We start from the raw sequence: 89,195 nt of genomic DNA, 5'->3' as shown, positions 1-89,195 counted from the left end.
GTTACTAAATATAATGTAATCTTGCTTGCTATTTCGCTAATCACAACGAACTGATTGAAAATTCAATTGGCAACCTTTTTAATAGATCAACACCAAATATCATAGCCCCCTTTTTTTGGCGCACGTTTTGACTATTAACATTCGGAGATCTTTTCTGCACCAATGTGCGTGGAGATTGCCGCTACTGGCTGGTCTTATCTTAATAAGGACGGTGCGACTGAATTTTTTAACAACTCAATACTGTTTACCATAGTCCTCTTTTTTGCAGTAAATAGTCGACTACGGGTAATGGTTGGCCATTTTTCGCTAAAAAAGTGAGATTTTTACCGGAATCAGCTAAGAATCGCCGGTGGGTGCTTGCTTTTCTAGTGCGGGTTGCTTAAGCTAAATAGGAATAGATTTTGATGAGGATGGATTAATCAATGAAACGACTGGCAAATATTAAATTATTTGATACGTTGTCAAAGAAAATGGTGGCCGGCTTTGTCATCCTGATTGTAATTGGGTGCATTCTACTAGCTTTACCGTGGGCGACAGCGCCCGGACAAAGTACGAGTTTTATCAACATATTGTTTACGGCGACTTCTGCGACCTGTATTACGGGGTTAACGGTCGTTAATACGGCGCAACACTGGAGTACCTTTGGTCAGATGGTGATTTTGGGGCTCTCCGAAGTGGGGGCGCTTGGTTACATGACGTTCGCGGTCTTACTATTTAACATTATGCGGCGGCGAATCGGTCTTTCGACGCAGTTAATGGTCAAAGCGGCCTTGAATCTCGAAAACTTAAGTGATACGAAGAGTGTGATGCGGTACGTCATCGGCCTGTCGCTGATGTTTCAATTTGGCGGGCTCGGTTTACTCGCATTGGACTTTGTCCCCCGGTTTGGTTGGGGACGCGGGTTATACGTGTCGATGTATCATTCGGTGATGTCTTTTTGCAACGCCGGTTTTGATGTTTTTGGCGATAGTATCATGGCGTTTCGGGACGATCCGTACGTGATCATTGTGACGATGGTGCTGATTGTTGCCGGTGGACTAGGTTTCTTAGTTTGGCGGGACTTGTTACTATATCATGAACGTAAACGGTTAACGTTGAACTCTAAATTGACGTTACTAACGACCCTCAGTCTCTTCGTGATTGGCTTTATTTTGTTGCTCGTGACGGAGCGGGATTTGAAGCTATTACCGGAGGGAACGCCGTGGTTTATTCGAACGATTAACACGCTATTTCTGAGTGTCACACCGCGAACCGCTGGGCTGATCACCATGCCGACCTCCCAGTTACAAGCCGGGAGCTTATTCGTGATTATGATTCTAATGTTTATTGGTGGGACTCCTGGCTCGACTGCCGGTGGGATCAAGACGACGACCTTTGGGGTACTGATGTTTCAAAGTATCGCTCAAATTCGGGGGCGGCGTGACGTTGAATTTAATCACCGGCGCTTTAGTCAGGACAACATTAGCCGGGCGTTATTATTAGTTTTCTTGGCAAGTATCGTGATGACGGTTGCGACGCTGATTTTAAGTCAAACGGAAAAAATTCCGGACGGCTTTGGGTTAGAGTACGTCCTTTTTGAGGTCCTTTCCGCCTTTGGGACGGTGGGTCTCAGCTTGGGATTGACGCCGGATTTAACGGTGATTGGTAAGATTATTATCATGTTACTAATGTTTATTGGTCGGGTAGGAATCTTTACGTCGCTGTACGCCTTATCGAAACGGCAGACGAAGGTCAACACTATTCGGTACCCGGTTGAAAATGTCTTAATTGGTTAATAATGAGAGGTAAGAACATGAAAAAAAGTTTTGCGGTCTTTGGGTTAGGCCGATTTGGTGAAAGCGTTGTGCGGACTTTGGCGGAAGCCCATCAGGATGTTTTGGCCGTTGATATCCACGAAGGCCCAGTCAACGAATTAATGGACATTGCTACGCAAACCTTGATTGCGGACACCCGCGATGAAGAAGTGCTGCACGACTTGAACATTGATACGTTCGATTATGTCATTATTGGAATCGGTAATAACATGGAAGCGAGCATCTTAACGACGATGCTGAGTAAGGAGCAGGGCGCCAAGAAGGTGATCGCGAAGGCCGAAACGAGTGATCAGGGTCGGGTGTTGGAGCGCGTCGGCGCCGACGAGGTCGTATTTCCGGAGCGCGATATGGGGCATAGCGTGGTACGTAAATTATTATCGAACCACATCTTGAACTTTATCGACCTTAGCGACGAGTATACGCTGGCTGCCATCGAAATCACCGACCCGACCTTCGTTAATCAAAATCTGATTGACTTAAAATTACGGCAACGGTTTGGGTTAACGGTGATTGCGATTAAGCACGGTAAGGAGATTAACGTTGCCCCGCAGCCGACCGACATGATGTCGACCAACGACGTTTTAACGGTCGTGGGTCCGATTACCGGGGTCAGTGCGTTAGACGACGCCTTGAAAAAATAAAGTTGAACCGCATCCGCGAGTCGGGTTCCGTTGAAATTGAACGGGCCGGCGCGCGGATTTTTAGTTTTGAGAAGCATGATTTGAAGCCAGTTTGGTTGATTAAATGGTGAGTTAGGTTGGACACTAATTTTGTACATCGCCGGATAAATACGGTTAATTAATTAACAAATGTTTAAACCGGGATTAAATGGGTTAACGGTGCTAATCTAAACTTGAAGTTAAATATGGGAGGTGAGCGACTGATCAGGAAACGAGTTTATATAGGAGTTCAGCAAGTAGTTACCATGCAACGTAATCAAGAAACGGAGGAAACGAGAATGCAAAAAGTCAAAATTTTTAGTGGCTTAGCTAGTAGTGCAACGTTACTAACGTTGGCACTCTTTCCACTGGGCGCGTTAGCAGCTGGTCCGGGAACGGCTTCGGATAATTTAACGACCATTACGGGCGGTTATGCGGCTGATGAAACGAGTAATGGTCAGGCCCAGTCGAACGCTCAATTTGAAGTGACACCCGGCGCATTAACTTTGAATGCGGTTCCAAACATTTTGCTTAATAATACTGGGGTCGAAAATATTGCTAGTCAAGATACCAGTTTAACGGCTGCGACGGGCAATACTAGCGGTGGCAGTGGTTATGATGGTAATGGTACCGGGAGCCTTTCGGTCAGTGATTACCGTGGGAACCATGCGGGCTGGTCCCTGACGGTTGGCCTCGGCAACTTCACCGCGGCCGACAGTTCAACGGTGACTAGTGCGGTGCTGAATTTAAACGCAACGAAGGGCACCGTTGATAATACGGCTACCAGTAATCCGACTTCCGTTAAGCTTTCACAGTCAACGGTGGCACCGGGGGCTTGGGTAACGAGTCCGCAGACGATTTGGGATGCTAGTGCGGCTTCTGGTGAAGGTCAAAATACGGCAACGACGACGGGTAGTTCATTGGACGTTTCTAAGCAGCCGACGATTTCATCGGGGACCTACACGGCAACTTTGTACTGGGCATTGCAGAACGCACCAGCGGCAACGCCTGCCAGTTAGTTAAGTTGGTCGGTCAGAATTGATTAGGAAGGGGTGTTAGGATGCATAAGTTGATTCGGTTAGTGGTCATGCTAGTGCTGACGTTCATTGGGAGCGGTTTAACGGCTATGGCTGCTAAAACACCGACGAGCAATTTTACGGTCACCCCGATTCTTCCGGATAATCAAATTGATCGTCGAACGAGTTATTTTGATTTAAAAGTTGAACCAAACGCGAGCCAGGAATTACAAGTTAAAGTCAGCAATCCTGCGACCAGTCGAAAAACGCTCCGCATTATGCCGATTAACGCAACGACCGCGGACGGTGGTCAAGCGGTTTACGTGCCGTCACCAAGGCAAGACCCGTCAGCAACGACGACGTTTACTAAGATGACGTCTCCGGCCGTGACCGTCGAATTAGCACCTAAGGAAGCAAAAACCGTGACGTTTCGGAGTCGGATCCCACGGGCGGGGTTTAGTGGCCAAGTGCTCGGTGGCATCTTTGTGACCGATACGAAGAGTCAGGCAACGACCACGAAGGCGAAACGGGGCTTTGCATTACGTAACCGTTACGCGGAAGTGGTGGCCGTTTCAATGTGGTGTCAGCCACGGACGGTGCCAGTTGAGTTACGCTTGGCCCAGGTTAAGACTGCCGATACCAATCAACAGCCAACGGTGAGTGCCAAGATTCGCAACGTGACGCCAGTTTTATTTGGCCAAATGAAGATTGAGGCTCAAGTTATTCAGCAGTCGACGGGCAAAACCATTGCGACCCAGCAACTTAAGAATGGTTCCATGGCGCCCAATAGTTGGTTCAATTATCAAGTTAATTTAGGAAAACGCACCTTATCTGCAGGTGACTATTTGTTGAAACTGCATTTGACCACTGGCAAACGTGATTGGAAGTTCAGTGAGCACTTTGAGTTATCGACGCAACGCGCCCAACAACATAATCGGAAGCTGAAGCAACCACAATCACAACCTTGGTTGCTCTGGATTACGTTAGCAGCTGTTGGAGTCATCGGATTACTAGGTGCGGCATACTGGATCGGCAGACACCGATCACGTGAGGAGTGAGAAGCAATGCGCCAACCAATTCGATGGCTGATGTTATTAATCGTCAGTTGCTTTTTCGGCATGCTGGTTGGTAGCGCGGCTCAAGCTGCGGATGCGCCGCAGCCAGCGAGTAGTGCCCCGAGTTCCATTTTAGGGGTCAACCTGGCAGGCGGTTTTACCGCCCAACCGCAAGATACGCGGGCCGTTTCAGCCGAGACCGTCACCCTTTCGGCGAAGGCGCAACGGAGTGCATTGGAAGCCGCAACGAGCTTAATCGGCAGTCGGAAGTACGTTTGGTGGGAATCTACCGATGGTGGTACCACTTATACTAAGGTTGGAACCAATAGTTCAACTTACACGTTTACCGCACCAACCGTGACGCAGTCGACAGCGTTAAAGTTTCAAGTTCAGTACGATTATTCGGGGCTGGGAACCTACGCGGATTACTGGTCACGCATTAGTACGGTGACGGTTGAGCCTAATCGGATCCCCACTACGGGGATTAGCGGCAGCGTGGCGGATTCTGTGTTGTATAATCAGCAGGTCACGCTTGCGATGGCAAACCTGACCCCTAGTGATGCGACCGACGACGTTAAGTGGACGAGTAGTGATCCTAGTTTGGCGACGGTTGATCAGTACGGGGTCGTGACCGCAACGGCGGCTTCGACTGATACTAGTGGTATGGCCCATGACCATGGGAAGGTGACGATTACCGCCACTAGTAACGGGTATTCTGCAAGCACCGATATTGTTGTGGGTTCTATTCAAGATATTCAGGTCGTGGAAGGGACCCCGGCAACGTTTACCTTGGAAGGCTTACCAGCCGGGGTGCAAGTCACCAACTGGTACCGAGTCAAGGACGGACAAGCGACCGCGCTGAACGTGACAGCTAATAGTTATACGGTTCCAAAACCCACGTACGCTGATGATGATGGGACGTCTTATTATGCGACGGTAAGCTATACGCTGAATGGTGAAACCAAGACGGTTACGAGTAACGCGGCCCGGTTAACGGTTACACCGGGTGGTAGTTTGAATTTGACGGCGGTGCCCAACTTTAATTTTGGCCGGGTCAGCGTTGCCGAACTTAGTCGCGGGGTCGATTTAAAGACGACGGCGGAGGCTGCAAGTGGTGATGCTTACGATGGTAACAATACCCATACGCTAAGCGTGAGTGATCAACGAACGGTCGGCAATGACTGGCAATTAACGGTTAGCCTAGCCCCCCTTAGTACGATGGGGGGGCCGGCAATTGGTAACGCACAACTGGAGTTAGCTGATTCAACGGGCCAAATTAAGCAAACGGTGAATGCCAATCGAGCCGCAGTGGGGATTCAAACCCAGGCGGGGCAACAGAGTCGGCAGTTTGATTTAACCCCAACCACGCTTCATTTGGATGCCAATCCGCTGGCGAGCGTTGGGACCTATCATAGTACGCTAACGTGGACGTTAGCGCTCGTGCCGGCTAGTTAGCAGTGAGATGAGTGGTTGTCATAAGTTGTAGAAAGTGGGAGCTGGGAATTAACCCGGCTCCTTTTTTGTGCCGCTACTTGCTGAGAGTCGTAGAAAGCAATTCTTTAGTTAACATAATTTTAATTAATGGCAGTAAATGCAATTGAGTACGTCTGGGGATGAACATGGACTAATCAGCTGGTAAACGGTCCCGCTGAAAAGTAGGGTGGTCCGGGGCGGACCGCCCAAGCGAGTGAGGACGGCCATGGTAAAATCATTTTTGAAAACTGACTTGAAAACTGTCATAATGGATAGAGATTAGCACGACGCGGAAACTATTTTAATGAGGAAGTAATCAATTGACAAAATTATTATTTATTCGGCATGGTAAGACGGAATGGAATTTGGAGGGCCGCTATCAGGGGTCTCAGGGTGATTCGCCGTTGTTACCCGCGAGTTATCAAGAAATCCATGAATTAGCGGCAGCGTTGCGGGACATCGAGTTGCAACACATTTACGTGAGCCCGTTAAAGCGTGCGCGTAATACGGCGATGACCATTAAGGCCGATTTGCAGCGTCCTGATTTGCCAATTACCGTCTTGAGTCGGCTCCGAGAATTTAACCTTGGTAAGATGGAAGGGATGGCGTTTGCCGACGTTGCCAAGCAGTTTCCCGCAGAGTTTGAAGCGTTTCGTTACCATCCTGATCAGTATGACCCGTCGACAATCAACGGTGAAAGCTTTCAACAATTATTAAAGCGAATGTTACCGGCAATCCATCAAATCGTTGCGGCTAACCCCAAGCGTCAAGATAACGTTTTAATTGTGAGTCACGGGGCGGCCTTAAACGCGCTCGTCAACACTTTACTGGGTGCGTCTCTAGCCACTTTGCGTGAGCGGGGTGGGTTGGCCAATACGTCCACAACTATCTTAGAAACCCGGGACCGCGGGAAGCACTATAAATTATTAGATTGGAACGATACGTCGTACCTCTCCCGTAAGTTGGATCCCACGGATACCATTTAGTGAAAGGAGCGATTGGATGGCAAAAAATAAACGACCTAGCAAGGCCCAGCAGCAGGCACTGGTTCATCAACTCGTAGCGACGATTGATGCGCATCCAGATGATTACCAACCCTATTATGAGTTGGTGGTTTTATTAACGGCTGGCCAAGATTTTGAGCAGGCCGAGGAATTAGCCATGAAGGCGCTTGGAAAATTTGACCAGCAACCGCAAGCCGCAGATCAGTTGCGGTATGCACTGGGGAACGTTTATTATCAAGCGCAGGAGTATGACCGGGCCTTGCCGTATTATCAGCAAATTACGGACCAGCAATTACGAACGGATGCCTACTTAATGATGGCGCAATCCCTAATGGCTAAACGCGATTATCAACACGCTTTGGTGTATGCACTAACGGCCCAAGAAAGTCGCAAAAACGACTATGACGCCAACTTGCTAGTAGCAGACATTTTACTTGCTATGGGCAATAATCAGCAAGCGTTTGATTATTATCAAAATGCTTTTAAGTTGGACCCACATTCGGGGAAGGCAGCGTTTAACGCTGGCTTAACGGCGATGGTCGTCGGCCAACCGTATGCGGACTGGTTTGCTAAGGCGCAGGCGCTCGATGCGACTTATTATCAACAGCATCAACAACAATTAACGGATATTGAAAAAATGTTGGCGAGCCAACGAACGAATCAACAAGATGATGCCCAATGAATCCACGGCAAAGTAAGGAGGATGCCCCGTGACTGATGATCAACAAAGTTTATTTTCGCAAGATGCGGTAGCTCAGCCCCAGGCCCACTACGTTGTGGGGAAGGTGGTTGCCACTTTTTTTAGTAGCCCGGATAGTTTTTATAAGGTGTTACTTGTCAAAGTTGCGGAACAAAACATTGACTGGCACGAGGACGAAATCGTCGTTACCGGGAACTTTGCTGATATTCAGGAAGAGACGACTTACCGGTTTACCGGCCGCAGTGTCCGGCACCCCAAGTACGGGACGCAGTTTCAAGCGGACAATTACCAAAATGAAACGCCCACTTCGCGGAGTGGGCTAATTGCCTACTTGTCGGGGAGTGATTTCCCCGGCTTAGGAAAGCGAACGGCCGAACGAATCGTGGATACACTGGGTGAACAAGCCATCGATCTGATTCTGGCCGACCCGAAAGTTTTAAAGCCGATTGGACTGCGGGCGGGGGTTCAGCAGACTTTGCTGGATACGTTGCGCGTGAATAACGGGCTTGAACAAACGATTATTGGTCTGAATGCCTATGGTTTTGGTAGCCGGCTAGCGGCATCGATTTATGCGAAGTATCAGGCGGATACGCTGAGCGTCATTCAAGAAAACCCGTACCAGCTCGTTACGGATATTAAAGGGGTCGGTTTCAAAAAGGCGGACCAAATTGCAGCTCAGTTAAAAATTGACCCGCGCTCACCAGAACGGTTGAAAGCGGCCTTGCTAACGACGATTAATGAAACCTGCGCGCAAAACGGTGATACGTATACGACGGCTGAACCATTGTTAACTGCAACCATGCAACTATTGGAACAAGCACGCCACGTTCAAATTGACCCCCAAACGCTGGCAGACCAGCTAATTGTATTAGCCAAAGAAAATAAAATCGTTGGTGATGAGAACCGCATCTACTTGCAACCAGTTTATGAAGCGGAGTGGCGAATTGCTGAGAATTTAAAGCGGCTCACGACGGCCGAGCAAGCGGACGTTCCGAGTGAACGGGCCGTTGAACGCGCTATTCAACACGTTGCTAAGGCTAGTAATCTGACTTATGACGATTCTCAGACGCAGGCGCTTAAAGCCGCGATTTCAGCTCCCGTGTTTCTCTTAACCGGGGGACCAGGGACCGGTAAAACAACCATTATTCGTGGCTTGGTTGCGTTATATGCGGAATTACACGACGTCTCCTTAGACGTTAACCAGTACCACGATGAGGCGTTTCCCATCCTTTTGGCAGCGCCAACTGGTCGGGCGGCCAAGCGAATGGCGGAAACGACCGACCTTCCGGCAAGCACCATTCATCGCTTGCTTGGATTAACGGGGCGCGAGGACGGCCCGGAACAGCCAACTAAGGAGCTAGACGGGGGCCTCTTGATTATTGATGAAATGTCAATGGTGGATACAAGCCTATTCCAGCTACTGCTTCAGGCGGTGCCTAACCAGATGCAAGTAATCCTGGTTGGTGATAAGGACCAGTTACCATCGGTGGGAGCGGGTCAAGTATTTCACGATTTACTGGCTAGTCCGGCTTTGCCGCAAATTGAATTGACGCGGATTTACCGGCAAGACGGCGATTCGAGTATTATTCCCCTGGCACACGCGATTAAGGACGGCCGCTTACCCGCGGACTTTACGGTTAACCAGTCGGACCGCTCGTTTATTAGTTGTAATGCTAACCAAGTGAACCACATTGTGGCCCAAGTGGTGGCTAAGGCACTCAAGAAGGGCTTCACGGCTGAGCAAGTTCAAATTTTAGCCCCCATGTATCGTGGTTCTGCGGGGATTGATCAGCTTAACCAAACGGTTCAAAATATTTTTAATCCGCTTAAAACGGCCAAGCAAAAGCATTTAACGTACAACGGACAGGATTTTCGGGTTGGCGACAAAGTTTTACACTTAGTTAACTCACCAGAAAATAACGTCTTTAATGGTGACATTGGTCAGATTGTTGGGATTGATCTGGCAAATGATCCCCATAATGAAGCCAAAAAAGACCAACTCGTGATTGCGTTTGATCAAAATGAAGTGACTTATCAGCGGAGTGATTGGAATCGGCTGACATTGGCGTATAGTATGTCGATCCATAAATCCCAAGGGAGCCAGTTTAAAATGGTGATCCTACCATTAGTTCCGCAGTTTTCAAGGATGTTACAGCGCAATCTGCTTTATACGGCGGTAACGCGGGCTGAACAAATGTTGATTTTATTAGGTGATCCGCAATCCTTTGAGCGGAGTGTGACTAACGAATCGGTTAACCGCCAAACGACGCTAACTAAGCGTCTAAAGCAGGTCTTTACCGATGAAGTTGCGCCGGGTGAACGGGTGGAACGGCCGACGTCGCAAGCAGCGAATCCGCCTGCTGATGACCAAGTTACGACTAGCAATCCCGCAACGGCGCCAAGCCCGAATTCAGCCGGTGCTGATTTGGCGACCAGTGATGGACCGGCGGATTACCGGTTAACACCGGCCAAAGCGCAGAGCGGTCAAATTGATCCAATGATTGGGATGGACGGAGTGACCCCGATTGATTTCATGCCCCGGGTGGCCGGTGCGTAAAGTAAGCCGGATTCGTTAAATTAAACTGTACGTCAAGCGTTTCTAATTTTGAGGTTACTGTTATAATTAAACTAGATGATGAAATTATTTTTACGGAGGTCGTTATGTCAGCAGATGAAGCTTATTCCAACCTTAAGTTATTTGCGCTGAATTCTAATTTGCCCTTAGCAAAGAAGATTTCTAAGCGCGTTGGCGTTCCGTTAGGTAAAAGTTCGGTGAGACGGTTTAGTGATGGTGAAATTCAGATTAGCATTGATGAGAGTATTCGGGGCTCAGAGGTGTACGTTATTCAGTCGATTTCTGATCCCGTTAACGATACCATTTTAGAGCTATTGATTATGATCGATGCGCTTCGCCGGGCGAGTGCGAGTGAAATTAACGTCGTGATTCCATATTATGGCTATTCACGACAGGATCGTAAGGCGCGTTCACGCGAACCAATTACGGCTAAGCTAATTGCCACCTTATTGGAAAAAGACCGCGCCAACCGCATTCTAACGGTTGACCTGCACGCAGCGCAGATCCAAGGGTTCTTTAATATTCCAGTTGATCACCTAGTTGCGGCGCCTATTTTGGCGAGCTACTTCAAAGATCGCGGGATTACCGATAATTTAGTGGTCGTATCACCAGACCACGCCGGCGTTTCACGTGCGCGGAAGTTGGCGGAACTGCTGGGGGCGCCAATTGCAATCATTGATAACCGCCATCCAGAAGACGACCATGCGGTTCCGGACAGTATCATTGGGGACGTTCGTAATCGAATTGCCATCGTAATCGATGACATGATTGATACGGGGACGCGCTTCGATGTTTCCGCCCGCACGCTAGCGAAGGCTGGGGCGGCTAAGGTTTATGGTTGCGCCACCCACGCCATTTTTTCACAGGACGCGGCTGCGTTGCTGCAAGCTTCACCGCTAGAAAAGGTGATCGTCACCGATACGATTCAAATTCCGGCGGCTAAACAGTTTGAAAAACTCGTTCAATTATCAGTTGGGCCGCTCCTCGGCGACGCGATTCGGCTGATTCACGCGCAACAACCGGTCGACCGGTTGTTCGATCCGCAAGAATAACTAATAATTGCCTTAAAAAGGCGTTCAGGATTCGTTTACTGGACGTCTTTTTTGATTGCGGGCAACAAGCTGACAGAAAATTGCGTTAAAATTAATTGGCTAATACAACTAAATTTTGTGCTTACCAACTGTTAGATTTAGGAAAACGGTTAAAAACTTGATGTGCGGGGAACCGCGTCGTCATTGACTTTACCAACTATCTATTAAAATTAACGGATTGTTTTACAAAAAAACGAGTAATTCTGGTATGTATTTTTCTAAATTGTGCTACAATAAAATTATGATTTGTAAAAGGTATTAAGCTTTTCTTAAGAATTAACACTAGTTATCTGGATTTGTTAGAATTTGCTAAAGGAGTGAATTAGATGTCACAAGCACATACAACGGGCAAGGTCCTAGCCGGTACGGTTGGTGCCGTTGGATTATTGCTTGCTACGGGACAAGCTGCCAACGCGGCCTCGGTCACAGTCAACGCCCATGATACGGTATGGGATCTCGCCCAGCAACACGGCGTTTCGGTTAAAAGTATTGAACAATTAAACAAACAAGCCCTTAATGGCAACTCAAATTTGATTTATGTTGGTCAGAAACTGCAAATCAGTGGGACAACCACTAAGGAAGCAACCAAGGGGTCTGCGCAGGTCACTAAGTCTACATATAAGGTTCAGACTGGTGATACTTTGTGGGCGCTTGCGGACAAGTACAATACGTCCGTTCACGCTTTACAACAGTTAAACGGGATTGATGGCGATTTGATTGTCACTGGTCAAGCCATTAAGGTTCCAGCAACAACGGTTAAAGCGGCTAAGACGCAAACCCCTGCTAGTCAGGCGGAAACACAAACTAGTCCGGCCGTTCGTTCAGTAAGTAGCGCATCACAAGCGAGCGTCAGTCAGGGGACGTCGCAGGCTACTTCTGCAACAACTACCAGCCAAACGCAAGCAACCACAAGTACAAGTGATGCGACGAGCGCAAGTTCAACCACGGTTACGAGTGCTAGTTCCACGCAGGCGACGTCTGCCAGTGCAACTCAAGTAACCAGTGCGGCAGCTACTAGCCAGTCAAGTAGTCAAGCTACTAGTACGGCCAGCCAAACTAGTTCAAGCACTAGTTCGCAAGCCACGAGTAGTACTTCAACGGTAAGTAGCCAATCAACGCAGTCGGCAGCATCGACGAGTCAAGCTAGCAGTCAGGCAAGTTCGTCGAGCTCGGTAACTAGCTCGTCGACCACGCAACAACCAGTTGCGGAGAAGACGACGGTTAGTCACGCAACTGCGACGACCACGACGCCAACTAACACGAACGCAGCGGCTGCGACCCAAACCACGGCCACCAGCAGTAGTTCGCAGGCTACGAGCAGTGCGAGCCAAAGCAGCTCCCAAGCCACCAGTAGTAGTGCTTCACAGGCCGCAGCCAGTTCTTCAACGAGTCAGGCGACGACCAGTACTAGTGATTTGGCTACTGGATCAGTTACCGGCTTAGCTTTGAAGTTGGCTAGTGCGAACATCCCGTACGTTTGGGGTGGCTCAAGCTTATCTGGGATGGACTGTTCTGGACTAGTTGCCTACGTCTATCAACACGCCGCGGGTATTAGTTTACCGCATAATACGATTATGCAAGAATCCTACGTAACAACTCATTCAGTTGCGAGCGCCCAACCAGGCGACATCCTCTTCTGGGGTTCACGTGGGTCGACGTATCACGATGCCATTTACATTGGTAATAATCAATTCGTTGCCGCACCACAACCGGGTGAAAACGTGAAGGTTCAAACGATTAGTTCGTACTTCATGCCAAGCTTTGCTGGAACGGTAAAATAACGTCAATAATGGGGGATTCCGCTACTAGTATTTTAGTAGTTGGATCCCTTTTTTGTTTGCGGTTAGACCTCTCATCGGCACGTTAGGTTACTAATCAAAACGGTCAGCAGCGTCGTTGCCGGGGCATTAGGCGTTAACGCCCGTTTTTTTGCGCTTGGGGATTTAATCTAGCGGCGCTTTGTGGTATATTAAATTAGCTGTTTTTTTAGTTCCCGCACGCGGGAACCTGACCATATTTTAGATGCTAAGGGAAGTGTTAAAGTGAGTAACAGGTTTGAGATCCTGGAAGAATACCAAGCGGCGAATACGGAGCTAGAACGATTAAAGGGACTGGCTGTGCGTCAACAGGATCACTCACGGGTTGTGACGATTTATCCGCACTTACATGAACGTGTCAGTCACTTATCCGAAAAATGTGAACAGCTTGACATGCTTCTGGAAGCAATCAACGCTTCAGAGGATTAAGCCAACGAATAAGGGGCCGTGACATTAGTCATAGCCCCTTGTGTGTCGTCTTATACTAATAACTAAAACGTGCGCCAAAAGCCAACTGGGTTTTTGACGCACGTTTTTTGTAAACTCATTTTTCGTGGTGATCATGGATACTGGTATCAATCCAAAAAGGGTAATTTTCAGTTGATAAATAGAGGTCGTAGTTTCGATTACCAATAATTTGGCCATCCATTTGGCCAATTTCCACCGAATTAACGAGTAGGTGGAGCTTATTTGTCCGGTAGTGGTGCACGAAGCGTGACTTTAGGTGTCGACCACCCATTAGCAGGCCCAGGAATAACCAGACGACGATCCACCAGTGGGGTTGTTCAACGACGATTAATTCGAGCTGATCGTCATGGAGGTTAGCGCCCGGCAAAATCTTAACGCCGCCCCCAAAGTAGGGATGGTTAGATGTCGTGCACAGGAAGGCGTGGCGGTAATAATCCCGCTTGCGGCCAACGTGTACCGTTAGTGGAAAGCCCTCCTGTTGCGTGTAGGCTTTAATGGCGTTACTTAAATAGGACCACCGGCCTAACCGGCCCTTTTGACGACTACGATTGGTATCGTCCACGATTTGAGCATCGAAGCCTAAACCAACGTTGTTGACAAAGTAACGGTGTTCATTTTTAAACGTTTCGTGGTAGTAGCCGATGGCAAGCGGGCGGGCCCGCATATTGTTTAAGATTTGGGCCAATGCAATTTCTGGATCAGTTGCCATTCCGAGTCCCCGGGCAAAATCGTTCCCAGACCCTCCTGGAATGTAGGCGAGGGGGATCGGGGTGTGCTTGGGGACCTGTTTGAGTCCGTTCAGTGCTTCATTGAGTGTGCCGTCACCACCAATAACGAGCAGAACGTCCGTAACGCCAGCGCGCGGCCTAACCCGGGCGGCGAACTGGGCAGCGAGTCGGGTTGTATGACCTGCGTACTCGGAGACTGCAAAGCCAAACTTAATTTGACGCTGTTCTAGAATCGGCTTGACCGTATCCCAAACCGTCTGCCCACGTCCGGAGCCCGCCAGTGCGTTGATAATAATGTAGTATTCAGCAATCAAATTTACACCTCACAAAAATCAAGTCAGTCGGGACTGACCCTTTCACCACAAAAAGCCGGAACATGATCGTTCCGGCAAGTGGTTAGTTCATAATCAACATCGGTAAAATCATTGGGTGACGTTCAGTTTTGTCAAAGAGAAAACTTTGAAGATCATCAATGATTGCATTACGAATCGTTGCTTCACTAACTTTATCTGACTTCATTTTACGACGAATCGTACGGAAAACGTGTCGGCGAGCCTCATTGATTAGGTCGCCAGATTCACGCATGTAGACAAACCCGCGTGAAAGAATGTCTGGACCGGCTTGAATTTCTTTCTTTTTCAAGTTGATCGTGGCAACGACCACGACGAGTCCTTCTTCGGAAAGAACCTGACGATCACGTAGGACCACGTTACCAATGTCGCCAATCCCGGAACCGTCAACGTAAACGTCGCCAGCGCCAAAGTGGCCAGCCACGCGGGCTGAATCCTTGGTAAAGGCTAACACGTCACCATTTTCCAAAATGAAGCTGTGGTCAAGTGGTACCCCACACTGTTCGGCTAATTCCGTATGGATTTTCAGCATCCGGTATTCACCGTGAATCGGCATAAAGAACTTAGGCTTCATTAAACGTAACATTAGCTTTTGTTCCTCTTGGCCCCCGTGACCAGAAGTATGGATGTTATTAACTTTTCCGTGAATGACGTGCGCGCCAGCTTCTTCAAGTTCATTAATGACGTGGTTTACGCTAAGCGTGTTCCCAGGAATTGGTGAACTTGAGAAAATGACGGTGTCGCCAGGTTGAACGGAAATTTGCCGGTGAGTACCATTGGCAATTCGCGATAGGGCGGCCATCGGTTCACCTTGAGACCCGGTACAAAGAATCATCACTTTATTTGCTGGTAACGAGCGAATGTCGTTTGCATCAACCATTGCGTCGTCGGGAATATTGAGATAGCCTAATTCCCGACCATTAACGATGGCGGCTTCCATACTCCGACCAAAGACGGCAATTTTACGGTGATGTTCTAATGCAACCTGAGCTGCTTCTTGAATTCGGGAGATGTTTGAAGCAAAGGTGGCAAAAATGATGCGGCCTTCGACTTGTTCAAAAATCCGTCGAATCGATTGGGCGACCCACTGTTCAGACTTCGTCCAAATTGGTCGTTCCGCGTTAGTACTATCGGAAAGCAATGCTAAGACACCGTGTTCACCAAGCTTAGCCATTCGTTGTAGATTCGGTGGCTGGTGGGTAATTGGTGTCAGGTCAAATTTATAATCTCCAGTTTCCACAATGGTGCCAGGTGGGGTTTGAACGGCAATTCCTAACGTATCGGGAATTGAGTGGGTGGTCCGGAAGAACGAGACCCGCGTTTTGCGAAACTTCAGAACGGTATCTTCATTAATTTCGTGTAATTCGGTCGTCTTCAGAAGCCCGTGTTCTTCCAACTTACCCTTAATCAGTGCCAATGCGAGTGGTCCAGCATAAATTGGAACGTTGATTTGTTGAAGTAAGAATGGAATCCCGCCAATGTGATCTTCATGCCCGTGCGTAATGACGAGTGCTTTTATTTTTTGCTGGTTTGCAACTAGGTAAGAATAATCTGGAATGACGTAATCAATTCCGAGAAGTTCATCTTCGGGGAATTTAATTCCGGCATCAATCAGAATAATCTCATCTTGAAATTGGATACCATAGGTATTTTTCCCAATTTCGCCCAAACCGCCGACTGCAAAAACGGCGGTTTCATTATTTTTAACGTTTAACCGTTTCATTGATTAAACTCCGTTAGTTGAAACTCTGGATTTTTTTGTTCATAATCCAAGTAGTTACCTTCTAACGGTTCGATAAACTCAATGTTGTACTTCGTATTATCTTCCACTAAAACGCGGGCAGCAACTTCGGTGTCAGCTTCTAAGTAGAGTGACTTAGTTGTTTCCCGTTGTGGGTTCCGTTGTTTGGTTTCTTGGTAGTAAACTTTGTAAATCATTAACAAAACTCCCTATAAACAGATTTATTTAGACCCGGACGGCCTAAATAGGTAGCAAAAATAAAAGTTTGATCCGTACACCGGGTTGTGTAAACACAACAATTATCTTTCATTTTAGCATAATTCCCTAAGGGTGTATACAATGTTAACTTTCTTCAAAGAATAAGCGTCTTTCGGAAAATTTTTTTATGAAACATGTTATGCTAAATTCGAATATTTTTAGATAAAATTTTGGAATTTGTGAATCAATAAACAGCTTTAAATGAGGAGGGGGCCTATGCAAACTTGGTTAATTATTATTGGTGGGATATTAATTGCAGTTATCATTTATGAAATTCTACGCCGCCAGGTTTTAAAGCGAGCGGCGCTCAAGATTCGGCTAGCTGGGCAGCGAACGGTAGACCAAGCTATGCAGCAAGCACTGCAGACGCTTGCGGCGAACGTTGCCGTTCAAGAAGTGGCTGGCTTGATTCATTCAGTACCGGTCGCGGACGTTTGGGGCCGGGGCGTCATGGTTTTTGAATACGTGCTGGAGACCCCCGGAATGGTCACCTTAGATTTACCGGAAGTCCGTCGACTTTTCAATAATCAGTTGGAACGAGTTGCGGCCGCCCAGCAGTTAACGGCTTTTCAAGCGGCAGGGCCGGCCCTCCGTGTCACGGATGCTTGGTTGCGTGATGGCCAATTGCACCTGGACGTCGCTTATTTAATGAATGAAGCAACCTATGAATACCTTGAAGACTTACGGCGGTTAAATACTGGTAATTAAACGAAAAGGCCGGCCCAATCAGCGATTGGGTCGGCCTTTTCGTTTAGTTTGTATTAGGAAATTAAGACGAGGTCGTCGTCTGCGGCAAACGGTTGCGACGTGTTGATGTGGTCGTAGAACAGAATCCCGTGTAAGTGGTCGATTTCATGTTGACAAACGATGGCGGGATAATTCTTCAACCGGATCTTCTTTTGTTCACCAGCGGTATTGTAGTACCGTAGCGTGATTCGGTCGTGACGAATCACGTAACCTGCAACGTCACGGTCAACGGAAAGGCAACCTTCACCTTCTGTAAGCGCACCAGGTTGAACGGAATGGCTAACAATGACCGGGTTGATGATGACGTCCTTAAATACCGGATCAGCATCGTCGGTTTCGCCCGGAACAAGGACGGCCGCCATTTGTTTGGACACGTCGACTTGGGGTGCGGCCAAGCCAACACCAGCACGTAACCCGTATTTACGGGCTAGTTCAGGGTCTTGACTGTTCTCTAAGTATTCCATCATATCCTTAGCTAATTTTTGATCAGTTTCACTAAGGGGAAATTGTACTGGTTTAGCTTCGGCACGTAGGGTGTCGTTGCCTTCACGGATGATATCTCGCATTTTGATCAATCCAAACTACCTCCAAAAACTATACTGTGATCTCAAGGACCGCGCATTTTCTCATATATAAAACTAGTTTAGCATAAGCGGCTATGAAAATGTAGAAACGGTTTTTAAAAAAGTGTGATTGATAGAAGATATGAAATAATCAATAGAAAAAATGAAAGTTAGCTGAGTTGACAAATGAAATAATTCACAATCATTTTGGCGGTCAGCGCCGGTATCAAGGCGTTTGAAAGGGCTTGCAAAACTTGGAAGGCAATGGTAAATTAGACTTGTAATTTTGAAAACGATTACGAGCCGAGCCAGTCGGCACCGGCCCGTACGTTCATGAAAGGGATGTGTCATTTATGGGCAACGAAAAATCAATCGTTGATTTTAGTGCAATCCGTGATGCGTTGGGAAACGATTTCAAACCCGTGCAAGTAATGGATGGACAATCTAAAGTAGTTAAACCAGAAATTGTCGCTAAGTATTCAAACGATCAATTAGTAGACTTTTTAAAACTGATGATCTGGGAACGGACGTTACACCAACGTTCTAACGCGTTGACGCGTCAAGGCCGCTTGGGCTTCTACGCACCAACTGAAGGTCAGGAAGCCAGTGAAATGGGGACCAACGCCGCAATGAAGAAGACGGACGTTTTGATGCCTGCGTACCGGGATATTCCACAAGTGATCCAACACGGTTTACCCGTATACAAAGCCTTCCTCTGGTCACGAGGCCACGTTTTAGGAAATGAATATCCAGAAGACTTCCACGCAATGCCACCGCAAATCATTATTGGTGCGCAATACGTGCAAGCTGCTGGAGTTGCGCTCGGGATTAAGAAGAATAAGACGCCGGACAAAGTTGCTTATGCTTATACCGGTGATGGTGGGACGTCGCAAGGTGACTTCTATGAAGGAATGAACTTTGCAGGCGCGTTCCAAGCCCCAGCCGTGTTCATCGTTCAAAACAACGGTTATGCCATTTCAGTACCACGCCGGAAACAAACGGCTGCTAAGACGCTGGCCCAAAAAGCGGTGGCTGCTGGTATTCCGAGCGTTCAGGTTGATGGGATGGACTTCTTGGCCGTTTACGAAGTTACCAAGGCGGCCCGTGAATACGCAGCTGCTGGTAACGGCCCGGTTATGATTGAAACCTTGACTTACCGGTTCGGACCACATACTAACGCTGGTGATGATCCTAAGCGTTACCGGACGAAGGACGAAGAAGAACCATGGTTCGACAACGATCCATTAATTCGTTACCGCAAGTACTTGACGGATCAAGGTGCCTGGTCAGAAGAACAAGAAAACGAATACGTTGAACAAGTTAAAGCAGATATTAAGGCCGCTGTTAAGCAAGCGGACGATGCACCAAAGCAAAAAATGACCGATTTCTTGGCGAATGTTTTTGAAGAACAACCACAAAACATTCAAAATCAAATTACGGAATTCCAAGCAAAGGAGTCGAAGTAACATGTCAAAGAAAACATATATTCAAGCGATTACCGATGCACTTCGATTAGAATTAGGGTCCGATGATCGCACCTTGATTTTTGGTGAAGACGTTGGTAAAAACGGTGGGGTCTTCCGGGCAACCGATGGCCTACAAGCTGAATTCGGTGAAGACCGGGTTTTCGATACTCCTTTAGCTGAATCTGGTATCGGTGGCTTATCAATTGGGTTAGCCCTCGAAGGCTTCCGGCCAATTCCCGAAATTCAATTCTTAGGGTTCGTATTTGAAACCTTAGATTCAATTGCGGGTCAAATGTCACGGGAACGCTTCCGGACTGGTGGTACGCGGCACATGCCAATTACGATTCGGTCACCATATGGTGGTGGGACGCACACTCCTGAAATGCATGCTGACTCTTTGGAAGGTTACTTGGCACAAATCCCTGGGTTACGCGTGGTTACGCCATCCAACCCATACGATGCTAAGGGCTTATTGATTTCATCAATTCGGAATAACGACCCGGTCTTCTTCCTTGAAAACCTGAAGTTATACCGCTCCATGAAGGCGGATATTCCGGATGAAGCTTACACTGTGCCGTTAGATAAGGCCAACGTTGTTCGCGAAGGAACCGATATTTCATTGATTGCCTACAGTGCACAAGTTAACCAGTCATTGAAGGTTGCGGACAAGCTTGAAAAAGAAGGAATTTCCGTTGAAGTTGTCGATTTACGGACTTTATCACCATTAGATGAAGAAACGATTTTGAAGTCCGTTGAAAAGACGGGTCGCGCCGTTGCCATTCAAGAAGCTCAACGTCAAGCTGGGATCGCAGCTAACGTGGCTTCCTTAATCGCTGAAAAGGGTGCCCTTTATCTTAGTGCCCCGGTTGGTCGGGTTTCAGCACCAGATACCGTTTATCCATTTGGTTTGGCTGAAGACGACTGGTTACCAGCTGAAGATGAAATTGAAGCAAAGACCCGCGAGATCTTGAACTACTAATATTAAGATCAAAAATCGATAAACAGCCGCTCGGGCTGTCATGAAAGGAAGTTATCCAATGGCTTACGAGTTTAAATTACCAGAGCTTGGTGAAGGCCTCGAAGAAGGCGAAATTGCATCATGGCTCGTAAAACCTGGTGATGAAGTCAAAGAAGACGATTCTCTAGTTGAAATTCAAAACGATAAATCGGTGGAAGAATTACCTTCACCGGTTGACGGTAAAGTATTAAAGATTTTAGTTCCTGAAGGTGAAACTGCTAAAATTGGTGACGTAATTGTTACCATTGATGACGGTTCTGGCGATAATAGTGCGACGGATGCGGCCCCAGCTGAAAGCGCTGCCGCAGACAAACCAGCCGCAGCTGAAAGTTCGGCGCCAGCTTCTGAAGCTGCTGCCAGTGCCCCGGTTACGCCAAGTGACCCGAATAAGCGGGTCTTGGCAATGCCATCCGTTCGGCAATATGCCCGGGATAAGGACGTTGATATTACTTTAGTTACTGCAAGTGGTGCCCACGGGCAAGTGACGAAGCAGGATATTGACAACTACGCAAGTGCGCCAGCCGCTGCGGCTCAACCAGCTGCAACCGCGGCGCCTGCTGAAACGGCACCGGCGGCTACTGAAGCTAAGCCAGCGCCAGTTAAGCCGTACGTTTCTGATACTCCAGAATTAGAAACGCGCGAAAAGATGACCCCAATTCGGAAGACGATTGCGAAGGTCACGATGCACAGTAAATTGACTTCGCCACACGTGACCCTCTTTGACGAAGTTGAAGTGAGTGCGTTAATGGCTCACCGGAAGAAGTACAAAGCAATTGCGGCTGACCGCGATATTCATTTGACCTTCTTACCATACATTGCGAAGGCTTTGGTTGCCGTCTTACAACAGTACCCGGCTTTCAATGCGTCAATTGATGATGCCAATAAGGAAATTGTTTATAAACACTATTACAACATCGGGATCGCTACGGATACTGATCGTGGATTGTTAGTACCAAACATTAAGCATGCCGAAGGTAAGGGCTTATTTGCCATTGCCAAGGAAATTACTGAAAATACGCAAAAAGCGTACGACGGGAAATTAAAGCCTAGTGAAATGAGTGGTGCTTCAATCACCATTACCAACATCGGGTCCATCGGTGGTGGCTGGTTCACACCAGTAATTAACCAACCTGAAGTTGCTATTTTAGGGGTTGGCCGAATTGGTAAGGAACCGTACGTCAACGAAGACGGCGAAATCGTTGTTGGTAAGATGCAGAAGTTATCCTTAAGTTTCGACCACCGTTTAATCGACGGGGCCACTGCTCAAAAGGCAATGAACTTATTGAAGCAATTGCTGCATGATCCAGAGTTACTATTGATGGAAGGATGAGGTCAGAATGGTTGTAGGAGATTTTGCTGAAGAACGCGATACAATGATCATTGGCGCGGGCCCCGGGGGCTACGTCGCTGCGATCCGGGCCGCGGAACTCGGTCAAAAAGTCACCGTGGTTGAAAAGGAATATATCGGTGGTGTCTGCTTAAACGTTGGCTGTATTCCATCAAAAGCACTGATTAGTGCCGGTCATCGTTTACAAGAAACAAAGGATAGTAAGATTTTTGGGATTAAAAATATTCAAGATCCCGTTCTAGACTTTAAAGTGACGCAAGACTGGAAGGACCACCAAGTGGTTGACCGGTTAACGAACGGGGTCCGGATGTTACTCAAAAAGCACAAAGTTGAAGTGGTCAAGGGTGAAGCTTACATGCACGATAACCACACGTTACGTGTTATGAATGGGGATCACACTGGTCAGACCTATAAATTTAAACACCTGATTATTGCAACGGGGTCCCGCCCAGTTGAAATCCCAGGCTTTAAGTTTGAAGGTCGGGTCGTTGACTCGACTGGTGGCTTGAACTTGCCAGAAGTACCGAAAGAATTGGTCGTTATTGGTGGGGGCTACATTGGTTCTGAATTGGCCGGCGCTTATGCTAACTTAGGTGCGCACGTTACAATTCTTGAAGGAACCAAGCAAATCTTACCAAACTTCGAAAAAGACATGGTTAAGCTAGTTCTTAACGACTTTAAGAAGAAGGGCGTTGACGTCATTACGAACGCCATGGCTAAGAACTCCGAGCAAGATGGCAGTGGCGTAACGGTCACTTACGCCGTTGATGGTAAGGAAAGTACCGTTCATGCGGATTACTGCATGGTTACGGTTGGTCGGCGGCCAAACACGGACGACATGGGGCTTGAATATACGGACGTTAAGTTAACGGACCGGGGCCTGATCGAAGTTGACCAACAAGGTCGGACCGCTGCTGAAGACATCTTTGCAATCGGTGACATTGTTGCTGGACCAGCGTTGGCACACAAAGCCTTTGCGGAAGCAAAAGTCGCGGCAGGCGCAATCAGTGGCAAGAAGACGGCGAATGACTACGTTTCGGTTCCCGCAGTTTGCTTTACTGATCCAGAATTAGCGACGGTCGGAATGACTAAGGCCGAAGCCGAAGACGCGGGCTTAAAAGTAACCGCTTCTAAATTCCCGTTTGCTGGGAATGGTCGGGCAATTTCGTTGGACTCAATGGAAGGCTTCTTCCGCTTAGTCTCAACTAAGGATGAAGGAACCATCGTGGGTGCCCAAATTGCCGGCCCCGGCGCGAGTGACTTGATTTCTGAATTGAGCGTTGCCGTTAATGGCGGGATGAACGTTGAAGACTTAGCGTTGACGATTCATCCACACCCAACTTTGGGTGAAGTTGTTCAAGAAGCCGCGGACGTTGCAATGGGCTTCCCAACACATATCTAAATTAACCGAAATAATTCGGAACCGAAAGTTTGAGGGCGTTTGTTCTCAAACTTTCGTTGTACATAGGACTAAATTAGCTACCGGCAAAACCGTGGTCGCTAAACTACTGCTTGATGGGTGCGGTTACGAGCTCTTTTGACAATGTTACAAAAGGGTAAGCTTTTCGTTAATGTTTACTTGAATTCGTTGACAGCTCAGGTACAATTGTTAGCGAAGGTTGGAGGGATTGTCATGAACAATACAGTGATTATTCGTGGATTATTCGAATTCGTACAACAATTAATTTTAATTGCAATGGCCAAGGACTTACCGTTCAAGTTGGTCGTTGCCACCGATGCGGACGAAACCCCGCGTTACCAGTCATTAGTTACGGCTAGTTTAACTTGCCGCCACTTTGGCTTGGCCGCGGAAGTGAAACCAGATTACTCGCAAGCAGATAGTTTAATTATTGGTAACTTGGTACCCTTAGCTAGTGATGGCGATGCTGAGGGTGATTTAACGGCGACGTTACCGTTGTTTAGAGCGTTTGTGAACGACGCGATGGGCGCGGGCTTTAACGGGAAGTTGATTTTAGCAGGCAGTAACGATGCCGTTTTAAGCGTCTTAGCAGCCCGTTTTAGCGGGGTTGATCATCAAAAGGTGCTGGGACTCGGGACTTTACCGGAAAGCCGCTTATTGGAGCAGTTACTGCGCCAACAATTTAACGTCGGGACTAACGATGTCCGGGCGTTCGTTGTCGGGACCGCTGCGGCCCACTTAATTTCGTGGAGTCGCTCCTACATTGGACCGGCCCCGGTGCTGACGTACCTAGCTAATCAAGATATTAATTTTGGGATGGATGAAATGACGGCGGCGGCTGATCGAATTGATGATCCGGCCGTGGTTACCAATCAAACCCTAAGTGTGTTAGCATTAGTACGGATCCTGAATGCGTTTTATCAGCAGCAACCATTTATTGGGACGGTTACCAACGTCCAAACGGATACTGAAGACCAGCTCGTGGGGCTAGCTTCGCCGGTGTTGGTGAGTGCCAATGGCATTAAACACTTAGCTGATATGGTGCTTTCGGATGAGGAACAAAAGGAATATCGTGAAATTGCAACGCAGGTCCGTGAGCAATTAGCGCGGGTGACTGCCGGGGAGCTTGATCAAGATGACAAACAGTAATGCAAATTATCAGTACCCACTCGATGATACTTGGACTACGGCCGAAATTATTACGGTGACAACGTTGTATCAACAAGTGGAAGCGGCTAACGAAACGGGGACGGAAACGGCCGCGTTATTAGCGGCTTACCGGGCGTTTAAAACGGTCGTACCTGCTAAATCCGAAGAAAAGCGTTTGGGTCGTGAATTTGAGGCAGCGTCGGGATATAGTATTTATCGCACTATCCGGGCGGCAAACGCCAGCAACAAACAACGCTTTAAAGTTCAAGGTTAGGTGACAAACGTGGAAAAAAGTGCACTGGAACAACTAAACCAAGCCGTTCAAGCGGCCTTACGCGAAGCCCGCGCAACCGTGTTAGCTAAAATGGGAACCACCCTGACCGTGGCCGAAAAAACGAGTAGGCGCGACCTTGTAACCAATGTTGATCATAGCAATGAAGATTTTCTCGTTGCGCAAATTCGGAGACTGGACCCGCAGGCGCATATTTTAGCTGAGGAAGGACGTGGGGACCGCGTCACGACCATGGCGGGTCACGTATGGATCGTTGATCCGATTGACGGGACGATGAATTTTGTGCACCAGCGCAACCACTTTGCGATGATGATCGGGTATTATGTCGACGGCCAACCCACTTTGGGGTACATTTATGATGTGATGGGTGAGCGACTCTATGCCGGTGGGCCGCGAGTGGGGGTCACCGTCAACGGCCGGCCACTTAAAGCACCGGAAAATTTAGATTTAACCCAGGGGTTATTTGGAGCCAGTGCACCGTTATTAATTGAGAATCGGTACCAGATGCAAGCCATTGTTGCGCAAAGCCTAGGACCCCGAATTACTGGTAGTGCGGGGATTCAAATCAGTCAGGTCTTAACGGGCGAACTGATTGCCTATTGTTCTTATCTGAGACCGTGGGACTTTGCGGCCGGGCGGGTCTTAGCTGAAAGTTTAGGGTTAGTGATGACACAAGTTGACGGCACGCCGGTTAATATGTTATCATCTGGTGCTGTACTAGTAGCGACACAGCGTGCTTCACGCACGATTTTGGCGATCGGCAAGTAAAAGATGGGACTGTGACCCATACGTCACAGTTTTTTTATGCCAACCGATGAAAACCATTGAAAACGTCGTTACGGATAGTTAAGTCAGCTCAAGAAACTTGATAGTAACGACGGTTTGTATTAATATATGTAAGATTTCTGCTATCGGTTGATGGTTAGAATTTTGAAGGACGAAAGGAAGATCAATTTTGAAATTTAGAGATGATATCCGCAACATTGCCATTATTGCCCACGTTGACCACGGTAAAACGACGTTGGTTAACGAAATGCTTAAACAATCGGATACCTTAGATGAGCACACAACGATTGGTGATCGGGCCATGGACACTAATGCCATTGAAAAGGAACGCGGTATCACGATCCTTTCAAAGAACACGGCCGTTCGGTACGGCGACAAACAAATTAACATCTTGGATACCCCAGGACACGCGGACTTCGGTGGTGAAGTTGAGCGGATCATGCGAATGGTTGACGGTGTGTTATTAGTTGTCGACGCTTTCGAAGGAACGATGCCACAGACGCGTTTCGTTTTGAAGAAGGCTTTGGAACAACATTTAACACCAATCGTCGTCATCAACAAAATTGACCGCCCGGGTGCCCGTCCTGAAGAAGTTGTTGACGAAGTTTTAGACCTCTTTATTGAATTAGGGGCTGATGAATCGCAATTAGACTTCCCAGTGGTTTACGTTTCAGCTTTAAACGGGACTTCAAGCTACGAATCAGATCCTGCTAAGCAGGAACACACGATGAAGCCAATTTTTGACACGATTATTAAAACTATTCCAGCACCAATTGATAATTCAGAAGAACCACTCCAATTCCAAGTAGCCTTGTTAGACTATAACGACTACGTTGGTCGGGTTGGAATCGGCCGGGTTTTCCGGGGAACGATTAAAGTTGGTGACAGCGTTACGGTCATGAAGTTAGACGGTAGCCAAAAGAACTTCCGGGTAACGAAGTTATTTGGGTTCTTCGGGTTACAACGGTTGGAAATCAACGAAGCCCACGCTGGGGACTTAGTTGCGGTTTCTGGGATGGAAGACATTAACGTTGGTGAAACCGTTGCGGATTCAGCAACACCAGAAGCGTTACCAATCTTACGGATCGACGAACCAACCTTACAAATGACCTTTGGGACGAACTCATCCCCATTTGCGGGTCAAGATGGTAAGTTCGTGACGGCTCGTCAACTTGAAATGCGGTTGAAGGCTGAATTGGAAACCGACGTTTCGTTACGGGTTGATGACACTGATGAACCTGGTTCATGGGTTGTTTCAGGCCGTGGGGAATTGCACTTGTCAATCTTAATCGAAACGTTACGACGTGAAGGTTACGAATTACAAGCGTCCCGTCCAGAAGTTATTTACCGCGACGTCGATGGCGAACGTTGCGAACCGTTCGAATCCGTTCAAATCGATACGCCGGACGAATATACGGGTGCGATTATCGATACTTTATCGAAGCGGAAAGCTGAAATGAAGAACATGGAAAGCACGGGTAACAACCAAACCCGCTTAACGTTCTTAGCACCTTCACGGGGCTTGATCGGTTACTCAACTGAATTCTTGTCCTTAACGCGTGGTTACGGAATCATGAACCATACCTTCTCGAAGTACTTGCCAGTGATTAAGAACTGGAACCCTGGCCGTCGTAACGGTGCCTTAGTTTCAATCAACCAGGGTAAGACGACGACTTACGCTACGATGGGGATTGAAGACCGGGGAACGATTTTTGTTGACCCAGGTACCGACGTATATGAAGGGATGATTGTTGGTCAAAATAGTCGTGAAAACGATATTTCGGTTAACATTACCAAGGGTAAGAACATGACTAACGTCCGTTCTTCAAACAAGGACTTAACGGCGACAATTAAGACGCCAACGCACTTGACCCTTGAAGAATCCTTGGAATTCTTGAACAGTGATGAATATTGTGAAATTACGCCAGATCACGTTCGCTTACGTAAACGTACGTTAAACACGAACGCACGTGAAAAGGAATCTAAGAAACGTAAAATGAATAAGTAAGCCGAATATTCGGTTTGTAAGCGTCCGCCAGTTATTGGCGGATATTGGCGGACGTTTTTTTTGAAAAAAACACTAAAAATCTGGTAAATGACTAGTTTCACATGCCGCGTGAAAAAGGACTATGCTATAATTGTTGCAAGCGAACTGTAAGCACTATTATGACGAAATCGTGCCAAATGAAGTTAGTTAACAGGGTGGGATTGAAGCACATGATTTTGAAAAAGATGCATTATTTGGATTACGCGCTATTCGTGCCGTACTTGATCCTATCTGCGATTGGGATTGTCATGGTTTATTCAGCAAGTTCGTACGTCGCCGCTGAAAACGGACTAACGCCAACCGGCTACTTAACGAAACAAGTTGTTTGGGTGGGCATTGGGCTACTCGTAACGATGATTTGTATGAATTTGAAAATTACGTATTTTAAGCGAACGAAGCTACTGGGAATTCTTGGATTTGCCATGCTAGTCGTTTTGCTAGGACTACGGGCCGTTGGGAAGTCAATTAACGGGGCAGCCGGATGGCTGACGTTTGGCCCCTTTTCAATTCAGCCGGCTGAGTTTTGTAAATTCTACTTGATTATTTACTTAGCCGCCATCATTGCCCAACGCGAAGATCGCTTTGGACGCGCCCAGTTTACGGCGTTAGCGCCGCAGTTTGTCATGATTACGGCGATGATTGCGTTGATTTTAGTTCAACCAGACCTTGGTGGCGCAACCATCAACCTCGCGATTGCTGCGGTAATTCTTGCGGCCAGTGGAATTTCTTACTTAATTGGGATTGGTGGGGCGGCTGCGGTCGTCGTACTATTCAATTTGGTGGTTATCCCTTACGTGAGCAGTTTACCGCAGTCCGCATTTGATAATTCGTACCAGTTACGTCGGTTCTTAGGCTTTTTAGATCCGTTTAAAACCGCGTCTGGTGCCGGGACGCAGCTCGTAAATTCGTACTATGCCATTTCCAACGGTGGCTTGACTGGCGTTGGAATCGGGAATAGCCTTCAAAAGCGAGGGTACTTACCCGAGCCCAACACCGACTTTATTATGTCAATCACTGCGGAAGAACTCGGGCTAATTGGCGTTATTTTTATTATGGGATTGTTACTTTTAATTGTATTACGGACCCTCTACATTGGTGTACGGTCACGAAATACGTTCAATTCATTAGTTTGTTACGGGGTAGCCGCCTACATGACTATCCAGGCATTTATTAACGTTGGTGGAATTGTTGGCATCATCCCAATTACTGGGGTGACGTTCCCGTTTGTTAGTTACGGGGGTTCCAGTATGGTTGTTTTGACGTTATCACTCGGATTGGTGTTAAACGTTAGTGCGCTTGAGAAGATGGAGCGTCAGAACGCCGTTTTGCAAGCAGGTTAGGTCGATTTTTTTGGAAATGAGGGATTTTGGTGAAAAAAGTATTAATTGCTAACCGTGGCGAAATTGCGACCCGGGTCATTCGTGCCTGTCACGAATTGGGCTTGCAGACTGTTGCGATCTACGCCAAAGAAGATGAGTTTTCGGTTCACCGCTTTAAAGCTGACGAGGCCTACCTCGTTGGTGCGGGAGATGCGCCGATTGCAGCTTACCTTGATATCGAGGATATTATCCGAATCGCAAAAGAAAATCACGTTGATGCGATTCATCCGGGCTACGGGTTTTTAGCCGAAAACGCCACCTTTGCGCGACGCGTTGCGGATGAAGGGATGACCTTTATCGGACCAACACCGGAGCAATTAGACATGTTTGGCGATAAAATCACGGCTAAGCAGGTTGCCCAGGATGCTGGTGTCCAAACGATTCCAAGTACCCTTCATCCCGTTAGCAGTTTGAATGAAGCTTTACAATTTACACAAAAATACGGTTTTCCAATTATGATCAAGGCGGCCATGGGTGGTGGCGGCCGCGGGATGCGAATTGTTCGCGAAGCCTCCGAATTACAGGAAGCCTTTGACCGGGCTCGTTCGGAAGCTAAACAGTCCTTTGGCGACGACGAAATTTACTTAGAAAAATTCATCGCTCACCCGAAGCACATTGAAGTCCAGATTTTAGGGGACTCCCACGGTAACGTGATGCACTTATATGAACGGGATTGTTCCGTTCAACGGCGTAACCAAAAGGTCATTGAATTTGCCCCGGCGGTTTCACTCCCAATCGAATTACGGCAACGGATTTGTAACGCCGCCGTTGATTTGATGAAGAGTGTGCATTACTTGAACGCGGCGACGGTTGAATTTTTGGTTGAAGGCGACCAGTTCTACTTCATGGAAGTTAACCCACGGATTCAAGTAGAACACACCGTTACCGAAATGATCACTGAAATTGATATTGTGCACGCCCAGTTAAAAATCGCGATGGGCGGGGATTTGTTTGAAGATCTCCACTTACCGCACCAGGATGCGTTAACTTACAAGGGGGCGGCGATTCAGTGCCGGGTCACGACTGAAGATCCCGCTAACGACTTCATGCCGGATACTGGTCGAATCGAAACGTACCGTTCGCCCGGTGGGAACGGCGTGCGCCTCGATGCTGGGAATACCTATTCGGGGGCGGTTGTAACTCCTTATTACGATTCCTTGTTGGTTAAGGCGTGCGTGGTTGCCCGTAACTTTAAGGCCGCCGTACATAAAATGCGGCGGGTCTTAGTCGAATTTGACATTCGCGGGGTTAAGACCAATATTCCGTTCATGTTAAACGTGATTGATAACCCAACTTTCCAAGCTGGCGAAGCCAATACGCGCTTTATCGACAATACGCCGAGCCTGTTCAAATTCCCAGATGATACGCAACAGGAAGCTAAGATGTTGAAATATATCGGGAATACCACGGTTAACGGCTTTGCGGACGTGGCTCAACACTCCAAAAAGTATTATCCCGACGTTGAATTTCAGGATAACTTTAAGCCCCTGCCTAAGAACATCGTTACTGCGAAGGACGTTCTGGATACCAAGGGAGTCAAAGGCCTCCAAGAATGGTTGCTGGCGCAAAAGAAAGTCCTGTTAACCGATACAACGATGCGGGATGCTCACCAGAGTCTGTTTGCGACGCGGATGCGGACGAAGGATATGCTCGCCGTTGCGGGTGCGTCACAAAAAGCGATGCCGGAACTATTTTCGTATGAAATGTGGGGCGGCGCTACCTTTGACGTGGCGTTCCGCTTTCTGAATGAAAATCCATGGGACCGCCTACGTAAGCTGCGCAAAGTAATGCCACGGACGCTGTTTCAAATGCTATTCCGGGGTAGTAACGCGGTTGGCTATCAAAATTATCCAGATAACGTGATTCGCGAATTCATTTTGGAAGCAGCCAAAAGCGGAATCGATGTTTTCCGGATCTTTGATAGTTTAAACTGGATTCCACAAATGGAAAAGAGTATTCAAGCCGTTAAGGAAACCGGTAAAATTGCGGAAGCCACGATTTGTTATACGGGCGATATTATGGATCCCAACCGGCAGAAGTACGACTTGAACTACTACCGGCAGTTAGCGCTTGATTTGCAATCGACTGGTGCGGACATTATTGCGATTAAGGATATGGCCGGGGTGCTGAAACCTGAGGGTGCTTATGAATTAATTTCAACCCTGAAAGACGCACTCGATATTCCGGTCCACTTGCATACGCACGATACGACCGGGAACGGAATCTTTACCTACGCCCGGGCGGTCGAAGCCGGGGTGGACGTCGTGGACGTTGCGGCGAGTGCCTTATCCGGGACGACGAGTCAACCATCGATGAGTTCGCTATATTACGCTTTAGCGCATAACGATCGGCAACCAGCTATCAATATTAATAACGTCGAAGCCATTAACCGGTACTGGCAAGGGGTTCGGCCGTACTACCAAGACTTTTCTAACGGGATGACCGGCCCACAAACTGATATTTATCAAACCCAGATGCCGGGTGGTCAATATTCAAACTTACAACAACAAGCGAAAGCCGTTGGTCTCGGCGACCGGTGGGAAGAAGTTAAGGACATGTATGCGACCGTTAACGATATGTTTGGCGACATTATCAAAGTGACGCCTAGTTCAAAAGTAGTTGGCGATATGGCGCTCTTCATGATGGAAAACAACTTAACGCCCGACGACGTTTACGATCACGGCGAGAAGTATGACTTCCCAGATTCCGTCATTAACTTCTTTGCCGGAAACATTGGTCAACCGGTAGGCGGTTTCCCGAAGAAGCTCCAAAAGATTATTCTTAAGGACCATAAGGCGTTAACGGTTCGTCCCGGGAGTTTAGCTAAGCCGGTTGATTTTGAAGCCGTTAAGACTAAGTTGCAGGATTTAATTGGACACGAACCTAATCATCAGGAAGTGCTCAGCTACATCATGTACCCGAAGGTCTTCTTGGAATACATGCAGAGCCATAAAACTTACGGCCACATTTCGTTACTTGATACGCCAACCTTCTTCCAAGGAATGCGGTTGGGCGAAACGGTTAACATTGAACTTGCTAAGGGTAAGACCATGATCGTTAAACTTAACCAAATCAGTGAACCAGACGTGGATGGGATTCGGACGTTGTACTTTAGTATCAACGGTCAAAACCAAGAAATCACGGTTAAGGATAACGCCGTTCACCAAACTGCTTCGAACATCCGCAAGGCGGAACCGACGAACGAAAACGAAGTTGGGGCAACGATGAGTGGTTCCGTTCTTAAGTTACTCGTTCAAAAGGGCGATGAAGTTAAGAAGGGCCAGCCACTGATCGTCACCGAAGCGATGAAGATGGAAACCACGATTCAAGCACCGGAAGATGGGGTCATCGCGCACGTGTACGTCAGTGCGGGTGACGTCATTCAAACGGATGACCTGTTAATTGAAATTACACCAAAATAAAGGTTGGTTACGGTTCCATTACCGTGCCAACTGACAAGCTTAATTGTAACTAATGGTTGCGGTTGAGCGGAATCGGATTGTGGGGTGCCGCCCCATAATCCGATTTTTTTGACTTGCTAGGGAAAGCGGTTGACGAACGAGCTAATCTAGCCTAACATTTAAACAGCCACACTCGTAGGAAGGGGTGACCATGCATTGGCATTTACAGTAAAACCACGGCGCGCGCTGATCGTTTACTTGCACTCGATGAAGCAGGCGCGACAGTTAAAGCGCTACGGGATTATTCAATATCAATCCCATAAGCAACATTACGTGGTATTGTACCTTGACGAAAATCAGGTACAAACCGCGACCACTAAAATTAAGAAAATGGGGTTTGTCCGTAAGGTGGAACCGTCCTACCGCCCCGACATTGCCATGAACTTTGGCGAGCGGGTCGACCAGGGGTTCTTTAAACCGCAACCAGACATTGAAGCGGATAACCGCCCCCAAGATGACGAAGACTAAAGATGGTGAGAGAATAGATGCGAATCGTAGCAGGAGAATTTGGCGGTCGGCGATTAAAAGCCGTCCCCGGCATGCAAACGCGGCCGACGACTGATAAAGTTAAGGAAGCCGTTTTTAATATTATTGGGCCGTACTTTGATGGCGGCCGTTCGTTAGATTTATTTGCGGGGAGTGGCGGTCTAAGTATTGAAGCCGTTTCCCGGGGAATTGACCAGGCAGTCTTGATTGACCGGCAATACCAGGCCATCAAGACCATCCGAGAAAACATCGTTGTAACGAAAGCTGCGGATCGGTTTGACGTTATCAAGGGAGACGCGCAACGGGTTTTAGAGCGCCTAGCCACGCAAGGACAAACGTTTGACCTCGTTTTTTTGGATCCGCCCTATGCAAAGCAACAAATTGTGAAGGACATTCAACGGTGTGCGGACTTACAACTGCTGAACCCGGGTTGCCGGATCGTTTGTGAAACGGATACCAACGCCCAATTACCGGCTGAATTACCCGGTTTTGAACGAATTCGCCGTCAAGACTACGGTATTACAGTGATTACAATTTACCAAAAGCAAGAAGTGGGGGGCAACGAATGATAACAGCAGTGTTTCCGGGGAGTTTTGATCCGGTCACGCGCGGTCATCTGGATATGATTCAACGCGCTAGCCGGTTAGTTGATCGGTTGATTGTTGCGGTAATGGTTAATACGAGTAAGCAACCACTGTTTTCAATGGCGGATAAGGTCGCAATGATCAGTGCCGAAGTGCAGGATTTACCCAACGTTGAAGTGCAAGCAGCGACCGGATTAACGGTCGATTTTATGGCCAAAATGCACGCGACGGTGCTGGTCCGGGGGTTACGAAACGAACAGGACTTTGGTTACGAGCGGGATATTGCGTGGATGAATAAGTCGTTGAATGATCAGATTGAAACGATTTGTTTAATTGCCCGGCCACCGTACGCCTACTTTTCTTCCAGCTTAATTAAGGAAGTGGCCAAGATGGGAGCCGACGTTTCCAAGTACGTCCCGGACGCGGTCGCCCAGTTATTGCAGACCCGGCTAAGGGAGCGCGCTAATGAATAAACTACGCCGCTATTGGGGCTGGTTAGTCGCTATTTTAGTGGTGATCCTCTTATTTTGGTTCCCATTACCGGCGTACGTTGAGGGTCCGGGCGATGCCAACAACTTAAAAAGTTTGGTTACGGTTCAAGGTCACCCGGACAAACGCGCGGGAAAGTTTATGCTGACCTCGGTTGGCCTGGCGAAAGCCACCCCGGTAACGTGGTTATTTGCCCAGTTTAATCCACATTATTCGGTTGTCAGTGCCGCTGAAGTTAATGGTGGCCAGGATGACGCGACCTACGATAAGGTCCAGTCGTTTTATATGCAGAGCGCGATTAACGAAGCGATTGCAACGGCTTATCGTGCAGCGGGCCAGACTTATCAAAAAACGTATCGTGGCATTTACGTTTTAACGGTTCAAAAGAATTCCCATTTTAAGCAAAAGGTTAAAGTGGGCGATACGATTACTAAAGTTGACGGACACCATTTTAAAAGTGCCCGCGGTTACCAAAACTACATTGCAAAACGGGGTGTCGGGCACAAAGTAACGTTGACGTACCGCCATAACGGTCACGTTAAAACGGCCCGAGCACCGTTAATTAAATTGAGTACGAAGCGCGCGGGAATCGGCGTGGGCTTGACCGATAACGTTAAGGTTCACACGGACATCCCGGTTAAGGTCGATCCGGGTCAGATTGGCGGCCCCTCCGCTGGCTTGATGTTTAGCTTACAGATTTATCAGCAGTTAAGCGGTGAAAATCTACGTCGGGGACGCAAGGTTGCAGGAACCGGAACGATTGCGGCCGATGGCTCGGTTGGTGAAATTGGTGGGATCGATAAAAAAATTATTGCCGCTAAAAACGCAGGGGCGACGATTTTCTTCGCACCGTACGTTAAACCGACCAAGGCCGTTTTAGCGTTAGAAGAACAGCACCAGACAAACTATCAACTTGCGAAGCGAACCGCCCAAAAGTACGCCCCTAATATGAAGGTCGTACCGGTTAAGACGTTCGCGGAAGCCCGTCAATATTTATTGAGTCATTAACTTTGGCTCTATACCAGTTGGTGTTGAGGTTGCCGCCAGCAGCGGGTGTAACCGGTTGGCTGGAACACTGCGGGCATCGATTTGAGCTCACTCAGAAAAACTACTGAGCAATCTTAAATTCAAGCCTTATTCTAAGCCGGAAGCAGCCCACTTCCGGCCAAGAATAATTTCGCAGTTGAGCCATGGTTACACCCTCTACTGGCTAGACTGGCTTTTTTACTGAGTTTCACGGGATATTTTAGTAAGTCTAAATTAATGAAGATGATCCTACAGAACGGTTACTAAATTTAACATAATCTTGCTTGCTATTTTGCTAGTCACAACGAATTGATTGAAAATTCAATTGGCAGCCTTCATAGCAAATCAACACCAAATATCATAGACTCTTAACTTTGGGAGTGGAAAAAAATTCCACTCTTTTTTCGTGCGTTCACGCCTTTTTCGCGAAATTAATGAATGAACGGAAAGGTGGTTATCACAATGATGGAAAAGTGGCTCTGGCTAAAGGCCCATTGGCAAGTTGGACTGGTTGCGGTTGTGGTGCTGATTACGGCGATAGGTTGGGGACTGGGACAGTTAGCCCAGCCTGAACCGCAACCAGCTAATGTGTTGGCCCAAGCCCATTCAGCGGCGGCGCGGCCCGCTGGGAAACCGGCGTCGCACCAAGCGGGGCGGACGGCTAATTCAATCGCCGCGCCAGCTACGGAGGCGTACGTTGATATTAAGGGAGCGGTTAAACGTCCCGGTTTATACCGGGTTCAAGCAAGCATGCGGGTTGCCGACGTTGTTCGCTTGGCGCAGGGCTTGTTACCGCAGGCCGATCAACAGCAGGTTAACTTGGCAGCTAAAGTTCGTGATCAGCAAGTTATTTACGTACCAGCGAAGGGGGAGCAGCACCCCGTTTTGCCGCCAACGACGGCTCCGGCGGCCTCCGCGGGGCCGGTTGGCGCGACTAGTGCAAGTACGGAAGCAAGCGGGGCTTCCGGCGCTGGCGTTAATTTGAATACCGCCGACGCCCAGGCACTCCAAACGCTACAGGGGATTGGCGCGAAGAAGGCCCAGAAAATTATTGATTATCGGCAACAGCACGGTCCGTTTAAATCGGTCGATGACTTAAAAAACGTTGCCGGTTTTGGTGAAAAAACGGTTGCAAAGTATAAAGATAAAGTGAGTGTCTAGTTCACCGCCAGACTATTTGGTATACTACTGTCATTGAAAGTGAGGCAATTATAATGAAAAAGCAGCGAATTCCTTGGGATCAATATTTTATGATGCAAGCCGTGCTACTGGCGACGCGGAGCACGTGTGAACGGTTATCGGTGGGGGCAACGATTGTCCGGGACAAACGGATTATTGCCGGTGGCTATAACGGTTCGGTCACGGGCGATGTTCATTGCATTGATGAAGGCTGTTATTTAGTTGACGGACACTGCGTTCGGACGATTCATGCGGAAATGAATGCAATTCTGCAGTGTGCGAAGTTTGGCGCGGCCACGGACGGTGCGGAAATTTACGTCACGGATTTTCCGTGCTTACAATGCACGAAGATGCTGTTACAAGCCGGAATTAAGAAAATTCATTATTTACGTAATTATCATAATGACGATTACGCCATGGCGCTTATTAAGCGCAAGGGGGTTGCGTTACAACAAGTTAAATTTGATCAACATGATTTAGATCAGTTGGGATTAGACAAGATTTTACTTAACCAACAGTAAATGACGGCGCTGTTTTTTGCCGCCATCGCTGCGGCGTTACTCAGCAGTTGGTTGGTTGCAGATCAGTGGGTGGCGGCCGGGTTATTAGGCTTGTGGCTTGTCCGCGCTTACCGGACTCAAAATCGGGTGATTTTAATGACCACCCTAAGCGTTACCGGACTCATGATGGGTTGGTTTGGTTGGCAAGGACAACGCTTTCAATACGCACAAGCTCAGATGCCGACAACGGTAACGACCCGGATGGTAGTGGCACCCGATGATGTTCGCGTTCGCGGGGACCAGTTGCAGCTGCTAGGGACCGTTGCGGGCAAGGGGCGGGTGATTGCATATGGTCGCATTGCTCGTCCAGCGGATCAGCATCAGCTTCAAACGGTCACAACCACGACTGAATGGCGCGTTCAAGGCACGCTTGGGCCAGTGGCACCGCCAACTAATCCAGGGCAATTTGATGCCCCTAAGTATTACCGGGGTCAGGGTGTTTTGTATCAATTGCAGCTAGCAGACCATTATCAGTGGGCGCCGCTTAAGGTGACTGGTTGGCAGTGGCCCGCAGCGCAGTTGCATCGGTATCGTAAACAGTTTGCGCTAGCCTGCGAACGGTTACCGCCGACATTACGGCGGTACGCGCTCAGTTTATTGATTGGTATGCGGCCGGCTGACTTCCAAACTGAAATGGCACCGGTGCGTGAGTTGGGATTACTCCATTTATTTAGCTTGTCGGGCATGCACGTGATTCTTTTGATCAGCATGCTTCGCTGGGGATTGATTCGACTGCATTTAAGTGAACAGGCGACGACCAATTGGTTATTGGGATTGCTACCCGCATACCTGATATTGGGTGGGGGCGCGGCTAGCTTACAGCGAGCGGTTTTAACGGCTGGCTTACCACTGGTATGGCAGCGGCTGAGTCATCAGCGCCATAGTGCTTTGAGCGGCTGGAGTGCGGCCCTCTTAATTGGGTTGATTACGGATCCGGGGGTGCTAGGCCAGCTTGGCGGGCAACTTAGCTACGGCTTAGCGCTACTGTTATTACTAGTGCCGCACCGCTCACCGTGGCAATTAGCACTCAACGTGCAACTTGTCAGTTTGCCGTTGTTACTGATTGCTACGGCGCAATGGCACGTTTTAAGCTTGCTCATTAACGTCTTAATTGCGCCACTGTTTGGAGCGGTTATTTTTCCGGCAACCATTGGCGGCACCGTTTTCGGATTAATAAATCCCGCGGTAACGCCCCCGATTGAATGGTTACTTAGCCATTTTCAAGCCGGGTTAGTGGCAGTTGGGCAACTTCCCGGCTTGTTAACGGTCGGTCAACCAAACGCGGTGTGGGGCTGGGGACTAGGATTATTAACGCTCTGGACCCTGCGTCGGCCCAGTTGGCGGCGATACCAATCGCTACTGTTAGCTTACTTGGCGCTCGCCATTACGTTGCACTATCCGTTACGGGGAGCGGTTCACTTTATTGACGTTGGGCAAGGCGATTCGATTCTAATTCGTCGACCGTTCAACCGCCAAGTTAGTTTGATTGATACGGGCGGCCAATTGAAGTTTCCCCAACCAGCCTGGAAGCAGACTGATCAATATCGCCGGCCAAGGGTGGAAAGCATTACCGTTAATTACCTCCACCGTTTAGGAATTACGCAGCTAGATCGCGTTTATTTGACCCATAAAGACGTTGACCATATGGGAGATTTCGGGGCTTTGTTGCGGTTGATGCGGGTTAAACAAGTAGTTGTCCCGGCTGGAATGGCGCACTTGCCTAAATTCCAGCGACTATTAAACGTCGTCCGCCGGCCCCCGCAAGTGATTGAGGCCCTGGCCGGTCAGCGGTTCGCGGATGGTTTAACCGTCCGGCATCCGTTTAAACCGGGGACTGCTGAGAATGCGGACTCGTTGGCTGTGAGCGGTCAGTTTGGTCGGCGAACCTTTATGTTTACGGGCGATTTAGACCGACCGGGTGAGCGGGCCATTATGAAGCAGTTTCCCGATTTACGGGTGTCCGTGTTAAAATTAGGACATCACGGTAGTCGGACCGCTTCGGACCCGGGGGTGCTTCAGCAACTCGGCGTCCAAATTGGTATTCTATCCGTTGGGCGGCATAACCGTTACGGTCACCCGAATGCCAGTACGTTGGAAACGTTACGTCAACAGCAAATCTGGACGTATTCAACTGCCCAACAGGGGATGATCACGTATTGGTACGGGGGTGGTCGTCCAGAACGGTGGCAAACATTTTTGAAAGAGGGTAATTTATATCAACGCTCAGCAGGCCTTGAAAACCATTCGCGCGGGTAAAATAGCACCGCTTTACGTTATCTTAGGAAAAGTGGATTATTTAGCTGATCAATTAAGGCACCAACTAATAGAATTAATTCCGAGCGAAGAACGGACGATGAACGTCGGTCGTTATGATATGGAAACGACTCCGGTTGCCGTTGCGTTGGACGATGCCATGTCCGCACCGTTTTTTGGTGAACGGCGGCTGGTTTTTGTAAACCACCCGTACTTTTTGACCGGTGAAAATAAAAAAAGTAAAGTGGACCATGATCTGGAGAGCTTACAGCGTTACTTCGAGCATCCTGAACCGAGTACGATCCTGGTGCTAATTGCGCCTTATGATAAGTTGGATGCGCGAAAAAAACTGGTTAAAACACTGAAAAAGCAGGCCACCATCATTGAAATCAATCAAGTTTCGGAGCGCGAAACGCGGCAGTACGTGCAAACGGCACTGGATGCAAAGCAAATCAGTATTGACCAGGATGCTTTTCAAGAGCTGATGAATCGGACGGATGGGCAACTAGGGTTAATTATGGGGCAATTACCGAAATTAATGATCTACGCGGCGCAAACCCAGCGGATTGAACTAGCGGCAGTGGACGCGTTGGTTACGAAGTCCCTGACTCAAAACGTCTTTGATCTGGTCAATCATGTTTTACGGTACCAAACGCAAGCGGCCGTGGCGTTGTATCACGACTTGGTGGCGGCCCAGGAAGCGCCGTTGAAAATTAACGCCATTTTACTTGGCCAATTTCGACTTTTACTACAGGTAAAAATATTAGCGCGGGCGGGGTATAGTCAAGGAAGTCTGGCAAGCACGTTGAAGGTGCACCCGTACCGGGTTAAGTTAGCCATGCAAGTTGTGCGGCATTTTGATCAGGCTGCGTTGCGAGCAGCTTACTTAGGACTATTAAAGACTGAAAACCAAATGAAGACGACCCAACGGGACCCGGAGCTTTTATTTGAATTATTCATGGTTCAATTTGTAAATGAACGGCGCGTTGTGAGTGGTCGGCGGGCATAAAAATAGGGGCTTCACAATGCAAAATCGTTTGCATTGTGAAGCCCCTAAAATAATGGTATAAAAAAACGCCAGCGCGAAGCTTCGGCGTTCTAATTATTACTTGGCGTAACGTGCAGCCATCCGTGACTTGTCACGGGCAGCTTTATTACGTTTGATGAGCCCCTTAGAAGCGGCTTTGTCAACAGCACTTACGGCTGCGACGTATAAGTCATCGACGTTGTCAGCGCCAGCAGTTTTAGCATTTTCGAATTTTTTAACAGCGGTCCGCATTGCACTCATTTGTGCAGTGTTACGGGCGTTTGCTTTATTGTTTGTTTTCACGCGTTCAATAGCGGATTTGATAATTGGCATCAGATTCACCTCCATCATTTTTTCAACAAATGCTATTATACATAAGCGCCGGCTTGAATGCAATAGTTAAGTGTAAAGTAATTTATCTTGATATGCGTTGGTGCTTGCTTTTTACTGCTTGCTTTGCTAAACTATATCAAGTGTTCAGCAACCCTTTACTTAGTTTTTCGCGCACCACCGACGATTTACTCAGTTTAGGGCAATTATTTGAAAGGTGGTTGAAACACATGGCAATTTCACGCGAAAAGAAGACGGAACTTATTAATAAGTATGGCCGTCATGAAGGCGACACTGGTTCAGTTGAAGTCCAAGTTGCAGTTTTAACGGAAGACATTAACGAACTGAACGAACATATCCGTGTTCACAAGAAGGATTTTCATTCACAACGCGGTTTGATGAAGAAAATTGGTCACCGTCGTAACTTGTTAGCTTACCTTCGTAAAGAAGACGTTAACCGTTACCGCGATTTGATCAAGAGCCTTGGTCTTCGTCGTTAATTATGAAATTAAGCGCACTACCCGAATGGGTGGTGCCTTTTTTTGTCTAATTACCGGTTCGTTAAGCGGATTCCCGGGTCGTAAACGTCCTTTACATAAACTATACATAAAATCAACCATCAACAAACGAGTGTTCGCTATAGTGGGCGATAGATTAAATGATTGAGGCGATTAGGTTGATTAAAAGTCCGACGCTAACCCGGAATTTTCGTATTTTATGGTTTGGTAGTTTGATTACCGATCTTGGTAACGCGATGACGCTACCATTTATTGCACTTTATATCCAAACATTAGGAACCTTTACCACTGCACAACTAAATTTTTTAGGGGCGGCGGCGTTTGGCGTGACGTACGCTTGCAAGGCGCTGGTTGCACCTTTGTGGGGACGCTTAGCGGATCAAAAGGGGCGTAAGTTAATGTGCTTACGCGCTTCTGGAATGATGTCACTGACTATTTTAGGGGTGGGGCTGGCCCCTAACGTAGCGGTACTACTATTGCTACGAGCGTTGCAGGGGGTGTTTTCAGGCTATATCAATAATGCAAACGCCCTGCTGTCACTGACGGTGCCGGCTCAGCGCCGAGGCCAACTGCTCAGTAAATTGGTGACTGGCGCAATCAGTGGTAGCCTATTAGGACCGCTGTTAGGAAGTGGTTTAGCGGCGACGGTTGGCTACCGGGGAGCGTTTATCGTGACTAGTTTTTTGATGGCGCTCGTATTTGGCCTCACCCTTTGGGGAGTCACGGAGGAGGTAACGCCAATTAGCCGGGCGGCGTTACCGCCGCTGCGGCCCGTCTTACGCCAACTGGGGGCTCCGTTTTTATTGGCGTTGTTTAGTTCGTTACTCGTGATTCAGGCGACAACGAACGCCATTACCCCGTTATTAAGTTTATTCGTGGCAGAATTGGAACGGGGCGCGCCGACCCAGACCGTTTTATGGATGACCGGGCTGATTGCCGCAGCACCAGGGATTGCGACCATTTTAATGGCTGGGTGGGTTGGCCAGTTAATCGACCGGTTTGGGGCCCAGCGATGTTTGCTGGTCTTTCTGAGCGGAGCGGGATTGGATTTGTTATTAACGAGCTGGGCGCAGTCGCCGCTACAAGTTTTTGTACTGCGCTTACTTTTAGGGGTCGCAGATGCTGCCTTGCTACCCGCGTTGCAGGTAATCACGGTTGAGCACGTCCCCCGGGCCACCTTTGGTCGGGTTTTTAGTTTGAACCAGTCGGCACAGGCCACCGGTAACGTGGTGGGCCCCGGATTGGCGGTGGTGGTCGCTAATCAGTGGGGGTACCAACCGATCTTTTTGGTGACGGCGCTACTTGAACTGGGTGTGGTTCTGCTGTGGTGGCATTACTTACGGCGTTCACGCGGTCGGGCAGAAGGCTGATGGTGTAAACGGTCTAGCTATTGCTTTAGTTTAAAATGTGATAAACTAAGGAGAGTTACTTATTCGGTATGAGTATATTGATACTCGTAAAACTTAATAGAGGAGTTTTTAATTCATGAACTTTGAAAATGTTGATTTAATGACTGCGATGGTAACCCCCTTTGATGAGCAACAGCAATTAGACGATGCGCGCCTTAAAAGCCTGATTGAACATTTGTTAGCCCATGGTACTCAGGGGTTGATCGTTGGGGGCACTACTGGCGAAGCCCCGACCTTAACGGACGATGAAAAGGTTGCGTTATTAACTAAAACTGCGCAAATCGTTGCTGGGCGCGTGCCGATTGTTGCTGGGACTGGTTCTAACAGTACGGCGGCAACCATTGCGTTTACGAAGCGGGTTAGCCAGATTGAGGGAATCGATGCGGCCTTAGTCGTGGTTCCTTATTACAATAAGCCGGACCAGGCGGGCATGATCGCGCACTTTACGGCGGTTGCTGATCAGGGTGGCCTTCCCGTTATCATTTATAATATTCCGGGACGGGTCATCGTTAAAATGGACGTTCAAACGGTCTTAACTTTGGCACAAAACCCGAATATTATTGGGATTAAGCAGTGCACGTCGATGGACGAATTTGGCGCCATCGTTGAAAACGCACCCGCTAATTTCTTAGTTTATACTGGTGAAGATGCACAGAGCTTGGCCGCTAAGGAGATTGGCGGTGCGGGTGTTATTTCAGTTGCCAGTCATATTTATGGGGATGAAATGACGGCCATGTTCCAAGCCGTTGAAAAGGGTGAAATTGCGAAAGCTGCTAAGTACCAACGGGATTTAACCCCTAAGATGGCAGCTTTGTTTAGTGCACCGTCACCATCACCAGTTAAAGCGGCGTTGAACCATCTCGGTCAGCCCGTTGGTGAACCACGGTTGCCGATTTTACCGCTAAATGATGAACAAGCTAATCAGCTGTTCACAACGTTAAACATTAAATGAATCAAGGTGAAATAATTGAGTAGTAAAATTCAAATTACCCCCTTTGGTGGGGTTCGTGAAAACGGTAAAAACATGTACGCAGTCGAAGTTGATGACGATATCTACATTTTAGACTGTGGTTTGAAGTACCCGGAAAATGAGCTACTAGGGATTGACATTGTCATCCCAGATTTTAGCTATTTACGGGAAAATGCGTCCCGAATTGTCGGGGTATTTCTAACGCATGGTCATGCGGATGCAATTGGTGCGTTGCCATACTTTCTAAGTGAATTCAACGTCCCAGTTTTCGGCTCTGAATTGACCATTGAGTTGGCAAAAATTCAGTTACAAAAAGATCCGAAGGCCAAAAAGTTTAATGATTTTCATATCATTAATGAAAAAACGGAAATTGATTTTGGTAACGTCACCGTTTCGTTTTTCCGGACAACCCATTCAATTCCCGATTCAATGGGCATTGTCCTGCAAACCGATGCGGGGCCAATTGTTTATACGGGCGACTTTAAATTTGATCCAACCGCCGTTGGTGATTACAAAACTGACTTTGCCCGGTTAGCAGAAATTGGGTCGAAGCACGTTCTGGCGCTCCTCAGTGATTCGGCCAGTGCTGAAAACTATGGGCAGCCAGTTAGTGAACGTGAAATTGCGGCTTACGTCTTGGAGACGTTTAAATATCATGAGGGTCGCATTATTGTGGCATCGGTGGCGTCCAATATTTTACGTATTCAACAGGTGTTGGATGCGGCGGCTAAGTCGAATCGGAAGGTTGCACTCATGCCGGGAGACGTCGAAAGTATTGTTAAGACTGCCTTGAAATTAGGTAAATTACAAATGCCGGACGATGTCTTGGTACCACTGAAAGCCGTCGATAAGTTAGATCCGTCACAAGTGGTTATTCTACAAACTGGACGAATGGGGGAACCCATTAAAGCACTTCAGCGGATGTCTAATAAGCAAGAGGGCAAGATTAATATTGAAAAGGGCGACTTAGTCTTTATTACGACAACGCCGTCCCATTCAATGGAAACGGTCGTTGCCAAGACGCGTGATATTATTTATCGGGCTGGTGCCGACGTGAAGGCCATTGCAGATGAAATGAATTCGTCTGGTAACGCGACTAAGCGGGACTTACAATTAATGATGGACCTAATGAAGCCTAAATATTTTATCCCGATTCAAGGGGAATATCGGCTCTTAGACGCCCACGCGGAATTTGCCAAGGAAGTTGGGATTCCGGCCGACCATATCTTCATCACATCTAAAGGTGATCAACTATTATATGATGGCGAAGAAATGCACTTGGCGGGCTCGATTGAAGTTGGCGACACCATGATTGATGGGATTGGTGTTGGTGACATCGGGAACATTGTGTTGCGCGACCGCAAAATTTTATCTGAAGATGGTATTTTCGTGGCAGTCGTTACGATTGACCGGAAGAAGAAAAAAATTATTGCGACGCCGAAAATTACGTCCCGCGGCTTTGTTTACGTTAAGACCAGTAAGGATTTGATGCAGGAAAGTGCTGAATTGGTGCGGGCGACCGTGCAATCAAACTTGGATAACAAGGAGTTTGATTGGGGACACCTCAAGCAGGCGGTCCGTGAAAAACTAAACCATTATTTATGGGATCAGACGAAGCGTCACCCAGTGATTTTGCCGGTAATTATGGAAGTTAATCAGCATCATCACCGCCACGCGAAAAAGGCCAAAACGCAAGCGGCTGACAAAGCGAATGCGGGCCAATCAAAGGGCCGGCAGGCAGCTGATAAGCAGAAGGCCGCTAAGAAATCAACGGCTGCGACTAAACGACCAACGAATCAAAAGTCGACGACGCACCGGGTTCCCAAGCGAAAACCTGCTAAAGCGCAAGCTAAAGCACAACCAAAAGAATAGCTGAAAAAGCCGGGAATTTCCCGGCTTTTTAGTGTGGATGATTTTGAGATGGGGGTGTCAGAATTGACTCTTGAGGAACTCTATCAAGCGGCCCAAGCGGCCAGTACATCCCAAAAGTGGTCGCAAGCGGCCAGCTTATGGGAACGCGTTTATCAGGCACAACAAACGCCGAAGTTTAATTTTCAATTAGTGACGGCCCTAGTTGCGGATCGCCAGTATTCCGCAGCGATTAACTATGCGGCCGAATTTGAAGGTGTTTATCGCCGAAGTGATTCGGCGGCCAGCTTGTATTTGCGGGCGCTGATTGGTAGTCAGCAGTTTATTCCGGCCCGAATGTTAATTGTTGCCCGGGTAACGCATCGGGATTGGTCGAAAACGGCTAGTCGTGAACTGGACGCGGCGGAGCGGGCCGCAACTTCTGAGATGGCCGCAACCATGAAGACGGCAATGCGGCGCTTTTATCACCTTTCAGATCAGCCAGCAATTGCACAGGCTGAACAGATTCAGGCGGCTCAACGGCTTACCTATGAAAAGTACGTGACCGCGGCTAAGTTTTTGCTGGTTGACCCATTTTTACACCAACTTGCCCGGGTAGAAGTGCTGGATACGCTACGAGCACTGGGCGTTAGCGAAACGGTGACCTTTCAATGGCTTGACCAAACCGTGATTAGTTGCCAACCCAGCGCGTTAGTTCCAGTTGGAACGGATTCCTTGGCAAAAACGGTGCACGCTGCTCTTGAAGCCAGAATTGGCCATCAGAATGCTAGTTTAAGTCAGGAGTTAACTGCGAGCTTGCGGTTACAGCTCATGTATTTATACCCACGGACTGAATTGGGAATTACGGATGCAAACGCCTGGGTTCGGTTGATGTTGAACCAGTCACCGACAACGCCCGCAACTAATTTAACCGCAGGCGAAGAAAAAATGGTACACTTACAATCAGTTATTCAAAAATATAACTCCGAATTATTACTTTAATTGAAAGCAATAAGCTCTGGCTTACAAAAATTCAATTTTTTGAATAATATCTGTTTACAAATCAGATGGGGCTATATATAATATTTAAGGATTCTCAGTGATGGGTGCTGGATTTGGCCTTTTCACTAGGATGTAGTATAATACTAACTAAAGAATTGTCGGGGCCTAATTAGGTCTGGCACTATTCTTGCGAAAATCACAGGAGGTTTCATTAATGGCAAAAGAACATTATGAAAGAACAAAACCCCATGTAAACATTGGTACTATTGGCCACGTTGACCATGGGAAGACTACTTTGACTGCAGCAATCACTAAGGTATTGTCTGAAAAGGGCTTGGCTCAAGCTCAAGACTTCGCCGCAATTGATGCTGCTCCCGAAGAACGTGAACGTGGTATTACTATCAACACCGCGCACGTTGAATACGAAACTGAAAAGCGTCACTACGCGCATATCGATGCCCCAGGACATGCTGACTACGTTAAGAACATGATCACTGGTGCCGCTCAAATGGATGGTGCCATCTTAGTTGTTGCCGCAACCGATGGTCCTATGCCACAAACGCGTGAACACATCCTCTTGGCTCGCCAAGTTGGTGTTGACTACATCGTTGTCTTCTTAAACAAGACTGACCTTGTTGACGATGACGAATTAGTTGACTTAGTTGAAATGGAAGTTCGTGAATTACTTTCCGAATACGATTTCCCTGGTGACGATATTCCAGTTATCCGCGGTTCAGCTCTTAAAGCCCTTGAAGGCGATGCTGAACAAGAAAAGGTTATCTTACACTTAATGGACGTTGTTGATGAATACATCCCAACTCCAGTTCGTGATACTGACAAGCCTTTCTTGATGCCTGTTGAAGACGTCTTCTCAATCACTGGTCGTGGGACCGTTGCTTCTGGTCGTATTGACCGTGGGACTGTTAAAGTTGGTGACGAAGTCGAAATCGTTGGTTTACACGATGACGTCTTGAAGTCAACTGTTACGGGTCTTGAAATGTTCCGTAAGACGCTTGACTTAGGTGAAGCCGGTGACAACGTTGGTGCCTTGTTACGTGGTATCAACCGTGAACAAGTTGTTCGTGGTCAAGTTTTGGCTAAGCCAGGTTCGATCCAAACCCACAAGAAGTTCAAGGGTGAAGTCTACATCTTATCCAAAGAAGAAGGTGGCCGTCATACGCCATTCTTCTCAAACTATCGTCCACAATTCTACTTCCACACCACTGATATCACTGGTGTTATTGAATTGCCAGACGGTGTTGAAATGGTTATGCCTGGTGACAACGTCACATTCACTGTTGAATTGATTCAACCAGCTGCCATCGAAAAGGGTACCAAGTTCACTGTTCGTGAAGGTGGCCATACCGTCGGTGCCGGTGTTGTTTCAGAAATTGATGACTAATCTCTAACTGATTTTCATTGATTCATTTAAGAGACTTGGGAGGTTACTTCCGGGTCTCTTTTTTTCAGAAATTTTACAATTAAACGCGTACTTGCGCGGTTTTTTGGCTGATTTGGTTTACTTTATGGTAGCGATAGGTTAAACTTAACAAGTATGCAATTGACTTGAATTGTAGAAAATATTAATGTTTCGGAGGGAATACAATGGCTGCAAAGTGGGAAAAGAAAGAAGGCAACCAAGGCGAATTAACGTTCGAAATTGGTGCCGATAAGATCAAAGAAGGTATTGACAAAGCCTTCCAACGGACTAAAAAGAATTTAAACGTTCCTGGGTTCCGTAAGGGTAAGGTTCCGCGTCAAATCTTCAATCAAATGTACGGTGAAGAAGCCCTTTATCAAGATGCTTTAAACATCGTGCTCCCAGAAGCATACGAAGAAGCAATCAAAGAAACTGAAATCGAACCAGTTGATCAACCACAAATTAACGTTGATAGCATGGAAAAGGACCAACCTTGGGTCTTGAAAGCTGTCGTAACGGTTAAGCCAGACGTTAAATTGGGCGATTACAAGGAACTTAGTGTAACGCGTCAAAACACGCGTGTTTATGCTAAGGACATTGATGCTGAATTAGAATCACGTCGTCAAAAGCAAGCTGAATTAGTTTTGAAAGAAGACCAACCAGCTGAAAAGGGCGACACGGTCGTTATTGACTTCAAAGGTTTCGTTGATGGTGAACCATTTGAAGGCGGCGAATCAGAAAACTATTCACTTGAATTAGGGTCAAACTCCTTCATCCCTGGCTTTGAAGATCAATTAGTTGGTGTTAAGGCTGGCGACGAAAAGGACGTTAAGGTTACTTTCCCTAAGGACTATCAAGCTGAAGACTTGCAAGATAAAGAAGCAACCTTCAAAGTAACGGTTCACGAAGTTAAGACTAAGGAATTGCCTGAACTTGACGATGAATTCGCTAAGGACGTTGACGAAGATGTTGACACCCTTGAAGAATTGAAGGCCAAGATCAAGGATGAACTTAAAGAACAAAAGGAACGTGCTGCGCATGACGCCATTGAAGACGAAGCTTTGAACCAAGCCGTTGACAATGCTGAAATTGAAGCAATTCCTGACGCTATGAAGGAAGACGACATTCGCCGTCAAATGGATCAATACTTGGCAAACATGCAACAACAAGGCATTGACCCAAAGACTTACTACAAGTTGACTGGAACGTCTGAAAAGGACTTACACCAACAATTTTCAGCCGATGCTGATCGGCGGGTTAAGACTAACTTAGTCTTAGAAGCCGTTGTTGAAGCTGAAAATATCAAGCCTTCAGAAGACGAAATTGCAGCTGAAGTTAAAGATTTAGCTAGCCAATACAACATGGAAGAAGATGCCGTTCGCGGTGCCTTAACCGATGATATGTTGGCCCACGACATTGCAATTCGGCAAGCCGTTGACTTGATTACCGATTCTGCTAAGCAAAACGCTAAGGCGGACGATAAAAAAGAAGATAAAAATTAATTAGTAATTTTTAATGGTAACAGCCCCGTAGGAGTACTCCTGCGGGGCTGTTAGCGTTTTGAACAGTTAGTTAGTAAACAAATCATTTCGAGTTTTGAATAACCCATGTTATAGTTATGGGCGTAGAGAACAATGCCTAAGCTGGTTTTAACTAGGCATTTCTGGTATGATTAATCCATGGAAATACATCGATGAGGTGAGAATGAATGTTTGAAAATACCGAGACAAACGGTCCAGTCAACTGCTCATTTTGTGGTAAATCACAAGATCAAGTAAAAAAAATTGTGGCTGGCCCTGGTGTCTATATCTGTAATGAATGTATCGATTTATGTAAGGAAATTATCGATGAAGAGTTCAGTGAAGAACGAGCCCATGAATTAACAGATATCCCAACACCTAAAGAAATTGTTGACGAGTTGGACCAGTATGTAATCGGTCAAAACGAAGCTAAGCGGACCTTATCGGTTGCTGTTTATAACCATTATAAGCGGGTTAAAGCAATGTCTGAACGCAAGGACGACGATACGGACGGGCCTGAATTGCAAAAGAGTAATATTAGCCTCGTCGGTCCAACTGGTTCTGGGAAAACGTTCTTAGCGCAAAGCTTAGCACGGATCTTAGACGTACCGTTCGCCATTGCGGACGCAACGACTTTAACGGAAGCCGGGTACGTTGGTGAAGACGTTGAAAATATCTTATTGAAGCTGTTGCAAAACGCGGATTATGACGTTGAGCGGGCTGAAAAGGGTATTATTTATATTGATGAAATTGATAAAATTGCGAAGAAGAGCGAGAACGTCTCAATTACGCGGGATGTTTCGGGTGAAGGGGTCCAACAAGCGCTTCTGAAGATCTTGGAAGGGACCATTGCAAACGTTCCGCCGCAGGGTGGCCGGAAGCATCCACAACAAGAGTTCATTCAAATTGACACGACCAATATTTTATTTATTGTTGGTGGGGCCTTTGATGGTATCGAAGAAATTGTTAAGCGCCGGTTAGGTGATAAGACGATTGGTTTTGGAACTGATACGGACCGTAAGAATGCCGTGTTGGACAATTCTAAGAGTTTGATGCAGCAAGTCGTTCCGGAAGACCTACTTCAATTTGGGCTTATTCCAGAATTTATCGGTCGGTTACCAATTTTAACGGCCCTTGAACGCCTAACTGAAGAAGACCTTGTTCGGATTCTAACGGAACCGAAGAACGCACTGGTCAAGCAATATGAGCAGTTAATTGCGTTGGATGGTGCGGAGCTTGAGTTTAAGCCAGAGGCCCTCCAAGCGATTGCGCGTGAAGCATTAGCGCGGAATACTGGTGCCCGGGGACTTCGCTCGATTATTGAAGACACGATGCGGGATATTATGTTTGATATTCCAAGTCGACAAGACGTTAAGAAGGTTATTATCACACCAGAAACGGTGAATGATCACGCCGAACCTAAGTTGATTTTGGCAGATCAAAAGGCCTCATAAACGATTATAATTGTTGACTAAGGACAAAGGTACAACAGGACCGTCGTGAGCGTGCTCACGGGCGGTCCTGCGTGCTGTTTAGCCACTTTAGTGAAGTGACTGTAAAGGAGTTTGAAAACGATGGAAGTACACAATGTGGAGCTCGTGATGAGTGCCGTTGCGCCGAGCCAGTATCCAACGACCGGGTATCCTGAAATTGCGTTGGCTGGCCGCTCAAACGTCGGTAAGTCCTCGCTAATTAACGTGTTGATTAATCGAAACAGCTATGCGCGGACGTCTAGTCAGCCTGGTAAAACGCAAACGTTGAATTTTTATAAGGTTGAAGAACAACTTTATTTTGTGGACGTTCCGGGTTATGGTTATGCGAAGGTTTCTAAAAAGGACCGCGAAAAGTGGGGTCAAATGATTGAAACCTACTTAACTAGCCGCGAGACGTTACGGGGAGTTATTATTTTGGTCGATGCCCGGCACGCACCGACTAAGGACGACGTTGCCATGTATGAATGGATGCGCTACTACGAGATGCCATTACTAGTCGTTGCCACTAAAAGTGATAAGATTCCGCGCGGCAAGTGGAATAAGCAAGAAAGCTTGATTAAAAAGACGCTCAATTTTCAAGATGACGATGATTTTGTTGCGTTTTCTGCTAAAACAAAGAGTGGTAAGGATGCCGTTTGGCAATGGATCAGTGCGCATACGGCTTAATACGTCATACTTAGCGGCGTCATGAGACGCGTTGGCAATAAAGCGGGGCGTGCGGTCCTCCAAGGTGGCTTGAGCGCGTACGCTTAAATAAACTGAATCAAAAGCGGTGTGCGTTTTAAACGCCGCAACGTATCTATTAATGAGTAATCGAGAAAGGAATGTGCAATTAGCAGTCAGCCGGCTAGCATCAGGATTGCGGTTGACGGGGGCTTTTTGCATAGAAGGCGACTTGGATTGGAATTTAATGACTATCAATCGTTAGCAAACCGAACCCTATATGGGAATGAACAAGTTTTAACGAATTTATCCCTCGGACTAGCCTCCGAAACGGGGCAAGTGGTGGACTTAATTAAGAAGTATACGTTCCACGGTGAACAGCTTGATCACGAACAACTAACGAAGCAAATGGGCGACGTTTTATGGTATTTATCGCAGGTTGCGGAGTGGGCGGATATTCCGTTCGAAGAAGTTGCCCAACAAAATATCACTAAACTGAATCATAAGTATCCGAGCGGCAAGTCCGTTCAATAATAGATGACACCTAGTCGCATGGCCCCGGCTAGGTGTTTTTGTGTGCGATTTAAAGTTAATTTATTTGAACATTAGGATGATTCCCGCTACACTAAGCTTGATTAATGGCGGTTACGGGGAACGTGTGAGGCCAATTTCTTGCAATGCTTTTGGGGATGGGTTATAGTAGTACTCGTAGTTAAGTTGCACACAATTGAATTTTCCATCATGGAAAGGATGCATAAATAATATGAAAATTAATATTAAAGACGACGCACAAACCTACTTGGCAGATAAGATTCCAGCCGGCAGTCGGGTAATCTTAACAACTGATGACGGCTCAAACAAGTACTCTAGCTTAGGTGGGAGCTGTGCAATTGGGAATAAATTCCAATTAGTCATTCTAAAAGCGGCCGATCCGGATTATACAATTGATTTAGAAAACAACGCTGGCTACGAAATGAGCACGGCCCCTGCTGACCAAGCCTACCTTGGTAACGGGCTTAACATTACTCGCTGGCACAACTCCCTAGCATTGAAAGATGATAGTGGGATGCTTGATGGGGCCCTTTCAGTCGTTGATTGGCGGAATGTTTCACCAGAAACCGAAGCTGAACGGCGTGAAAAGATGCAAACCATTGGGACTAAAATTTGCTAAATAATTAAACGCAAAGCCATGACTCGTTTTGAGTCATGGCTTTTTTGAGTGCTGCATCGTTGGGGTGGCGGTAAACGCCTGACTAATTTGCTGAAGGCTTTGAATACTTAGGCTAAATTGATCAGCGAGTAGTGTTTGCATGCGCCGTTCACTGGTTGCAAAAAAGGCTGCAATTTGTTGCGCCATTTGCCGGGCGTGGGGGGTCAATAGGAGGCGTTTATACCGAGCATCGGTCGTTGAAGGAACCCGAATTAGGAGATTCTTAGCAACCATCGCCGTTACTAAACTAGAAGCAGTCGCTTTGCGGATGTTAAATTCGTGTTCTAAGTCGCGCTGGAAAAGATCCCGCTCGTTTTCGTGGTCCGCGATGAAGTTGATGGCACTTACCTGACGCCCGGTTAGACCTAATGTTTTGGCAAATTGATCGCGGTCCCGAGCAAGGGCGTTATTGGCCTTTTGAATGGCAATCCCAAGGGAATTTTTCATAGTTCCTCCTTAATATAGTTCGTGTACTAACTAAAATCATTATAAATTGTTATTCAGTTCCCGTCAATTTAATTCTAGCTAGGAATTAGCGGTAAATTATGATATACTAGCTAACTAGTTCGTAATAGAACTAATTAGTAAATGGAGTGGTTAAATGACTAAAAAAGTCGATTTAAAGTTAATCTTAGCAGTGGTCGCCACGGGCTTACTTTCTTTCTGTGGTGTCATTGTAGAAACCGCAATGAACATCACCTTTCCGGTATTAATGCGGCAATTCCAATTGAACGCAGCAACGGTGCAGTGGATGACAACGGCCTACTTACTCGTCGTCGCAATCATTGTTCCAATTTCAGCCTTTTTAAAGCGCCGTTTTCGGACGAAAACACTCTTTATAACGGCTAACTTGTTATTTATTCTCGGGTTGATTATTGACAGTAGTGCGCTAAATTTTCCGCTGTTAGTAGTTGGGCGGATCGTTCAGGGGCTGGGAACCGGGATTGCATTGCCGCTGATGTTTAACATTATTTTGGACTGGGTCCCGCTTGACCAACGCGGTACGTTAATGGGGATTGGGACGCTGATTACGGCGATTGCCCCCGCGTTAGGGCCGACGTACGGAGGACTCGTTATTAGTGCTTTAAACTGGCACTGGGTCTTTATCTTATTGTTGCCATTATTAGTACTATCACTAATTTTGGGAATTTATGCGATTCGCCAAGCGGAACCGCCAATTAAAACGACTTTTGATGTTCGCGCTTGGGTCATGGTGATGTTAATTTTCATTGGTTTTACGTTTGCGTTTAGTCGCTTACAACAGCTATTCCGCGCGCCGGTGGTGATCATCGGCTGGTTAGTGGTCGGCGTTGTGGGACTGGTGGCGTTTGTTTGGTTAACGGGCCGTTCGCAACACCCGTTGATCAGTTTAAAAATATTTCAAACGCAATCCTTTAATTGGCATTTAACGGGCTTTTTCCTCGTCCAAGTCAATGCGCTGGGACTGGCTTTCATTCTGCCGAATTATTTACAGCTGGTTGATGGCAAAAGTGCCCTCGCAGCCGGGCTCTATATTTTACCCGGTGCCGCAATTGGCGCAATTTTAGCGCCCTTAGGGGGGCGGTTGCTGGACAAATTTGGGGCGGCCAAGCCAATTTTAACGGGGGCCGTTATTTTGGTGGTCGCGATTGGCTTGTTTACCTTATTAGGGATGCGTCTGACTGGGCCACTGGTAATGGGAATTTACATCTTACTTATGATTGGGATGGGAATTACCATGGGAAACACGATGACGAGTGGCCTCTCCCAATTATCGGCTGAACGGCAAGCGGATGGTAACGCCGTTTTTAACACCTTACAACAGTTTGCCGGGGCAACCGGGACGTCGCTCGTGTCGGCGGTAATCACGTTGATTCAGGAACGGACGAGCGGGTCAGCGGCCCATGCCGTAGCGACGGGCTCGACGGTGGCTTTGATTTTGCTGTTCATCTTGATTGCTTGTAATTTAGTGGCTTTGTTCTTGGCGATGCGAACACGTCAGTCCGCGCACGCGCTACATTAAAGACGACTAATCAGGTTCTATGATATGCGGTGTTGATCTGCTAAAAAAATACTAGTTGAGTTTTCAAAAAATTCAGGATGCTTGCCAGAATAAGCGGGTAAGGAGGCTGAGCTTGATTTAGTAGATGTTCCGTAAAACTAGTTTCACCAATAAACGCAAAGCACGCGCCACAATGGTCGAATTGACCGTTGTGGCGCGTGCTTTGCGTTATTTTTTAGGTTGCTGGTTCTTAGATGACTGTTCCGCTTTTTGTTTAGCGTGGTCATCAATCGTTTTTTGAATTGACTTAGTAGTGAGTTTATCGGGGTCATCCGGACCAATCGCAAATTTATCAAATAGTTTGTCTAAGTTATCTTGACGTTGTACTTTTAAGCCCATAGTATCATTCCTTTCGCTTCCAGCTAATGATAGCAAATTTTACCGGCTTTGTCAGTTATTCGTCTTTTGTGCATAAACAAGGCCCGAAAAGCTGCATAAATGGTCTTTTTATGTATAAAATAAAGAAATTTTCAAAAATACTTGCATAAATAATCATAAGCGACTATACTTTATTCTTGTAAATTAGAAGACAAGGAGAAAGCCGATGAAAAAAAGATTTGGGATTGTGTTAGCCATTATTGTTGCCCTGTTGTTGACCGTCGTACCGTTAGGTCAAAACCAGTCGGCACAGGCCGCTGATGACTCATTAGAAAAGATTCAAAAGAAGGGGGTCCTCGTAATGGGGACGTCACCCGATTATCCGCCGTACGAATTCCAGGCAACCGTGAAGGGTAAGAGTCAGGTTGTTGGGATGGACGTTGAAATTGGGAAGAAAGTTGCTAAGGATTTAGGGGTTAAACTGAAAGTTAAATCGATGTCGTTTGATTCATTACTAGTTGCGCTACAAACTGGTAAAGTTGACATGATTATTTCGGGGATGAACCCAACGCCAGCTCGGCGGAAGAACGTTGACTTTACTCATATCTACTACCAAGGTGGGTACAGTATCGTCATTAATAAGACCGACTTAGCCAAGTACAAGAATAAGGATTCATTTAAGGGTGGTACGCTGGGTGCGCAAACTGGTTCTACCCAGTACAATGCGATTAAGAAGCAAACGGTTGGAACGACTTCCAAGGGGATGACGTCGCAGTCTGATTTGATTTTAGCACTTCAAAGTCATAAATTGGACGGGGTTGCGATGGAAAAGCCCTCCGCTGAAGCTTACGTTTCCAATAACAAGCAATTAGCCGCCATTCCAAGTAATTTTGATTTGAGTTCGGATGCAACCAGTTCTGCGATTGCGTTTCGGAAAGGTTCAACCAGCTTGGTTAACGAAGTTAATAAGACGGTTGATAGTATCAAGAAACAAAATCTGGTCAAAAAGCAATATTTACCAGCCGCTGGGAAGTATTTGAAGACCAACACTGTTAATACGTCAATGACGCATTACTGGAAGGCCTTCCTAACTGGGATTGAATATACGCTGATTATTACGATCTGTTCCGTATTCTTTGGGTTTATTTTAGGGATCTTACTATCGTTAGCTCGGATGGCCAAGGGCAATCCTTTCAAGACCGCGCTTCGGTGGTTAGCGACGGCCTACGTTGAATTTATTCGTGGGACGCCAATGATGGTTCAAGTTATGTTCGTTTACTTTGGCTTAGGGCTCTTCGTCAACTTACCGGCGTTAACTTCCGGGATTATTGCGATTTCCTTAAACTCGGGAGCTTACATTGCGGAATATATCCGTGGTGGGATTAATTCCGTCAACATCGGGCAAACGGAAGCAGCGCGGAGTCTCGGGATGTCAAACGGCGCAACGATGCGCTACGTTGTCCTACCACAAGCGTTGAAGAATATTTGGCCGTCACTTGGGAATGAATTTATTACCTTGATTAAGGATAGTTCGATTGTCTCGATAATTGGGGTTACCGAATTAATCTATCAAAGTAACATCGTTCGTTCGGATACGTACCGGGGGGTTGCACCAATCGTTGTTATCATGGTGCTCTACTTCATTATGACCTTTACGGCGTCACGGATCTTGAACTACTTCGAAAGGAGAATGCAACATGACTAAACCAGTTATCGAGGTTGAATCGCTGGCAAAAAGTTTTGGCGATAACCACGTTTTAAAAGATATTACGGAAAAGGTTGAACCCGGTCAGGTGATCGTGGTCATCGGGCCTTCCGGTGGTGGGAAGAGTACCTTCCTGCGCTGCTTGAACTTATTAGAGACCCCCACGAGTGGCAAGGTTGCGTTTGAGGGCCAAGATTTAACCAGCTTGGATTCGAAGAGTGTAGATTCGTTACGGGAAAAAATGGGGATGGTTTTCCAAAGCTTTAACTTGTTCCCAAACATGACGGTGCTCGAAAACATTAAACTGGCCCCAATGAAGGTTAAAGGGGTCGCAGACGCAGAAGCGACCAAGACAGCACATGAATTATTGCAACGGGTTGGCTTGGAGGATCACGCCGAGGCCTTTCCGGCCAGCTTATCTGGTGGGCAAGCGCAACGGGTCGCCATTGCGCGGGCCTTAGCAATGAACCCTGAAGTGATGCTCTTTGATGAACCGACGTCCGCGTTGGATCCTGAAATGGTTGGCGAAGTGCTTAACGTTATGCAAGAGTTAGCTCAAGAAGGGATGACGATGGTCGTCGTTACTCACGAAATGGGCTTTGCCAAGGAAGTAGCCGATCGGGTGTGGTTTATGGCCGACGGGTACATTCAGGAAAATAACACGCCTGATGAATTCTTTAATCATCCGCAAACTGAGCGGGCTAAAGATTTCTTATCCAAAATTATTATGTAGTCCTAAGGAACCGGTCGATATGACCGGTTCTTTTTTGTATCAGGCGGATTGCTTGAGACCGGCTCTGCCGGGCGGTATACTGGAAGAGCTAAGTTAAAAACGAAGGAGGGGGCACGGTGGCGTCACCACATATTGAACATAAGTTAAGTTTGTTACCCGATTTACCGGGATGCTACTTAATGAAAAATTTAAATAGTCAGATTATTTATGTTGGGAAAGCAAAAAATTTGAAGAACCGGGTACGCTCCTATTTTAAGAGTAGCCATACCGGGAAAACGGCCCGGCTGGTTTCGGAAATTGCGGACTTTGAATTTATCGTCACTTCAACGGATAAGGAAGCTTTTCTGTTAGAAATTACGCTAATTCAAAAGCATCAGCCGTATTTCAACATTAAGTTGAAGAAGGGGACCGGCTACCCCTACATTAAAATTACTCACGAACGCGACCCGCAAATATTGATCGTCAGTGACGTGCGGAAGGACGGCGGCTACTACTTTGGTCCGTATCCGAACGTCTATGCCGCCCAAGAAACGGTTAACTTTATTCAGAAGGTTTATCCCCTGCGCCGCTGCCACGGTTTTCAGAACCGGCCTTGCCTGTATTACCACATGGGCCAGTGTTTAGGGGCCTGCTTCAAAACCGTTCCGGAAGCGGAGTATGCGGCCCAAATTGAGCGGATTAAGTCGTTTCTTAACGGTCACGTTGCGACCGTTAAGCGGCAACTAACGAAACGGATGGAAACCGCGGCCGCCAACTTAGAATTTGAACGGGCAGCTGAGTTGCGGGACCAATTAACGTATATTGAAATGACGGTTGAAAAGCAAAAGATCATTTCAAATGACCATACGCCGCGCGACTTATTCAACTTTTACATGGATAAGGGTTGGTTGTCGATTCAAGTATTCTTTATTCGGCAAGCACGATTGATGAAACGTGAAAAGCGGCTGTTCCCGGTTGTTTCAACGGCCGAAGAAGAAATTACGAGCTTTATTCTCCAATTCTATAACCGTAAAAACAACGTATTACCGCGGGAAGTCCTAGTTCCAGCTGGTCTGGATAAACAGGTACTTAGTGATATTTTGGGGATTCCCGTCCGTACGCCACAACGGGGGCAGAAACGCGACCTATTAGAAATGGCGCAAAAAAATGCGCAGTTGGTACTGGAAGAAAAGTTCCGCCTGTTAGAATTAGATGAGTGGAAGACGACCGGGGCGATGAAGGAATTGACTGATGCGCTTGGGATTCCGGCGGGCCATAAAATTGAAGCGTTCGACCACTCGCATATTCAAGGAGCCGACTTAGTTTCTGCGATGGTGGTATTTACGGACGGTCAGCCGAATAAAAAGCTGTACCGGAAGTATAAACTAAAAACCGTTGACCATGCGGATGAAGCGGCGTCGACGCGGGAAGTCATTCGCCGGCGCTATACGCGGATATTAAAGGAGCACGCGGCCTTACCCGACTTGATTCTCATGGACGGGGGCGAAATTCAATTAGAAGCGGCGAAGGATGTGCTTGAAAATGAATTAGACATCCATACGCCGGTCGCAGCCATGGTTAAAAATGAACACCATAAGACGGCGGACTTATTAAAGTCGGCAGGTGATCAGCACCTTCACCTCGATCCAAAGAGTCAGGGCTTTTACCTGCTGCAGCGGATTCAAGACGAAGTGCACCGGTTTGCCATTACGTTCCACCGGCAAGTACACACGAAGCATTCCCTCAGTTCGCGGTTGGACGAGATTCCGGGCGTTGGTCCGAAGACGCGTAATAAATTGTTACGAAAATTTGGTTCAATGACCAAGATTGCGGCAGCGTCGATCGAAGAGATGCAAAAACTAGGAATCTCTAAAAACGTAGCCCAGACCGTTAAATTTTCGTTAGCGGGTGCGGGGGTTACACCGAAACATTATCAGAAGGGCGCCACGTAAAAGAAGCCCACTCAAAGTGCAAGTGACCTTTGAGTGGGCTTTTTGAGTGGGTTTTGTTGTGCAGCTTGAATAAAATTATTAGGTTAGCGGACGGCACCTGACCAGCTGAGATTACCGCGTAGTTCAAGGGTTCGGAGAATTAGGGTGCGTAAACTCGTGGACGCGGGTTGCTTTTCCCAGGCTCGGATGGCGGCGGACCGTTCCGGGGGCGTTCCGCGGAACATGGCAATGTTGGCTTGCCCCATTCCGGCGGCCAGTTGCTGGACCTGCTTGGTCGTCAGGTGGTTTTCGTCCCGTGTTTCGTAAAGTTGGGCGATGGCCGCGTTGTACCCGGCGGCGTAGAGTACGTGGTGATCATACTTTTTAAAGGCCCGGGCTGCTGCCGCATCCTGGGTACGCTGCAGATAGCCTGAAACGTCTAACGGCGTAGCGTGGTAGTCCGCGCGCCCGGTTTTCTGGTCAATTTTAAGGGTCCCGTAGTAGTGTGAGCCAATAATGAGGGAGCCGCTCGCGATGTCGGTCAGTGTTTGACCGTTGACCTGCTGACTGGCAATGTTCTGCGCGTGAATGTGGCCGGTTAGTGCTAGCTTGATCCCCGCCTTGGTGAAAACGTCGCGAACCTGTTCCGCGTAGCCAATCGTGTAGTCCTGATGAATCATCATGTGATCCATCGTGTTATGGTGCAGTACCGGGATAACGGTGGCGCCTTGCTTTTTAGCCTGTTTACCAATCTTGGCGACCCACTTAAGGGTGCCGTCAGTTAAACCGCCGCCGACCGTGGAGCTACCTTGTTGGTAGTTCCCACGATAAATCGCTGAATTAAGCATGAGAAACCAGGTTTTAGCACTGGGCTTGGCAAGGTAACTTAATGAGTTAGGATCGGTTTCGGCGGCTTGCCCGTAACCCGCCTGTTTGTAAATTTTGGTAAACTCTTCGGGTCCAACTCCGCTGGCCTCGTACTGGTGTTTGCCTTTGAAGCGGCGGGTAAGGGGATTATTAATATCGTGATTACCCGGGACGACGTAAACCCGAATCCCTTGTCTATGTAAGCGCTTTAACTGGCGAGCGACGTACTCGTGACTCGCTTTTTCGCCGTTATTGGTAATGTCGCCCGAAATCAGTAACACGTCCGGGTGCGTTTGAAGGGCCTTTTCAATAAAAGCTTTGAAGATCGTAGCGCTATACTTTAAATCGGCGCCGCCGTCATTTTCGGCGTAGGTCTGAAAAGATGAGCCGTTATCGTGTAAGCTTGGTGCAATAACGTGGTCGTCGCTAATCACCATTGCCGTTAGGGTGCGCCCCTGAACGGGAGTGGTCTGCTTAGCGGACTTTTTTTGACAAGCTCCCAGTAATAAAACACAACTGAGTGCTAATACTAGTAGGGGCGTTTTGAACTTATTGGTCATCGTTAATCGTCTCGGTTCTATAAATGAATTAATAATTTCATTATACCCGTTTGATTGCGGTTTTAGATAATAACTTGTTTGTGCACAAAGAAAAAACGGGTCTATGATATTTGGTGCTGATTTGCTATGAAGGCTGCCAATTGAATTTTCAATCAATTCGTTGAGACTAGCAAAATAGCAAGCAAGATTACGTTATGTTTAGTAACCGTTCTGCGGAATCGGCTTCATTAATTAAGACTTACTAGCGTAACCCGTGAGACTCAATATAAAAGCCAGTCTAGCCAGCAACGGGTGTAACCATGGCTCAACTGCGAAATTATTCTTGGCCGGAAGTGGGGTGCTTCCGGCTTAGAATAAGGCTCGAATTTGAGATTGCTCAGTGGTTTTCTGAGTGAGCTCAAATCGATGCCCGCAGTGTTCCAGCCACCCGGTTACACCCGCTGCTGGCGGCAACCTCAACGCCAAGTGGTATAGAGCCGAAAAAACGACGGCTCCGAAGAGTCGTCGTTTTTTGAAATTAAATTAAGCTTTCTTAGCAGGTTTCCAAAGACCAAGAATGACACCAGCAATGACGGCACCGATGACCGTCGCGGCGATGTAGCCCCAGATGTTCGTTGCTAAGAGTGAAACCCACAAACCACCGTGGGGTGCGGGAACCGCAACGCCCCAGAATTGGGTTAAACCACCGGCAATGGCGGCCCCAATCACACTAGAACCGATTACGTGCACTGGGTCGGCCGTGGCGAATGGAATGGCACCTTCAGTAATGAAGGAAATCCCAAGTAGCCAGTTGGAAATCCCAGCTTTGCGTTCGTCGTCCGTAAACTTCTTTGGCCAGAAGGCTGTGGCAATCGCGGTTGCCAACGGTGGAACCATCCCACCAGCCATTACGGCGGCCATTAAGTTCCCATCGTTAGTTGCCGTGAAGGCCCCGGTCGCGAAGACGTAAGCGGCCTTGTTGAAAGGACCACCCATATCGATGGACATCATCCCACCGAGCACTAAACCAAGAATAACGGCGTTTCCAGTACCCATTGAGTTCAGGAAGTGGGTAATCCATTCGTTGATGACGGAGAAAATTGGGTTAATGATAAAGAACATTAACGCGGCCATGATCAACAAGCCCAAGATTGGGAAAATCAACATTGGCTTCATCCCGTCTAAGGATTGTGGAATGTGCTTCGTCCACTTCTTCAAAAGAACGGTAATGTAACCAGCCAGGAACCCGGCGGCAATCCCACCTAAGAAGCCGGCTGGGCTCTTAGCGTTAGCGGCGATTGAAGCGGTGTAGACCCCACCATAGGCACCGGTATAAACGGTGGCCATAAATCCACCAACGAACCCGGGCATCAGCGCGGGGCGGTCACCAATCGATTCGGCAATGTAACCCGCCAAAACGGGAACCATGAAGGCGAAGGCCATGTTCCCAGCCTGGTTAAAGAAGGTGAAGGCTAAACTCTTGCCACCCGTAAATTGTTCAATGATGAAGGAGAGGGCCATTAGGATCCCACCACCAACAACGAATGGTAACATGTGGGAAATCCCGTTCATCAGGTCTTTATAAACTTCGCCCCAAACGCTCCCGTTTGAATTTCCCTCAGCGTCGTCGGCGTCGTCGCCAGCGTCAGCATCGTGATAGATGGGGGCTTTACCATTTAAGGCTTCCTGAATCAAATCATCGGCTTTGTTGATTCCGTCGATAACGGGCCGGTTAACGAGGTGCTTACCATCGAAACGGGCCATCTTGACTTTTTTATCAGCGGCAATCACAACCCCGTCGGCATTGGCAATTTCGTCCGTCGTTAAGAGGTGCTTGACCCCTTCAGAACCGTTCGTTTCAATTTTAATATCAACCCCAGCGGCCTCACCAGCTTTGATTAGCGCGGCTTCGGCCATGTAGGTGTGGGCAATCCCGTTAGGACAAGCGGTGACCCCAACGATGTAAGGACGTTTTGTATCAGCCTTAGCACTACTTTCAGCGGCTTTCTTTTCCGCTTGCGCTGCTTGATCCTTCGCATCCTTTTCTTCCTTCGCAGCTTGGGCGTCGGCAAATAATTGTTGCACTTCTTCAGGGGTTTGCGCTTCTTTGAGTTTTCCAACCAAGGTTGGGTCGATCAGTAAACTCGAGAGGGCGGCTAACGCAGCCAAATGGGTGTTGTTCGCACCTTCGGGAGCGGCAATCATGAAGAAGAGGTGGACCGGCTGGCCGTCAAGGGCGTTGAAGTCAACCCCGTTTTTACTCTTAGCGAACATGACGGTGGCGCGTTGAACCGCCTTGTCCTTAGCGTGGGGCATGGCAATTCCATCACCAATCCCGGTCGTTGATTCGGCTTCGCGCTTAATGATGTCCTGCTTGTAAAGGGCTTCGTCGTTGATGACGCCTTGTTCAGCATACTTATGAACTAACTCATCAATGGCCTCGTCCTTGGTCGTGGCTTGCATGTCCATGATCATGACATCTTTTAATAGTAAATCGCGGATATCCATTTTCTGGTAACAGTCCTTTCTGGAAATGTTAGTTTGTTAATTGTTCAATCTTAATGAGCGGTAAAATTTCATCGATCTTAGCGCGGGTGGCAATGTCTTCTGAGAAGGCGGTTGCGGAACCGCAAGCTAAGCCGTAACGGAAACTCTCAACGGCGTCGTGCGTCTTAGCAAAAGTACCAACAAAGCCACCAATCATTGAGTCACCAGCACCAACTGAATTGATGACGGTTCCCTTAGGGGCAGGGCTGAAGTAAACGGCGTCTGGTGTAATTAATAAACCACCGTCACCGGCCATTGAAATTAAAACGTGTTGAGCCCCTTCAGCGAGCATCCGTTTACCAGCCGCAATGATGTCGGCTTGATTATTAAAGGTCGTGTGGTAGTAATCAGCTAATTCATGGTTATTGGGTTTAACGACCAACGGATGGCTAGGAAGTGTCTTTTTGAGGGCTTCACCAGTCGTGTCAATCACAAAGTTCGCGCCAGCTGCTTCCACTTTTTGAATAATATCATAATAGAAACTATCGGGAAGACTGGGTGCGAGACTACCGGACATTACGACAACGTCGTCGGGGGTTAACCCGGCTAATTCTTGATAGAATTGGTCGATTTCGTTAGCGGTGATATCAGGGCCGGCCCCGTTTAATTCGGTTTCTTCGTCGGCGTGAATCTTGACGTTGATGCGGGTATCATCCGCAATTTGTGTGAAGTGGCAATCCAACCCCTTCGCCTTTAAAGCGGTATGAATGAAATCACCCGTAAAACCACCGATGAACCCGAGGGCGCGGTTCGGCTGTTCTAAGTCGTTTAAAATTTGTGAAACGTTGATTCCCTTACCACCAGGCAATTTAGCAGTGTGCGCTAAGCGGTTCACGCTACCGAGTGCCATGTGGGGGAGTTGCACCACGTAATCAATCGATGGATTGACGGTAATGGTATAAATCATGATTTAACCTCCTGAATGGTAGTTAATGGCTGATACTGTTCGGCCAGGGTCGGGGTTAACTTACCCGTGATGATCGTTGCGCTGGCAAGATCAGTGACCCGGGCGAACGAGACGTGGTCGAATTTGGAACTATCGGCCAGGATAAAACTTTCTTCGCTTTGCGCGATGGCCGTTTTTTTAACGATCGCTTCGTCGGGATCGGGCGTTGTTAACCCAAATTTCGGGTGGACACCGTTGATTCCTAGGAAAACTTTGTTGAACCGATACTCCTGTAACGATTTGACGGCTTCGGGACCAATAACGGCCTTGGTAACGTTTTTTAAATTGCCACCTAATAGGTAGGTTTTAATCCCCATATCCGCTAGTGCGGATGCGTGGACGACCCCGTTAGTAACGACCCGTAAGTTGTAGCCGGGATTTAAATGGTGAATCATGGCGAGGGTTGAGGTCCCCGCGTCCAAGTAAATCACGTCGTCAATTTGAATGTTAGCGACAGCTTGCTGAGCAATCTGGTCCTTAGCATCAACGTTGCGGGAAACCTTGTCGTTCATGGCCGGTTCCTCTTGGAGTGAGTTCATGTATTTCGCGCCACCGTGGACGCGAACGAGTTCCCCCTGTTCTTCGAGTTGTTGCAAGTCACGGCGGGCCGTTGACTCTGAACAATTCGTTTTGGAACAGATGTCCTTGATTTTAATAATGCCCTTAAAACGAATCGCATTTAGAATGTATTGTTGCCGTTCCTCTGTAAGCATTTTCAAATCCCTCCGCAGACTAATATACGCGTTCAACTATCAAAACGCAACAAAAACATTCAAAAAACGTCAAAAAAGTTCAAAAACCGTCATTGAAAAAGTCACGGAGACGCAAACCCGGAGTTTAGTGGCCGTTGGCCGCAGAACTTTTGACGAAGCGCGCGAACATTTGTATACTAGGTCAGGTATCTAATTTCGCACGAAACCTTTCGTAGATAAATAATATAGAAGAAACAGGGGAAAAACATGTTTGTTGATCAAGTAAAAGTAGATGTAAAGGCCGGTAACGGTGGTAACGGCATGGTTGCTTTCCGCCGTGAAAAGTTCGTGCCGAATGGCGGTCCGGCCGGTGGTGATGGTGGCCGCGGAGGCAGTATTATTTTGCAAGCCGATGAAGGGTTACGCACCTTGATGGATTTCCGGTATACGCGTAAATTCAAAGCCGATAACGGCGGTAACGGGATGATCAAGCAAATGACGGGGCGGTCCGCACAGGACAAAGTGATTAACGTCCCATTAGGAACGGTCGTGACGGACGCTGACACCGGCAAGTTAATTGGTGATATTACGGAGAAGGACCAGCGCTTAGTTGTTGCTAAGGGCGGTCGGGGTGGTCGCGGAAACATCCATTTTGCCAGTCCTAAAAATCCGGCTCCAGAAATTGCGGAAAATGGTGAGCCGGGTGGCGAGCTAACGATTCGGATGGAGCTAAAGGTGCTTGCGGACGTCGGTTTAGTGGGCTTTCCTTCGGTTGGGAAGTCGACACTCTTATCAGTTGTCACGAGTGCTAAGCCCAAGATTGGGGCGTACCACTTTACAACCTTGGTCCCCAACCTTGGTATGGTGCGCTTAGATGATGGCCGCGATTTTGTAATGGCCGACTTACCTGGATTAATTGAAGGGGCGGCAAACGGAGTTGGCTTGGGAATTCAGTTCCTGCGTCATATTGAACGGACCCGGGTCATTTTACACTTAGTGGATATGAGTGGGATTGAAGAAAATGATCCGTTTGATGATTACGTCAAAATCAATCATGAGTTGACTAGTTATGATCCCGATTTGTTGAAACGGCCACAAATCGTGGTTGCAACCAAAATGGATATGCCAGACGCGGCGGACAACCTGGCAAAGTTTAAGGTTAAGTTGGCGCAGGACAACACCTTCGAAACGGTACCAGCCGTTTATCCAATTTCTGCCATCACGCAGCAGGGGTTAACGGCCTTGTTAGCGCAGACGGCTGACTTATTAGATAAGACGCCCCAGTTCCCAGTTAAGGGTGTCGATGACGTTGAACACCGGGATTACACGACGGATGCGAACCCTGACTTTAAGGTTGAAAACCCAGAAGAGGGCTTGTATGTCTTGAGTGGTGAAAAGCTCGAACGGCTCTTCAAGATGACCGATTTGAACCACGAAGAAAGTTTGATGCGGTTTGCACGGCAACTCCGCGGGATGGGCGTTGATGACGCCTTACGGGCCGCAGGTGCCAAGAATGATGATACAATTCAGATTTTAGATTACGCGTTCCAGTTCATGGATTAATTGAACTGGTGAATGCGGTTAAGGAGCGCTTGGCGATGGCCAAGCGCTTTTTTAGGCGTGATTTTTATGAAGTAAATTGAAAGCGCATGCACGAAAATGACGGCTTTTGGTTAGCCCAATAACAGTTGCTGATTTTCAATTCGGTAGCCAAACAAGCGTAAGGGCGTCGGATTGGCCTGCACGTAAAGCTGGGTCTGACCGCCAATTTGACGGGTTCGAGCGTTGAACTGGTCCAAGGTAAGGGGGTGCTGGCGGGCCGCTGGAATTAAGATTAACTGGTGGTCATGCAACTGTAAAGCGTTGATGGCAATCCGGGCGTGTTTTGAAGTTTCCAAGTATAATGGCAATCCTTGCCATAAATCAGCCGTTGATAATTTAAAATCAATTAAACGCATCGGTAAGTTCCTTTCGGGTTAGTCTAATTGAGCTAAATATATTATAGTGGCGCGTTTTGCGCAAGTTATAAATTATTTATTTATAATTTACGTGCGCAAATCCATGCATGATTAAAATTTATATGATATAAATACTAGCGTAGAAGAATCAATCGCTTTCATCTGAGTAACAGTCGAAACCAATCCGTTGATTAGCACATTTGTTTAATCATGATCAGGCCAACTAGACGATGGCGGTTCTTATTTTTTGTCATTAAACGAATCACCGCAGTTTAGTGGGTGACGTAAAGGGGTGATTTTTGATGGTCGTTCTATCAGCTTATGGAACTTTAAAAATGGCCATTCGGTTAGGTGCCTACCTCTTACTGGGCGGTCTGGTTTTGTGGATTAGACATCGTAACCGGCATCGAACCAAACATGAGTTAGACGAAGGAACGCGCAAAATGATGCGTGCAACGCCGAAAGATGAAAATGGTAAATATCCTTGGGAGAAATAATTACGTTGAAAAATTTCGATTAATATTTATTAGCATCGTTATTATTTAGAATATATAATATAAATATACAAAGAACGCGGTAAAGTCGTCATTGAAGGTAAAGTGCCTTAATCGTCAATGGCTTTTATTGCCGTTCTAGTTTAAAACAAAGACGACAGTTGACCCCGCGATGGGTAAAGAAAGAGGGCAAACCAATGAAATTTCTGAGAAATAAGGCCTTTAATGGCGATCCTAAGCTCCATTATAAGATGTTTAAGGTTGGTAAATCCTGGGTATTTACAACCATTGCTTCCTTTGCATTAACGGGGGCAATCCACACCGTTGCCCATGCGGATCAGACGACAGCAAGTCAGACGGCTGATCAAAATCCGGCCCTCGTCGTTAAGGCGTCACCAACTGACGAGGCGGTCACAAATCCTAATGAACCGGTGGAACAAGATGATGACGTACTATTGGCGGCTCAAGCGGCAGCGTTAGCCGCGTCCCAATCAGCGGGAGCGACGAATACGCCTACCACCGTAACCAATGTTTCAGTTTCTTCCCAAACTGATAGCAGTCGGAATTCCGATTTGATTTCTCAAGGGGCTAATAGTCAAACGGGTAAATCAGTTTCGACGGAAGCTACTTCGGTTAGTTCGGCAGCGACCACCCAGAGTCGTTCTGAAGCGGCGGATACGGAAAGTTTAGATACTAACCAAAGTAATCAATCGACGCCGGTTCAACCGGAATCAGCAACTCAGTCCGAGTTGGCGGCTGCGGCCCAGTCAACGGAAACGCGGACACAATCAGCGGCAAACGACACGCCGGTAGATACCAGCGCGTCAACCAATGAGTCGCAGGAACAAGGTCAATCAAGTGCGGCCACCAAGGATCAAACGAGTAGTGCGGCGGCCAGTTCTTCGGCTAGTTCAGCTGCAGAAACTACGACTAGTTCGGCGGCTGCTAAATCCCAAGCCAGTGCGGCGGCCAGTTCTACGGCAACGCAACCAGCGCAGGTTGCCAACAATACCAGTAATGATAATGCGAGTGCGGCAGCTGAAGCGAAAGCTAAGGCGGCCTCAAATGCGGCGGCTGCAAGTAGTTACGCCCAGTTAGTTAAGAATTCGACGACCCAAAATGCCGCGAGCGCGGCCAATAGTGCTTATCAAGAAGCGGTGGTGGCAGCGGACCTTGCGGCGCATTATTCCAGTCTAGCTAACATGTATTCGCAAGCGATGGATGACGAAGTTGGGACGACTAGTACCAACTTAGCCGAATATGTGAAAGCGTTAAGTGCGGCGAGTTCAGCAGCTGAACGGGCGATTGCCGCGGCCGATGCGGCTTCGCAGGCAGCAGCGGATGGTCGTCAGGGTGCGACTCAGGGGATGGTTGATCTCGCGAACAGTAGTTATGCGGCGGCGAGTTCGGCAGCTAAGGCAGCTGAGGAAGCGGCTAACTCCGCGGCCAAAGCCGCAAGTAGTGCTTACCTGGCGACTCAGTATAATAAGGGTGATGCAGCGGTTTCGGCGGCTTACAATGCGGCGAGCAGTAATGCAGTTGCGGCCCAAGCAGCAGCGGATGCGGCTAAGAGTGCGGCGGCAACGGCTTACACGGCCTTTCAAGCGGTTCAAACCAACGCAGCGAATGGTGATTATGAAGCAACTAGCGCGGCGTACACGCAAGTGGGAACGGCCATGGATGCGGCCATCAAGGCGGGTAACACTGCAACCGGTGCTGGTACGGCAGCTGAAGCCAGTGCCAGTCAGGCTAACCAACTAGCCATTAAAAACATCGCAACAAACGCCAGCTCCAGTGCGTCCGTCGCGGCAAATCAGAGCAACGCGGCAAGTAGCTCGGCCCAGGAAGCTGGCAAATACAACGGAACGCAAGCCCAGAACTACGCATCCTTAGCAGCAGATGCTGCGGCTAAAGCAGCAACGGCGGCCCAAACAGCTAGTTCGGCGGCAACGGCGGCTAAAACGGCAGCTACGCCGGAAGCGGCGGATGCGCTAATGCGGATTGCCAAAAACGCGGCGACCGATGCGGAAAACTATGCTAAGGTAGCGGCGCAAAACGCGGACTTGGCGAAGCGGTTTGCGAGTGATACAACCGGTGAACAGGTCGTTAATGATGGGGCCACGTTGGTTTCGAATACGACGACCGAAACCATCAAGGTTGGCGAGTCAATTAATATTACGAATACGTTGGATCTGGGGAGCGGTTATAGTCTGGTTGGAACGGCGACATACGTGTGGTACGTTTCAACGGATGGTAATACTTGGAAAATCATTGACGGAGCGAGCTTGGAGAGTTATTTAGCCGCTATGAAAACGGCCGGAACGTACTACTTCCAAGCGACAGTTAGTGGGTCGAAGCGTAAGTACTTGATTAGCGACCCGTTTAAGGCGTCCGGAAACGTTTTAACCATCGTCGTGACTGATCCAAATGGGACCTACACGCAGCAGGCGGACAGCTCTGCGAACACGGCGAACAGTTCGGCCTCTTCTGCAAATTCCGCGGCCAATAACGCGGCTGATGCGATTAAGAATGCTGAAGATTCCATTGATTTATCCGGTGCGCTTTCAACGGACCACATGAACTCGGCCTATGCGGCGCAAAAGAAAGCGGCAAGCTATGCGGTTCAGGCAATGGAAGCCGCAAGTGCGGCTAAGGCGGCGCAGGCGAGTGCGGCGGCCGCCGAAGCGAGTGGTAATTATGAAGCAGCTAGTTCATACGCGTTAGCGGCGGCGGACTATGCCAGTCAGGCTGAAAATTATGCCAGCCAAGCCCGCTCAGCGGCAACGGAAGCTTTAAACTTTGTTGAAAAAGCCCTCCAAGTTTCAACTTCTGAAAATGGGGGTTCAAACGCAAACGACTATCTTGGTTCGAGTTATGCAGCGGGAGCAGCTTCGGCGGCGAGTTCGGCGGCTAATCAAGCTAACCAGGCGGCCTCAAACGCGGCCGACGCTGCGAACGCCTACAACACCGGGGGTAGTCAATTTAACGATGCAACGACGGCGGCGTATAACTCGGCGGCGGCTTCGGCGGCCGCAGCGGCTAAGTCCTATGCGGATCAAGCGGCAACGGCGGCTAGTCTAGCGGCCTCGTATGCAGCTGAAGGTAATTATAGCTCGGCAGCTTACCAATCAAGTGCTGCTGATTTATGGCTTAAGAATGCGACCAATCAATTGCAAGCAGCCTCTAGTGCGGCTTCTGCGCTGACGATGGCCGTAGTTAACTCACAGGCAGCCTACTACAATTCCTTAGCAGCGGCGGCTTCGAGTGCGGCGGCGGCTGCGAATGCAGCGGCATCTTCCGCTAACCAAAATGTTCAAGATAAAACGGGGGGTTATAAGCAAAACACGGATCTCGGTAAGTCGTATGCTAACCAAACGAACGCTAAGGCAGCTGATGTAGCCCGGGCGGCTAATTCGGCTAGTGAAGCGGCTAGCTTAGCGGCCCAGTACATGAGCCAAGCGACTTCCGCAATTGCAGCGGGCGATTTTGCGGCGGCTAGTTCCTACGTGAACGCTGCAAGTAGTGCGGCAGCGGAAGCGGGAGCTTACGCGGCAACGGCTGCCCAGCAAGCGGATGAGGCTAAGGATTTAGCGGTTCAAGCGATTAATTACTCCAACGATTTAGGAACTTTAAAGGATAATAAAAATACCGGGAACGTTTCAACCATTCTTGGCATCATTACTGACGGTGGGATGACTTCGCAACCGACCAAGGTTACTTCGATTAAGTCGGGATCGCGGGTCACGCTATCTGGTTCCAGCTCACGGGCGCTGGGGTACTATTCCTTCGGAGTTAAAACGACTTGGTACGTGCAAATTAACGGAACCTGGATGACGGCGGCTGATGCGGCGGCGAAGGGTTACATTACCATTATTGAGGAATCCAATAATGATGGGAGTGGCGTTCTCGTACCGACGTACAACAAGGGTCGAAGCACACTGATCTTTGAAGTCAGTGCCGATTATACTGGAACAATGGTGTTCCAGATGATTTCAGTTTTTAATAATTTAGTAGGAAGTACGACGTTTGCCAGTGATGGTGCTGAAGTTCACATTTATGACAAAGATATTCCGGCAACCGGGATTGAAATTGATGGTGACGACTACATTGTCCTCCCAACTGGAAATAACGAAAAGGACAATACGACCGGCCAGTACGTTAGCATCACGAACCCGGGGAACGCGACTGGGACCATCACGTGGAGTACGAGTGACTCCAGTATTGCGACCATCGACGACTCCGGTTTACTGACCGTCTACAAGGCTGGGACGGTGACGATTACGGTAACAATCACCAACGCGGATGGGTCCGTTTATACGGCAACTAAGACCATCACGATTGGGAACGGACTAGAAGATCAAAACGTTTCAGCGGGTGATGATTTTGAATGGCATCCAGTGGGCGACGCTAACGTTGTCGATGAGAACTCCACTTATCAATGGTACTTTATTGACGAAAACGGAAACGTGACGCTAATTGAAGGCGCTAATAGTCCGTACTTGTCATTTACGGATGTCAAAACTGGCCAGAGTGGTAAGTACTATTTGATCGTAACGATCACAACGACCGATGAGAATGGTAACAGTACGACTACTGAAATGAAGGTCGGGGAAGCAACTTTAACCGTGAATGCGGTTGCGACGGGTGATTCTTCCTCGGCGGCGAGCCAGGCAAACGATTATGCGAACTCAGCTTCAGAATATGAATCAGTCGCTAACTCCTACGCAAACGTTGCTGGAAACTATTCTGACAGTAATTCGACGGCTAGTTCTTACGCGCAAAAGGCGCAGGAAGCAGCTCAAGCAGCGAGTGATGCAGCGGCCGCTGCTTCTAGTGCCGCTGCCGCGGCAAAGGAGGCCCACGAACAAGCTAAGGCGCACGAAGCGGCTGGCGATAATGCGGCGGCATCCAGTTACGCTAAGGTAGCAGCCGAAGAGGCGGCGAAAGCGAAGAAGGCGCAAGAGCAGGCCGCTGCGGCGGCTGACGATGCCGGTTACTGGGCTCAGTTGGCGGCAGATTCACTAGGTGGAGATACGGATACGGACGCGGATACTGATACGGATACGGACTCCGATACTGACACAGATACTGATACGGACACGGATACTGATACGGATACCGACACCGACACTGACTCGGATACGGATACCGACACAGATACCGATACCGATACTGACACCGATACCGACACAGATACTGATACTGATACAGACACGGATACCGACACGGATACGGATACCGACTCGGATACAGATACCGATACCGATACAGACACAGATACTGATACAGATACCGATACTGACACAGACACGGATACTGACTCGGATGCTGATACGGACTCCGATACGGATACCGATACTGATACCGACACTGATACTGACTCTGACACAGATACTGATACCGACACAGACACGGATACCGATACTGACTCGGATACTGATACTGACTCGGACACAGATACGGACTCAGATTCAGACACGGACTCAGATACTGACACAGATACCGACACGGATACCGACACCGACTCAGACTCCGATACCGACTCTGACACCGATACGGACACTGATACTGATACCGACACCGACACAGATACCGACTCCGATACCGATACTGACTCCGATACTGACACGGATACTGATACGGATACAGACACCGACTCTGACACGGATACTGACTCTGATTCAGATACCGACACGGATACCGATACTGATTCCGATACCGACACGGATACTGACTCTGATTCAGATACCGACACGGATACCGATACTGATTCAGATACCGACACGGATACCGATACTGATTCAGATACCGACACGGATACCGATACTGATTCCGATACGGATACTGATACCGACACGGATACCGACTCGGATACGGATACCGATTCTGACACAGATACAGACACAGATACAGACACAGATACGGATACTGATACAGACACGGATACCGACACAGATACCGATACTGACACAGACACGGATACCGACTCGGATACTGATACGGATACCGACACTGATACTGATACTGACACGGATACGGATACTGACTCCGACACTGACACAGATACGGATTCGGACACGGATACCGATACTGATACAGATACAGACACAGACTCAGATACTGACACGGATTCAGATACGGATACTGACTCTGATTCAGATACTGATACAGATACGGATACCGATTCAGACACTGACACCGATACTGATTCGGACACCGACACGGATACTGACTCAGATACTGACACTGATTCGGATACCGACTCCGACACCGACACAGATACCGATACGGATTCAGACACAGACTCTGATACAGATACTGACTCCGATACCGATACGGATACCGACTCAGACACTGACACCGATACTGATTCGGACACCGACACGGATACTGACTCAGATACTGACACTGATTCGGATACCGACTCCGACACCGACACAGATACCGATACGGATTCAGACACAGACTCTGATACAGATACTGACTCCGATACCGATACGGATACCGACTCAGATACTGACACGGATACTGATACTGACTCTGATACCGATACCGATACCGACACCGACTCTGACACGGATACGGACTCCGATACAGATACTGACTCGGATTCAGATACCGACACGGATACCGATACTGACTCTGATACCGACACGGACACAGATACGGATACCGACTCCGATACTGACACAGATACTGACACGGATACGGATACCGATACTGACTCTGATACCGACACGGATACAGACACGGATACAGACTCTGATTCAGATACTGACTCTGATACCGATACGGATACCGATTCAGACACAGATACCGATACTGATACTGATACCGACACGGATACCGACACGGATACTGATACAGACTCGGACACAGATACGGACTCAGATTCAGACACGGACTCAGATACGGACACAGATACAGACTCGGATACCGATACCGACACCGACTCAGACACAGATACAGACTCGGATACCGATACCGACACCGACTCAGACACGGATACCGACACGGATACCGATACAGACTCGGATACTGACACAGACTCTGATTCAGATACGGACTCGGATACCGATACCGACACGGATACCGATACCGACACGGATACGGATACCGACTCCGATACCGATACTGACTCGGATACCGATACTGACTCGGATACTGATACCGACACCGATACGGATACGGACTCGGATACCGATACGGATACTGACACGGACTCTGATACCGACTCGGATACTGATACAGACACCGATACTGATACTGACACGGACTCTGATACCGACTCGGATACTGATACAGATACCGACACTGACACTGACTCAGATTCCGATACCGACACGGATACCGATACAGACTCTGATACTGACACAGACTCTGATTCAGATACTGACTCGGATACCGATACCGACACGGATACCGATACCGACACGGATACCGATACCGACTCCGATACCGATACTGACTCGGATACTGATACAGACACCGATACGGATACTGACTCCGACACGGATACTGACTCGGATACCGATACGGACACGGATACGGATACCGATTCAGACACCGACACGGATACCGATACGGATACTGACACGGACTCTGATACCGACTCGGATACTGATACAGACACCGATACTGATACGGACTCGGATTCCGATACCGACACAGATACCGACACTGACTCAGATTCCGATACCGACACGGACACGGATACCGACACAGATACCGATACCGACACGGATACCGACACAGATACCGACACGGACACGGATACCGACACAGATACCGACTCGGATACGGATACGGATACCGACACAGATACCGACTCCGATACCGACTCCGATACTGACTCGGATACTGATACGGATACAGACTCTGATACGGATACCGATACTGATACGGACACGGATACAGACTCCGATACTGATACCGATACCGACACAGACTCCGATACTGATACCGATACTGATTCGGACACGGATACAGACTCTGATTCAGATACGGACACTGATACGGACACGGACACGGATACCGATACGGACACCGACACAGACACAGACACAGATACCGACTCCGATACCGATACTGACTCCGATACGGATACGGATACAGACTCTGATTCAGATACCGACTCGGATACCGATACTGATACCGACACAGATACCGACACTGACACAGATACGGATACCGATACCGATACTGATACAGACACGGATACCGACTCGGATACGGATACCGACTCGGATACAGATACTGACACGGATACCGATACTGATACTGACACGGATACCGATACTGATACTGACACGGATACCGATACTGATACAGACACGGATACCGATTCAGACACCGACACGGATACCGATGCGGATACTGACACGGACTCTGATACCGACACGGATACCGATACTGATACGGACACGGATACCGACACTGACTCAGATTCCGATACCGACACAGATACTGACTCGGATACTGATACCGACTCCGATACCGATACTGATACTGACACGGATACTGATACCGACACCGATACTGATACTGACACGGATACCGACACAGATACTGACTCTGATACGGACACAGATACCGATACTGATACTGACTCCGATACTGACTCTGACTCTGATACCGATACTGACACAGACTCTGATACTGACACTGACTCAGATTCCGATACGGATACCGACACGGATTCAGACACTGACACTGATACAGACACCGATACTGATACTGACTCGGATACTGATACGGACACGGATACCGATACGGATACGGACACCGACACAGACTCAGACACAGATACGGATACCGACACAGACTCAGACACAGATACGGATACCGACACGGATACCGACACTGACTCAGATTCCGATACCGACTCCGACTCCGACACGGATACCGATACGGACACGGACACCGACACAGATACGGACACCGATACTGATACCGACTCGGATACTGATACAGACACCGATACTGACACAGATACTGACTCAGACACGGATTCGGATACCGACACGGATACTGACTCCGATACTGACTCTGACTCTGATACCGATACTGACACAGACTCTGATACTGACACTGACTCAGATTCCGATACGGATACCGACACGGATTCAGACACTGACACTGATACAGACACCGATACTGATACTGACTCGGATACTGATACGGACACGGATACCGATACGGATACGGACACCGACACAGACTCAGACACAGATACGGATACCGACACAGACTCAGACACAGATACGGATACCGACACGGATACCGACACTGACTCAGATTCCGATACCGACTCCGACTCCGACACGGATACCGATACGGACACGGACACCGACACAGATACGGACACCGATACTGATACCGACTCGGATACTGATACAGACACCGATACTGACACAGATACTGACTCAGACACGGATTCGGATACCGACACGGATACTGATACGGACTCAGATACTGATTCGGACACCGACACAGACTCCGATACCGACTCAGACACGGATACTGATTCGGACACAGATACTGATACCGACTCCGATACTGATACGGATACGGACACGGATACAGATACGGACACGGATACTGATACTGACACGGATACCGACTCTGACTCGGATACCGACACAGATACAGATACTGACACGGATACTGACTCGGATACTGATACTGACACCGACTCTGACACGGATACGGACTCCGATACAGATACTGACTCTGATTCAGATACCGACACGGATACCGACTCTGATACGGATACCGACTCAGATACTGACTCTGATACGGATACTGACTCTGATACCGATTCCGATTCAGACACCGATACCGACACAGATACTGATACGGATACTGACTCCGATACAGATACTGACTCTGATACGGACACAGATACCGATACTGATACTGACTCGGATTCAGATACTGACACTGATACAGATACTGACACAGATACTGACACAGATACTGATACAGATACCGACACCGACTCCGATACTGATACCGATACTGATTCTGACACAGATTCAGATACGGACACCGATTCGGATACAGATACCGACACTGACTCGGATACGGACACAGACACAGATACCGACTCTGATACGGATACCGATACAGATACTGATACTGACTCCGATTCAGATACTGATACGGACACGGATACAGACACAGATTCTGATACTGATACCGATACAGACTCAGATACTGATACAGACACTGACTCTGATACGGACACGGATACCGATTCAGACACGGACACAGATACTGACTCCGATACCGACACGGACACGGATACGGATACTGATACAGACTCTGATACTGATACCGACTCTGATACCGATACCGATTCAGACACGGATACCGATACTGACACGGATACCGATACGGATACTGACACAGATACTGACACGGATACCGATACTGACTCTGATACTGATACTGACTCTGATACCGATACCGATTCAGACACGGACACAGATACTGACACGGATACTGATACCGATTCCGATACTGATACTGACACAGATACCGACCTAAATACTGGTTCCAATAACGGAACTAGCGGCAGCAACACGGTTGGTGGCACTGGCTCGACAACTGGTGATGCGGGATCGACGAACAATACGGTGATAGGGGGTAGCAACACTGGTACTAATTCAGCGACAACTACAAACACAACTAATTTGACAACTAGCGCTGGAAACGCAAGCCCGCAGACTTTGGGTACAACGCCAGTCTCGCCGGCTACGTTTAGTACCGTTACGGGAACCACTAACTCGGCCGTACCAACGAACGATGAAAGTTCCAAGCGAACATCGAGGACAGCGGTTTCAAAGGATGATAAACTTAAGCCATCCGATGATAGTAAAAAGGTTTCGAAACAAAAGACGCAACAACATGATTACGCTAAAGTGAACACTCAAGCGCGTTGGGGCTTGATTGGTAGTATCTTAGCAGCCATTGCCGCAGCTGGTGCTGGCGTTTGGTACCTCTTTGGTCGGCGGAAGCGTGATGATGAATAAGCAATAGATGCACAAGTTTTGATTGGCTAAGCCAATTTCCCGGGGTGCGCCTCGGGGTACATATAATATGAAAGAAAATGAGGGATCGATATGCAAAAAGCGATGATTAAACAGTTAAAACAAGCAGTAGTAGCCACGGGAAACTTGGTAGATCGGGGAACCCAAACGGTCACGCTGGTGCTATCGATCTCAACTAATCATCGGCGGCGCGCAAGCGTTGAGTTTATCCGGCGGGATAGCTTTAAACAGGCGTGGAACACAGTAGCTGAGCGACTTGCGAATACCGCACAGCAAAGCTGGGTTCGGATTGAGACGGTTCAGTCGACGCAACGTTTAAGCCGCGAGGTTTTTAATAAGCGTCTAGCAGAAACGATTCGGATGAATTATTGGCGGAAAGGCGTTAGTTTTGATCAAGAGTTCAAAACGGGACTACTTGAGATGGAAATCAACGCTCAGGCATTCTTTAAACCCGGGAAAAATCATAAAATTGGGAAAAACCGCTCGGATTCCTGGGTAGATTATGATCAGGTGGAAAAGTATTTAAAGCAGCGCTCGGGTGATGCTGGTATCGACATTCGTCAAACGCCATATATTTGGACGTTTACGACGGTTGGGGTATTTACGGACGGTGAACAACTGTGGCAATTATCGGCCCAAGAAGATTGTACAAAGGGAATTCGAATTTTTACTGATCCTAAACAAGAAATTGCTAACTACATTGATCACGGCGAGCAGTTCCTGATTAATCAGATTCAAGCCGATGGCAAATTTATTTATGGGTATTACCCGTCCCGGCAAAAGGTTTTGAGTAACTATAATTACGTTCGTCACTTTTCTTCACTTTATGCATTACTGGAAGCCATTCCGTTTACTGGTCGGACCGAGAACTACGCTAAAGTTAAAGCGGCAATTGAATGGGGTCTCGCACACGCAACCATTGAGCGGGAGGGGGCCATCTTCATTGATGATCGCGGTGAACTGAAATTGGGCGGCCAGGCGCTGATGATGCTGACGTTATGTAAGTATCAAACGGTAACGCATGATGATAGTTTTATGCCCGTTTTAATGAAGGTCTTTAAGGGGGTTCCATACTTCCGTCAAGCGTCGGGTAAGCTGGTCCACGTTTTAAACCATGACCTGACGTTGAAGGATGCTTATCGGATTATTTACTATGAGGGTGAAGTTGTCTTTGCACTTTCACGAATGTATCAATTGACACAGGATCAGGCTGTCATGGACCTCGTTAAAAAGATCTTGGATTACATGGTCGCAAACGATTACGGTAAGTACCACGATCACTGGATCTCTTACGCAATTAATGAAGCACTAAAAGTCTTCCCGGATAATCGCGATTTTATGGCGTTAGGGTTAAAGAACGTCTTTATCCACCTAAAGTTTATCGAGGATCGGGATACGGCGTACCCAACCCTACTCGAATTACTAGACGCGGCCGTAAAGATGACAGACCTGGTCAAGGCTTCTGGAAACGAGGATTTGATGGAATCGTACGACCTCGTTCGCTTACGGCAAGTGTTAACGTACCGTGCGGAGTATGAATTGACAACCGGGGGCTTCTTCCCTGAAATTGCGATGTATTTCTATAATCCGGGTAAGTTTATCGGCGGTTTTTATGCGCGGCATGACAGTTTTCGGACGCGGATTGACGATTGCGAACACTTCTTATCAGGATTAATTAATTACTATAATTATGTCTATCGTCAGGAAAAAGACCTGGAACGCTAGCATGGAAAGGAATCAACGATGATTTATTTCATTAATGAATATTTATTACAGAAAAATTCAAGCGTTGAACACGCCGCCATCAACCGCGTGCAGTTATTTGCGCACCAGCACGTTCCGGCTAAGATTGTGACCAAAATTTATGATCGACTGTTAATGCAAACGATTAACCAGTTTGATTTGCAGCCTGCGCAAGTAGTGAATATGTTTGATTATTTTCAAGGAACGCAAGCCGTTCCTGCTAAGGTGATGCGAACGGAATCCTTACACCTTCCGGCCGAATATCAAGTGATGATTGGGGCTAATTACAGCCAGGTTTTCAATGGCGATGATTTAGTAACGAACGTTGGTTTCATTCCCGGCACAATTGGGCGGGTCTTTTATCAAGAATTCTTTGATAATCAGGGCAACTTACTTTCGACCGATTTATGGGACTGGCGGGGCTTTAAATCGGCGACGCAGTATTTTGGTCAGAATGGCAAGTTAATAATGACCCGTTACTATAATTTAGCCGGGCAAGTTGTTTTGGAGGAATACTTTGTGCCCGACACGAAGGGGGCGCCACTGACTTCCCGCATAATTTTGAAAAACTATGCGGGCGTTGCCGAGCGCTTTTTCCAAAATACGGATGATTTATTCAATTTCTTTATTGCGGAGCTTAGTCGGCAAGATTCCGAGCAAACCATTTTTATTAGTGACCGCCCGGGGACCGGCGTTCAACCATTACTTCAGCTTAATGATGACGCCAAAAAATACGTGGTTGTACCAATTTACCACGCTAAGGCAATCAACGATCCGTTGCACGCGCCACTAGACGGCTTTTTACAACCGGCATTAGATAACCTTGATCATTTTGATGGGTTCATTACGCCAACACCGAGTCAGGCGCAGCATTTACAGCGGCGCTATGCCCGGGCCCACGTGACGGCAATCCCAACCGTTACGGCGCGGACTGCTAAGCAACAGCCACTAGTACCAATGGCGCAACGGCCCAAGCAGTTGCTCTACGTTGGGCGGTTTGCGCCTGACCGACAGCTAGATCAGTTAATTCGAGTCGTTGCTCTGGTTCGAAAGTCAGTACCGGACGTTACTTGTGATTTATACGGCTACGGCGATCCAGCCTACGTTGAGACGCTAGAAAAATTAATTGCGGAACTGGACTTAACGCAGCAGGTTCGGTTGAAGGATTACCAGCGGCCGTTTGCAACCATTTATGATCAGTATCAATTATTGCTAAATACGGCGTTGGCCAACGGTGGGCCACTGGCGATGCAGGAAGCGCAAGCTCACGGTCTGCCAGTGATCAGTTATCGCTTTAATTATGGCCCGGCCGACTACGTTCTTGATGGTCAGGACGGGTACGTAATTGACTCGGGCGATCAGTTAACGATGAGTAAGCGAATTGTAGCGCTCTTGCAAGCACCGCAACAATTAGTTGATTTTAGCCAGGCCGCTTATCAAAAAATGCATACCCGCCAGACGCCGACGAAAGTGTGGCGTCGCTGGCAACAATTACTAGCTCTGTAGGGGGGCGTTTCCATGTATTATTTTTTAAACGATAACATGCAATTTTCTAAGTCGGGAATTGAGCACGCAGAAATTAGTCGGTTACGGCTCTTTAAACGCCACCAAGTCCCAGCGCAAATTGTGACCCGCATTTTTGCGATGAACTTACACGACGTCTTAGCTCAGGCACAATTAACGGACGACGACTTAATTAATCTGTTTGATTTCTTCTGTGGCACGCAACACGTTGAACGGCAATCGTTTGAATTGGCCGATTTGCAAGTGCCAGCGGATGCAATTAAAACCCGTAAAGATAATCAGGTTCAAGTTGTTCAACGGGGGAAGCTCCTAATGATTATTTATTTACGGGGGCAAACTGATCAAATTAGTAACGTGCAGTACTTTGACGTTAACGGGAAAACACTAAAAATGGTTTGGTGGGATACCCGCGGTTTTAAATGTTTAGAGCAATTATTTGATTGGGACGGTAAAATCACCCAGGAAGCGTACTTTGGGGTGGACGGTCAAATTCACATTGAAAAACTCCACTTTCTAAACCGTGCGGGTAAGGAACGGCTAACGTGGCGGGTACTAAACTACCAAGGACGCGCCTGGCTGTTTAACGGGCTCAACGAACTGACCCGATTTTTCTACGATGAGTTAAATCGGAAAACTGGCGAAGCCAACGTTTTCATTTGTGATCGAACCGTGGAATGTGCCTGGAGTCTTTTCAACATGCAAACACCGACGAAGAAAGTTTTGCATTTGCATAATAATCACGTTGGTGAAGAACGGCCTGATCAGCCGGTGACGTTGAATAATAACTACGCCCACGCGTTGATGAATTATGATCGTTGGGACGCAGTCATTTCAGCGACTCCCGAACAGACGGCAGACGTTGTTGCGCAATTTGGGGGGCAGGTCCCTGCGTTTACGATTCCTGTCGGGTACGTGGATGACGCGACCCTTAATGTTAAACGGGTTCCATTCGAGCAACGTGAGGCGGGCTTGATTGTTCAAGTAGCCCGCTTAGCCCCTGAAAAGCAGCCGGATCAAACGATTACGGCCTTTGCACAGGTGCATGCCGAATTGCCCGCTACCCGGTTGGAGTTTTGGGGTTACGCGAACGGTGATACCCAGCAACAGCTGGTCCAGCAAGTGAACCGCCTCCACTTGAATGACGTGGTTAGTTTTAATGGCTATACTAACCAGGTAAACCAAGTTTATGAACGCGCCCAAATTGGCGTATTACCGAGTCGGGCCGAAGGTTTTTCATTAATGTTACTGGAAGCGCAAGCCCACGGGCTACCGATGATTGCCAATGACGTGAAGTATGGTCCTAGCGATATTATTCAGGATGGCGTTAGTGGCGTTTTAACTACGGTCGATAATGTTCAACAGTTGGCGGATGAGATGCGCCGTTGCTTGCAGGATCAGGCAACGCTGGCAGAATACAGTCGTAACGCCTATGAAAATGTTCGGCGTTACTCTGCGGAGGCCGTGTTTGATCAATGGCAAACGTTTATTGATCAAATGGCCGAACCGCAACCCGTCCATTAAAATTGAGGTCGTCTTTGTTGTTCCCAGGTAAAGTTTGCCTGGGAATTATTTTAGTTTGAAGGGTGGAGGAATTTGCGAGTTTCAAGAGGTCGTCCTTGAAAGCGGGTTGGACCCCGGATTATAATTAATTGATTAGTGTGATTATTTTACATTGTCAGACTGGTCGTTGTTTATTACCGCCAGTTTCGGTAAAATAGTTAGCAGACTGTACAGATAAGGACGAACAAATTTATGCAATTAGAATTTCTAGGTACCGGTGCCGGCTCACCGGGAAAGTTTCGCAATGTGACCAGTACGGCCCTGCGCTTGCTGGATGAACGAAACGAGGTTTGGTTATTTGACGTGGGTGAGGGTACCCAACATCAAATTTTGCGGACGACGTTGAAGCCCCGTAAAATTGCCAAAATCTTTATTACCCATTTACACGGAGATCATATCTTCGGATTGCCCGGGTTATTAAGCTCACGCTCGTTTCAGGGGGGCGACGAACCGCTGACGATTTATGGTCCGCGGGGGATTCGCGACTTTGTTCAGGTGGCGCTCCGGGTATCGGGAACGCGCTTGTCTTACCCACTGAAGTTTCACGAAATTACGGCGGCCGAAACGGTGTTTGAAGATCAGACCTTTAAAGTGGTTTGTGAGCCGTTAGATCACCGCATCGCGTGTTTTGGCTATCGGATTGAAGAAGCGGATCATCCAGGTGAATTACAAGCAGACCGCCTGAAAGCCATGAACATCCCGAGTGGTCCGGTTTACGGCCAATTAAAAGCGGGGCAGACGGTAACGTTGGCGGATGGCCGGACGATTAATGGTCAGGACTTCATTGCGGCGCCTCAACCTGGACGAGTAGTGACGATTTTAGGCGACACTCGTAAAACGGCTCACGCCACGAGCTTAGCACAAGGAGCGGACGTACTCGTACATGAGAGCACGTTTGGTTCGGATGAAGCGAAGCTGGCCCATAATTATTACCACTCAACCAGTACCCAGGCGGCCCAGGTTGCAAAAACTGCCGGTGTGCACCAACTTTTGTTAACCCATATTTCTGCCCGCTATACGGGTAAGTTAAGTAAGGAATTACAAAAACAGGCTCAAAAAGTCTTTAATAATACGCGGGTGGTCCGTGATTTTGACTTGATTGACGTGCCACTTGCCAAGAAAGCTTAGGTGAAGTGTGATGGCACAGTTAACTGGAAAAACGTTTTTGATCACCGGGGCCTCGAGCGGCTTGGGTGAACAGCTCGCATTTGCGGCGGCGGCGCGTGGCGCTAACGTTGTTCTCGTGGCACGGCGCAAGGAACGCCTAATGCGGGTGGCCGATCAGTGCCGCATCTTATCGGCCGGCGCTCAGGCACTTGCGGTTACGGGCGATTTAAACCACGTAACGGCGATCGAACACGTTTTTGACGTGGTCGATCAAAGCTTTAAGCAATTGGACGTCGTTATCAACGCAGCCGGGTTTGGCTACATGGTCAACGCAACCGAGATGGACCCCGCAATGATTGCGCGGATGTTCCGCGTGAACACGCTGGCGACGATGTACATCAGCCAACTGGCGGCACGACGAATGCGCCAGCAAGCCAGCGGTGAAATTGTCAATATCGCTTCAATTGCGGGGAAAATTGCAACGCCAAAGTCAGCCGTTTATGCGGCAACCAAGGCCGCGCTAATTGCCTATGATAATTCGTTACGACTTGAGTTGCGAGCCAACCACGTCAACGTGATGACGGTTAATCCTGGCCCGATTAAAACGGACTTTTTTGAGACTGCTGATCCAAGTGGACACTATTTGGATCGGGTTGAAAAGCTGGCGTTGGATCCCATTCGATTGGCAGAATTAATTGTGAGTCAGTTGGGTCGGCGGCGTCGTGAAATTAATCGGCCACGGCTAATGGCAGTGGCCAACATCGGCTATCAGCTTGCGCCGCGCGTGGGCGATTGGTTGACCGGATCAGTGTTTAATTTTAAATAGGGGGAATTCATGATGGTAAAGAATCAGTGGCGCTTAGTGAGTGCCTTAGTGATCGTCTTAGTAATCATTGTTTTTGCAATTTTAAACGTTGAACCTGTTCGAGTAAACTTTGGGGTGGTCGCGGTGAAGTGGCCGCTGATTCTCGTCATTGTGATTACCTTGATTCTAGGCGTGGTGACCGCCGTTTTAATGGCAACGGTCAACGCCTCGAAGGAACGAGCGGCCCACACCAAGGCGCTCGCGGAAGCCCAAGCTAAAATTGATAAGTTGACGGCTGAAAACAAGCGTTTAACGCTGCGGCTCAATAATAAAGGAAAACAAACGCGCTTGGATAAAGAACCACAATCAAGCGCACCAACCAAGTAAAGATGAGAGGAAGGATGCCATGTTAGCGGCGAAGAAGAAGTGGGTTCCGCGCGATGAACAGCTCGATACAACCGCAGTCAAGGAACTAGCAGCCGCCATTGATGAACCGGTCTTAGTTGCCCGTTTACTCATTCAACGCGGGATTCAAACGGCCGAAGAAGCAACGCGTTTTTTGCACCCGGACCAGCAACCGTTACTTGATCCAAATCAGATGCATGATATGCAGCGAGCGGTAGAACGAATTCAAACGGCCGTGATGAATGGTGATCAAATTACCATTTATGGTGATTACGATGCTGACGGGTTGACGAGTACGTCAATTATGTACGAAACGCTGGATCAAATTGGTGCCAACGTTAATTATTACATTCCGGACCGCTTTAAAGATGGTTACGGGCCGAACCAAGCCGCCTTTGACCGGTTGGTAGCGGCTGGAACTAAATTATTCGTGACCGTTGATAACGGCGTGGCTGGTAATGAAGTGATTAATCGGGTTCAGGCGGCTGGCGTTGACGTGGTCGTTACCGATCACCACGAATTACCGGCTGAATTACCAAAGGCTTACGCAATTGTGCATCCTCGGCACCCGGAGGGCCACTACGCGTTTGGCGGTCTTTCTGGTGCGGGAGTTGCCTTTAAAGTTGCGACGGCTTTATTGGAAGAAGTCCCACAAGATCTGTTAGATCTGGCCGCGATTGGGACGGTGGCTGACTTAGTCCCATTAACTGGTGAAAACCGAACAATCGTATCACAGGGCTTACAAGTGTTGCGCCAGACGACGCGACCGGGCTTGGCCGCGTTGATTAAGGCGGCTGGGTTGGATCAAAGTCAGTTAGACGAAACGAACATTGGTTTCGGAATCGCGCCCCGTTTGAACGCACTTGGGCGGCTCCAACACGCGCAAAGTGGGGTTGAATTGTTGACGACCCTGGATGACGAACGGGCGCGTGCTTTAGCCCAGCAAGTTAATCAATTGAACGAAAAGCGCCAGGGGTTAGTGAAGGACTTAGCCGCAAGTGCTTTGGAACAGGCCCAAACACCGGAAAACCAGCAGCGGCAAACGTTGGTCATTACCGGGCAAGCCTGGCACGAAGGGGTCTTAGGTATCGTTGCGAGCCACGTTGTTGAAGCGACCGGTAAGCCGACACTTGTTTTGAGTGCTGACGAAACTGGCCGCTTAAAGGGGAGTGGTCGGAGCGTTGAAGCCTACAATTTGTTTGAGGCGATTGACCCGATTCGCGATCAACTCGTAGCGTTTGGTGGTCATCACATGGCCGTTGGTTTGACGGTGGCAGCGGAGCATTTAGATGATTTAAAGCTGGCCCTTGAGCAAGCTGCGGATCAGCAAAACTTACGCGAAAATGCACAGGTTAGCTTACCAATCGATGGGGAGTTAGCCGTGGCGGACGCCACGCTCGCGACTTTGGAGCGAATCAAGCAACTGGCGCCGTTTGGAACGGATAATCCGGCGCCGACTTTTCAGCTCAAGCCGCAGGCGATTACGCAGGCGCGCGCTATTGGGAGTGATCAGCAGCATTTGAAATTACAGCTCAGCGATGGGAAAAATCGGCTAGACGCCATCGGCTTTTCTTTCGGTGCGGCCTTACCAGCGGTTCAAGCGAGTCCCGGGGCGGTTCAGCTAGTTGGGACGTTAAGCGCAAATACCTGGAATGGGCAAACTAAGCCCCAGATTATGATTGCTGACATTGCGGTCAGTGGAACCCAGGTTATTGATGCGCGGACGCAACGGCTAGCGGCGCACCAGTTTAAAGCGCCGGGCGTTTACTTATTCTTCCATCAGAAGCTGATGACCCAAGTTAAGGACTACCTTGGTGCGGGCGCGCAGGCGGTTCTGGTGGGGGCGTCTGATCAGGATTTAGCGACGGTTACGGCGCACCAGCCAGTGGTAATCGTTGATTGCCCAGACAGTCTGAGTGATATGAGTCAAGTTTTAACGAGTATTCAACTTGACCAGGTCACCCTATACTTGTACCGGAAAGATTCCGTTTACCTGACGGGAATGCCAAGTCGGGCCCAGTTTGCGAAATTGTTCCAGTTTACTCGCAACCAACACGACGTTGACATTCACCGGCAACTCACCCAGGTAGCAAAACATTTACAAATTGAGCGAAATTTGCTTATTTTCATGATTCAGGTGTTTTTTGAGGTGGGATTTGTTAAAATAAGTGATGGTGTCATGAATGGCGTTTCGGATCCAGCGAAAGCGGATTTACATCACGCCCCTAGTTATCAGCTACGCGAACAACAGATCGCCGCTGAAGAAACGCTTTTATATAGTAAATCTGCAGCATTACAAGCTTGGGTCAAAGGTCAGGCTGCAGTGAAGAATTGAAGGAGCTGTTATTAAGCAATGGCATTAGACTTAAGAAAATATGTGGCTAGCGTTCCAGATTATCCCGAACCAGGAATTATCTTTCGGGATATTTCGCCATTAATGGCGGACGGCGAGGCGTACCGTGAAGCAACCGATCAGATTGTCCAATTTGCTCGCGATAAGCAGGTGGATATGATTGTTGGTCCCGAAGCACGGGGCTTTATCGTTGGCTGCCCGGTCGCCTATGAATTAGGAATTGGATTTGCACCAGCACGCAAGAAGGGGAAGTTGCCCCGGCCAACGGTTAAGGCAACCTATGATTTGGAATATGGTCAATCAGCCCTTTACTTGCACAAGGACGCAATCAAGCCCGGCCAAAACGTTCTGGTTACTGACGATTTGTTGGCAACTGGCGGCACTATTTCCGCGACAATTCAACTCGTTGAAGAACTGGGCGGGCACGTTGTTGGAACGGCCTTCTTAGTTGAGCTGAAGGATTTACACGGTCGTGATAAAATTAAAGATTACGATATTTTAAGTTTAATGGAATTCTAGTTAAACAAATGAGACGCGCTAGCTTAAATGGTTAGCGGGTCTTTTTTTACACCCGTGGGCGCGGTTGATTGTTATTTGGTAATGACAGTTTACTGATTTTATTGGGATCAAGTTGGTATCAGTCTTGAATCAGTTAGGAAAATCATTGGGTACTACAACTAACTAACAATGCCGAGTTAGCTCGAATTGTGCGGTGGCTGGGGGTTCGCGCTTTGGTTATTTAATCGAACGAAGAAAGCGGTTGCAATTATTTGGATTGGCGGTACACTGTGGTTAATTGGAATGTGATTCAATTGAAAGGTGGTTTTAGCATGCCAATAACTAGAGTTAACGAAACGTCGACAAAGGATGAGCTGTGGGCCAACTTTAAATTGACCGGGTTGTCATTAGACCGAGTGGCGCAGGATTTACAAACAACGGCGATGCACGTCGAGGACGTTTTAAACATGAACGTCCGCCACGTGGAGGAACCCTGGATTTTAAGAAATTACTTGAATGCGCATTTGGATGATCAAGGTAAAACACCGGTGGCCTATACAAGATTGACGGGGGCCACGAGTGATTATTGGTTTTTGAATCAGCAGCGGATCCGGCGGGGGATGTTGGGCTGACTTATTTGTAAAAGTGGTGCTTGAGTGGCCTGACTTAACGAACTTATTGCATAAAAATTCTAAAAATCGGTTGAGATTAGGCCATTTTATGATATACTATTCAAGTACCACATGGAGAGTTGGCAGAGTGGTAATGCACCGGACTCGAAATCCGGCGAACCGGCTAATACCGGCGCGCAGGTTCAAATCCTGTACTCTCCTTATTAAAGTAGTATAGTGCAAATTCAAAAAATAAGGACCCTGACAAATCACGTTTGTCAGGGTCCTTATTTTTTGGGTCTATGATATTTGGTGTTGATGGATGAAATCCATTAACACCAAATTTTTTTATTACAAATCAAAAAGGGCATAC

At 48.0% G+C, this 89,195-nt stretch carries 69 protein-coding genes and 1 tRNA gene; 58 read left to right on the top strand and 12 right to left on the bottom strand.

The features are described 5' to 3' along the window. Positions 1 to 422 precede the first annotated feature (422 nt). From FFM79_RS10070 to FFM79_RS10020, 11 genes are all read left to right on the top strand, one after another. A complete protein-coding gene (locus tag FFM79_RS10070) occupies positions 423 to 1,775 on the top strand; it encodes a TrkH family potassium uptake protein (protein ID WP_137643350.1) in 1,353 nt (450 codons plus the stop codon). Between the two features lie 17 nt (positions 1,776 to 1,792). Next, a complete protein-coding gene (locus FFM79_RS10065) occupies positions 1,793 to 2,455 on the top strand; it encodes a potassium channel family protein (RefSeq protein ID WP_137643349.1) in 663 nt (220 codons plus the stop codon). A gap of 317 nt (positions 2,456 to 2,772) precedes the next feature. Continuing rightward, positions 2,773 to 3,492 (top strand): WxL domain-containing protein, encoded by a 720-nt coding sequence (locus FFM79_RS10060; RefSeq protein WP_137643348.1) that lies wholly within the window; start codon positions 2,773 to 2,775, stop codon positions 3,490 to 3,492. 41 nt (positions 3,493 to 3,533) lie between these two features. After that, on the top strand, positions 3,534 to 4,547 hold the full coding sequence (locus FFM79_RS10055) for a WxLIP family cell surface protein (RefSeq protein WP_137643347.1): 1,014 nt from the start codon (positions 3,534 to 3,536) through the stop codon (positions 4,545 to 4,547). 6 nt (positions 4,548 to 4,553) lie between these two features. After that, entirely contained in the window at positions 4,554 to 5,999 is a 1,446-nt protein-coding gene (locus FFM79_RS10050) for a WxL domain-containing protein (protein ID WP_137643346.1), read from the top strand. A gap of 338 nt (positions 6,000 to 6,337) precedes the next feature. Next, positions 6,338 to 7,003, top strand: a complete 666-nt coding sequence (locus tag FFM79_RS10045; protein ID WP_137643345.1) for a histidine phosphatase family protein — start codon at positions 6,338 to 6,340, stop codon at positions 7,001 to 7,003. 16 nt (positions 7,004 to 7,019) lie between these two features. Beyond that, positions 7,020 to 7,703, top strand: a complete 684-nt coding sequence (locus FFM79_RS10040; protein ID WP_137643344.1) for a tetratricopeptide repeat protein — start codon at positions 7,020 to 7,022, stop codon at positions 7,701 to 7,703. Positions 7,704 to 7,731: 28 nt separating this feature from the next. Beyond that, the gene (gene recD2 / locus FFM79_RS10035) at positions 7,732 to 10,278 is read left to right on the top strand and encodes an SF1B family DNA helicase RecD2 (RefSeq protein ID WP_137643343.1); all 2,547 of its coding nucleotides are present in this window, start codon (positions 7,732 to 7,734) and stop codon (positions 10,276 to 10,278) included. Between the two features lie 104 nt (positions 10,279 to 10,382). Next, complete coding sequence (locus FFM79_RS10030) at positions 10,383 to 11,348, top strand: ribose-phosphate diphosphokinase (RefSeq protein WP_137643342.1); 966 nt, start codon at positions 10,383 to 10,385, stop codon at positions 11,346 to 11,348. A 365-nt stretch (positions 11,349 to 11,713) separates the two neighbouring features. After that, positions 11,714 to 13,168 (top strand): C40 family peptidase, encoded by a 1,455-nt coding sequence (locus tag FFM79_RS10025; protein ID WP_137643341.1) that lies wholly within the window; start codon positions 11,714 to 11,716, stop codon positions 13,166 to 13,168. Positions 13,169 to 13,429: 261 nt separating this feature from the next. Next, a complete protein-coding gene (locus tag FFM79_RS10020; protein WP_137643340.1) occupies positions 13,430 to 13,633 on the top strand; it encodes a hypothetical protein in 204 nt (67 codons plus the stop codon). Positions 13,634 to 13,748: 115 nt separating this feature from the next. On the opposite strand, the gene FFM79_RS10015 is transcribed toward FFM79_RS10020, so the two are convergent. The 3 genes from FFM79_RS10015 to FFM79_RS10005 all read right to left on the bottom strand — a co-directional run bounded on the left by FFM79_RS10015 (position 13,749) and on the right by FFM79_RS10005 (position 16,688). Beyond that, the gene (locus FFM79_RS10015) at positions 13,749 to 14,714 is read right to left on the bottom strand and encodes a diacylglycerol/lipid kinase family protein (RefSeq protein ID WP_137643339.1); all 966 of its coding nucleotides are present in this window, start codon (positions 14,712 to 14,714) and stop codon (positions 13,749 to 13,751) included. An 82-nt stretch (positions 14,715 to 14,796) separates the two neighbouring features. Next, positions 14,797 to 16,473 (bottom strand): ribonuclease J1, encoded by a 1,677-nt coding sequence (gene rnjA, locus FFM79_RS10010; RefSeq protein ID WP_137643338.1) that lies wholly within the window; start codon positions 16,471 to 16,473, stop codon positions 14,797 to 14,799. Further along, positions 16,470 to 16,688 (bottom strand): DNA-directed RNA polymerase subunit epsilon, encoded by a 219-nt coding sequence (locus FFM79_RS10005; RefSeq protein WP_137643337.1) that lies wholly within the window; start codon positions 16,686 to 16,688, stop codon positions 16,470 to 16,472. The genes rnjA and FFM79_RS10005 overlap by 4 nt, the downstream gene beginning before the upstream one ends. Before the next feature lie 277 nt (positions 16,689 to 16,965). Between FFM79_RS10005 and FFM79_RS10000 the strand changes: the two genes are divergently transcribed. Further along, positions 16,966 to 17,457, top strand: a complete 492-nt coding sequence (locus tag FFM79_RS10000) for a hypothetical protein (protein WP_137643336.1) — start codon at positions 16,966 to 16,968, stop codon at positions 17,455 to 17,457. A 53-nt stretch (positions 17,458 to 17,510) separates the two neighbouring features. Here FFM79_RS10000 and def read toward each other — a convergent pair whose 3' ends face one another. After that, entirely contained in the window at positions 17,511 to 18,071 is a 561-nt protein-coding gene (gene def, locus FFM79_RS09995; protein ID WP_137643335.1) for a peptide deformylase, read from the bottom strand. Positions 18,072 to 18,412: 341 nt separating this feature from the next. Here def and pdhA point away from each other — a divergent pair, with 341 nt between their 5' ends. The 18 genes from pdhA (at position 18,413) to holA (ending at position 40,011) form a co-directional block, all read left to right on the top strand. Then, positions 18,413 to 19,525 (top strand): pyruvate dehydrogenase (acetyl-transferring) E1 component subunit alpha, encoded by a 1,113-nt coding sequence (pdhA, locus tag FFM79_RS09990; protein ID WP_137643334.1) that lies wholly within the window; start codon positions 18,413 to 18,415, stop codon positions 19,523 to 19,525. A 1-nt stretch (position 19,526) separates the two neighbouring features. Further along, positions 19,527 to 20,504 carry an alpha-ketoacid dehydrogenase subunit beta gene (locus FFM79_RS09985; protein WP_137643333.1) on the top strand — a complete coding sequence of 326 codons (978 nt, stop codon included), beginning with the start codon at positions 19,527 to 19,529 and terminating at the stop codon, positions 20,502 to 20,504. Between the two features lie 58 nt (positions 20,505 to 20,562). Continuing rightward, on the top strand, positions 20,563 to 21,873 hold the full coding sequence (locus FFM79_RS09980; RefSeq protein WP_137643332.1) for a 2-oxo acid dehydrogenase subunit E2: 1,311 nt from the start codon (positions 20,563 to 20,565) through the stop codon (positions 21,871 to 21,873). Positions 21,874 to 21,880: 7 nt separating this feature from the next. After that, the gene (gene lpdA / locus FFM79_RS09975; RefSeq protein WP_137643331.1) at positions 21,881 to 23,293 is read left to right on the top strand and encodes a dihydrolipoyl dehydrogenase; all 1,413 of its coding nucleotides are present in this window, start codon (positions 21,881 to 21,883) and stop codon (positions 23,291 to 23,293) included. A 231-nt stretch (positions 23,294 to 23,524) separates the two neighbouring features. Further along, complete coding sequence (locus tag FFM79_RS09970; protein ID WP_137643330.1) at positions 23,525 to 24,460, top strand: Rossmann-fold NAD(P)-binding domain-containing protein; 936 nt, start codon at positions 23,525 to 23,527, stop codon at positions 24,458 to 24,460. Beyond that, entirely contained in the window at positions 24,441 to 24,734 is a 294-nt protein-coding gene (locus FFM79_RS09965; protein WP_371852208.1) for a UPF0223 family protein, read from the top strand. Before FFM79_RS09970 ends, FFM79_RS09965 begins: the two co-directional genes overlap by 20 nt. Positions 24,735 to 24,743: 9 nt before the next feature. Continuing rightward, positions 24,744 to 25,520 (top strand): inositol monophosphatase family protein, encoded by a 777-nt coding sequence (locus FFM79_RS09960; RefSeq protein ID WP_137643328.1) that lies wholly within the window; start codon positions 24,744 to 24,746, stop codon positions 25,518 to 25,520. A 187-nt stretch (positions 25,521 to 25,707) separates the two neighbouring features. Then, positions 25,708 to 27,546: a translational GTPase TypA gene (typA, locus tag FFM79_RS09955; protein ID WP_137643327.1), complete on the top strand. Its 1,839-nt coding sequence runs from the start codon at positions 25,708 to 25,710 to the stop codon at positions 27,544 to 27,546. A gap of 212 nt (positions 27,547 to 27,758) precedes the next feature. Continuing rightward, entirely contained in the window at positions 27,759 to 28,925 is a 1,167-nt protein-coding gene (locus FFM79_RS09950; RefSeq protein ID WP_137643353.1) for an FtsW/RodA/SpoVE family cell cycle protein, read from the top strand. 29 nt (positions 28,926 to 28,954) lie between these two features. Then, the gene (locus tag FFM79_RS09945; RefSeq protein WP_137643326.1) at positions 28,955 to 32,386 is read left to right on the top strand and encodes a pyruvate carboxylase; all 3,432 of its coding nucleotides are present in this window, start codon (positions 28,955 to 28,957) and stop codon (positions 32,384 to 32,386) included. 195 nt (positions 32,387 to 32,581) lie between these two features. After that, on the top strand, positions 32,582 to 32,893 hold the full coding sequence (locus tag FFM79_RS09940; RefSeq protein ID WP_137643325.1) for a YlbG family protein: 312 nt from the start codon (positions 32,582 to 32,584) through the stop codon (positions 32,891 to 32,893). A gap of 17 nt (positions 32,894 to 32,910) precedes the next feature. Then, positions 32,911 to 33,480: a 16S rRNA (guanine(966)-N(2))-methyltransferase RsmD gene (gene rsmD / locus FFM79_RS09935; RefSeq protein ID WP_137643324.1), complete on the top strand. Its 570-nt coding sequence runs from the start codon at positions 32,911 to 32,913 to the stop codon at positions 33,478 to 33,480. Beyond that, positions 33,477 to 33,968: a pantetheine-phosphate adenylyltransferase gene (gene coaD, locus FFM79_RS09930; protein ID WP_137643323.1), complete on the top strand. Its 492-nt coding sequence runs from the start codon at positions 33,477 to 33,479 to the stop codon at positions 33,966 to 33,968. Before rsmD ends, coaD begins: the two co-directional genes overlap by 4 nt. Continuing rightward, positions 33,961 to 34,992 (top strand): SepM family pheromone-processing serine protease, encoded by a 1,032-nt coding sequence (locus tag FFM79_RS09925; RefSeq protein ID WP_137643322.1) that lies wholly within the window; start codon positions 33,961 to 33,963, stop codon positions 34,990 to 34,992. Before coaD ends, FFM79_RS09925 begins: the two co-directional genes overlap by 8 nt. Before the next feature lie 480 nt (positions 34,993 to 35,472). Continuing rightward, the gene (locus tag FFM79_RS09920; RefSeq protein ID WP_225424434.1) at positions 35,473 to 36,171 is read left to right on the top strand and encodes a helix-hairpin-helix domain-containing protein; all 699 of its coding nucleotides are present in this window, start codon (positions 35,473 to 35,475) and stop codon (positions 36,169 to 36,171) included. 53 nt (positions 36,172 to 36,224) lie between these two features. Further along, the gene (locus FFM79_RS09915; protein ID WP_137643321.1) at positions 36,225 to 36,710 is read left to right on the top strand and encodes a ComE operon protein 2; all 486 of its coding nucleotides are present in this window, start codon (positions 36,225 to 36,227) and stop codon (positions 36,708 to 36,710) included. Further along, on the top strand, positions 36,711 to 39,005 hold the full coding sequence (locus FFM79_RS09910) for a DNA internalization-related competence protein ComEC/Rec2 (RefSeq protein ID WP_137643320.1): 2,295 nt from the start codon (positions 36,711 to 36,713) through the stop codon (positions 39,003 to 39,005). It begins immediately after the preceding gene. Beyond that, complete coding sequence (holA, locus tag FFM79_RS09905) at positions 38,965 to 40,011, top strand: DNA polymerase III subunit delta (protein WP_170177442.1); 1,047 nt, start codon at positions 38,965 to 38,967, stop codon at positions 40,009 to 40,011. Before FFM79_RS09910 ends, holA begins: the two co-directional genes overlap by 41 nt. Before the next feature lie 96 nt (positions 40,012 to 40,107). Here holA and rpsT read toward each other — a convergent pair whose 3' ends face one another. Next, entirely contained in the window at positions 40,108 to 40,362 is a 255-nt protein-coding gene (gene rpsT, locus FFM79_RS09900) for a 30S ribosomal protein S20 (protein WP_137643318.1), read from the bottom strand. Positions 40,363 to 40,589: 227 nt separating this feature from the next. Here rpsT and rpsO point away from each other — a divergent pair, with 227 nt between their 5' ends. The 11 genes from rpsO (at position 40,590) to FFM79_RS09845 (ending at position 52,373) form a co-directional block, all read left to right on the top strand. Continuing rightward, on the top strand, positions 40,590 to 40,859 hold the full coding sequence (gene rpsO, locus FFM79_RS09895; protein ID WP_137643317.1) for a 30S ribosomal protein S15: 270 nt from the start codon (positions 40,590 to 40,592) through the stop codon (positions 40,857 to 40,859). 176 nt (positions 40,860 to 41,035) lie between these two features. After that, complete coding sequence (locus tag FFM79_RS09890; protein ID WP_225424432.1) at positions 41,036 to 42,247, top strand: MFS transporter; 1,212 nt, start codon at positions 41,036 to 41,038, stop codon at positions 42,245 to 42,247. A 115-nt stretch (positions 42,248 to 42,362) separates the two neighbouring features. Further along, positions 42,363 to 43,238: a 4-hydroxy-tetrahydrodipicolinate synthase gene (gene dapA / locus FFM79_RS09885; protein ID WP_137643315.1), complete on the top strand. Its 876-nt coding sequence runs from the start codon at positions 42,363 to 42,365 to the stop codon at positions 43,236 to 43,238. Positions 43,239 to 43,253: 15 nt separating this feature from the next. Further along, a complete protein-coding gene (locus tag FFM79_RS09880; RefSeq protein ID WP_225424431.1) occupies positions 43,254 to 45,128 on the top strand; it encodes a ribonuclease J in 1,875 nt (624 codons plus the stop codon). 63 nt (positions 45,129 to 45,191) lie between these two features. Then, entirely contained in the window at positions 45,192 to 46,106 is a 915-nt protein-coding gene (locus FFM79_RS09875) for an outer membrane protein assembly factor BamD (protein ID WP_137643314.1), read from the top strand. A 214-nt stretch (positions 46,107 to 46,320) separates the two neighbouring features. Beyond that, positions 46,321 to 47,508, top strand: a complete 1,188-nt coding sequence (tuf, locus tag FFM79_RS09870; RefSeq protein ID WP_137643313.1) for an elongation factor Tu — start codon at positions 46,321 to 46,323, stop codon at positions 47,506 to 47,508. A 203-nt stretch (positions 47,509 to 47,711) separates the two neighbouring features. Continuing rightward, positions 47,712 to 49,028, top strand: coding sequence for a trigger factor (gene tig / locus FFM79_RS09865; RefSeq protein WP_137643312.1), 1,317 nt, complete (start codon positions 47,712 to 47,714; stop codon positions 49,026 to 49,028). Between the two features lie 206 nt (positions 49,029 to 49,234). Further along, complete coding sequence (clpX, locus tag FFM79_RS09860) at positions 49,235 to 50,500, top strand: ATP-dependent Clp protease ATP-binding subunit ClpX (protein ID WP_137643311.1); 1,266 nt, start codon at positions 49,235 to 49,237, stop codon at positions 50,498 to 50,500. 120 nt (positions 50,501 to 50,620) lie between these two features. Then, on the top strand, positions 50,621 to 51,205 hold the full coding sequence (gene yihA, locus FFM79_RS09855; protein ID WP_137643310.1) for a ribosome biogenesis GTP-binding protein YihA/YsxC: 585 nt from the start codon (positions 50,621 to 50,623) through the stop codon (positions 51,203 to 51,205). Positions 51,206 to 51,439: 234 nt separating this feature from the next. Beyond that, positions 51,440 to 51,736, top strand: a complete 297-nt coding sequence (locus FFM79_RS09850) for a nucleoside triphosphate pyrophosphohydrolase family protein (RefSeq protein ID WP_137643309.1) — start codon at positions 51,440 to 51,442, stop codon at positions 51,734 to 51,736. Between the two features lie 229 nt (positions 51,737 to 51,965). After that, on the top strand, positions 51,966 to 52,373 hold the full coding sequence (locus FFM79_RS09845) for an iron-sulfur cluster biosynthesis family protein (protein WP_137643308.1): 408 nt from the start codon (positions 51,966 to 51,968) through the stop codon (positions 52,371 to 52,373). Between the two features lie 33 nt (positions 52,374 to 52,406). On the opposite strand, the gene FFM79_RS09840 is transcribed toward FFM79_RS09845, so the two are convergent. Next, on the bottom strand, positions 52,407 to 52,859 hold the full coding sequence (locus FFM79_RS09840; protein ID WP_137643307.1) for a MarR family winged helix-turn-helix transcriptional regulator: 453 nt from the start codon (positions 52,857 to 52,859) through the stop codon (positions 52,407 to 52,409). 154 nt (positions 52,860 to 53,013) lie between these two features. Between FFM79_RS09840 and FFM79_RS09835 the strand changes: the two genes are divergently transcribed. Beyond that, the gene (locus FFM79_RS09835; RefSeq protein ID WP_137643306.1) at positions 53,014 to 54,414 is read left to right on the top strand and encodes a DHA2 family efflux MFS transporter permease subunit; all 1,401 of its coding nucleotides are present in this window, start codon (positions 53,014 to 53,016) and stop codon (positions 54,412 to 54,414) included. 207 nt (positions 54,415 to 54,621) lie between these two features. Here FFM79_RS09835 and FFM79_RS09830 read toward each other — a convergent pair whose 3' ends face one another. Then, entirely contained in the window at positions 54,622 to 54,792 is a 171-nt protein-coding gene (locus tag FFM79_RS09830; RefSeq protein WP_137643305.1) for an SPJ_0845 family protein, read from the bottom strand. 205 nt (positions 54,793 to 54,997) lie between these two features. Here FFM79_RS09830 and FFM79_RS09825 point away from each other — a divergent pair, with 205 nt between their 5' ends. The 3 genes from FFM79_RS09825 (at position 54,998) to uvrC (ending at position 59,140) form a co-directional block, all read left to right on the top strand. Next, a complete protein-coding gene (locus tag FFM79_RS09825; RefSeq protein WP_137643304.1) occupies positions 54,998 to 56,476 on the top strand; it encodes an ABC transporter substrate-binding protein/permease in 1,479 nt (492 codons plus the stop codon). After that, complete coding sequence (locus FFM79_RS09820) at positions 56,469 to 57,209, top strand: amino acid ABC transporter ATP-binding protein (protein WP_137643303.1); 741 nt, start codon at positions 56,469 to 56,471, stop codon at positions 57,207 to 57,209. The genes FFM79_RS09825 and FFM79_RS09820 overlap by 8 nt, the downstream gene beginning before the upstream one ends. 116 nt (positions 57,210 to 57,325) lie before the next feature. Continuing rightward, positions 57,326 to 59,140, top strand: a complete 1,815-nt coding sequence (gene uvrC, locus FFM79_RS09815; RefSeq protein ID WP_137643302.1) for an excinuclease ABC subunit UvrC — start codon at positions 57,326 to 57,328, stop codon at positions 59,138 to 59,140. 83 nt (positions 59,141 to 59,223) lie between these two features. Here uvrC and FFM79_RS09810 read toward each other — a convergent pair whose 3' ends face one another. The 4 genes from FFM79_RS09810 to FFM79_RS09795 form a co-directional block, all read right to left on the bottom strand. Next, on the bottom strand, positions 59,224 to 60,546 hold the full coding sequence (locus tag FFM79_RS09810; RefSeq protein WP_137643301.1) for a metallophosphoesterase family protein: 1,323 nt from the start codon (positions 60,544 to 60,546) through the stop codon (positions 59,224 to 59,226). A 522-nt stretch (positions 60,547 to 61,068) separates the two neighbouring features. Then, positions 61,069 to 63,033 (bottom strand): PTS fructose transporter subunit IIABC, encoded by a 1,965-nt coding sequence (locus FFM79_RS09805; RefSeq protein WP_137643300.1) that lies wholly within the window; start codon positions 63,031 to 63,033, stop codon positions 61,069 to 61,071. 28 nt (positions 63,034 to 63,061) lie between these two features. Beyond that, positions 63,062 to 63,979: a 1-phosphofructokinase gene (gene pfkB, locus FFM79_RS09800; RefSeq protein ID WP_137643299.1), complete on the bottom strand. Its 918-nt coding sequence runs from the start codon at positions 63,977 to 63,979 to the stop codon at positions 63,062 to 63,064. Next, on the bottom strand, positions 63,976 to 64,731 hold the full coding sequence (locus FFM79_RS09795; protein ID WP_137643298.1) for a DeoR/GlpR family DNA-binding transcription regulator: 756 nt from the start codon (positions 64,729 to 64,731) through the stop codon (positions 63,976 to 63,978). Before FFM79_RS09795 ends, pfkB begins: the two co-directional genes overlap by 4 nt. A gap of 246 nt (positions 64,732 to 64,977) precedes the next feature. Here FFM79_RS09795 and obgE point away from each other — a divergent pair, with 246 nt between their 5' ends. After that, positions 64,978 to 66,273 carry a GTPase ObgE gene (gene obgE / locus FFM79_RS09790; protein ID WP_137643297.1) on the top strand — a complete coding sequence of 432 codons (1,296 nt, stop codon included), beginning with the start codon at positions 64,978 to 64,980 and terminating at the stop codon, positions 66,271 to 66,273. A 110-nt stretch (positions 66,274 to 66,383) separates the two neighbouring features. Here the strand turns inward: obgE and FFM79_RS09785 are convergent, their stop codons facing one another. Continuing rightward, positions 66,384 to 66,668, bottom strand: a complete 285-nt coding sequence (locus FFM79_RS09785) for a hypothetical protein (RefSeq protein WP_137643296.1) — start codon at positions 66,666 to 66,668, stop codon at positions 66,384 to 66,386. A 302-nt stretch (positions 66,669 to 66,970) separates the two neighbouring features. Here FFM79_RS09785 and FFM79_RS09780 point away from each other — a divergent pair, with 302 nt between their 5' ends. The 12 genes from FFM79_RS09780 (at position 66,971) to FFM79_RS09725 (ending at position 89,044) form a co-directional block, all read left to right on the top strand. Next, positions 66,971 to 67,165, top strand: a complete 195-nt coding sequence (locus tag FFM79_RS09780; protein ID WP_225424430.1) for a hypothetical protein — start codon at positions 66,971 to 66,973, stop codon at positions 67,163 to 67,165. A 194-nt stretch (positions 67,166 to 67,359) separates the two neighbouring features. Next, a complete protein-coding gene (locus FFM79_RS09775) occupies positions 67,360 to 78,198 on the top strand; it encodes a KxYKxGKxW signal peptide domain-containing protein (RefSeq protein WP_137643294.1) in 10,839 nt (3,612 codons plus the stop codon). Positions 78,199 to 78,288: 90 nt separating this feature from the next. Beyond that, positions 78,289 to 79,941, top strand: coding sequence for a glycosyl transferase family 1 (locus FFM79_RS09770; protein ID WP_137643293.1), 1,653 nt, complete (start codon positions 78,289 to 78,291; stop codon positions 79,939 to 79,941). 18 nt (positions 79,942 to 79,959) lie between these two features. Further along, complete coding sequence (gene asp1 / locus FFM79_RS09765; RefSeq protein WP_137643292.1) at positions 79,960 to 81,465, top strand: accessory Sec system glycosyltransferase Asp1; 1,506 nt, start codon at positions 79,960 to 79,962, stop codon at positions 81,463 to 81,465. A 12-nt stretch (positions 81,466 to 81,477) separates the two neighbouring features. Further along, positions 81,478 to 83,004 carry a glycosyltransferase family 4 protein gene (locus tag FFM79_RS09760; protein ID WP_137643291.1) on the top strand — a complete coding sequence of 509 codons (1,527 nt, stop codon included), beginning with the start codon at positions 81,478 to 81,480 and terminating at the stop codon, positions 83,002 to 83,004. A gap of 231 nt (positions 83,005 to 83,235) precedes the next feature. Further along, entirely contained in the window at positions 83,236 to 84,171 is a 936-nt protein-coding gene (rnz, locus tag FFM79_RS09755; protein WP_137643290.1) for a ribonuclease Z, read from the top strand. A gap of 10 nt (positions 84,172 to 84,181) precedes the next feature. Next, positions 84,182 to 84,976, top strand: a complete 795-nt coding sequence (locus FFM79_RS09750) for an SDR family NAD(P)-dependent oxidoreductase (protein ID WP_137643289.1) — start codon at positions 84,182 to 84,184, stop codon at positions 84,974 to 84,976. Between the two features lie 9 nt (positions 84,977 to 84,985). Continuing rightward, the gene (locus tag FFM79_RS09745) at positions 84,986 to 85,342 is read left to right on the top strand and encodes a LapA family protein (RefSeq protein ID WP_225424429.1); all 357 of its coding nucleotides are present in this window, start codon (positions 84,986 to 84,988) and stop codon (positions 85,340 to 85,342) included. 19 nt (positions 85,343 to 85,361) lie between these two features. After that, a complete protein-coding gene (gene recJ / locus FFM79_RS09740) occupies positions 85,362 to 87,695 on the top strand; it encodes a single-stranded-DNA-specific exonuclease RecJ (RefSeq protein ID WP_137643288.1) in 2,334 nt (777 codons plus the stop codon). 18 nt (positions 87,696 to 87,713) lie between these two features. Further along, positions 87,714 to 88,232 (top strand): adenine phosphoribosyltransferase, encoded by a 519-nt coding sequence (locus FFM79_RS09735; protein WP_137643287.1) that lies wholly within the window; start codon positions 87,714 to 87,716, stop codon positions 88,230 to 88,232. A 311-nt stretch (positions 88,233 to 88,543) separates the two neighbouring features. Then, complete coding sequence (locus FFM79_RS09730) at positions 88,544 to 88,843, top strand: DUF2316 family protein (RefSeq protein ID WP_137643286.1); 300 nt, start codon at positions 88,544 to 88,546, stop codon at positions 88,841 to 88,843. 113 nt (positions 88,844 to 88,956) lie between these two features. Further along, positions 88,957 to 89,044 (top strand) — tRNA-Ser (locus FFM79_RS09725). The last annotated feature ends 151 nt before the right edge of the window (positions 89,045 to 89,195 follow it).

The organism is Lactiplantibacillus modestisalitolerans, from assembly GCF_005405425.1.
GTDB lineage: Bacteria > Bacillota > Bacilli > Lactobacillales > Lactobacillaceae > Lactiplantibacillus > Lactiplantibacillus modestisalitolerans.
Note: the sequence above shows the minus strand (reverse complement) of the source record. Positions and strands in the feature narration are given on the sequence as shown.

Bases quoted from the DNA above. Each gene is read 5' to 3' on its own strand.
- FFM79_RS09915 (WP_137643321.1), top strand. From the start codon at position 36,225: ATGAAAAAGCAGCGAATTCCTTGGGATCAATATTTTATGATGCAAGCC.
- tig (WP_137643312.1), top strand. From the start codon at position 47,712: ATGGCTGCAAAGTGGGAAAAGAAAGAAGGCAACCAAGGCGAATTAACG.
- yihA (WP_137643310.1), top strand. From the start codon at position 50,621: ATGGAAGTACACAATGTGGAGCTCGTGATGAGTGCCGTTGCGCCGAGC.
- pfkB (WP_137643299.1), bottom strand. From the start codon at position 63,979: ATGATTTATACCATTACCGTCAATCCATCGATTGATTACGTGGTGCAA.
- FFM79_RS09750 (WP_137643289.1), top strand. From the start codon at position 84,182: ATGGCACAGTTAACTGGAAAAACGTTTTTGATCACCGGGGCCTCGAGC.
- coaD (WP_137643323.1), top strand. From the start codon at position 33,477: ATGATAACAGCAGTGTTTCCGGGGAGTTTTGATCCGGTCACGCGCGGT.
- FFM79_RS09780 (WP_225424430.1), top strand. From the start codon at position 66,971: ATGGTCGTTCTATCAGCTTATGGAACTTTAAAAATGGCCATTCGGTTA.
- FFM79_RS10065 (WP_137643349.1), top strand. From the start codon at position 1,793: ATGAAAAAAAGTTTTGCGGTCTTTGGGTTAGGCCGATTTGGTGAAAGC.
- FFM79_RS09770 (WP_137643293.1), top strand. From the start codon at position 78,289: ATGCAAAAAGCGATGATTAAACAGTTAAAACAAGCAGTAGTAGCCACG.
- FFM79_RS09910 (WP_137643320.1), top strand. From the start codon at position 36,711: ATGACGGCGCTGTTTTTTGCCGCCATCGCTGCGGCGTTACTCAGCAGT.
- FFM79_RS09980 (WP_137643332.1), top strand. From the start codon at position 20,563: ATGGCTTACGAGTTTAAATTACCAGAGCTTGGTGAAGGCCTCGAAGAA.
- FFM79_RS09775 (WP_137643294.1), top strand. From the start codon at position 67,360: ATGAAATTTCTGAGAAATAAGGCCTTTAATGGCGATCCTAAGCTCCAT.
- rnjA (WP_137643338.1), bottom strand. From the start codon at position 16,473: ATGAAACGGTTAAACGTTAAAAATAATGAAACCGCCGTTTTTGCAGTC.
- FFM79_RS09810 (WP_137643301.1), bottom strand. From the start codon at position 60,546: ATGACCAATAAGTTCAAAACGCCCCTACTAGTATTAGCACTCAGTTGT.
- FFM79_RS10060 (WP_137643348.1), top strand. From the start codon at position 2,773: ATGCAAAAAGTCAAAATTTTTAGTGGCTTAGCTAGTAGTGCAACGTTA.
- FFM79_RS09970 (WP_137643330.1), top strand. From the start codon at position 23,525: ATGAACAATACAGTGATTATTCGTGGATTATTCGAATTCGTACAACAA.
- FFM79_RS10055 (WP_137643347.1), top strand. From the start codon at position 3,534: ATGCATAAGTTGATTCGGTTAGTGGTCATGCTAGTGCTGACGTTCATT.
- FFM79_RS10070 (WP_137643350.1), top strand. From the start codon at position 423: ATGAAACGACTGGCAAATATTAAATTATTTGATACGTTGTCAAAGAAA.
- FFM79_RS09795 (WP_137643298.1), bottom strand. From the start codon at position 64,731: ATGCTTACAGAGGAACGGCAACAATACATTCTAAATGCGATTCGTTTT.
- recJ (WP_137643288.1), top strand. From the start codon at position 85,362: ATGTTAGCGGCGAAGAAGAAGTGGGTTCCGCGCGATGAACAGCTCGAT.
- FFM79_RS09745 (WP_225424429.1), top strand. From the start codon at position 84,986: ATGATGGTAAAGAATCAGTGGCGCTTAGTGAGTGCCTTAGTGATCGTC.
- FFM79_RS09805 (WP_137643300.1), bottom strand. From the start codon at position 63,033: ATGGATATCCGCGATTTACTATTAAAAGATGTCATGATCATGGACATG.
- rsmD (WP_137643324.1), top strand. From the start codon at position 32,911: ATGCGAATCGTAGCAGGAGAATTTGGCGGTCGGCGATTAAAAGCCGTC.
- FFM79_RS10040 (WP_137643344.1), top strand. From the start codon at position 7,020: ATGGCAAAAAATAAACGACCTAGCAAGGCCCAGCAGCAGGCACTGGTT.
- FFM79_RS10030 (WP_137643342.1), top strand. From the start codon at position 10,383: ATGTCAGCAGATGAAGCTTATTCCAACCTTAAGTTATTTGCGCTGAAT.
- FFM79_RS09760 (WP_137643291.1), top strand. From the start codon at position 81,478: ATGTATTATTTTTTAAACGATAACATGCAATTTTCTAAGTCGGGAATT.
- FFM79_RS09840 (WP_137643307.1), bottom strand. From the start codon at position 52,859: ATGAAAAATTCCCTTGGGATTGCCATTCAAAAGGCCAATAACGCCCTT.
- FFM79_RS09920 (WP_225424434.1), top strand. From the start codon at position 35,473: ATGATGGAAAAGTGGCTCTGGCTAAAGGCCCATTGGCAAGTTGGACTG.
- FFM79_RS09730 (WP_137643286.1), top strand. From the start codon at position 88,544: ATGCCAATAACTAGAGTTAACGAAACGTCGACAAAGGATGAGCTGTGG.
- obgE (WP_137643297.1), top strand. From the start codon at position 64,978: ATGTTTGTTGATCAAGTAAAAGTAGATGTAAAGGCCGGTAACGGTGGT.
- FFM79_RS10000 (WP_137643336.1), top strand. From the start codon at position 16,966: ATGCAAACTTGGTTAATTATTATTGGTGGGATATTAATTGCAGTTATC.
- rnz (WP_137643290.1), top strand. From the start codon at position 83,236: ATGCAATTAGAATTTCTAGGTACCGGTGCCGGCTCACCGGGAAAGTTT.
- clpX (WP_137643311.1), top strand. From the start codon at position 49,235: ATGTTTGAAAATACCGAGACAAACGGTCCAGTCAACTGCTCATTTTGT.
- asp1 (WP_137643292.1), top strand. From the start codon at position 79,960: ATGATTTATTTCATTAATGAATATTTATTACAGAAAAATTCAAGCGTT.
- FFM79_RS10050 (WP_137643346.1), top strand. From the start codon at position 4,554: ATGCGCCAACCAATTCGATGGCTGATGTTATTAATCGTCAGTTGCTTT.
- FFM79_RS09985 (WP_137643333.1), top strand. From the start codon at position 19,527: ATGTCAAAGAAAACATATATTCAAGCGATTACCGATGCACTTCGATTA.
- FFM79_RS09925 (WP_137643322.1), top strand. From the start codon at position 33,961: ATGAATAAACTACGCCGCTATTGGGGCTGGTTAGTCGCTATTTTAGTG.
- FFM79_RS09820 (WP_137643303.1), top strand. From the start codon at position 56,469: ATGACTAAACCAGTTATCGAGGTTGAATCGCTGGCAAAAAGTTTTGGC.
- FFM79_RS09735 (WP_137643287.1), top strand. From the start codon at position 87,714: ATGGCATTAGACTTAAGAAAATATGTGGCTAGCGTTCCAGATTATCCC.
- FFM79_RS10025 (WP_137643341.1), top strand. From the start codon at position 11,714: ATGTCACAAGCACATACAACGGGCAAGGTCCTAGCCGGTACGGTTGGT.
- lpdA (WP_137643331.1), top strand. From the start codon at position 21,881: ATGGTTGTAGGAGATTTTGCTGAAGAACGCGATACAATGATCATTGGC.
- FFM79_RS09835 (WP_137643306.1), top strand. From the start codon at position 53,014: ATGACTAAAAAAGTCGATTTAAAGTTAATCTTAGCAGTGGTCGCCACG.
- FFM79_RS10005 (WP_137643337.1), bottom strand. From the start codon at position 16,688: ATGATTTACAAAGTTTACTACCAAGAAACCAAACAACGGAACCCACAA.
- FFM79_RS09845 (WP_137643308.1), top strand. From the start codon at position 51,966: ATGAAAATTAATATTAAAGACGACGCACAAACCTACTTGGCAGATAAG.
- pdhA (WP_137643334.1), top strand. From the start codon at position 18,413: ATGGGCAACGAAAAATCAATCGTTGATTTTAGTGCAATCCGTGATGCG.
- dapA (WP_137643315.1), top strand. From the start codon at position 42,363: ATGAACTTTGAAAATGTTGATTTAATGACTGCGATGGTAACCCCCTTT.
- rpsO (WP_137643317.1), top strand. From the start codon at position 40,590: ATGGCAATTTCACGCGAAAAGAAGACGGAACTTATTAATAAGTATGGC.
- FFM79_RS09825 (WP_137643304.1), top strand. From the start codon at position 54,998: ATGAAAAAAAGATTTGGGATTGTGTTAGCCATTATTGTTGCCCTGTTG.
- tuf (WP_137643313.1), top strand. From the start codon at position 46,321: ATGGCAAAAGAACATTATGAAAGAACAAAACCCCATGTAAACATTGGT.
- FFM79_RS09785 (WP_137643296.1), bottom strand. From the start codon at position 66,668: ATGCGTTTAATTGATTTTAAATTATCAACGGCTGATTTATGGCAAGGA.
- FFM79_RS09830 (WP_137643305.1), bottom strand. From the start codon at position 54,792: ATGGGCTTAAAAGTACAACGTCAAGATAACTTAGACAAACTATTTGAT.
- rpsT (WP_137643318.1), bottom strand. From the start codon at position 40,362: ATGCCAATTATCAAATCCGCTATTGAACGCGTGAAAACAAACAATAAA.